Consider the following 114,181-nt stretch of genomic DNA (forward strand, 5'->3'; position numbering starts at 1 on the left):
CCGCCGTCCTTCTCAATGGCGGTGGCGGTCTCCGCCAGCCCGTCGGCGTTGACGTCGGCGCCGACGACCTTCGCGCCGCGGGCCGCGGCGAGTTCGCTGATCAGGCGGCCGAAGCCGCTGCCGGCCCCGGTGACGAGGACCGTGCGGCCGGTCAGATGGCTGTTCATGGGTGTCTCCGATGAGTGTGCGCAGGTCGGTCTTGCGGAACCGCCGGAGGCGGGCCGCTGCGGGTGCGTGCGGTGCGTGTGTGGGGGCGGGTCAGACCGGTTGGACCGGTCAGATCACGTCGATTCGGTCCAGGACCTGGGACATGTATGCCTCGTCGCCGTCGAGCCGGACGGCGTCTCGCCACGGCGAGCGGGTGGTCGCCCAGGAGAGGAAGTCCGTGGTGGAGGAGGTCACGGTGTCTGCGGCTGTAGGGTCCGCCTGGAGGGGGGATCAGCGCCATCGGTGCGGGGGCGTCCGCTGAGGGGGCGAGCAGGAACCTGCGTCCTCCCGGGCCTTCGAGGCGGAACAGCACGGCGCGGGTCAGCACGGGTGCCAGGGCGGCTCCGCACATCTGTGGCAGGCCCGTGGTCATCCAGTCCAGGGCGGGCGCCGGCCGGGCCTTGTCCAGGGGAGGGCCGGGCTACGCGAGAGGCCCGGTCGGTGCCGCGGGATCGAGGCCGACGTGTACCAGGTGGTCGAAGGCGACGGCGTCGGCGAGGGCGCTCATCGGGTACGCGCCCAGCTCGGCCATGATCAGAGGGGTGTCCGCTGCCGGCGGCTCCTGGAGCGCGGCGAGGACGGGCAGCGCCGCCGACGCCTGCTTCTCGTAGTAGGCGAGCGTCTCCTCCGGGCTCCAGTGAAGGCGCTCCGAGACAGCCAGGTCGTTCAGGCTCTCGGCCTTGCCGGAGGGGTTGACCGGCAGGACCAGGGTCGGGTCGGCGATCGTCTGGACGAATAGCCCAGGTGAGTGACCACATCCTGAACGCTCCAGCCCTTGCGGGCACTGGGGCTCGCCCACTCCTGGGGTGTGAGTCGGCCCAGCAGGGCCAGGGCATGCTGAACGAGTACGCGGTCGGCTTCGACTCCTGCGTAAGACATGACGTTCTCCGGGTGTTCGGCGTAGGCAGGGGTGGGGTGCGGGGGCTCGATCTCCTCAGCTCCCGAGCCGCTCGCGGATCTCCGCTGCCGCGCCGCTGATCGCCTGATCGATGCCGAACTCCATTCCGGTGGCCAGCAGGACGGAGCCGACCATGTCGTCGGTGATGCCGCGAGGGCTCGTCTGGGCGGCCACCGGCCTGCGGTGGGTGAACTCGTCGAAGCCGGCCTTGCCGCCGTACGCGCCGCTGCCGGAGTTGCCGACCCCGCCGAAGGGAGCGTCGACCATGTGGTGCAGCAGGCCGTCGTTGCGGGTGACACCGCCGGAGGTGGTGCTGTTCAGGAAACGGTCGAAGCTGTCGCCGTCCTCGCCGTACCAGTACGCGGCCAGTGGCGCCGGGTGGTCGGCGATGTGGTCGAGGGGCTCGGCGACGTCGTCGTAGGGGTGGATCGACAGCACGGGCCCGAACACCTCCTCGCTCATGATCCGGGCCTCGGCCGGAACGTCGAGCAGCAGCGTCGGCGGGATCAGCAGGGCGTCGCGGGACGGTTCCTCGGCCACGGCCGTGATCTTCCGGGCGCCCTTCGCCTCCGCGTCCTGGATGAGGCCCAGGACCCGGTCGAAGTTGCGCTCGTTGGCCAGGGAGACGGCCGCCGGGTTGTCCAGGTAGGTCGGGAAGAAGCCGGCCAGCTCGGACTGGAGGGAGGCGGTGAACTCCTCGAGGTGCTGCCGGGGTACGAAGACGTAGTCCGGGCAGAGGCAGACCTGGCCGCCGTTGAGCATCCGGGTGCTCGCGACGCGGTGCGCGGCCATGTCCAGGTCGGCGTCGGGAGCGACGACGACGGGGTTCTTCCCGCCCAGCTCCAGGGTGACGGGCACGAGGTTCGCCCCGGCGGCCGCGGCCACCTGTCGGCCCACGGCTGGCGATCCGGTGAAGATGATCTTGTCGAGAGGCAGGTCGGAGAACTCCTGGGCGGTCCTGATGTCGCCGCACACGACGGCGACCTCATCCTCGCCGAGGTACTTGGCCACAGCCTGGGCGAAGACCTCGCCGGTGCGCACATGGACGTCCGTGAACTTCATGATCACGCGGTTTCCCGCGGCCAGGGCGTCCAGCGCCGGGCGGACCGCCAAGGCCACGGGGAAGTTCCAGGCGGTGACGACGCCGACGACACCCAGCGGCTTGTGCTGGATGAAGGCCGGGATGGGGCCGTCGACCGGGAGTGGCTTCATCCACTCTTCCAGCCCCTGGCGCAGCACCCGGGCCTCCTCGACGAGGCCGAGGATCTCACTCGCCTTGGTCAGAGTGCCGGGGCGGCGGCCGTAGTCCTCGGCGAGCGCCGCGGCGATGTCGTCGGCGGCGTCGAGCATGGCGAGGACCAGCCGGTCGATCCGGTGGCGCCTGACTTCGGCGGTCGGGTCGCCCTCGGCGCGGAAGGCCTCTCGCTGTACGGCGACGAGCCGGTCCAGTTCCTGGCGGCTGATGTGCTCGGGCGCGGGGGTGGTTGTCTCAGAACTCAGGGTGGACATGTGGAGGTACTCCTTGATGCGGCTCTGTGCGGCTCAATGGGGTCGGCGGCGCCGACGTGCTGCCGTCCGCGGGGCGTACGGCTTACTCGGGTCGGCGCGTCGTTTCACGCGGCGGTCGAAGCGCCCGTCACGTCACTGGCCAGCTGACCCATGGCGCGCTCGGCGAGGGTCTGCTCGTGCAGTCGGCGGGCGGATTCGAGCAGCCGGACGCTGTCGGGGCCCCACATACGGCGCAGGATGTAGCGCTCGTACGGGCCCTGCTGCATCAGCCAGGCGATCGGCAGGAAGAGCTTCGCCGCACGGACCGCGGCTTTGTCCTTGCGCGGGCTCAGTCCCATCGAGCGGCGGGTCTTGGCCGGCAGCGCGCCCATGACGGGCAGCTCGATCAGCGTGCTCTGCAGCAGGTAGGGGATCATCGCCCGCAGGTGTGAGATGTGGAAGTTCTTCAGCACCGTGTCCATCGACAGCTTGACCCAGTCCTGCCCTGTGTCCGGCATGGTGTTGACCGTCGTGCTGGGCTCGAAGAGGTCGGCGTACTTCTCGTAGAGGGCGCCGAGTTCCGCCATGTTCGCCGGGATCTCCTCCTCGTCGGCGCCCACGAGCCGCAGGTACGCCGCCGTCTCGGCGATGAACTGGTCGCGCTTCTCGGGAGAGAGGCGGTGCGGCAGCTTGCCGTCCCGGAAGGCGAACGCCTCGTAGACCCGCAGCATCGGGTGCATCTCTGTCAGAGCAGCCCACATGGCGTCGCGGGGCTCGCTCGCCGCATAGCCTCCGAGTTCGGGACGACCGGTGTCGATGACGTCGCCGGCCACCCTTTTGTGGATGTTGTGCAGGTGCCTGTACATGAGCTTGGCGGTCTTGCTGTCGCCGAGCCACATGGGGGCGTGCATGCCCGAGTTGCGCGACAGCCGGTCGTACACGTCCATCATGTCCAACGTGCCCTCGCGCGCCTTGCGGACCACCGGATCGCGGTCGCGAAGGCCCGCGTTGATCGGGTTGTAGCCCTTCGTCTGGACCGCACCCTGGGCGGCGTTGAGAAGGACGACCGTCGCCGGGTGCAGGAGGACCTCCCAGACGACGCTGCCGGGCCCGAAGAGACCGTAGTCGGGCGTGCCGTCCTCGTTCAGCGAACCGCCGGCCGGCGTCGGCTCACCGAAGCGCCGCCAGCGCCGCTCGGTGCCCAGGAGGTCCTCCCGTGTGATCTTCCTTTTGGCCGGCTTGCCGCTCTGACCTTGGACGACCGTGCTCATGCTCGAACTCCTTCGTTCGGTTCCCAGCCCTTAATTCCCGGCCGGGAATTACCGCTGTTCTGCAAGCTAAGCTCGGATGCGCGCCTCGTCAACCCCTCGGACGCTCAGGAGACAAAAGTCGTGAATACCGCAGAACGGAATCCTTCCGATGGCAGGAGGGCGCGCGGGAGCAGGGCGGGACTCAACCTGGCGCGCATCATCGAAGCGGCCCGGTCCATCGACGCTGACGCACTGACCATGCAGGCTGTCGCCGACAAGCTCGGCGTCGACCGGAAGGCCGTGAACCATCACGTCAGCGACCGGGAGTCCCTGCTGAGGCTGGTGGCCCTGGATGCGTTCTCGCAGGGCTCATCGGCCGTCGACATCCCGGTGGACGCCTCATGGCAGGAGGCGTGCCGCATCTACGCGGTCGCGTTTGCCGACAGCGTGATCGCCGCCGACGCCCTCGCCGAACACCTCATGCCGGACGGCTCGCTCTACACGCAGTTCGCCGAGCCGGCCGAGGCCATCGCCAGGAAGCTCACAGAAGCGGGCCTCGACGACGAGACCACGGTGCGCTCCCTCGCCCTGCTGACCAACATCTGCTGGGCCTACGCCCGCGACGCCCTGTTCGTCTCACGCGGCGGCGAACGCATCCGGCCGCGCCTGACGCGCGAAGCGGTCGAGGGACGCGGCCAGCAGATGTTCGAAAACCTTGCCCGGATCGTCGAGCGCGGAGTCGATACCTACGACAGGCGGCAACTCGACTGGAGCATCGAGGTCTTCCTGTACGGCACCGAGGCTCTCCTCATGCACGCCCGTGCCGCTGCCGAACCAGCGGACGGTTGAGGAGCCCGGCAGAACGTCGTGAACTGACGAGCCTCGTCGGGTAGTTGATGTCCGCGTCCTTCGAGGACGCGGACGCTGCGCATCTGCGCCCATCAGTCGTTGACCCAGCGGGATTAGCCTCGCGCTTTCACGTGGCGGGGCGTCCGGTAGGTGATCAGAAACGCGGAGAGTGCTCCTGACCTGCAACGATGGGACTTGTCTAGGGTCCAGGTCGTCGCGTGAAAGAAGCACTCTCCAGATGAAGAAGCGTATCGGGTCCTACCCGCGTGTCCGTACCGAAGGTGGGGGTCGCGGGGTGGTCTCCCAGGCCGGCGGTGTGTTGCTGGTGGAGACGATCCGCAAGACCGGCCTGGACAGGGCGGTATCGGCGGCGTTGGCGCCGTGGCGCAAGCCGCGGGCGGTGCATGATCCGGGCAAGGTCCTGCTGGATGTGGCGCTCGCGGTCGCGCTGGGCGGGGACTGCCTGGCGGATGTGGGCATGCTTCGGGCCGAGCCTGCGGTGTTCGGGCCGGTGGCCTCCGATCCGACGGTCTCCCGGTTGATCGACACCCTCGCGTCGGGCGGGAATCGGGCCCTGACGGCGATCCGTACTGCCCGGGCCGAAGTACGTGAACGGGTCTGGACGTTGGCCGGTCAGGCAGCTCCGGATGCCGACGGTCAAGTGACCGTGGACCTGGACGGGGTGCTGGTCATCGCACACTCCGAGAAGCAGGATGCAGCCGCGACCTGGAAGAAGACCTTCGGGCACCACCCGCTGTTGGGGTTCGTCGACCACGGCCAGGGCGGGTCCGGCGAACCCGTGGCCGGTCTGCTGCGGCCGGGCAACGCGGGGAGCGATACCGCTGCAGATCACATCGAAGCGGCCGGACTCGCCCTGAGGCAGTTGCCGAAGAAGTACCGCCGTGGACGGCGGACGCTCATCCGCACCGACTCGGGCGGAGGCACCCACGAGTTCGTCAACTGGCTGTCCGCGCGGGGCCGGTGGCTGTCCTACTCGGTCGGCATGACGATCACCGACGCCATCCATCAGACCGTCTTGAAGGTTCCCGCATCGGCCTGGACGGTGGCCGTCGAACACGGCGGCCAGATCCGCGACGGCGCCTGGGTGGCCGAACTCGACGGAGACTGCCTGAAGGGCTGGCCCGAAGGGATGCGGCTGATCGTCCGCAGGGAACGCCCGCACCCCGGCGCCCAGCTGCGCTTCACCGATGCCGACGGCATGCGCTTGACCTGCTTCGCCACCAACACCAAGAACGTCCCGATCGCCGCGCTGGAACTGCGTCACCGCCAGCGCGCCCGTGCCGAAGACCGCATCCGGGCCGCCCGCGCCACCGGCCTGCGTAATCTCCCGCTTCACGACATGGCGCAGAACCGGATCTGGCTGGAGATCGTCCAGATCGCCCTGGACCTGCTCGCCTGGATGCCGATGCTCGCCCTGACCGGCAAGCCCCGGCTCTGGGAGCCTCGCCGCCTACGGTTGCGGCTGTTCTCCACCGCTGCCCACTTGGTCACCACCGGCCGCCGGCGCATCCTCCGCCTCGCCCACCACTGGCCGTGGAACGGTGTGATCACCGAGGCCCTGACCCGGCTCGAAGCGCTGCCGAAACCCGGCTGACCAGCGCGTTCCCTTCCCTGCGAGCAGCACCACCCCTCCGGAGCCGTGGAACCCGGCGCCCACCCGACGCGACAGCCGGGCCCTCGCACTGCCCACCATCAGCCCAACAAGCCGAAACGGCCCGCCAGTTGAACTGACGAGCCGTCATGAAATGCCGAGGTTAGTGAGTGTTTGGTTCTTGCTTGTCCGTTTCATTTGGTTTGACTGTCGCGCCAGTTCGGGGTGGCTTCATGAGTGAGGCGGCGGGTCATGAGGTTGATGGCGGCGAGCTGAATCATGGCGGCTGATCGGTGCGGGTGGGTTTCGTAGTCGCGGGCCAGGCGGCGGTGGTGCATGAGCCAGCCAGGTGCGTTCGATGACCCAGCGGCGGGGCTGGACGCGAAAGCCGCGGAGGGCGGGATCACGCTGGACGATTTCCAGGTCGATGCCGATCTCGGCGGCGTTCGATGGCTTTGGTCATGTAGCCGTTGTCGGCCCAGGAGCAGGAGGCCGAGCGTGTCGGTGACGATGTGCCGCTTGCGTCCGATGATTTTCTTTGCTAACGGATTAGGGAACCAACGAGGCTCCTGCGCTGATGAGTTGAGACGCCGAACACCTCTCTCAACGGCCCAGGAGCCTCGGGCGTTGCGGACGTCGGCCCGTCAGCCGATCAGTGGCCCGTCTGAAAAGGCTCAGTTACTTCAAATGAACTGATGGGGGGCGCATGAGGATCTGAAGCACTCCCCTGCCGGAACGCCCGATCGCCCGTCCTGACCGTGTTGGACGGGCCGTAGGCGGCGCCGATCGCGTCCGTCTACAACTTGCCCGTTCGGAAATCCGCGCTGCTCTTGAGGACCGCGGAGTCCATGCTCCAGTTCTCCGGCTGGACCCTCTCCCAGAGACTTCCCTTGCCGAGTTCCCTGCCCGACTGGTCTTCGCGGCGGAACCACTCCTCAGCGCTTCGGACCCTGTTGGGGTGGATTTCGTCTAGCAGGGCGTAGTCCCTGGTGATGATTCCGTGCTTCCACACATTCCAGAAGCCCGTGAAATTGTCGCGGAAGCTCATCGTGCTCTTGTCGTTAGGGTCGGCATTGTATCCGGCAGGATGATCAGCAACATTCTTCAGGTCCGGACTGTTCCAATATGTTTCCAGATCGGTGTCGATGTACTGCGCCGGATGCCCGGTGACCTTCTCGAACGCCGCCGCCATATCGGCATAGGTCATGTGCTCGATGGCGACTTCGAGGTCCATGCCATTGGCCCGCTCCGGGTGGTCGAAGAGCCAGCGGACATAGAATCCGCAGTCTTCGAGAGCCACGTGCGGAACGGCTCCCTCGCCCAGCGGGACTCGCCACGTGACGACACCGTCCTCGATGCTGGGCGTCATGGGCGTGAGCGGCGAGATCACCATCTCGATGTAGGGACCTGACGTGAAGACCGCCGCTCCCATCCGGTCTCTGTTCTTTTCGTTCTGGAACAGTACCCATTCGGCCATGCGGCCTTTGCCGTCATAGTGGCCTGTGCGGAACCTGGAGTCGTAGCCTGACTTCTTGAGGGCGTAGTCGAGGTTTCCGTAGACGAAGAACTTGATTCCTTCTTCGATCGCTATCTCATAACTGCGGAAGGCCCAGTAGGTCTCGGTTTTCTCACCGGTGTTGAACCCGTCGATATTGACGAACGCCCCGTCGCAGCTGCGAAACCCTTCGCGCAGCACGTCCTCGTCGGCGAATGACCCTTCGAGGATGGAGACGTTGCCGAGCGCGAGGAGTTCCTGGGCCCGCGGGGAGGTGGCATCCCGGGTGAGGACCCGGACGGAGTACTTCTTGTCTGCGACAAGAGCGCGGACGATGGGCATCCCTTGGGCCCCTGTACCGCCGATAACGAAGATGGTGGAGGTGGCATGAGAAGACATGGTTTTTGACTCCAGAGGTGCGCAGGAGATCAGCACGCGCCGGGTGCGGCGCGCTCGGGACTGATCCCTGCATGAGCTTGGCGATCAACGACTCCGACCGACTGGCGCTGCGCCGATGCCCGTGGGTCACAAGCGCTTCGGAAACCGATCGGTTTCACGCCAACCGTACACCGATCGGTTTCCAGGCGGCAAGCGCTCGGGGGTCCGGTTCTTCACAGCCGAGCGGTGCAAAGGCCCTTGCGGGCTCGGCGCGTGGGTCACGCACCACGTGCGCAGGCGTCGATGGTCGGCGTTGCGGAAGCCGAAGGGCCTGTCCACCGGCGGCGCCCCCGCCGTCGCGGCGCGGTAAACCCTTCAGCGCAGGCGTCGAAGTGCCCGCCGGGCAGCATCACCAGCTTCTTCGGGGGAAGCGCCCGCTCGTATGCGGCCGGCTGGATGTTGGCGGGAATCACCGTCTCGGCGGCCTCAGTAATAACCAGGAGCGGTTTCGGGACGGCCCGGGCGATCCACGCGCCCGCCTCGTACATCCCGAGGCAGTGGTCATCAACCGCGTCGTCCCCGACGACGAACTGCGCTGCGAAGCCGAGTCCTTCCGCCCGCAGGATGGCCGAAGGCCCCACCGGGCGCACGTGGTGCACAAGGCGTTGCTGCACGCGTGGGCCACGGGCGGCATCCCGGCCGCCGACCATTATCTGTTCGACCTCGCCGTCCCGCTCTTCGAGACCGAAGAGGTCAAGAACGGCTTGGTCTCCGCCGCCAGGACCCCCAAGGGGGGCCGCTCCGGCCCGTAGCGCCGTTCAAGGGCCGCTTCGCGAGCGTGCTGTTGAGGAGAACGTGACCGGGAGCGGCCTCCCGCACGACGCGCAGCAGTCTGGGCCCTTCCGGGAGATGTGGTCGATCACGGCGGTGGTGCAGGCGGGTGCAATGCTCCGCAGGAGGCTCTGGCCCGGCTCGGCGCACGCCTGCTGACTCCCTTGAATGTGCGCATCGCGTCGACTGCGGCGACGATCCGACTCATCATCTGCGCGGTCTGCCCAGGTGGTCTCGCCGACCTGACGGCTGAAGGCCCGGTCCGGGGAGCCGGTGGCCGTGGACAGCAGGAGCCCCCGCCCACGTCTTCCTCGCGGTCATGGCGCACTTCACTGTGTTCGTGCGATCCGACCTGAGGCGAACCGTCAACGCCCGACCACCCACAGGACCGGCTGCGCGGCCCGGTCATCTGCTCCCGAAGTGGATCAGAGGTCGATGACCAGGCGGTTGCCCTTGGCCCGGGAGACGCAGATCATCATGGTGTCGCCTGCGGCGCGCTCCTGGGCGTCCAGGACCGAGTCGCGGTGGTCGATCTCCCCGGACAGCACCTTCGTCTCGCAGGTTCCGCAGATTCCCTCCTCGCACGACGTCATCACCGGCACACCGGCACCTTCGACGGCCTCAAGAATGGATATGTCCTCAGAGACCAGCAGCTTCTTGCCGGACCGGGCCAGCTCGACCTCGAAGCTGCTCTGCGGCCCGGCGGTGGCGTCCTTCTTCGGGGCGAAGCGCTCCAGGTGCAGAGATCCGCTCGGCCACTTCTCGCACCCGGCCTCGACCGCCGCAAGCAGCGGTTCCGGACCGCAGCTGTAGACGGCTGTCTTCCGCTGCGGCTTGCCGAGCAGCGAAGGCAGGTCCAGCAGCCCGTATTCATCCTGCGGCCGCAGGTTCACCCGGTCTCCGTAGGCCCGCTGCAGAGTCTCACCGAACGCCATCGAGGCTCGGGTGCGGCCCCCGTAGACGAGGCGCCAGTCGGCGCGGGTCGCGTTGACGGCTGCCACCATGGGCAGGATCGGGGTGATCCCGATTCCGCCCGCGATGAACACGTACTTTTTGGCCTTCACGAGCGGAAAATGGTTGCGTGGCCCACGGACGCGTACCGAATCACCTTGCGTGAGGCCGTCGTGCACGTAACTCGACCCGCCGCGGCTTTCCGGTTCACGCAGCACCGCGACCTGAAACCGGGACCGGTCTCCCGGGTCCCCGCACAGTGAATACTGCCGGACCAGGTCGGCTCGCAGTATCAGGTCGATGTGGGCTCCGGGCTGCCATTCCGGCAGTGGACGGCCTTCCGGGTCGCGGAACGTCAGCAGCACGACGCCTTCGGCCGTCGTTTCCTTGCGTTCCAACACGAGGTCGAACTCGACTTCGGCGCCGAGAGTGCTCATGATCCGCCTTTCGGTTCTCACAGTGATGATTCTGTGGTGCGTTCTTTTCTGGCTTCTGGCCGATCAGGACGGGAAGCAGCGGCCGAAGTCGCGCAGCAGTCGGGGGGATCCCTGCAGCTTGATCTGGCGCCGCACCAGTGCCCACGCCAACAGCGAAGGCTTGCTGAGGAAACGCAGCCAGGTCCGCGTGTCGGCGGTGATCCTCAGATCCGGCTCACCGTGATGTCCGTCGGCGACCTCGAGTTCACGGTCGCGGATGGTCACGGTGATCTGCCGGGACTCGTCACCGGTGAAGGTGAAGTGGTAGGTGGCGGACATGTCCTTGGCCTGTTCGCGCTGAAAGATCAGCGGCAGGCCTTCCACCAGACCGTCGATGCTGTTCGCTCGCAGGCTCATCGCCACATGCTTCGTGCGCTTGTTCGGGAACCGGTCGGCCACGTGCTGCTCGGCGTCGGAACCCGGGACGACGTAGACGGTCTCTTCCTTGTCCATCAGTGGGCGCACGACCTGGGTCAGATGTGCCTTGCGATCGTCCAGCCAGGGGCCTATGACGTCCTCGCCGGCCGGGCAGACCGACATGCAGTAGGCCGCTTTGTAGTTGGCGCCGAAGGACAGGCTCTGCCACATCGAGGCGTTCTCGCTGTCGCTCACTCGCGCACGGTAGTCGTGGGCGTTACGGCTTTCGGCGACCTGTTCGGCCCAGTCGCCGAAGCCACCCATGAACTCGCGGTAGTTGTGCGTGTAGCAGGCGGAGAAGTTGAAGTGACCGTCGGAGGCGATCGCCCCGGTCGGGCAGGCCGTCACGCACAGCTTGCATTCCAGGCAGGGGTTGTACTCGATGGGCCGGGTGTATTCGCTGACCTCGGCGTCGATCAGGATCGTGCCCAGCAGGATGAAGTTGCCGAATTTCGGGTGGATGACGTTGCGGTGGATACCCATCTTGCCGAGCCCCGCCGCCACGGCGACCGGCTTGTGCGAGACGACCCACGCCTTCCTGGGGAACTTGTCCATCTCCATCGGAAAACCCATCGCGGGGTTGATGGCGCGCACGCCCACCGCTTCCAGCTCGCCCACCACGTGCCGGCCGACCTCGTTGGATTCGTCACCGGTGTGATGGAACTCCAGGTTGGCGACCGAGCGCGCAGGAGTGCGGATGTTCTCCCGGTTCATTCGGGACACGATGCTGATCAACGTCCGGACACCCGGCAGCGCGGCGTCCAGGTCCTCTCGCTGGTCGGCGATGTCCGGCCGGTCGATCTCGACGAAGCCGACGTCGTCCGCGCCCGCGTCGAGACACAGCTGGCGCAGCCACGACGCATCCAGCGGCTCGGCGGGCCGGGCGGCGGTGCGGTCACGCCGGCGGGCTTGGACGACGGTGGGATGGTCTTCGAGCTTGTTCCTGGCCATCGAGCGTCACCTCACGGGGGCGGGGATACTTTCAAGTTTCATGAAGCAACTCGGACCCTAGCTGCGCGAGTTTCGTGAAGCAACTCAGGGTCGAGCCGTGCTGCTAGCAGCTACTACAGCGACAGGAGGGTGGGCTCCGATGGTTCACACCGGCAGGCAAACGTGGGAGATACCGCGGGAGTTCGTCATCTGGTCGGCCGTCCACCACCGCTCCTGCTACGGAGGACGGAAGGCCGGCTTGCCGCGGCGTCGGCGAAGCAGTCGGGCGCGGGATGTCGAAGTGGAGAGACGGATCACCGACAGCGGGCAGTTCAACCCTGCCTGAGCAGAGAGCGGGTCGGCCGGCCCGTCAGCCGCCCTTGCATCGGTCCGGACGACGGTCGAACTGGTGATGACGCGTACTGAGCAAGCGGAAAGCGGGGGTGGCCCGCCCGTCGGTCGCGATGCAGATCTCTCCAAAGAGAGGATCATCGTTGAGCGTCAACCGCGCGCCGTGATGATGTGGAACAGACCTCACGCTGGCCACCCCTGATCGCGACTCGGTACGCACCCCAGCTGGTGGCGGCGAGTCCGTCGAGGAATATCTCGGATGTCAGGCCGGCGAGTTGGTGAGCGCCGGGCCGGGAAGCAGATGAACGGTGTCCGGGCCCACCACTTGTCCGCAGTGCGTGCACACGAGCTGTTCCCGAACGCTGCCTCCGCATCCCGCATGGCTCGTGACCCGCGGAGGGCCGGCCGGATCCTCGGCGTGCTCATCGCCCCAGTGCATCAAGGAAAGCAACGCGGTGAGCAAGCCCTTGGCCTTGCTCGTCGGCTGGTACTCATAGCGGGCGGGCCGCTCCTGGTAACAGACCCGATCCAGCATCCCGTCGTCGACCAGCTGGGAGAGGCGGTTGGTGAGTACATTGCGGGCGATACCGAGACTGTCCTGGAACTCCTCGAACCGGCGCAGGCCAAGCAGCGCGTCGCGAATGATCAGCAAGGTCCAGCGCTCGCCCACAACCTCCAGAGTCCTGGCGATGGAGCACACTTGACTGTCGTATGTTCGGCCCAGCATGCTGCGAATTTAGCACGTTGCGTCAAGCAACTGACAGCTTCGAGGAGTGAGGTCGCTCGCCCTCGGGCAGGCGGGAGCGCAGCGGCGCGGTCCGTGACCGGCGAGTCCACGGAAGGTCAGCGCCCGCGTCGGGTCACCGGTGCCGGCGTCTCCCCGGGTCCGGTGCGTCACGCAGCTGAGCCTGAACATCGCCCACTCCATCGGCATCACCGCCAAGTACCCCTCCCTCACCCACCACGACGCCGTTGCGCGACATCGTGGAGTCGACATTCATCCCGCTCCACCCCCGAACGGGACGGGAGTGGCCACGGCACTGTTGGGGCGGTCACGCCACCGCGTTCAACAGGTCGGCTACCACCTCCGGCCTCTCCAGTGCGATGAAGTGGTGCGCTCCCGGCACCTGTGTGAAATCGGCGGCGGGCAGCAGCTTCTTGTTGGCCTCGCGGTCCGAGGGCCGGGACCAGTCGTGCTCGCCGTAGACGAGGTGGACGGGGGCCTTGACCTCGGGGTAGCGCGCGCGGGCCGCGATGAGGCTGGGCATGTTCCGGTACAGAGCGCGGGCGACGGTCGGGAAGCCGGGACGCCTGCCTGACTGGAGGAGCTCGTCCAGGTAGTCCTCCCGAAAAGCGGTCTTGTCACCCACGCCGCCCTGCAGGATTCTGCGCAGGACGGGCTTGGGCTCCTGCTGGGCGATCAACGGGCCCACCCCAGGAGCGATGATCCCGCCGATCACCGCGCGCGCGAGGACACTGGAGCGGGCGATGCCGTCGCGGTAGTCGTACGCGTTCACCGCGACGACGCGCCGTACCCGCTCCGGCAGGTCGGCCGCGGTGGTCAGGGCGAGCACCCCGCCCAACGACTCCCCGACCAACGTCACGTCGTAGAGGTCGAGTTCGGTCAGGAGCCGCTCGACGCCCGCGCGCAGCGCCGGCTCTTCGTACGAGGCGCCGGGCACGATCTCGGAGTAGCCCATTCCGGGCAGATCGAGGGCGTACACGGTGTACTGATGCGAGATCATCGGAATGAGGAAGCGGAAGTGCTCGGCCTGCGTGCGCAGAGTGTGCAGCAGAACCAGGGGGGCTCCGGTGCCCGCCTTGAGGTAGCGCAGCGTTCCCTCACGGCTGTGGCGTCCCGCACGCGGGGCGAGGGTGTGGCTGGTGGTCCCCGGAATGTGGATCGTGGGACGTGACTCCTGGATGGGCATCTCGCCAACTCCTGGCGTGTGAACTGCGGATGGGTGATTCGGGTGTGGGTCGGGCAGGGAGAGGTGACGCCGATGGCGTGCGACCCACAGCCCCCGCCGTGGCCCGCGACCTACTTGGCCAGCTGCGGGTACAGGCCGGCCAGATCCCCGGCCAGGCCCGCCTTGACCTGCCGCGAGATGTCGTCGGCGAGCACCTCGTACGCTCCCGACTCGACGCCGTCGAGGGCGAGTGCGGCAACGTCACGCGGGTCGGACTTGGGTGCGTCGACGCCGGCCGCCAGGTCGGTGTCGACGTATCCCACGTGCAGTCCGGTGACGGAGATGCCGCGCGGCTGCAGTTCCAGGCGCAGGGAGTTGGTCTGCGACCACAGGGCGGCCTTGGAGGCACTGTAGGAGCCGCCGAGCGCGATCCAGGAGAGCACGGAGTGCACGTTGAGGAGGTGACCGCCGCCGTTGCGTTCGATGACCGGCACGAAGGCCCGGGCGAGAAGCAGCGGGCCGTAGAAGTTGGTCTCGAACTCCCGGCGCACGTCGTCGACCGGGGAGTCGAGGAAGGACGCGCCGACCGAGGCGCCGGCGTTGTTGATCAGCACGGTGACGTCTTGCACCTGTGCGGCGGCCGCCGCCACGGACGCCGGGTCGGTGACCTCCAGTGCCACCGGGACGGCGTCGGGGTGCGTCACGCTGCGCGGGTCGCGGGCCGTGGCGTAGACCTTGGCGGCGCCGCGCGCGTACAGCTCCTCCACCAGCGCCTTGCCGATGCCCCGGCTGCCACCGGTGACGAAGACGTTCGCGTCCTTCAAAGCGGTCATGACTGTCTCCACAGATTGAGAAACCGATCAGTTTCACACCAAGGTAAACCGATCGGTTTTCGAGCGCAAGTGCAAGCAGGAACTGATGCGGGTCGGTGAGAGTCCGGTGGCGGGCCCAGCAGCAGGGATGGCGGCCACGATCTCGCCGCCCTGGGCCAGGATGATGACCTCGACGTTGTTGCAGAGCACGGTCACCATCCCGCCGATCACCGCGGGGTCGACGGAGTCGTCGCCACGTGTCGACGCGGACGCAGTGATCACGTCCCAGACGGATCCCGAACCGCCACCAGGACGGCGGGTCAACGGGCGGCAGTGCGAGCGTCCCGGCCCGATCCGCCTCCCACCGGCCGCTCGGGCGGATCCCCAAAGTGCGGTGGACACGCCGGCTCGTCGGGGCCGGTGAAGTAACGGCCCGGCAGGAAGGAGGTCTCCAGATAGCCGTTGGCCCGCTCAACCAGCCCTTCTGCTTCTGGATTCCGGGGCCGGCAGAGATGAACCCTGGTGGGTATCAGGCCCGGGAACGCGGCGAACTCGGAGGTGACCCGACCCTTGCCGACGCCGGCCTCGTCGCCCCAGACCTCAGTGATGAGCAAGACGCATGACAAGGCTCCGACCGGCTCTTTCGCAGAGACGCTTCCGACAGAAGCCGCCGCGCGGCAACCACGGTCGTCAGGACCCTGGTCCCAACCACGACACGCGGGGCGATCCAGCGCCTCGTCATCAGCCGCCACTTGGACCGCGCCCGCAGCGAACCCTCCCACCACGTCCTGATCACCGCGCCCAAGCAGCCCCAGGCGCGATACGTCAGCGCATGCCTGCCGTGTCGAGCAGGGTAGCCACTGTGGGCGCGATGAGCCCCGTCAGTCTGTCGGCACCGATCCCCGCGCGGGCGCTTGCGCCGTCGAAGACCAGGATCAGCTGCCGGGCCAGCAGGTCGGGATCACTCGCGCCACCCTTCTCGGCCTCGGCACGGAGGAAACCCGTCAGGTTCGCCTTGATCCGGTGGGCCACCCGGCTCGCAGGGTGGCTCTGATCCTTGAGCTCAACCTGGACAGCCAGGTACCGGCAGCCTTGGAACTCGGGCGCACCCGACTGCGACTCCAGCTGCTCGAAGACGTTCAGGATCCGCTCGCGGGGTGAACGGCCGTCGTCCGCCGGCGGCAGGAGCCCGGCCACGAAGGCGGAGGCGCGTTCCTCCAGGCTTGCCGCCAGCAGTTCATCCTTGCTCTCGAACAGCTGGTACATGGAGCGCTTCGACACTCCGGCCGCCTTGCACAGGGCGTCGATGCCGATGCCGACACCATCTCGGTAGGTGAGCGTGGCCGCTGCCTCCAGCAGCCGCTCTCTGGTACTTGGCTTCACTACGGTGGTCATACTGCGAGGTTAACTCGATGTGGACGAAATGGAAACCGATCGGTTTTCGATGTTTTGCCGGGACTACGTTGGCACCACCCGCGGCGAGCGGGCAGGTGAGTACGGTTCCGCTACGCCGGGGCGGTCTTCTCGGGCTTCGCCTCGTCGGGGATGCGCCTCCGCCCCTGTCGGCCGGAACCAGCCCGTCACTCCATAAGCCGAAGCGTGCGGCCGCGATGAGGCCGACGGTCGTCCTCACCCGGCCCCGGTCCAGGCCCGCGTCCCCTGGACGCCGTTGCAGACGATCGAGCGGACACCGCCGGTGATCCGCCGCAGCGGCTCGGACTCCGCGAGGAAGCGGTAGCAAGCTCTGCCTACGGCCGTTCTCCACCGCCCCCGGCTGGTCACCACCGGCCACCGCCGCATCCTCCGCCTCGCCCACCACTGGCCGTGGAACCGTGTGATCACCGAGACCCTGGCCCGGCTCGAAGCCCTGCCGAACCCCGACTGACCAGAACGTTCCCTTCCCTGCGAGCAGCACAACCGCACCGCAGCTGTGGAACCCGGCGGGCACCCCACGCGACAGCAGGGCCCTCACGCTGCCCGCCATCAGCCCAACAAGCCGAAACGGCCCGCCAGTCGCACTGACGAGCCGTCATGTAGGGTCGGGGGCTGGCGCGGTGGCGTAGTACGTACGCTCCGTTTCCAGCCCCCGCCGCATCGAACCGTGCGTGCGGTTCTCCCGCACACGGCTCACCGACGCCGTTCACCACCGGCATTCGGCCTGCCCCGCCAGTCCCGAAAGGGTCTGGGTGCAACGACGGTCCCGTGCAGGGTGACCAGCCCCAACGAGCCGGAGGCCGCGTGGGCGACCACCGACCAGCCGAACTTCCGGCTGCGCCGGTGCTTCTTGGCGATGAACCCGCCGATCCGCATCCGTGCGTACGAGCTGATCTGGTCAAACCGATGGGCCGAGTTCCCGAACCGGAAATACGCGGCCCATCCGCGTAGGAACGCGTTCACGTCCTCCACGATCACTTTGACCGGCCGCAACATCCTGCGCCGCTCCGTGAGTTCACGGATCCGGTCACGAGCATGCTGCACCGCCCTGTCCGAGGGCCAGCGAGCGAGGAAGGCGATCGGATGCCGCCCGCCGCGAGGCCGGGACGTGACCCATCGGTGGTGGAAACCGAGGAAGTCCACTCCCTCGCCTCCGACCTGCAGGTGCACAATCCTGGTCTTGGCCGCCTTCGGCTCCAGGCCGAGTTCGGCCAGCAGGACCTTCAGCTGCCCAAGGGCAGCCTCGGCCTGCTCGCGGGTAGTGCACATCACCACGGCATCGTCGGCATAACGGACCAGGACCCCATGACGACGCACGTCCCATGCCCGGTCCAGCCGGTGCAGATAGACGTTCGCCATCAACGGTGAAACCACACCGCCTTGTGGGGTTCCGGTCACCGGCCGCCGGACCTGCCCGTCCTCCATCACCCCGGCCCGCAGCATTACGCGCAGGAGTTTGAGGACCGACCGGTCGCAGACGCGTTCCTCGACCGCCTGCATCAACTTCTCATGCGGAATCGCCTCGAAACAGTTGGCGATATCCGTCTCCACCACCCAGCGCCTGCCCCGCCATGCCTCATCGATCAAGACTTGGAGGGCATCGTGCGCCCCGCGCCTGGGCCTGAACCCAAACGAGCACGGGAGCATGTCGGCCTCGAAGACCGGCTCGAGCACGATCTTCAGCGCCGCCTGCACGATCCGGTCGCGGACGGAAGGGATCGACAGCGGTCTCTGTTCCGCGGTCGTGCCGGGTTTCGGGATGAACACCCGGCGCGCGGGCAGCGGCCGCCAGCAGCCTTCCTTGAGTTCCACGGCCAATTCATCAAGGAGCCGGTCGATGCCGTACTCCTCGACCTGAGCGAGAGTGGTGGCGTCAATGCCCGGCGCGCCATTGTTCCGACGCACCGTTGCCCACGCGCGCCGCAGGACGTCCCTGCGGTGGATCTTGTCCCCCAGCGCGTGGAACCGCCGTCCGGGATCGGCCTTGGCCGCCCGGTAGAGCGCATGCTGCAAGGCTCGGACCGGATCCAGCTTCAGGGATCCCGACGTGGCGGAACTAGCCGAAACGGCACTCACCAAGCCCCTCCAGACAGACTGCGCATCGACGAAGCAGCGGCCCTTCCCTGGCCGGCGGTTGTGTTGTCCGCCGGCTCATCGCGGTACTACGGCCGCCTCCGACGCCCACCCGACTCGCGTCCACTTCCCGGGGTGCACCCGGTTATAGGACGCGCAGCTTCCGGCGGCAGCTGTCCGCAGGCCGCCGGGCCGGGGAGGGCCTCCCCAGTTCCCGCTGTCACCGTCGCAACGTTCCATGCCCCATACGCCGGGGAGTCCCTCACGGCTGCATCTCCAGGATCTTCGCCGCTTCCATGGCCTTCGCCCTGATTTCGGGGGCTCGGCACTCCCTGTCCCCGCCCCAAAAGGCGGGCCTCTAACGACGCCGCAGGCTTCGCGTGATGCTACGGACCGCTGCTTTGCTCCCCCTTACAGGGCTTTCGACACTGGGCTTCGACGCCGGGCGTTTCCCCCCGACGCCGCCAGTCTGCTACCGGGCCTCCTGGCAGCTACCCGGACCGGACTTCCACCGGCAGGCGACAACGAGCTTACGACTCAAGATCTACTACGTCACGAAGACCTCCGAGTCTGCTGGGCGCGCGAAATGCCGAGGTTAAGGCTTGAGCACCGCCAGTACATCGTCAATCGAAACGTCGGCGGGGTTGCTCATATCGGAACCATCGAACGTCTGCCAGATATAGGACGCCGTCCCGTTCTCCCGCAGCGGATGCAAGTCGGCCAAGTCCGGATCGTCCCGGAAGCTGTTGAACGCCTCCTCGGACTCCCATTCAACGAGAAACAGAACCTGCCGTGGTGCGAGGTCACCGGCTACGCTGTCCCGGAAACGGCCAAACGCCACCATTCGACCACCATATTTCGGAGCAACTTCGGGCAGACGGCTGAAATACGCGAGGTACTTCTCCACGTCGACCACGTCAAACATATTCAGGGCGTAAAACTTCTTCTTCTGCGCATTCACACTCATTGCCAATACCCTCTTCGGTCTCAGGAAACTGGTGTTTGCTGCTCTGGGCGGGCGCGGGGCACCGGCAGCAGAACGCCGAAATTGTTGGATGGAGACTGAGGTCGCGGGAATCTCGGCATGCTGCCCTTCGGCGTCGCACGGGGAAGCCATCCGCACTCCTAGCGATGGGCTGGCCCTGCCCGCCTCCGCGACGAGAACTGATCGATCCCCCTCATCGTAAACCGATCGGTTTTCACCCGCAAGTCCGAGTAGAAGGGCGCCGTTCGGTGTGCCCCGATGTCCGCGCGGACTGGCTGTTCGTGGCTGGTTTGGCAGGAGCGGCAGCGCCCAGCCCGACGCATGTCATACCTCGGTAGCCGAGGAATCAGCGGCCTGCCGCTCATATCGGTAGGGAGCGATATGCAGGAGTCGGAAGTAGGGCAGAACAGGCCCTCAGCGAGGCGGGTGGTACTCGAAGCCACGGCCGACGGATTATGCGTCCATTGAGGATCTTGGCGGCCCTTGCCGATCCGTGCTCATCCGTAACGTTTTCGCAGTTCAGCGGGGGTGAAAAGGGTCAGACTCCTCACTCCTTCTCAGTCTGTTCCTGTCCTTGCGTCCTGAACGCGTCCCTTACGGCTGCTGGAGGACCGGCTCAGCCGATCCGAAGCCGATCGCGCCAGTTCGGGGATCGGTCTCGGACCCGCCCGCAGCGGATTCCCTTCCCATGCGTAGAGGAGACTCAGCGCGACGGATCACGAGGACGCTCGCCCCGCGATGCGGCGCTGCCACGCGTCGCGCAGTGCGGGGACGATGCCGCGCGGCAGGAACAGCACAACGATGATGAGAAGGGCGGCGTACACGGCGTAGTTGAGGATGCTGGGGGCGCTGGCGGGCATGCCCGGCCTGGAGCCCAGGTCGTTGAGGAACTGCACGATCAGGGTGATCGCGGTGGCGCCCAGGAGCGCGCCCCAGATGGTGCCGAGCCCGCCGACGACGGCCATCACCAGGAACTGGATGGACAGCAGGACCGGGAAGGACCCCGGATTGATGTAGCCGATGAAGAAGGCGTAGATCCCTCCGGCGAGTCCGGCGAACGCGGCGGCCAGGGTGAACACGGCGAGTTTGTAGCGGGCCACCGGCACTCCGCTGGCGCTCGCCGCCGTCTCGCTGGTGGCCAGGGCGCGCAGTCCGCGGCCGGCCCGTGAGGTGACGACGTTACGGGCGACCAGGACGGTGGCGGCCACGGCAGCCCAGGCCAGGTAGGCGTAGTGGATGTCCTCGCCGAGTTCCGTACCTCCGGCGGAGAGTCGCGGGATGCCCTGCAGACCGACCGAACCACCGGCCCAGTCCGCCTCGCCGAGCAGGGAGATGAGGATGAGCTGCAGGGCGATGGTGGCGAAGGCCAGGTGGTGCCCTCGCAGCCGCAGCAACGGTCCGCCGATGGCGGCGGCGAACAGGGCGGCGATCAGTGGTGCCGCGGCCAGCGCCAGCAGCGGCGGCGTGCCGTGGACGCCCAGCAGGCCGGCCGCGTAGGCGCCGATGGCGTAGAACGACGCCTGGCCGATGGAGACCTGGCCCGCGTACCCCATGAGCAGGCTCAGCCCCACGGTGACCATGGCGGACAGGGCGAGCAGGATGTACACCGAGAGCTGGCCGGCGGTCAGCATCGGAGGCAGGGCGAGGGTCACGGCCACCGCCGCGCCGGCCGCGACGAGGCCGGCCCGCCTTCCCCGGCCGGCGAAACGGGCGCCGAGTGGCCCCCGGGCGTCCGACGACTCGGTGTCCCCCGCACCGCCGGAGGACTGGGAGGTGGCCCGGTCACGGCCGGAGGTGACGGCGCTCATGTCGTGCTGCCTTTCTGGTGCGGCTGATACGGATCGAGCACGGACGGGGTGACCCATGCGTGCATACGCCCGGTGTACGCGGAGGGCAGCGGGCGTCCCACAGAGGACTGATGAGGCGTCATCCGGCCTCCGCCACGACGCTGTGGGTACGGGCCGCCTGCCCGATCATCAGCGCCAGGACCAGACCCAGCGCCACCACGGTCTGGTACGTGGCGCTTCCATAGCCCGCGACCATCGCTTCGGCCACTCCGAGGAACAGCGCACCGGCAAGGGTGCGGCCGATGTGATGCATGGACCCGACGACCGCCGCCGCGAAGCCGTTGATGATCAGCGCCACGTCGGAGTCGAAGGCCATCGAGTTCAGGGGCGCCAGCAGAACGCCGGCCAGACCGCCGAGAGCGCCGCCAATGGCGAAGGCGATCAGCCCCATGCGGGTGACGGAGATCCCGACGACGCGGGCGGCGTACGGGTTGGAGGAGCACGCGGAGAGGGCCTTGCCGGCGTCGGTACGGCCGAACAGCGTGGCCATCGCGGCGAAGACGGCCATGGTGACGCCGATGATGAGCAGGTAGTGGGTCTGGATCCGGGCGCCGAACACGGTCACGGCGCCGGAGAGCCCCTCGGAGGACCGGCCCTGGTCCCCCCAGAGCATGACCTCCACGGCGTACGCCAGAATGCCCAGTCCCAGGGTGACCATCAGCGCGGCCTGCGGCGAGGTGCCCCGCCGGCCGATGGCGATCACGCCGAAGAGCAGTCCCACGACGGCGGCGACGGCGACCCCGAGCAGTTCGGCGAGCCCGTGCGGGAGGCCGGTGTCGAGGAGCGAGATGGCGGTCAGCGCCCCGACGACGGCGAAGGTGCCCTGGGCGAAGTTGACCACCCGCGTCACCCGGTGGATGAGCACCAGGCCGCTGCCGATCAGCGCGATGCCGCAGCCGGTACCCAGTCCGGTGATGAGGTAGACGAGGAAGTCGCTCATTTCGCCTCCCGTGTCGCGGCCTGCGCGGCCTGGACGGCCTGGACGGCGGTGTCCTGGTTGCCCCGGGCGGTCTTGGCGGTGCCGGGCGTGGGTGCGGGGTCGGCCGTGGCCCGGTCGTGCGGACCCGGGTCGTCCGAACCCCGGTCGTCCGGACCCTGGTCGTCCTGAGCGTCCGGAGGGCCTGGGAGTACCTGGGCCTCGCCGAGGTAGGCCCGGGCGATGTCGGGGCTGGCGGCCAGTTCGGCGCTGTCGCCCTCCGCGGCGATCCGTCCCGCTTCCAGGACGTAGGCGCGGCTGCACAGGTCCAGGGCGAGCCGCGCGTTCTGCTCGATGAGCACAACGGCCGTGCCCTGCTCCCGGTTGAGCTCGGTCAGGTGCTCGGCGAGGTCGGCGACGATGAGGGGCGCGAGACCGAGGGACAGTTCGTCGATCACGAGGACCTCCGGCCGGCTCATCAGGGCGCGTCCGACGGCGACCATCTGCTGCTGGCCTCCCGACAGCCCGCCCGCCTTCCGGTCGCGTACCCGCACCAGGTCAGGAAGGAGCTCGTACACCCATGAGGTGTCACGCTGCTTACGGCGGCTCTGGCCGCGTCCGCGCAGCTGCCAGGCGCCCAGGCGTAGGTTGTCGTCGACGGTGAGGTCGCCGAACATCTGCCGTCCCTCGGGTACCTGGGCGATCCTGGCCCGTACCTCCACGCTGCCGGAGGCCGGTGTCAGGATCCCGGTCAGGGTGTTGACCAGGGTGGACTTGCCGGCTCCGTTGGGGCCGACGAGGGCGACCATCTCACCGGGCGCGACACGCAGCGAGACGCTGTCGAGGGCGGTCGCCGCGCCGTAGCGGACCACCAGGTCGCGCACCTCGACGACATCGCTCGGGGACGGTTGCGATGCGCTCATGCGGCCGCCTCCGTGCCGAGATACGCGGTGACGACCCGCGGGTCGGTACGTATCTCGTCCGGTGTGCCCTCGGCGATGACCTTGCCCAGGTCCAAGACGGTGACACGGTCGGCGAGGCGGCCGACGAGGGCGACGTCGTGTTCGACGAGCATGATGGTGAGTCCGTCCGCGCGCAGTTGCTCGATGAGGTCGGCGAGCCGGTCCCGCTCCGCGGCCCGCAGTCCGGAGGCGGGTTCGTCGAGGAGCAGCAGGGTGGGTTGCCCGCACAGGGCGCGGGCGACCTGGAGCGCGCGCTGCTGCCCGAGCGGCAGCAGCTCCGCGGGGCGGTCCGCCCAGGCCGCGAGCCCGACCCGCCGTACCGCCTCGCGTGCCCGCTCGGCGATCAGGCGTTCCTCCCGGCGGTGGCGCGGCAGCCTGAGTGCGGCTGCCGCGAACCCGGCGCCGGTGGTGGCGTGGGCGCCGACCATCGCGTTCTCCAGCACGCTCATCCCGTGGAAGGTGCGGGCGCCCTGGAAGACGATGGCGATCCCCAGGCGGGCTCTGTGATGGGGCGGCAGCCGGTCGATGCGTCGTCCGTCGAGTCGGATCTCGCCCCGCTCGGCGGGCAGTTGACCGCTGACCAGGTTGAACAGGGTCGACTTGCCCGCCCCGTTGGGGCCGATGATTCCGAGGGTGCTCCCACGGTCCACCGTCAAGTCGACGCCGTCCACGGCGTACACCCCGCCGAACGACCGTGACAGGCCGCTCACCCTGAGCAGGGCCTCGGTCACTTGGCCACCTTCTCCAACTCGCTCTTCGACCAGACGGTCGGCACGAACGTGCCGTCGGTGACGGCGTTGACCGAGATGTAGTCGGGGGACAGGCCCGAGTGGTCCTTCGCGCTGTAGCGGTAGGTGCCGTTCGGGGTGGTGAGCGTCAGCTCCTCCATCGCCTGCCGGATCTTCTCGTGGTCGGTGCTCTTCGCCTTCTCGATGGCGGCGGCCAGCAGCTGGACCCCGGTGTATCCGTCCTGCGCGAACTGCGGCGGCGGGTAGTTGTACTTCTGCGTAAACGGCTTGTTGACGGCCTCGATGGCCTTCTTCTGGGCTCCGTCCGGGAGCGTGTCGCCGACCAGGCCGATGGAACTGGCGACGATGGCGCCCTCGGCGGCCTTGCCGGCCGGGTCGAGCCACAGCTTGCTGGCCTGAGAACCGGTGAAAGCGATCGGGATGTCCAGTCCCGAGGCGGCGTACTGCTTGGTGAGGACGACGGAGGCGGGGCCGGTCACCCATACCGCGAGCGCCTGGGCGTCGGTGCCCTTGACGTGTGTGAAGACGGCGCTGAAGTCGGAGGCGGTGCTCTGGATCTCCTCGGTGGCGACGATCTTGATGCCGTACTTCTCGGCCTTCGCCTTCATCGCCTTGTAGCCGGCGGTCGGATACGCGGTCTTGGTGTCGTAGGCCACGGCCAGCTTGGTGACGCCCTCCGACTTGTAGTACTGCAACAGCCTCTCGGCGTAGTCGGAGGCCAGGGCCGGTACGACGAAGACGTAGGGGTGGACGGGCGCCACCTGCTCATCGGCCGGAGACAGGGAGACGTACGGGATCTCCGCCCGGTCCACCGCGGGCACCGTGGCCAGCGCCGACCCAGCGGACGGTGAGCCGAGGACCGCGGTCACGCCCTGGTCCTTGAACGCGTTGAAGGCCAGTACGGACTGGTCGGGCAGGCTCTTGTCGTCCTTGACCGTCAGCTCCAGCTTCCGTCCGAGGACCCCGCCGTCCTTGTTGATCTGCTCGACCGCCAGTTCCGCGGCCTTGCGGCCCTCGGTACCGAGGGTCTGGAGCTGACCGGTGAGCGAGGTGATCATGCCGATCTCGATCGGGCCGTCATCAGCGGAGGAGGACCCGGAGGAACCCCCTCCGCACGCTGTGACGGCGAGCGCCAGACCGGCGGCGAGAGCGGCAAGGGGGGTACGAGGGCGCACGGGAACCTCCCGGTTACGGAGCGGGAACGGCATGAAGGAAGAGGCACGCATCCGGAGGAAACCGGCGTGCACGAATGAAGCGGGGAGAGTCGTTTTGCGGGCTTTCGCGGCTTGCTACCCGATCGACGGGTTGAACATAAGCCGCGACCACATGACCGTCAACACTTCAAGCGAAGATTCTTGGACTCAAGTCCAACTCTGCTCTCAAGTCTGCCGACGCCAGGGCGAGACGGTGGCGCCGCAGGGCCGGCGGCGAGCCCGGCGAGGTCGCCGCCCGCCATCGGCGGGACACCGACGACCGCACCACCCGGCGGGAGCAGCGGCCATGCGCCTCGGCGGCGCTCCCCCGTTCCTCCGCTCCGGTCAGGGGTGCGCGAGGATGCCCAGCAGGATGATGTCGAGCGCCCCGTCGAGGCGGCCGGGCAGGTCGAACGGCGGCGGCTCCTCGCGGATCCAGCGCAGGACCGAGGAGAAGTAGCAGGACGCGAGCAGGGCGCCGGCCTGGTCGGGGTCGACCTGCGACCGGATCTCTCCGCGCTGCCGCCCCTCCTCGACGATCTTCGTGAGTTCGGTTTCCAGGGAGGGGTCCTGCAGCAGGCGGCCGAAGCGTGCGGAGGCGTCCATCAGGACAGTGGTCTCCGCACGGGAGGCGACGTTGAGGTCGGCCATCTCTCCCAGGTAGCGGCGCAGCCGGTCGCCGACCGGCAGGTCCTCGGCGTGCTCCTGGCCGAGGATGGCCGCGACCCGGGCTCGGCGGCGGACGCCCCACTCCTCCAGGAAGCCGACCTTCTGCGAGAAGTGGTTGAAGACGGTGGCTCGGGCGACGTCGGCCGACTCGGCGATCTGCTCCATGGTCGTCGCCTCGTAGCCCTGGGCGACGAACAGCCCCACCGCGGCGCTGTAGAGCTGGTCACGCACCTGCTGCCGCTTCCGCTCGCGCCGCCCGAGGGGTGGGGCGTCCTGTGCGGGTGCGCCCCCCGCCTCAGAGATCGTCATGGGCCCAGTACAGCACAGGCGCACACAGGTATTGACCCTCCCCGGGCCACCTCTTTAGATTACGCCCCATGAATGGACTCCAGTCCATCAATGGATCTCAGTCTCGACTTTGCCGCTTCGGGACGTGGAGGAGGCAGCGTGACTTCCGTACTTTCCCCAGCCGGCCGGATCGACCTCGGCCATGGCTGTCATGCGTGGGTAGCGGGTACGGCCGGATGGGGAATGAGCAACGCCGGGCTGGTCACCGGCCGGGGCGAGTCCCTGCTCGTCGACACCCTCTACGACCTGCGCCTCACCCGGGCCATGCTCGACGGGCTGGCGCCGGTGACCGACGCCGCGCCCATCTCGACCGTGGTCAACACCCACGGCAACGGCGACCACTGGTTCGGCAACCAACTCGTGGACCACGCCGAGATCATCGCGGCCCGCGGAACGCTGACCGACATGCGGCAGGTGGGCCCGGCCGAGATGCGCGCGTTCACCAGCGCGGAAACCGTCGCGGGACGGTTCGCCCGCCGGATCTTCGGCCGCTTCGACTACTCCGGCATCCAGCCCCTGCTTCCGCACCGGGTCTTCGACGGCGAGACGGTCCTGGACATCGGCGGGACGGAGGTCCGTCTGATCGACGTGGGCCCCGCACACAGCGCCGGGGACACGATCGTCCATGTCCCGCGGGCCCGGACCGTCTACACCGGAGACATCGTCTTCGCCGGTTCCACACCCGTCATATGGCACGGCCCGTTCGCCAACTGGCTCGCCGCCTGCGACCTGCTCCTCAGCCTCGACGTGGACATCATCGTGCCCGGACACGGCCCGGTCACCACGAAGGATTCGGTCCGCACCGTCCGCGACTACCTGTCGTACGTCCACGAACAGACCACCGCCCGCTTCAACGCGGGCATGCCCGCCGAGGCGGCCGGACGCGACATCAGCCTCGGACGCTTCGCCGACCTCGACGAGAGCGAACGCCTCGCCGTCAACGTGCATACCGTCTACCGCGAGCTCGACCCCTCACTGCCCCCGCTCGACGGCCCCCAATTGTTCGACCGCATGGCCGGCCTCGCCTGCCCCTGCCCCGGCCTCTGAGCCGCGTCAGCCCCCGGGGCCACTGCCTGGCCGTATCGCCTCGGTCTCCCCGAACCCGCCAAGGAGAAACATGGTCACCAGCACCGTCCCCGGCGCACCCGCCGTCCCTTCCGGCGGCCCGCCCGCCCGGCACACCGGCACCGTCATCGCCGGCTGCCCGGCGATCCGCCCCGCCTGGATCCACCCCGCCCCGACCGAGGCAGAGGAGAGCGCGGCGTGAAGTTCGCGACCTTCGTGCACGACGGGAAGCAGCAGGCGGGAGTTGTCGCCGATGACCACGTCCACCCCTTCCAATACCCTGCCGAGCTGCTGGACCTGGTCGTGGAGGGCGAGGAGTCCCTGCGCAGGGAGGGAGAACACGCCCTGGCCGGCTCGCCGTCCGTGCCCGTGGCCGAAGTCCGGCTGCTGCCGCCGCTCCAGCCGCCGACCGTCCGCGACTACATGACCTTCGAGAGCCATGTCGCGGGTGTCGCCCGGGGATACGGTGACACCGTCCCCGAGGAGTGGTACGCCGCGCCCGCGTTCTACTTCACCAACCCGTACGCGACGATCGGCGCCCACGAAGACGTACCCGTGCCACCCGGCTGCCTCCGCTTCGACTTCGAACTCGAGGTGGCCGCCGTCATCGGCAAGGCCGGCCGGGACCTGACCCCCGAGCAGGCTCGCGAGCACATCATCGGCTACACGGTGCTCAACGACTGGTCCGCCCGCGACCTCCAGGGCCGCGAGATGAGGGTCAAACTCGGCCCCGCCAAGGGCAAGGACACCGCCACCACCCTCGGCCCCTGGCTGGTCACCACCGACGAACTCGAACCCCACCGCGACGCGGAGGGCTTCCTCGACCTGGCCCTCACCGTCCAGGTCAACGGCGACACGATCGGGCGGGACAGGCTCGCCAACATGGCCTGGACGTTCGAGGAGATGGCGGCGTACGCCTCCCGCGGCACATGGATCCGCCCCGGCGACGTCCTCGGCTCCGGCACCTGCGGAAACGGCGGCTGCCTGGCCGAACTCTGGGGCCGCAACGGTGCCTTGGAACCCCCACCGCTCATCCCCGGCGACACCGTCACCATGACGGTCGAGGGCATCGGAACCCTCAGCAACACCGTCGTCGAGGGCGTCGCTCCGGTTCCCCTGCCCCCAGCCCGCCGCAGGCAATGACCGCCGTACGTCCGGGAAACACGGGCGGGGCGACGGCTCGGCCCCGTCCCCGACTCCTGCCCGCTCACCAACCGGCTTTGACAACACCCCGGTGCCGGACCGCCCGTCCGGCACCGCGAGAAAGGCACGAACAACGTGGACAAGGTCATGGCCTCGGCCGCCGACGCGGTCGCCGACATACCGGAAGGGGCATCTCTGGCGGTGGGCGGCTTCGGGCTGTGCGGCATCCCCACCGTCCTCATTGACGCCCTGCACGCCCAGGGCGTCGGCGGACTGCGCGTGGTCTCCAACAACTGCGGCGTTGACGGCCAGGGGCTCGGCGTCCTGCTGACGGCCGGCCGGATCGCCCGGGCCACCGGCTCCTATGTCGGGGAGAACAAGGAGTTCGCCCGCCAGTACCTCGCCGGTGAGCTGGAGGTGGAGCTCACCCCGCAGGGCACCCTCGCCGAACGGCTGCGCGCCGGCGGCACCGGCATCCCTGCCTTCTACACCCCGGCCGGGGTCGGCACACAGGTCGCCGAGGGCGGACTGCCCTGGCGCTACGGCCCCGACGGCAGCGTCGCCGTGGCCTCCCCGCCCAAGGAGACGCGGGAGTTCCGCGGCCGGACGTACGTCCTGGAGGAGGCCATCACCACCGACTTCGCCCTGGTGCGGGCCGCCCGCGGCGACCGGCACGGCAACCTCGTCTTCCACCGCAGCGCCGCCAACTTCAACCCCCTGGCGGCGATGACGGGCCGGATCACGATCGCCGAGGTCGAAGAACTCGTCGAACCCGGCGCCATCGACCCCGACACCGTCCACCTGCCCGGCATCTACGTCGACCGGGTCGTGGGCCCCGTCCCCACCGACCACAAGGGCATCGAGAAGCGCACCGTCCGCGCGCGGAAGGAGCGGCACTGATGGCCTGGACCCGCGACGAGATGGCGGCGCGCGCCGCCCTCGAACTACCCGAAGGCTCCTACGTCAACCTGGGCATCGGACTGCCCACCCTCATCCCCGACCACCTCCCGCCCGGCGTCCACGTGGTGCTGCACTCGGAGAACGGCATCCTGGGCACCGGCCCCTACCCGACCGAGAACGAGGTCGACCCCGACCTGATCAACGCCGGCAAGGAGACCGTCACCGTCCGGCCCGGCGCCTCCTTCTTCGACTCGGCGCTGTCCTTCGGGATGATCCGCGGCGGCCGCATCGATGTGGCCGTGCTGGGCGGCATGCAGGTCTCCGCAGCCGGGGACCTCGCCAACTGGGCCGTACCCGGCAAGATGATCAAAGGCATGGGTGGTGCCATGGACCTGGTGCACGGCGCCGACAAGGTCGTCGTCCTCATGGAACACAACGCCAAGGACGGCTCACCGAAAATCGTCGACGAGTGCACGCTGCCGCTGACCGGGCAGGCCTGCGTCCACCGGATCATCACCGACCTCGCCGTCCTCGACATCACCCCGGACGGCCTGTCCCTGGTCGAACTCGCCCCTGGAGTGACCCTCTCCGACGTCCGCGAGCGCACCGGGCCAGACGTTGCGCAGCGCCCCGGTGGCCCACCGCCACACCGCACGCGCCCGGCCACCCACAGCCAGACGGCGTAGGTGATGGTGCCCAGGCAGCCACTCCCGATTACCTGCGTCCTGCCAGCGTCCCGAATTCAGCGCCCAACCACTCGCACAGGCCAGTTGCGCGGCTTGCCTCGATGGTGGGCTAAGGATTCCCGTACGGTTCACGTAGAGGATCGCGTTGAACACATCGCGCAGTTCGACTTTGGCCGGTTTTCCTGTGGGCCTGCGGTCGAGCCGGGCCTTTCGCCAGGCCGTCAACGTCGGTTCCATCAAAGCCCATCGGGCGTCGGACAGGTCGCTGGGGTACGGCTTGCGCTGGCTCCCGCCCCAGATGGATCATGAGCGTGCCGAAAGGCTCGCTTCCGCTGAATACTGGGCGGGTCTGTGTCATTTTCAAACCAGACGGACTTCCGGGAGCAGAAGTGGCCGAGACGGGCGTCAGCCTTCCCGGCGAAGCCTGAGACACATACCGCTTACGCCTCGAAAGCTCTCAATGCAAGGGCGGGGATGAAACCGCATAGCGGAACAAGCACGGGTAAACGCCCTCCGAGGAGGCCCTGCACCCCTGACAGGGCGCCTTCGTTGGCCTTGACGTAAACCCCATTCCGCCCTTCTTCCAGCTTGAACTTGCATACGGAAACCGATCGGTTTACAGTGATGGAAACCGATCGGTTTTTCAGGTGGTGCGGGAGTCCTGCTTTCAAGTACGTCGAGCGAGTCCCCCAAGGCTCCCGCACCCTCCTCGCTTGGAGATATCGTGCACGGTCAGAACGACTACCAGACTGTCCCGGTCGATGTGACATCGTTATCCATAGCCCTTCTCAGCCGACACGGCGTCGCACCGGCCGCTCTGTCCCAGCTCGATGTCCGGCTGGTGCGAGAGCCGAGTGACATATGCCCGAGCGACGACGTCCTGCTGCTGCACGGCGCCGGTATGGCGCAAGAACTGAAGCGCTTTGCGGCCGAGACGGAGGGGTCGCTCCCGCCCGCCGCGGTACTCGCGCCCCGGCTCGACTGGGACGATGTGTCCCTGGCACTGGATCTCGGGGCGGTGAGCTATCTGTTGGAGAACCGGCACCCCTGTCTGCTCGCGGAGGCCCTGGCGCACACATCCTGTGGCGTCGGCTTCCTCGACCCATTGATCGCCGCGAAGCAGCTCAGGTTGGCCTCCGACGCGGAGAAGGAGCGGGAAGAACCCGCCGCCACGAGCATCGCGGTGCCGGACCTGCGGCCGCAGTTGTCGCCGCGGGAGCGTCAGGTCATGGACCTGCTCGCCTCCGGCCGCAGGGTCGGGGATGTGGCCCGTGAGCTGTTCCTGACCGAAAAGACCGTCAGGAACTATCTGAGCCGTATCTACCGGAAGCTCGACGTGCGGAGCCAGTCGGCGGCGATCCTGCGCTGGCTGGGGCATCTCGAACCCACTGCGCCCGGTCATCCGTGACTTCGGGGCGCGGGTAGCCGTCGGCGGCATCGGGCCCGCCCGGCCCGTACGCCGACAAGCCGGCCGGTTCGCGTGAACCGGCCGGCTCTGTGCCACGGGCAGAGCCCGTGGGCGGAATCAGGTGATGTTCCAGGTGCTCACGTTCGGGACGACGTAGGAGTTCGTCCGCAGGAAGGACTGCGGGCCGCAGTTGTTGCTGTGCCATTCGAAGCGGGCGGTCTCACCGGCGTTCACCGGGAAGCTGCCGATCTGGAAACTCCCGCCCGTGTTGAAGGTGTACGGGCCGCCGATCCGGCCGGAGCCGGACGGGGGCTCCGCCGTGATGTAGACGCAGTTGGCCCCGCTCGGAATGGCCGACGTGCTGACGTTGATCTGGTTGACGGCGGCGGAGGCCGGCGAGGCCGCCAGCGCCACGGCGGAGACCCCCGCCAGCAGCGCGACGGGAACGATGCGGCGCGCACGAGTGAGCATGCTCATTACGGTTCCTTGCTTCGAGTACGAAAGGGAAGACGGCCAGAACGAACGCTTCTCGGAAGGTACGGATGTCAGGCAGGCCGACACGTGCCGGGGTTACTGTCGCCCACCCGTTGTTGGAGCAGACGAAGACGGCCGCGTCCTGCCCCGGGCCAGCACCTGCGAGAAGCTGTCTCTATCAGCCGCCGCAGTCGATGAACTGGTGGAAGCCGCTCGGATTGAGAACGACCTCCGTACAGTGGAGGCCGGTCTCCCTGAGGTCCTGATCGACCTGGAATTCGAATGCGGCGCCGGTGAAGATCGAGCCCGTGCAGTCGCTACTACGGAAGGCGACAATGTTGAATGATCCCGCTTGGGCGGAGATTAGCGCAGCCCCGTCGTTGAAGTTGTTGACGGCACGCCCAGGAACGATCGTCGCGCATCGGGCAACGGCTCCCTCTCCGTTCAACCCGACGCTCAGAGTTCCGCTGGGGAGGGAGCCTTCGCCTGCGATTTTCCCGAACCAAACTTCGCTGGCACTCGCCGATTCCTGGAACTGAGGGGCCGCCACAACAGCGACTCCCAGAATCGTTGCGAGGGCGAGGAAACCCCCGACATATTTTCCGCTGAGCCAGCGGGAGTGGCGTTTGTGACCACGGCCGCCGACTGGGGCAGCGGCCGTGGTTTTTTCTGCGGTCATGGATGGCATTCCTTCTGCCGTTCGGAGAAGATCGTGTGCGGCTGGATCACTTGCGATCCAGCCGCACAATGAGTTTCGTCAGGCATCCCGAACATCGCTAGAGTCAATTTTCTCTATCTTTCGGTAACTCCAGGAGCCCGTACGTGAGTTGCACCACTCGAGGGCCCTATTTGTTTCGTCAATCCCGGTGGGGTCGGCTCGTAGGGGTTGATCCTGGTTTTCCGGAACGTCCCGCGAAGCGGGATGTTCCCGGCGGATCGGTTTGCTGATGGGCAGCCCGGTGGCCGACAGGTCCGGAGTGGCCGTGCGGTGCGCGGGCGCGAGTGGGACGCCTGGCCTTGCGCTTTCCGACTGCGCGGTCAGGTCCGCGAAAGGCTGGACCGGGACACGGAGCCGACGGCCGGGGTGATCGACTCGCAGTCGGTCAAGGCGGACGCCGTGGTCGGGGCCGACAGCCGCGGCTTTGACGGCGGCAAACTGATCGACGGGCGCAAGCGGGGCCTGGCCGTGGATGTGATGGGGCTGATCATCGGGGTGGTCGTGCTGGCCGCGTCCGTGCACGACAACACCGCCGGCACCGCCTTGCTCGACCAGGCCGCCGAGCGGTGCGGGATGCGCCTGGAGAAGGCCCTGGTGGACCAGGGCTTCAAGGACGAAGTCGTCATCCATGGCGCCCTGCTGGACATCGACGTCGAGGTCGTCCGCCGCACCCCGGCCGACCAGGGCAAAGGCTTCGTCCCGCAGCCGAAGCGGTGGGTGGTGGAACAAACGAACGGCACGCTGATGCTGCACCGGCGCCTCGCCCGTGAGTACGACCACCGGCCCGACACTTCCGCCTCACGCGTCTACTGGGCCTCCACCGCGAACATGACCCGCCGCCTCACCGCACCGAGTCCGGCTTGGCGTGACTCCCTCGGACTGGCCGCGTGAACATCACCGAACTCCTCACCTGTCTCCAGACCCAGCACGACGAGGCCGCCGCCCGAGCCGGGGACTTACGCAGCCAGATCGAACACCTCACTGCCGCCCTGGCCGAGACCGAGGCCCGCCTCGCGGAGCTGGCCACCGCCCGAAAGGTCATCTCGGAGGCCGCACCAGCAGGAACCGAACCGGGCCCGCCCGAGACGAGCACCGCCTACCAGGCCATCGTGAACTCCTTCAACCAGCACCCCGGCCGGGCATTCAGGGCCCGTGAACTGCACGAACTCCTCGGCATGCCCACCGACGAAGCGGCCGTCAACATCACCCGCAGCCGCCTCGGACGCCTCACCCGCCAAGGCTTCCTCACCCAGCCCGGACGAGGCCGCTACCAGAAACGGACTTAACGTCCACTCAAACCTCTTCGATCTCGACGCCTTCAGCCAGCTGTCGGCCCTGGGCGTGCCCGCAGGAGAGCCGCTGCCACGGCTTGAAGGAAGCGAACAGCTGGTCTCCCCCGTACGGCGTCATGTCGACCGCCGCCCATCTGGCCGCCCGCCGCCTCGGTCTCACCCCCGTGCTGTGGACCTGCTGGGGCGAGGACTGGACCGCACGCGCCACACCGGAGTCCGTCCACCTGACGGTCACGGCCTACCTGGACGGCGGCGGCACCATCCTGCTCCACGACTCCGACTGCATGTCCGCCCCGGGCGCACGCCTGGCGCTCGGCACTGGGCACGCTCCCGCGCATCCTCGACACCTGTGAGCAACGGGGCTACGAGGTCGGCCGGTTGCGCGACCACGAATGGCCCCAGCCGCTCTGACCCATCGAGGTTGGCGACCGGGAGGGTAATTGACAGGGTACGAAAGTACCTCCTAACGTACCCCGCATCATCCGAGGGTAACGCCGTCGGCTCAACGAGGAGCACCGATGCAGCACCTGTACGAAATAGACGTCCGAGTTCCGATGCGTGACGGCGTGGCTCTGGCTGCCAACGTGTGGCATCCGGCCGAGGGGGCGGCTCCGACGCTGCTCGTGCGCATGCCGTACGGCAAGGACGTGATGGGCATCACTTTGGGGGGAATTCTGCCCAATCTCCCCGCTTTGCTGGAGGCCGGTTACGCCGTGGTGGTGCAGGACTGCCGGGGCACCCACCGCTCGGAGGGCGAGTTCGTTCCTCATATGGCCGACCGGGCCGACGGTGAGGACACCGTCGCCTGGATCACTGACCAGCCGTGGTCGGACGGCACGGTGGGCATGTACGGGGCGTCCTACCTCGGCATGGTCCAGTGGGAGACCGCCGTGACCGGTACTCCCGGCCTCAAGGCGATCGCACCGGCCTTCACCTCGATCGACAACTATGAGGCGCCCTGGTTCTCCGCAGGCGGTGCGCTGTCACTGAGCCTGGTCACGGTGTGGAACGCCATGATGTACGCGGCCGACGCGCAGCGGTCCCTGGCGGCCGGCGAGGGCTTCGTGTCGCAGCTGCAGCAGCTCGGTCAGGCGTTCCTGTTCCCGGAGCCGCTGAACGATGTGCTGCCGACGGGTGAGGTGCCGGTCCTGGCGGCGTACGGGAAGTGGTGGGACGACTGGATGGCCCACCCCTCCCACGACGGGTACTGGGATGCCATGGAGCTCACCCCCGAGCTCAAGAACGTCACCGTCCCGGCGCTCAACATCGGTGGCTGGTACGACCTCTACATCGGCCAGACCGTGCGCACCTACACCACCGCTCGCCGGCAGGCCGGCAGTGCGCAGGCGCGCGAGGGGCAACGGCTGATCATCGGCCCGTGGGATCACCTGTCCACGAATGGCGTCTATCCCGACCGCTCCTTCGGTCCACTGGCCAGTGCGCAGATGCTGGGCCTGACCGGGCTGCATGTGAAGTTCTTCGACCGCTGGCTCCGCGGCGACACCACCGCTCTGGACGACGTGGCACCGGTGAAGATCTTCGTTATGGGCATCGACCAGTGGCGCGACGAGCAGGAGTGGCCGCTGCCCGACACGAGGTGGACCGACTTCCACCTCACCAGCGCCGGCCACGCCAACACCGCGGACGGCGACGGCCTGTTGACCACCGAGACGCCGACCGACGCCGGGTACGAGACCTACCTCTACGACCCGCGCCGCCCGGTTCCCTCAGCCGGCGGGGCGTCCATGCCGACGACACTGGGGTTCTGCGGCCCGGTCGACCAGCGGACGGTCGCCGACCGCGAGGACGTCCTGTGCTTCACCGGTCCCGTGCTCGACGAGGCCGTGGAGGTCACCGGCCCGGTCAGCCTGAAGCTGTTCGTCTCCTCGTCGGCGGTGGACACCGACTTCACCGCCAAGCTCGTCGACGTCTTCCCCGACGGCAAGGCGATCAACCTGTGTGACGGGATCCTGCGCACCCGCTATCGGGGCGGCCTCGCCACAGAGGAAATGATGGAGCCCGGCACGGTCTACGAGATCACCATCGACATGACCGCCACCTCGAACGTGTTCCTACCCGGTCACCGCATCCGCGTGGACGTCTCCAGCAGCAACTTCCCCCGCTACGACCGCAACACCAACACCGGAGGCGTCATCGCCCGCGAGAGCGAGGAGCAGATGATCCCCGCGATCAACCACATCCATCACGGGCCGAACCACCCCAGCCGTCTGGTCCTGCCCGTCATCGACCGCAAGGACCAGTCGTGAGCGCCGCGGACCGGGTCGCCGTGCTGACCGCGACCTTCGCGGCTCCCTCACTCGACGTCGCCGGGCTGCTGTGCGACCGGCACCCCGCCGACCGCACAGCGTTCACCGTGGTGGACGGCACAGGCAAGGTTTCGACACTGACCTTCGGCGAGCTCGCCGCGGACTCTCACCGCTACGCGCGGGCGTTGCAGGGGCTCGGCGTCGGGCCGGGTGACCGGGTGGCGACCCTGATGGGCAAGAGCACCGACCTGGTCACCGTCATCATGGCGATCTGGCGGCTCGGCGCGGTCTACGTCCCGCTGTTCACCGCGTTCGCACCCCAGGCCATCGCCCTGCGTCTGGAGGGCGCGGGTGCGCACGTGGTGGTCGTCGACCCGGACCAGCGCCACAAACTGGACCCGGGCCCCGACATGCCGGACGACCTCGCGCGCCGCATCGTCGTCACCGGAACCGGCACTCCGGGCGGTGACATGTCGCTGGACGACCTCGTCGCGGCCGCGTCACCCGAGCCGGTCCCCGCCGTCACCACGAGCGGGGACGGGCCCCTGGTGCACATGTTCACCTCCGGTACCACCGGCAAGCCCAAGGGCGTCATCCACCCCGTCTCCTACATCACGGGGTGGCAGATCTACCTGGAGTACGGTCTCGGTGTCACCCGGGAGAGCAGCTACTGGTGCGCCGCCGACCCCGGCTGGGCCTACGGGCTGTACTCCGCCGTCGTCGCCCCGATGGCCGCCGGCATCCCCAGCCTGCTGCTGGCCGACGGGTTCTCCCCGGAGACGACCTGGCGCACCCTCGTCGACCACCGGGTCACCGACTTCGCCGCCGCCCCGACCGTGTACCGGGGACTGCGCTCCTCGTCGGTGCCCGTGCCGCGGGGGCTGCGCCTGGAACGGGCGTCCAGCGCGGGTGAGCCGCTGACTCCCGAGGTCAACGAGTGGGCCGGCGCCACGCTCGGCCTGGCCGTGCACGATCACTTCGGCCAGACCGAGGTCGGCATGCCCCTGGCCAACCACCACCACCCCGAACTCGCCCGTCCGCTCAAGACGGGGTCGATGGGCCGGGCGGTGCCCGGCTGGAGCCTGACCGTCCTGGCCGACGACAAGGACGAGCCCGCCGGACCGGGCGTGCTCGGCCGGGTCGCCATCGACGTCGCCGCGAGCCCGCTGATGACCTTCCGCGACTACCAGATCCCCGGGCAGAGCGACGCCAAGTTCACCCCCGACGGCCGCTACTACCTCACCGGCGACGCCGGACGGATCGACGCCGACGGTGACTTCTTCTTCTCCTCCCGCGACGACGACGTCATCATCATGGCCGGCTACCGGATCGGGCCCTTCGAGATCGAGAGCGTCCTCGCCCAGCATCCCGCGGTCGCCGAGTGCAGCGTCATCGGCGCACCCGACGACGTCCGCGGCGAGGTCATCGAGGCGTACGTCGTCCTGCGCGACGGCACCGACGCCTCACCGGAACTGGCCACCGAACTCCAGTTCCTGGTCAAGACCCGCTACGCCGCCCACGCCTACCCCCGCACGATCCACTTCATCGACGCCCTGCCCAAGACGCCCAGCGGCAAGACCCAGCGCTACCTGCTGCGCAACCGCCGACGCGCCGAACTTTCCAGCCGAGAGGCACAGTGACCGACACGGACCCCCTCATCGTCGAGCAACGCGGCACCGTCAGGTGGTTGTTGCTCAACCGCCCGGAGCGGCGCAACGCCCTCGACATCTCCCTCGTAGAAGCCCTGGACAAGCAGGTCACCAGCGCTGAGGCCGACCCCGGCACAGCGGTCATCGCCGTGGCAGGCAGGGGGCCGAGCTTCTGTGCCGGCGGGGACTTCCACCAGTTCCTTCAGCTGCACGAGCGGGGCGAGAACCCGGTCGGCTTCCTGACCGACGTATCGGCTTGCTTCAGCCGTATCGCGGCCAGCCCGAAACCGTGGGTCGCCGTGCTGCACGGTCACGCCGTCGCCGGGGGTCTCGAACTCGCGCTGGCCTGCGATGTCGTCGTGGCCGCCGACACCACGCTGATCGGCGACGGTCACGTCCAGAGGCGCCTGGTACCGGCCGGCGGGTCAAGCGTCCGGCTTCCCGGTGCGGTCGGACGCGGACTGTCTCGCTGGCTCCTGCTCACCGGCGAACTGCTGCCCGCGACCGCCTTCGCCGATACCGGCTGGATCCACGCGATCGTGCCCGAGGCCGACCTCGACGCCACCGCCACCCGCATCTGCCGACAACTGGCCGACAGCAACAGCCCCGCCCAGCAACGCCTCAAGACACTCCTGCACCGGATCGACGGCATCGCCCCCGAGCAAGCCCTGCGCGAGGAACTCGCCACCTTCGCCGACAACTGGCAGGCCAGCTCGGTGGCCGACGCCCTGCGGGCCTTCCTCGCACCACCCCACACCACCACGAAAGCGGACACCACGTGAATCGCTACCACGGACGGGTCGTCGCCATCACCGGCGCGGCACAGGGCCTCGGCCTCGCGATGGCGACCCGGTTCGCCGCCGAGGGCGCCACGGTCGCGTTGGCCGACGTCAACGAAGAGGCCCTCACCGACGCCACCGGGACCATTACCGACGCCCACGACGCGAAACTTCGCGCCGCCGTGGTGGACGTGACCGACTCCGCCCAGGTCAACGCCTGGATCACCGGCGTCACCACCGCTCTCGGCCGCCTCGATGTGCTCGTCAACAACGCCGGCATCATCCGCGACAACCGCGTCGAGGACATCACCGACGACGACTGGCACGCGGTCGTCGGCGTCAGCCTCACCGGCGGCTTCCACTGCGCCCGCGCCGCGTTCGGCCCCATGAAACGCCAGGGCTACGGCCGCATCGTCAGCTTCTCCTCCATGTCATGGCGCGGGAACTTCGGCCAGACCAACTACGTGGCCGCCAAGGCCGGCATCGTCGGCATGACCCGCACCCTCGCACTCGAAGGCGCCCGCCACGGCATCACCGCCAACGCCATCGCCCCCGGCCTCATCGAGACCCCCATGCTCGCCTCCATGAACGGACCCGCACGCGACAAACTCACCAACAAGATCCCCATGCGGCACACCGGCAGGCCCGAGGACATCGCCGAAGCCGCCGCCTTCCTCGCCAGCGAAGCCGCCGGCTACATCACCGGAGTCGTCCTCGACGTGGACGGCGGCATCTCCATCGGATCCTCGATCCGGTAACCGCGAGCCGCACGCACGTAGGGCCTCAGCCGGTCCCAGGGACCGGGAGGCGCGTCCCGAACAGGTTCGGCACCCCCTTGCCTGAACGTCACCCACGGGGGCTCACTGTGGGTACGTTAAGCGGTACGCTGGTACCCGCAGGCAAGGGCGGGTCGGCCTTCCGGCCCGGACGAGAACTCCCCGCTTCCGGCGGGGCTGCTCATGGGAGGCTGCTGCGGTGACGGCCCGAACCGACTCGCGTGACCGACGCCCGCGCCGGACGGCGCGCAGGCGGGTCGTCGACACTTCCCGGCGGGAGGAACTCCTGCGCCAGGCCGAGGCGATCATCCTCGCCGAAGGCTTCACCGCGGTGACCATGGACGAGCTGGCCCAGCGGCTGGGGTGCTCCAAGGCGACGCTGTACAGCCTGGCCTCCACGAAGGAACAACTGGTACTGGCGGTCACCCGCGCCTTCTTCCGGGAGGCGACCGCCGAGATCGAGCAGGCTGTCCAGGCCGAGCACGACCCCCGGCAGCGGATCCGCGTCTACCTCGTCGGCGTCGGCACGGCCATGCGCCGGCATTCCCATGCCTTCTACGACGACATGGTCGGCTACGAACCGACCGCACAGATCTACCGCGCGAACTCCGCCGCCGCCGCGCAACGGGTCCACGAACTGATCGAGGAGGGCGTGCAGACCGGCGTTTTCCGCGCGCTCAACGGGCATTTCGCCGCCCAGGTCGTGGCAGTCACCATCGACGCCGTGCACTCCGGGACCCTGCTCGAACGCACCGGGCTGACCGCCGGGGACGCGTTCTCCCAGCTCGGCGACCTCCTTCTCGACGGCCTGTCAACGGCCTAGTCCGGCGCCCACCAGGACTTCCGCCGCCGACACCGGGAAGTGTCCGAGGAACGGCACCTCTCTGCGTCAAAGATCAGACGGTCCCGAACAGCTGCGAGCGCTCGGCGAGGCCATCACCACTGCGGCCGAGACGACTCGCGGGGCGAAGCCGGAGTCGATTCGGGTGGTGCTCACCGAGTGCGCTCCCGACATGTGGTTCGTCGGCGGAAGGACACTCGCTGCGGTGCGGGCTCCGGCACTCCCTGCGAGTGCGCGGCTTCGTCGATGCGGTCGTACCGACCCTCGCCGCGCCGCCTAGCGACCCTCGCTCTTCGCCTCGCCACCTGGAAGGCACGCCTCGATCACCCGGCGGGCGTCCGAACGATCTCCACCGGCGGGGTGCCCGCAGGGGCACGGTTCGTGAGACCTCAGCCACAGCCTGCCCCTGGGGCCTATGTCACTGGATACTGTTTCAGTGGCATAAATGCGACTGTGCCCGTTCCGGTCCTCTGAGCACCGCACGCCGACGTTGTCACCGATGACGGTTGTGGGGATGGGGCACGGCAGGGCTGCGCCCCGACTGCCCGCGACGAAGCGTGCTGCCACCGCCGAGAGGCGTCCCGGAAGGTCGATCACTCCGTGGCTGCCGCGGGAGTTACCGACAAATCGTCGTTCGTACGCGGCACCACGAGGCCCCCACGGGCCGCTCAACGCTTCGCGACGGCCGGCGCTGGGCACAGCGACGAATACGCCTGCTCGCGCGGGATCTGAACCGCGAAGCCGGCCTCGCTGGTCATGGCGGCCGGAGCCCCGACACAAGCGATCGCCATCGGGCCACCGGGGCCCTCGACGACATCGTTCGACTCACCTCGCGCAGGGCTGCACGACCTCAAGGGACTCCGCCGATGGGTCGGTGGACATCGCCGGACTCTTTGAGTGGGACGTAGGCAGACCATGGAAGGCGCGAACCGCCTGGTTCTTCGCCTGTGGCGTCAGCGAGGCGAGCGCAGCGCCGAAACCCCGCGGATTTCCCTGGCTGACTCACGGAACTCTGTCGAGAAGTCGCGTGGCGTGACGGACGGCGGCGATGGCGTGCCGGTCGTCGGTGGCGCGGGTGGCGACGGCGATCTCCAGGGGCGGTCCGTCGAGCGGGACGAACCGGACGTCCGGGTGTGGGTAGAAGCGGCCGGCGGCCTCGGCGTGCAGGGCTATGCGGCCGGTTGTCGCCACGGCTCCTGGTATGGCGGCGGGGTTGCGCAGGGCGCCACGGCTGTGAGATCCGCCGGCGGCGGGGCCGGACCATACTTCGAGCGCGGGATGGGCGAGGGCGGTAGGCAGCCACGGGCTGTCACTGAGGTCGGCCTCAGTCAGACGGTCGGCGTCGGCGAGAGGGGAGCGCGCGGGGACGACCACGACCCGGGGCATGGTCAGTGCGTGCTCGAAGACGAGCCCGTCGACGGGGCCGACGTACTGGACGATGCCCACGTCGACCCGGTGGCTGCGGACCGCTTCGTACTGGTCGGCCAGGTCCAGTTCGGCGTAGGAGAAGGCGATTTTGGGATCGTGTCCGTGCACCGCCGCAGTCAGGTCCGTCCAGCGTTCGGCGAGTCCGAATCCCAGGACGCCCAGCGTAAGGAGCTTTTCGTCGTCGGTGCGGCGGCGGTTTTGTTCGGTGAGGGAGTCCACGGTGCCGAGCAGGGCCCGTGCCTCGGCGATCAGCCGCTCTCCCTCAGGGGTGAGGGCCACCCGGCGGCTGGTGCGTGCGAAGAGCTGGGTGCCCAGTTCCCGTTCCAGCCGCTGGATATGGCGACCGAAGGGTTGGGGACTGATGTAGTGCCGCTGCGCGGCCCTGCCGAAGTGCAGTTCCTCCGCCAGTGTCACCGCGTAGCGGAGCGCCCGGATGTCCATCCCTGTGCCTCCGTGCCTCCCACTCCGTACCGCCCGTGCAGCCGGTGCTTCCGTCTACGTCAGCGGAGGTCGAGCCGTCAACCCCTCGGTCACGGCCGGTTCGCAACCATTTCGGCTGATGATCCCCGGCTTCCTCCTCTGGTGAGGTGAGTCCACGGGAGGCACTGCCTCTGTGGCTCGGATGACAAAGGAGTCATCATCATGGCTCGGCATCGCGTTGTGCTGCGCGGCGGCACCGTCCTCACCATGGATCCGCACCTGGGAAACCTGCCTCGAGGTGACGTGCTGATCGAGGACGGTGTGATCGCCGCGGTGGCACCGGACCTCTCCGTCGACGAGGCGGAGACGGTGGACGTCACGGGACACATCGTGGCACCCGGCATGATCGACACCCACCGGCACACCTGGCAGACGCAGCTGCGCGCCCTGTGCGCCGACTGGACCCTGGCGGACTACCTGTTCGGCATCCGGCTCGGCGTCTCACCGGCCTACCTCGCCGAAGACGTCCACCTGGGCAATCACCTCGGCGCCCTGGACGCCCTGAACTCCGGCGTCACCACGATCCTGGACTTCTCGCACTGCAACAACACACCCGAGCACGCCGACGCCGCGATCACCGGGCTGCGGGACGCGGGAATCCGCGCGGTGTTCGGCTACGGCTTCTTCGAGTCGAACCCGCTCCAGCCGCCGCACTTCACCGACCACGCCTTGCGCCTCGCGGACTTCCGGCGAGTCGCCGACACCCACTTCCCGAGCCGGGACGCACTGCTGACCCTCGGGGTGGCACTCACCGAGTACGGCACACTGCCGTTCGACACCACCCGCGCCGAGATCGCCGCCGCCCGCGAACGCGACGCGCTGATCGTCACGCACACCGGCTGCGTGTGGTCACTGCCGAGCGGCGTGCGCGAATTCGCCGCGGCGGGCCTGCTCGGACCGGACCAGGTCCACGTGCACTGCAACACCCTCACCGACGAGGAGTGGCGCCTGCTGGCCGACCACGGCGCCAAGCTGTCGATCTCGGTGGAGACCGAACTCAACATGGGCATGGGCCGCCCCGCCTTCGCAGCCGCCCGCCGGCACGGCATCAAACCGACCCTGTCCTGCGACATCGTCTCCCTCAACACCGGCGACCTGTTCACCCAGACCCGCATGGGCCTGGCCTTCCAACGCTGGGCCGACACCGAGAACCTCAACCTCGCAGGCGCGGACCCCACCACGGTGACCATCACCGCGCAGGAGGCACTGGCCTGGACCACCGTCAACGCGGCCGAGGCGATAGGACTCGATCACCGCATCGGCAGCCTCACCCCCGGCAAGCAGGCCGACATCATCGTGACCGGCGGGCCCGGCATGTCCCAGCACCCGCACCTCGACCCGGCCGGCACCCTCGTCTTCCAGACCACCCCCGCCGACGTCCGCCACGTCCTGGTCGCCGGCCGCTTCGCCAAGCGCGACGGCCGACTCACCGGCACTGACCTTCCGGCCCTGCTCGCACGGGCGGACGCCTCGGCCGAAACAGTCCTCGGTCGGCTCGCCGACGCCGGGCGTCCCCTGCCCGGCACCCCTCCGGAGGGCTGGGGCCTCATCGCCCGTATGTCGGCGGAACTTCAAGCGACCCCCGAGCACCAGCAGCCCGGAAAGTAGTCATGCGCTTCGTCACCTACACCGAAAACGACGGCGACGGCGACGGCGACGGCGTACTCGACACCGACGACCTCGTCCACGCGCTCCCACCCGGTATCCGTCTCATCGACCTGCTCGACGACCCGCAGCGACTGCACAACGCCGCAGACAACGCGCTGCGCGATCCCCGCGCCGTGCACCCCTACGCCTCGCTCAGGCTGCGGGCACCGATTCCCCAGCCACCGACCGTGCGGGACTTCATGACCTTCGAGAGCCACATCGAGGGCGTGGCCAGGCTCGGCGGACCAGAGGCAGGACCGCCCGAGCAGTGGTACGAGGCGCCAGCCTTCTACTTCACCAACCCCTACTCCATCCACGGCCCGCGGGACGACGTGCGCATCCCGCCCGGCTGCACACGCTTCGACTTCGAACTCGAGGTCGCCGCCGTGATCGGGCGAGGTGGCCAGGACCTGAGCGTCGACGAGGCCGAGTCCCACATCGCCGGATACGTCCTCATGAACGACTGGTCCGCGCGCGACCTGCAATTCACGGAAATGCAGGTCCGCCTCGGCCCCGCAAAGGGCAAGGACAGCGCCACCACGTTCGGCCCGGTGTTCGTCACCCCCGACGAACTCGAGCCCTACCGAGCGGGCAACGCCTACAACCTGCGGATGACGGCCGCCGTCAACGGCACCGTCGTCGGCCAGGACGTGTGGAGCAACATGGCCTTCAGCTACGCCCAGATGATCGCCTACGCCTCGCGGGGCACCGAGGTCCGCACCGGTGACATGCTCGGTTCCGGGACCTGCGGCGGCGGCTGCCTGGCCGAACTGTGGGGACGCCGCGGACTCGACGCCCACCCTCCCCTGGCCCCGGGGGGCACCGTCACCCTCAGCGTCGAGCACCTGGGCACCCAGACCTGTCGCGTGACCGAGCGTGCCGAGCGCCCCGTCGGCGATCTGCGGGCCACCTCGCACCCGAACGCCCTCGCACCCCAAGGAGGCCACCGATGACCCCCGCCCAGAGCCCGGCACCGGACGCGGCAGGCACCGCCCACGCCGTGGCCCTGAGGTTCCCGACTTGTATTGGCCGTAGCGGAGCGCGGTCGGGTTGGCCGCTCGTAGCGTTCCGTCAGGACGCTGGGTTGGATGGCTCGTGAGGTTCCTGCCGCCCTTCTGGGGCTGGCCCGCTCGGGGTGTGCCGCCGGCCCGGTGTCCGGCCACGGTCTGACTCAACAGAGGCGTGTCCCGGCAGCGGTTCCCGAAGTCGGCGTGTCGGCCGTGGACGTCCTGTCGTCCGGCCGTGAGGAACGAACTCCCGTGATACTGCTCGGTGTTGACCCGCACAAGTCCACTCACACCGCCACCGCCGTCGACCCTGCCTCGAATCAGCAGGCGGGCTCGCTGAGGATCGACGCGAACCTGGCGGACTACCGGCGGCTCTTGACCTGGGGCCGCCGCTGGCCGCAGCGCAAGTGGGTGGTGGAGAACGCCAACGGGCTCGGCCGCCACCTGGCCCAGTGGCTCGTCGCCCGCGGCGAGACTGTCGTCGATGTACCCGCCTCGGCGACCAGCCGCGTCCGTCAACTCACCCGTGGCGGCGGCCGCAAGAACGACCGGATCGATGCTGCCGCCGCGGCCACGGCTCACATCCACGGAGACGGGCGTGAGGTGAACGCGGACGATCACACCACGGCCCTGGCCCTGCTCGACGAACGACGCGTCAACCTCGCCCAGGCCCGGGTCCGCACCGTCAACCAGCTGCACGCCGTGCTGCGTGACCTGCTGCCCGGCGGGGCTCCGCCTCAGCTGTCGGCGGACCAGGCCGCCATGCTGCTGCGCACGGTCCGCCCCGCCGGCGACGTCGAAAAGATCCGCAGGGACCTAGCCCGTGACCTGGTCACGGAGATCCGGGCGCTGGACAAGCGGCTGGCGGAGAACGCCGTACGCATGGAGGAACTGGTCGAGTCCTCGGGCAGCACGCTGATGAACACGCCCGGCGTCGGGCCGGTGCTGGCGGCACGGCTCGTCGGCCGCGTCGGGCGCGCCAGCCGGTTCGCCACTGCGGCGGCGTTCGCGAACTACACCGGCGTCGCCCCGGTCGAGATCGCCAGCGCGGACAAGGCCCGCCACCGGCTCTCACGCTCCGGCGACCGTCAGCTCAACTCCGTTCTCCACACCATCGCCGTCACTCAGATCAGGATGCCGAAGGCCCCAGGGCATGCCTACTACCAGCGGAAACTCTCCGAAGGGAAGACACCGAGGGAAGCCAAACGCTGCCTGAAACGCCGCCTTGCCGACCATGTGTGGCGCGTCATGATCGCCGATGAGCGAAAGTCCAAGCACCGTCTGGCTCAAGCTACTTGACAGGACACAGAGGCACCCCGAGATGCGGGGAAAGGTGACAGCAGGTCAGATGGGTCTCATGAGAGGAGCCCAGACGATGCCTGCCCCGAGGAAGTACCCGCTGGAGTTGCGCGAGCGTGCGGTACGGATGTACCGGACCGCCGAGCCGAAGCCCGTGATCCGCCGCATGGCCGAGGAACTCGGCGTGCATCACGAAGCCCTGCGGAACTGGATCCGGCAGGCTGAGGCCGACGCCGGCGAGCGGGATGACCTGCTCACCACCGAAGAGAAGAACGAGCTCGCCCAGCTGCGGCGCGAGGTGCGGGACCTGCGCCGGGCGAACGAGGTCCTGCGGACGGCCTCGGCTTTTTTCGCCGCGCAGCTCGACCCGACCCGGCCCAGGTGAGAACGCTCCTCGACGAGCACCCGCACCTGGGGGTCGAGCCCGTACTGCGGGAACTGCACATCCCCTCCTCCACCTACTACCGCTGGCGCCAGGCCGAGAAGGACCCCTGCGAACGGATCCGCCAGGACACCGAGCTGACCGGACAGATCCGGCAGATCCACCAGGACTCCGGCGGTATCTACGGATCGCCCAGGATCCATGCCGTCCTGAAGCGCGAGGGTGTCCACGTCGGCCGCAAGCGGGTCGAGCGGCTCATGCGCCAAGCAGGCCTGGCCGGGATCAGCCCCCGCAGGAGCAAGGGCTTCACCCGCCGCGACCCGGACGCCGACCCTGCTCCTGACCTGGTGCAACGCGACTTCACGGCACACGCGCCGAACAGGCTGTGGGTCACCGACCTGACCATGATCCCCACCCTGGAGGGGCCCCTGTGGCTGTCGGCGATCCGCGATGCCTTCTCCCGCAGAGTCGTGGCCTGGGAGACCTCCGCCCGCGCGGACGCCGACCTGGTCCTCACCTCCCTCGAGTACGCGCTGGCCAGCCGCGAGGTCGCCCCTGGCAAACTCGTCCACCACGCCGATCACGGCACGCAAGGCGGATTCAATCGGTCGTCGCAACACCTTGATCATGGAGGTGCCCGATGGGGCGTCCGGCAGGGTGGACGACGGCGGTTACGGGGCGTCCGGCGATGCGCTCGCCAGGCAAGCCGCCGGTCCGCAGGGAGGTGGAACGCGCCTTCTGGAAGAAGATCGCCGAAGGGCTGACCAGTGAGGACGCGGCGATCGCATGCGGTGTGTCGGGACCGGTCGGCTCACGCTGGTTCAGGGAACGTGGCGGAATGCCGTCGATCCAGCTTGACCCGGTTTCGGGCCGATATCTCTCCTTCGAGGAGCGCGAGGACATCGCGCTGCTGAAGGCCCAGGATGCCGGGGTCCGTGAGATCGCCCGCCAGCTGGGCAGGGACCCGTCAACGATCTCGCGGGAACTGCGGCGCAACGCCGCCACGCGCTGCGGGCAGCTCACATACCGGGCCTCGGTCGCGCAGTGGAAGGCCGAACTGGCCGCGCAGCGGCCGAAGACGTCCAAGCTGGCCGGCAACGAGCGGCTGCGCGAGTACGTTCAGGACCGCCTTGCCGGAGAGCTCCGTCACCCGGACGGCACGCCGGTGCCGGGACCCACGGCTCCGCGGTGGAAGGGACGGAACAAGCCCAGGCGCCAGGACCGCCGTTGGGCCACCTCGTGGAGCCCTCAGCAGATCTCCCACCGGCTGACGGCCGACTTCCCCGATGATGAGTCCATGCGCATCTCGCACGAGGCGATCTACCAGGCCCTCTACATCCAGGGCCGTGGCGCGCTGAAGCGTGAGCTCGTCGCCTGCCTGCGCACCGGCCGGGCACTGCGGGTGCCCCGGGCCCGGACCGCCGGCCGGGGGAAGAAGTTCGTGACCGAGGAGGTGCTCATCAGCCAGCGGCCCGCCGAGGCGGAAGACCGGGCGGTTCCCGGGCACTGGGAGGGAGACCTCATCATCGGCCTCAACAGCTCCGCTATCGGCACCCTGGTGGAACGCACCAGCAGGTTCACGATGCTGCTGCATCTGCCGCCCATGCCCGGCCATGGCGGCCCACGGGCCAAGAACGGTCCCGCGCTGGCCGGTCACGGAGCCGAGGCCGTACGGGAAGCTCTCGCGGAGGCGATCACCGACCTGCCCGCCCAGCTCCGCAAGTCCCTGACCTGGGACCAGGGTTCGGAGCTGGCGCAACACGCCCAGCTCCGTATCGACACAGGTCTGGAGATCTACTTCGCCGACCCGCACAGCCCCTGGCAGCGAGGAACGAACGAGAACACCAACGGCCTGCTGCGGCAGTACTTCCCGAAGGGCACCGATCTCGGCAGGCACTCCCGCCAGGACCTCGCGGCCGTCGCTGCGGCCCTCAACAGCCGACCCCGCAAGACCCTTGACTGGAAGACGCCCGCCGAGGCTCTCGACAGTCACCTACCATCAGCACAAAGCGGAAGTGTTGCGACGACTCCTTGAACCTGAGCAATACACGTCTGTCAAGCTCACAACACGCCTGGTCAGAGCAGGAGTTCAGGCGTCCATGGGCTCGGTCGGCGACTCCTTCGACAATGCCCTGGCGGAGAACCTGTGGATGCTGATCAAGACCGAGTGCATCCGCGGCCGCGTCTTCGCCACCAGGGCCGAGGCGAATCTCGCGCTCTTCGAGTACATCGACGGCTTCTATAACCCCCGCCGCATCCAGAAGCGCCTCGGCTACCTCAGCCCCATCGAGTACGAAGAGAAGCACTACGCCGACCAGGCAGCGACCGAACCAGTGAACCTGAAACCACGTCAACCCGCCCTGACCTGCTAGTCAGCCACTCCCGCGCAGCGGGGGAACCTCACCCCGGCGTGTACGCCTGGATACAGCACGACGGCTCCTGGTGGATCAACAACGCCGGGTTCGTCACCACCGACGACCACACCGTCCTCATCGACACCTGCGCCACCGAGAACCGCACCCGGGACCTACTGGGCGCCGTCGGCCGGGCGGCACCGGGCACACCGATCCGCTACCTGGTCAACACCCACCTGCACGGCGACCACACCCACGGCAACAGCCTGCTGCCCCGCACCACGGTGGTCATCGCGCACGAGGCGACCCGCGAAGGCATCCTGGCCGACACCGTCATCGACGGCTGCCCGCCGATCTGGCAGCCCGTGCCCGACTGGGGCGCGGTCACCCGGCGTGCCCCGGATCTCACCATCCGCACAGCACTCACCCTGCACAGCGACAGCCATCCGGTCGAACTCCACCACCCCGGCCATCCCGCGCACACCAGCGGCGACCTGATCGCCTGGCTCCCAGAACAACGCGTGCTGTTCGCCGGAGACCTGCTCTTCCACCGCGTCACCCCGCTGGTGTTCATGGGCTCCCTGGACGGCGCCCTGCGCACCCTGGCCTGGATCGCCTCCTTCGCCCCCGAACACGTGGTACCGGGCCACGGCCCCGTCATCGACGCACACGCCCTGCCGACGGTGCTCGACCAGCACCGCGCCTACTACCGACTCGTACTCGCCACCGCCCAGGCCGGCCTGCGCGACGGCCTCACACCCCTGCAAGCGGCGCGCACCTGCCACCTCGGCCCATTCGCCGACCTGCCCGACGCGGAACGCATCGTCCTCAACCTGCACCGCGCCTACGCCGACACCACCGGCCACCCCTTCGACCTGCCCCAGGCATTCACCGACGCGATCACCTACAACTCGGGTCCCCTGCACACCCAGGTCTGACCAGCCTCGGCCTACCTCACGAAGCGCGCATCGTGAAATGGGTGCGGCTCCGCACCCTTGCAGCATTCCGGCCCTGCGTGCCGGGCTGGCTACCGCACCAGCAAAATGTGAGTTCCGGCCTGCGCCCATCACAGAGACCCCCTCCCTCCACGAACAAGGGGACGGCTTGTCATGCCGGACGCCGCGAGGCAGCGCCAAGTGGCCCCACGAACTGACCCAGGGAACAGAACGGTCCAACCGCTCTCGACTCCTGCCCTCTCAACGCCCACCACTCATTCGCTGCAAGCCACAGAAACAGCAGGTCAGAGGCGTTCAAGCTCGCCGCGCCGCTATCCTGCCCCTATACAGGGGACCCTCGCTCGCGCGCATCCGCTACGCTGTCCCTGGTCAGCCATTGGTACGTGGCGTTGTCTGCTCAGGTGACCCGGCGGAGAGCGTTGCACCACGTCTGACCAGCGGGCTTGTACTCCGCGTCGAAGATCCACGCCCTGGATTTTCGACAAGGTTTTCTACAAGCCCCTGCCTTCGTAGCTCAGGGGATAGAGCACCGCTCTCCTAAAGCGGGTGTCGCAGGTTCGAATCCTGCCGGGGGCACAGAGAAACACCTGGTCAGAGGCCCTTCCGCCCATCGGGCGGGAGGGCCTCTGTGCCTGCAGCACATATATGGCACACATGCCGTGGGTGCGGACGGTGGGGAGCTGTGCAGGATGCCCGTCAAGGATGAGCTGGCTCGACGCCGGTACGAGAAGTTGATCGACCGACTTGAGTCGATGATGCGGGCCGTACTCAGGCCCGAGTACCAGGGTTACTACGGCCAGCTGATCCTGGGCAGCGACGATCTTGCGGAGATGGGCGAGCTCAAGGACGTCCGGCGCGCCGCTCGTGAGGCGGGGCGTCGTCTCGGCTGGAAGACGACCACCCATCTCGTTGGCGGCCGGCTCTTCATGCTCGACGAGCGAGGAGCGCCCGAGGAGATCGAGCGGCTGGCCGGGGATGCCGCCGCTGCTGCGATAGACCAGACCCGGCAGAAAGGTCATCGACCGCGCGGCTGACCTGATCCGAGGCGGACGCAAGGGCCACCCCACCGCGTGGTTCAAGGATTCCCTAATGATTCACCGGACAGATCAACGGGAAGCCCTGGCGCGAGCACATGGACTTCGGCGAGGCCCCGGAGCTGATGCGGCACCTGGGCACAGCAGCCACGATCATCTGTTTGTACTTGACCGGGATGCGCGGACAGGAGGTACAGGGTCTCCGGGCCGGCTGCTGTCCTGACCCCGAACCCGCCGCCGACGGCGCCTCGGGCAGGCACTTGATCCGAAGCCACCACTTCAAGAACGTCACCGACGATGACGGCAACCACATCTCCGCAGGCGAGGAACGAGCAGTTCCCTGGGTCGCCATCACCCCGGTCGTTCACGCCGTCCGCGTCCTGGAACGCATGGTTCCTGAGGGCGAGCTTCTGCTCAGTGCCGCTCACCACGACTTCGCCAGCCAGCGCAGTTACCACGGAGCCATCAAGAAGCACGGATTGCGCAGGCGGATCGAGAGCTTCGTACAGTTCGCGAATGATGAGGCACGGGCCCAAGGTCTCCTCGGCCAGATCATCCCCGAGGATCCGCACGGCGCGATCGGAGCGTCCCGGTTCAGAAGAACTCTGGCTTGGCACATCGCACGCCGTCCAGGCGGACTGATCGCGCTCGCGATCCAGTACGGGCACATGCGAACCGTCCTGGACGCCCGTGTCTCCAGCGGCTACGGCTCCCGCAGCCGCAGCGGGATCCACTCCGTCCTCGATGTCGAGACCGCCCTCGCCGCAGCCGACACCGCCGCCCATCTACGCGAACGCGTCGCTGCCGGCGAGAAGGTCTCCGGACCGGCGGCCCACCGAGCTCTTGCCGCCGCAGCCACCGCTCCACGCTTCGAGGGCCGCATTGTCCCCAAGACGTTCGCGAAGAAGGCCGCCGCCTTCCTCGCAAGGGATGGCGTCGTGCTCTTCGACAACCCCGACGCCTTTTTGATCTGCGCGTTCAAACGGGACAACGCGCTCTGCGCACCCGACCCCGGCGCGACCGCCCCAAAGCAGTACGACTGCCAGCCCGGCTGCGGAAACACAGTTCGCACCGACACGCACGCCCGTCAGTTGCGGGAGCGGGCCGAGGAGATCGACCAGCTGGCCGCCTCAACTCCGGGCCCACTTGGCAAGCGCCTGCGGGCCAACGCCGACCGTCTCCGGACCACCGCCGACGCCCACGACGCCACCGCCGAACCCTGCGAGACCCTCACATGAACCAGCAGCACCAGGACGAACGCGCCTGCATCCGCGAAGCCATGGACCGGCTCCTGACCGGACAAGCCACCTCCCCCAACGGCAGTCTCACCGTCGTCGCTCTGGCCGCCGAGGCCGGCGTCCATCGCATGGCCATCATGAGGCGGCACGCAGACCTGAAGAACGAGTTCTACGAACGCGTCCGCACGGAGACCCGGCAGGTCCCGGAGCCGGAGAGACGGCTCCGGGAGACCGTCAATAAGCTCAAGGAAGCCGAACTGGAAGAACTCCGACAGTTGGTCACCACCCTGACCCTCGCCAGCGCCGTCCTCGTCAGCCGGACGGGCACGGAGGAACCGCTGTCCGGCTCCACCATCCCCATCAACGTACTGCCGTTCCGACCGCCTCAGCCCTAGTACGGCAGCCGCCGTTCGAGATCATGGCTGGAGTTCGAGGCTGAGTCGGCGGGTGTAGTGCGATCGTTTGGCGCGGAGTGGTGTTGCCGTCGCCATCCTGACCAGTGCAAACGGTGGATAAGGCCGAGGGCGGGTGCGATGAGGAACGCGTTGACAAGACGACGGAGGAACCGGTCGACAGCGACCCGCAAGACGACCGCCTTCTTGGCGGGCGCCAGGTCGGTGTTCACCGGCACCGCCCCCGTCATGTACCGGACAACGTGCACGAGTCGCGCATGATCACGCCGGGCGGCGGCGCTGGTAGTGATCGTCGCCGGTCGGCTCATGTACCGGATAATAGGCGGTTATCCGGTACACCCTCCAGCCGGCCGGAATCGATCATCAGTCGCCTTTGGACATGAAGTCCGGGCCGCCGTGCTCGATCGTGTCCCACATCGCCTGCAGCGTCTCGTCACTCTCCAGCTTGTGATCTTCGGGGCTTTATGGCGTCGAATCTTCGCCGCTAAGTGGAGTATTGGGGTGGCTGAGGGCGTCGATGACGGCGGCGCCGGCGTCCCAGGAGCGGCGCATCTGCTGCATCGTGTCGTCGAGTTGCTCCCATCGCGCCCTTCTGGAGCGCGAGCAGTTCGTCCTGGCGCACCTTGACGACAACGTCAGGCCCGCGCCACCGTGCCCGCGATCAGCGTGGCGACGGTGATTTCCAGGGTGGCGCGCAGGTCCAGGCGGAGCTCCGTCACGGTGGGGTCGGCTTCGTAGGCGGCGAGCACGTTGGCGGAGGGCCGGCAGTAGGGCGAAAGGGTGCCGGCCAGGATCACCGTCATCAAGGCCACCGTCCAGGCGCCATCGCCGACTTCGGGCACGTACTGGCGGATGAGGTCGGCCGTGGTCGTGATGCCGGCGATGGCTGACCTCTTGTGCCGCAGCACGACGTCGACGGACACGTTGTGCTCCAGCACATTGGCCTGGGCGTTGACGAGATCGAGCAGCACCCTCTGGCGTGCGAGGGACGCGCTGAGTACCGCGGCCACCTGGTCGCCGCGTTCACGCGCCGACAGGTGTGGGTCGACACCCTTGGCCAGTTCGTCCGGCACCTGCGCCAGCCATCTCTCCATGGCGCGCACGAGCAGCTCGAACAGCACCGCCTCACGGGACTCGAAGTACCGCAGCACGTTCGACTTGGCCAGCCCGACCCGCCGGCTCAGCTCGTTGAGGCTCATGTCGGCCACCGGCATCTCGTCGAGCATCGCCGTCGCCGTGTCCAGGATCGTCTGGCGCCGGATCTCGCGCTGCTCCTTGCTGCGTGCTCGCTGGAATGTCATGCACCCCAGTTTACAAACCAGCGGTCTCTTGACAGCGGACCGGCGGTCTCTTACTGTCGAGGCCACAAGAGACCACCGGTCTATAGGGAGACTGACATGAAGTGGACCGAGCGTGACATCCCCGAGCAGAAGGGGCGGGTGGCGGTCGTGACCGGCGCCAACACCGGCCTGGGTTTTGAAACCGCCCGTGCTCTGGCGGAACACGGGGCGACGGTGGTGCTGGCCGTGCGGGACGTCGAGAAGGGCAGGCAGGCAGCCGCCCGCATATCCGGCGACGTCACCGTGCAGGAGCTGGACCTGACGTCACTGGAGTCGGTCCGCGCCGCCGCGGCCGACCTGCACGGCACACACAGGGGGATCGACCTGCTGATCAACAACGCCGGTGTGATGCAGCCGCCGAAGCAGACCACCCGCGACGGGTTCGAGCTGCAGTTCGGCACCAACCACCTCGGGCACTTCGCGTTCACCGGGCTGGTGCTGGACATGCTGCTGCCCGTGCAGGGCTCGCGGGTGGTGACGGTCAGCAGCCTCGCCCACCGCATGCGGGCCGCCATCCGCTTCGACGACCTGCAGTCGGAGCGGGACTACAGCCGCGTCGCGGCCTACGGGCAGTCGAAGCTGGCGAACCTGATGTTCACCTACGAACTGCAACGCCGCCTCGGCTCGCTCAGCACCACGATCTCGGTGGCCGCACACCCGGGTCTGGCCAATACCGACCTGGTGCGCAACCTCCCCGCCGCGATGCGGGTGATCGCCCCCGTGATCGGGCCCTTGATGAGCCAGAAGCCGGAGATGGGCGCCCTGCCGACCCTGCGCGCGGCCACCGACCCCGCCGTCCGCGGCGGCCAGTACTACGGCCCCGACCGGATGGGCGAGTCCCGAGGACACCCGAAGGTCGTCGAGTCCAGTCCGGAGTCGCACGACCGGACCGTCCAGCAACGCCTGTGGACGGTCTCCGAGGACCTCACCGGTGTGAAGTTCCCGGTCTGAGCGCTGTCCCGTACATGCGGTAGCCGCCGTCCGCGATGACCGTTGCCCTGCCGACGGCGTCCTTCGTGCCGGACAGTTCCCACCCTCAGCCCACCCGACCACGATCGCCACGTCGAGTCGTGCCTGCTCGGCCTCTGCGACGTCGATGAACGGGCCGACGTCTGGGAGACCGGTTCTGCGGTAGGGGTTCACTGTCGGGGCTCAAGCGATCAAGACATATCTTGCAGTTGAACATTCAACCAATCGTGGAGAAGTCCTGATGAACATACTTTTGTGGATCCTTGCGGGCGTGCTCGCGGCGATATTTCTGGCCGTCGGTCTGATGACGGTGCTCCGGCCGAAGGAGAAGCTGGCTGCAGCCGGCTTGGGCTGGGTCGAGGGCGTCAATCCCGTCGCCGTCAAGGCGATCGGGGCTTTGGAGGTGCTTGCCGCAGTCGGTCTGACCCTGCCCGCACTCGTGGACATCGCTCCCATTCTGGTGCCGCTGGCCGCGACCGGCCTGATCGCGCTCATGATCGGTGCCGCGATCACCCATGCCCGCCAGAAGGAAACCCCGGCGATCATGCTCAATCTGGTGCTGCTGGCGATGGCCGCAGTCGTGGCGTGGGGACGATTCGGCCCGCATTCCTTCTGAACGCGTCTGCCTGTCGAATCCAGCTATGCCATCCCGGTTCGATGTCGATGAGCGGGTCGACGTCTGGGAGACCGGTTGGGCGGCGCGGCGACGAAATACCGGAAAACCGCCTACTGCGGGCGTTACTACGGCTCTACCTACAGGGTCGGCGACCCGAGTCGCCGGCCACCGATCCTCACCGGCAAGGACGTGACCCCAATGCCCGAGCTTCGACTCCGGATCAACGGAGAAGACCACATCGCGGACGTCGCGCCGCAGGTCAGCCTGCTCGACGTGCTCCGCGAACACCTGTGGCTGACCGGCACCAAGAAAGGCTGCGACCAAGGGGCCTGCGGCGCCTGCACACTGCTGGTCGACGGGAGACGCATCGTGTCCTGCCTGGCCCTGGCGGTGCAGTACGAAGGTCGGGAGATCACCACGATCGAGGGCATCGCCCACCCGCTGCAGGAGGCCTTCGTCCGCGAAGACGGCCTGCAATGCGGGTACTGCACGCCGGGCCAGATCTGCTCGGCGATCGGGATGCTGAGCGAGTACGCCGCGGGCGCACCGAGCGCAGCCACCGAGGGACTGACCCCCGAAACACTGACACCCGCGGAGATCCGCGAACGGATGAGCGGCAACATCTGCCGCTGCGGGGCCTACAACGGCATCGCCGAGGCGATCCAGGAAGTCGCGTCATGAAGACCTTCAGCTACCTCAGTCCCCCCGACGTCGACGCCGCCCTGCGGCAGATCACCGCCGAGCCCGGCGCCAAGTTCCTCGGCGGCGGCACCAACCTCGTCGACCTCATGCGCGAAGGCATAGAGGCGCCCGCCACGCTCATCGACATCACCCGGCTGCCGCTCAACGGCATCGAGGAACTCCCCGACGGCGGGCTCCGCATCGGGGCGCTGGTCCGCAACAGCACCCTGGCGGCCCACCCGGACGTGCGCGCCCGCTACCCGTTGCTGTCCCAGGCCATCCTGCTGGGCGCCACCGGGCAGATCCGTAACATGGCCACGGTCGGCGGCAACCTGCTGCAACGCACCCGCTGCCTCTACTTCTACGACGAGGCCTCGGCGTGCAACAAGCGGGAGCCTGGTGCCGGCTGCTCGGCCCGCGAGGGCTTCAACCGGGGCAACGCGGTGCTCGGCACCAGTGACGACTGCGTCGCCACCCACCCCTCGGACATGGCCGTCGCGCTGGCCGCCATCGACGCCGTCGTGGAGGTCCGCAGCAGCCGCGGCAGCCGCCGCATCGCGCTGACCGACTTCCACCGGCTCCCGGGCACCACCCCGCATCGGGAGTCCGAACTCGAAGCCGACGAACTCATCACCGCGATCGAGCTGCCGCCGCTGCCGGTCGCCGCCCGGTCGCACTACCGCAAGGTCCGTGACCGGGCGTCGTACGCCTTCGCCCTCGTCTCGGTCGCCGCCGCCCTCGACATCGGCACCGACGGCCGCATCACCGACGTCCGGCTGGCACTCGGCGGCGTCGCGACCAAGCCATGGCGGGCACGTGCCGCGGAGCAGTTGCTGCTCGGCGCCCAAGCCACCGAGCAGAGCTTCGCCACCGCCGCCGCCGCCGAGCTCGCCGCCGCCATTCCCCTGTCCGGCAACGCCTTCAAGATCGACCTGGCCCGCCGGACGGTCGTGGCCGTGCTTCGCAAACTCACCACCGAACGGAGCGGATCGTGACCACACACGCCAATCCCCAGGGCGAACCCGGCTCGAACACGGATGCGTCCGTGCCGGTCGGCGGCGCGGTCGGCCGCCCGGTCGACCGCCGCGACGGCCACGCGAAAGTGACCGGGACGGCACTGTTCTCCGCCGAGCACCGCTACCCGAACCTCACCTACGCCACCATGGTGCACGCCACCATCGCCCGCGGCACGATCACCGGCATCGACACCGCCGCGGCAGCCGCAGTGCCCGGCGTCCTGGCGGTCCTCACCCATCTCAACGCGCCGCGGATCCGCCCGGTACGCAAAGCCAACATCATCCGGGACCTGGGACCGAGCATCTCGGGAACCGCGGTCGACTACCTCAACACCGATCAGGTCTTCTGGGACGGCCAACCCGTCGCCGTCGTGATCGCGGAAAACTCGGCCGCGGCGAACGAGGCCGCCCCGCTCGTCACGATGACCTACCGCGAGGTGCCCGCGCGGGTGGACTTCGCCGTCGAGCAGAAGAACGCCACCGTGGCCAAGGGCGACCTCACCTTCGCCGGCGTGGCGAAAAAAGGTGACGCCGACGCGGCGCTGGCCACCGCGGAAGTCTCCGTCGACCTGCACTACACCACGCCCGGCCTGCAACACAACGCGATCGAACCGCACACGACGACCGCCACCTGGGACGGCGACCACCTCACCGTGCACGACACCACCCAGTCCACCGATCAGACCCACAAGTACCTCGCCTGGCGGTTCGGCGTGCCGGCATCCCACGTCAGGGTGCGGGCCGAGTTCGTCGGCGGCGCCTTCGGCGGAAAGTTCGCCGTCTGGCCCGGCACGGTCATCGCCGCGATGGCGGCCAAGGCCGTCGGGCGACCCGTGCGCCTGGCACTGAGCCGCAAGGCCGTCAGTTGGTCCGCCGGCGGGCGCACCGCCTCGAGCAACCGGATCGCGCTCGGCGCGACCCGCGACGGCCAACTCACCGCACTGATCCAGGACAGCATCACCCGCACCGGCTCCGTCGGCGGCCTGCTCGAAGCGACCAGTTCACCGGCCCGGCACCTCTACGGCGCCGACAATATGCTCACCCGGCAGAACCTCGCCGAAATGGATCTGCTGCCCAACACCTCGCTGCGTGCCCCCGGCGAGGCGATCGGCAGCTTCGTACTGGAATCGGCCATGGACGAACTCGCCTACGAACTGGCGATGGACCCGATCGCCTTGCGGATGCGCAACGAACCCAAGACCGATCCGACCGGCGGCAAGAAGTTCTCCCAGCGGATGCTGCGCGAAGCCTTCCAGACCGGCGCCGAACGCTTCGGCTGGGCGGACCGCGATCCCCGACCGCGCTCCATGCGCGACGGCGAATGGCTCGTCGGCATGGGCACGGCCGCGGCCTACCACCCGGCCGTGCGGCTGACCGCCGACGTCAAGGTGCGGCTCAGCGACGACGGCACCGCGCTCGTGCAGTGCAGCTTCCACGAGATGGGCATGGGCGCCGCGACCGTCCAGGCACAGATCACCGCCGACGCGCTCGGCATCGGATACGAGAAGGTCCGGGTCGAGTACGGCGACACCGCCCTGCCGCCCGGGCCGATGGCCGGCAACTCCAACCAGACCGCGACCGTCGCCACCAGCGTCCTCGCCGCCTGCGCCGAACTCACCCGGAAGGTCACCGCGCTGGCCCGGCGTACGGGCACCACCGGTCAAGAACCGGCGACCACCCTACGAGCGGCGCACATCCCCTTCCTCGAAGCCTCGGTCGGATCCACCACCCGGCTCGGCGCACTACGCAGCCAAGGCCGGTTCCTGACCACCTTCCTGAAAGACCAACGCTGGTCCAAAGCCGCCCGCGGCGCGCAGTTCTGCGAGGTACGGGTGAACGCCGACACCGGCGAACTACGGATCTCACGCTGGCTCGGCATGTTCGACGTCGGCCACGTCATCAACCCGAAGACCGCCGCCAGCCAACTGCGCGGGTCCATCGTCATGGGCATCGGCATGGCGTTGTCGGAGCAGACCCTGATCGACCCCCGCAACGGCCGGACCATGAGCGCCGGCCTCGACTCCTACTACCTGCCGGTGCACGCCGACATCCCGCCGATCGACGTCGCCTGGCTCAACGAACCGGACAAGACAATGCCCCTGGGCATCATCGGTCTCGGCGAGGTCGGCGTGACCGGCGTGGCAGCCGCGATCGCCAACGCCGTTTTCCACGCCACCGGCCGACGCGTCCGCGACCTACCGATCTCCCTGGACAAGACGCTGTAACCACTGCCCGGCCTCGGCGGGCGGCATCCATACTCGTGGCCGCCACCAGGCTGGCCAACAGCGCCTTCCACGCTCATTTCGTTTCCGAGGATGACCTGGTAGGACGCCACCGTCGCCGACCAACTGCCCGGCTCGGCTGTTGTCGCGCAAAGACATCGACGACGTCCACCCGGTCGGGCGCGGCCAGCGAAGCTGACGAGCACGCCAAAGCGTGACCAGGTCCGGCCGGTTCAACCACCAGCGAGGAGACCTTCCTCGCGTCTCGCACCGGCCTGTTTTGGAGACCAAATGATCGACATCGCCGACCAGCTCACCGACTGGGTCGCCAGCGGCAGGGACTTCGCCGTAGCCACCGTGGCTGCCGTCACCGGCAGCGCGCCGCGACCGGTAGGTGCCGCCCTCGCCGTCGACAGCGACGGCGTGGTCATCGGTTCCGTCTCCGGCGGCTGCGTGGAGGGCGCGGTGTACGAACTGTGCCGACAGGCGCTCCAGAACGGCGTACCGGTCCTCGAACGCTTCGGCTACAGCGACTCGGACGCCTTCGCGGTGGGCCTGACCTGCGGCGGCATCATCGACATCCTGATCACCCCGGTGCGAGCCGGGACGGCGGACGGTGAGGTGATCGCGGCGGCACTGGCCGCCTTCTCGGCGGGCGAGACCGTGGCGTTGGCCCGCATCGTCGATGGACCCGGCGACCTGACCGCACGGCCCCTCCTCGTACGTCCTGACGGCTCCCACGGAGGCACCCTCGGCGGTCACCGCGCACTGGATGCCACCGCCGCCGCGATGGCCCGAGCCATGCACGACACCGGCACTGCCGTCATCGGCGAGGACGGCTCGCACTGCGGAAGACCGGTTACCCTGCTGATCGAATCCAGCGTTCCACCACCCCGGATGATCATCTTCGGGGCGATCGACTTCGCGGGTGCCCTGACCCGGATCGGCAAGTTCCTCGGCTACCACGTGACGGTCTGCGACGCCCGCCCGATGTTCGCCACCACTGCCCGCTTCCCGGAAGCGGACCAGGTCACCGCCGACTGGCCACACCGCTACCTGGAGTCCACCGACATCGACAGCCGAACTGTGCTGTGCGTACTCACCCACGACGCCAAGTTCGACATACCCCTGCTGCGTATCGCGCTACGGCTTCCGGTCGCCTACGTCGGCGCCATGGGCTCGCGCCGCACCCACCAGGACCGCACCCGACGCCTGCGTGCGGCCGGAGCCACCGAAATCGAACTGGCCCGCCTTCGTTCGCCGATCGGCCTCGACCTGGGCGCCCGAACGCCCGAGGAGACCGCTCTGTCCATCGCCGCCGAAATCGTGGCCGAACGACGCGGCGGCAACGGGGCACCCCTGACCGGCACAAACCGCTCGATTCACCGCGCACAACCTATCGATCACCGCAGGCACGGTCCCTGGGATCAAAAGCACGCACTCAGGAGCTCAGGAGACTGAACAGAAGAACTTGACAGGGAAGCGGTTGGGCGGCCCCTTCGTTTACGGCTCCCCGGCACGGATTAGGCACACGTCACGCGGCATCTTCCTCCAGGGCCGCCACCTCCTCGGCCGCCTCGCGAGTCTTCCGCTCCGCCTTCTCCAGCTTGGCCTTCGCCTTGGCCAACTGCTTGGCCCGGCGCTTGTGCATCTTCTTCGAGACCTCGTCCAGGCGGTCCGGGAAGAGGTGCCCGTACGTGTCCAGGGTCAGCGTCGCGGACTTGTGGCCCAGCATCGTCTGGACGACATTGACGTCCGCGCCACTGGCGATGGCGAGCGAGGCCGCCGTGTGGCGCAGCTTGTGCGGGGTGACCTTGAGGTGCCCCAAGTCGGCCTTCACGACGGCCGGCGCGAAGAAGCGCTGACGGAAGTTGCGGGCCCGCAGCGGTCCGCCCTGCGGGGCGGTGAAGAGGAGTGCCTCGTCGCCCCGCCCCTGGACGTGGGGCCTCAGCTCCTCCGCCAGGAATCGCGGGATCGGTACGGACCGACGCTCGTGGTTCTTGGGGGTGTCGAGGTAGAGCTTGCCGTTGTCCTCGACGTACGCCTCGATGATGTGCGCCCGGCAGGCGTCCAGATCGACACGCCCCACCTTCAGCGCGGACGCCTCGCCCCAGCGCAGACCTGTGTAGGCCAGCAGCAGGATGAACACCCGGTAGGCGCCTGCCGCATTGGCCAGAGCGTCGACCTGCATGTCGTCGAGGTAGACGTGGTCGGTCGGTGCCGCCTTCGGGAGGGGCACTCCGACCGCCGGATTGACCGCCAGGCGACGGGACTTGACCGCGTAGGCGAGCACCTGGCTGAGGATGACGTACGCCTTGCGGACCGAGCGTGGGCTGAGCTTCCGGCCGCCCGTCGCCTGGCCGGACAGCATGTCGGCGAGCCACTCGGCGACTTCCTCGAAATGGATGCGGTCGAGGGGCGTGGTGCCCCATCGGGGGATCACATGAACGTCGAGAACACCGCGGTATCGGTTGCGAGTTGATCGCTTGAGGTGGAGCTGGGCAGCAAGCCAGGAGTCCGCCACCTCAGCGAACTTCACGCGCGCCGCGGCCGGATCGCGGTAGGAGCCGTCGTTGAGGCGGGACTCCATCCTGAGCCGTTCGACGTCGGCGTCGATCTTGCGGGCCAGGGTCTTCATCTTGGGCTTACCGTCCGGGCCGTACCAGCGCACGCGGTAGCGCCCGGGTGGCGTACGCCCTGCCTGCTTGGCCTCAGCCACGGCCCGCACGTAGGCCGCGTGCCCTATGCGGTCCTCAATCCAGACGCGCGCCAATTAGCACCCCCTCCGGTCAGCAGCGGTCGCCAACGCGAGCGGTAGGAGCAGGGTCGCGGGAGGGACGCCGAGTGCGGTGGCGATCGTGACGAGGTCGTCGACGTCGCAGCGGCGGCGGGCGCGTTCGGTGCGACTGAGGGCCGTGTTGGTCATCGGGCGGCCCAGTGCTGTGCAGCGGGCGGCGAGGTCGTGCTGGGTCAGGCCGCGCGCGAGGCGTAGGTGCTCGATAGCGCGGGCGGAGTGGAGGCCGGCAGGGCCTATTTCGACAGGTCGGGATGCCATGACAGATAGCTTTAACTTGCAGCCAGGCGCTATGGCAAGAGTTGGTTCTTAAACTCTATAGAAGTCGTTCGGGGGCAGAGTGGTGTTCGTCTCAGCAATTCGCAGCCCATCCCGAGTTGTTTCGGCTGGGCGTCATGCTAATTTACCTTCGCGCGCACGAAATAGGTGGTTTAGGTAAGTTTCTGCCTTACTGTCTAGCGGGTAGGCGGTGGCTCTGATAGCCGCTCCGTGACCCATGTGAGCTGTGGCGACGCCTGCGGGTGCTCGCTCGACCGGCTGTTTCGCCGCAGAGAATTGTGTCGGCGGATGGAGCGATTTCGACAACCGGCGATCCGCCCTTACTGTTTTGGAATCGCCGACCACACCGAGAAGTGCTGGAGAGTTTCAGAACCAACGCTGGACTTTTCCTCCCGGGGTGTGGCTGTGTTGTCCAGGCCCGCTGTCCAAGACCGAAAAGGAGCCCTGTGCCGAATACCTCTTCCCGTAGCACCAACGCCCCCGCCCCCGCCGAGGCAGCCAAGCGCGGCCCGCTGGCCACCCCTGCTGAGGTCGCCGAGTACCTCGGGGTGCCGGTGAAGACCCTCTACCAGTGGAAGTACCGGGGCATCGGCCCCAAGGTGCACAAGGTCGGCCGTCACCTGCGCTACCGCTGGTCCGAGGTGGACGCCTGGGTGAACGCCCGGTCCACGTACGGCCTCGCGGTCTGAAACCGCGCTTCCGTGGCAGTGAAACGGCCCTCGGCGAGCCAACGCCGAGAGCCACAGAGTCCCCGCCCCATCACCCTTGAATGATCGAACCGGTGGGCCGGGCCTTGCCCGTCCGGCCCACCAGGGAGGAACGCCTGTGGACGAACCTACGTCCCCCACCGCACCCTCGACGCCCGCCTGGCCGCCCGTCGCCGTCCCCGGCCAGGACCGACACCCCACCCCCCAGACCTCTTCCACCAAGGACGAGGAACCGCAGCAAGCCGCAGAAGGCGCGGAGCTGCTGGACGAATTGCGGGAGGCCATCGCACGGTACGTGATCCTGCCCAGCGGCGAGGCACTGACCGCCGTCACGCTGTGGGTCGCGGCCACGCACATCCAGCCCGCGCTGCAGCACGCACCGCGCCTGGCCGTGGTCGGGCCGGCGAAGCGCTGCGGCAAGTCCCGTCTGCTGGATGTGATCACGGAGACGGTGCGCGAGCCGCTGATCACGGTCAACACCAGCCCGGCGGTGGTCTTCCGTGCCATCGGCGACGACCCGCCCACCCTGCTGGTGGACGAGGCCGACACCATCTTCGGCAGCATCAAGGCGGCCGAGAAGAACGAGGAGCTGCGCGGCCTGCTGAACGCAGGTCACCAGCGCAACCGGCCCGCTCTGCGGATCTCCGGCCCGGAGCACAAGCCGCAGGCGTTCCCCACCTTCGCCATGGCCGCGCTCGCCGGCATCGGGGACCTCCCGGACACGATCATGGACCGGGCGGTGGTGATCCGGATGCAGCGCCGCAAGAACGGGGAGCGGGTGGAGCAGTTCCGCTCCCGCCGCGACATCCCCGCGCTGCACGAAGTGCGCGACCGGCTCGCCGCGTGGCTGCGCCCTCTGCTCGAAACCGCCGCCGACTTGGTGCCCCCCATGCCGGTGCAGGACCGGGCGGCGGACACCTGGGAACCGCTGGTGGTCGTCGCCGAGCTGGCAGGCGGCTCCTGGCCGGAGCAGGCCCGGGCAGCATGCGTGGCCATGTGCGCGGCCGAATTGGGCCAGGACGACGAGTCGAACCTGAAGACCCGCCTGCTGCGGGACATCCGCCGCGTCTTCGCGCGTGACGGCGATCCCGACATCATGCGCACCCGGGACCTGCTGGAGGAACTCCTCAAGGACCAGGAGGCTCCATGGGCGGAGTACCGCAACACGGGCCTGACCTCACGCTACCTGGGGATCCTGCTCAAGGACTTCGGCATCCAGGCGGCCGTGCTCCGCTTCGAGGGCGGACGACAGGCCAGGGGCTTCACCCACGTGCAGTTTACCGACGCCTGGGCTCGCTACTGCCCCGAGGAGCCGGCACCCGGCAACGGTGACGAGACCACCCATCACGGGCCGACCGTAAACCCGTAAACACTCGTCACACACGTCGCATCCCAGGTCAACCCCGTGACGGGTCGCGCAGCTGTGACGGGTCCTCCCGTATCACGCCGGACTCCCGTACCTGCCCTGAGCAGGCATGCGACGGGTGCGACGAGTCAGCACACCTCCCGCCTCCCAGGCTCTTCCCCGCTACGCGGAGTGCTGTGTGTCCATCACGTCAGCGTCTCTGCCCCTAGCTGGCCTCGTACGCGGCGCCTCGCCCTGCCGGTCATATGGCTGGTCCGCGACGCCTCGCGCGAAGGTCGCCACCGGTGTGTCCACGGTCTGGCACCCGTCGGTCCGCGAAGAGCCGTATACGGCGGCGGGGGACCGTCCCGAGGAACTCCATGCGCGGCACCTACCGGGACCGACCTCGGTGCCCCGTGGGACGGAGCACGCCCCGTCACCGGGACCGGGAAAAGGCGGGACCGGGGACCGCGACAGTGCCTGGGGGACGGCCCGTACACAGGCAGAGACGGGACCGTCCCTCTGAGAATCCGCTGCTCAGGGCACGTTGAAGCCGGTCCCCACAGCCGTCCCCGAAAGCCGGGGACCGGTCCCGCAACCGACACCGTCCCTTGGGGACCGCAAAACCGGGACGGTCCCCCTGACGCTGTGTCACGGGGACCGTCCCCAATGAACGTCGCCGCCTGGTCCCGCATAGCCGGGACCGGGAGCCACATGGCTTCGGGGACTCTCCCCGCACACCCCTGCCCACCGATCTGACCTGACGTCCCGCCTGAGCACGGGTCGCAGTCACGCGCCTCAGCAACTCGTCGACCGTCCGGGACGAGACCCGGCACCACACCCCACCCCTCACGTACGCCCCACGGAGAACCGCACGTGCCTATCCAGCAGCCTGAGCACCACAGTCCGCATAACGCCTCATCCGACATCGCAACCCCAGACAGCGCAGCAAGTTGTCGGGTAAGGAGTCCTTACCCGGCCTCCGCCCCTGGGGTGGCGGAGGCACCCGGCGCCGAGAGGGTGCCGGGGTGGGTCGGCCCGGGGGTGCCGACCGAGACGGGAGCCGCCAGACCGTCGCCGCACGTTGCGCAGACGACGAAGCCGCAGCGCCGTCTGCGTCAGCCGCGCCTGCGCGAGCGCCGCGTCCACCCCCGTTACAGCGACAGCGAGTTCACCGACCTCGCTCACGCCGCCGCGCTCAGCCGTATGCAGATCGGCGGCTACGTCGCCGAGGCGTCGCTCGCCGCGGCCCGCGCCGAGGACCCCACGGCCGCGATCGCCGACTACCGCGCCATGGTGAAGGCGCTGATGGCCGCCAACCGGCAGCTCGGCTGGCTCGGCAACAACCTCAACCAGCTCACCTGGCACCTCCACAAGGACGGCGCCTGGCCCGAGCACGACGTCGTCCACCGGCTCCTGGCCCGCGTCGAAGCATCGATCGCCGACGTGGACACCGCCGTCGCCCAGGTCACCGAGGGAAGGCAGGGCCGGTGATACCGAAGATCATCACAGGCAAGGGCAGCACCCGCCGTCTGATCGCCTACCTCTTCGGCAAGGGCGACGCCAACGAGCACGTCGACCCGCACCTGGTCGCGTCCTGGAACGACTTCGCCCCCGACCCCGGCCGCAGCCCGCACCGCGACCCGAAGGAGGTGGAGAAGCAGCTCTACACCCAGCTCGACCAGCCGGTGGCGATGCTCGGCCGCCGGGCTCCTCAGACGACGGTCTGGCACTGCCCGGTCCGCGCCGCCCCCGAAGACCCCATCCTGTCCGACGCACAGTGGGCAGAGATCGCCCGCCGGATCGTGGCCGCCGCCGGCATCGCCCCCGCCGGGGACACCGAAGCCTGCCGCTGGGTGGCCGTACGGCACGCCGACGACCACATCCACATCGCCGCCACCCTCGTCCGCCAGGACGGCCGCCGTCCCAAGCGCGACTACGACATCCGGGCCGTCCAGCGCGAGGCCCGACAGATCGAAGTCGACTACGGACTACGGCGGTTGAAGCCGGGCGACGGCACCGCCGCCAAACGCCCCACCAGCAAGGAACACTTCAAGGCCAAACGCCAGGGCCAGGACGCCACCGCCCGCGAGATCCTGCGCATGCGGGTGCGCCGCGCGGTCGCCGCCGCGGCCGACGATGCCGAGTTCTTCTCGCTGCTGGAGGCGACCGGCGTGGACGTACGCCTCAAGCTCGCTCCCTCCGGCGACGCGCTCGGCTGCAACTTCGCCCTGCCCGGCAACGTGAACGAGGAAGGCGACCCGGTGTGGTTCGCGGGCTCCACGCTCGCCCCTGACCTCTCCCTGCCCAAGATCCGCGAACGCCTCGCCACCACCAGCCCCGAGCCGGCCACCATCCAGCCTGGCAACCCGTGGCACCAGGCCACCGCCGCCACCGAACGCATCCCCCACCACCTCACGAAAGGCGACGAGCAGACGGCCCAGGGCCAACTCGTCGCGCTCGGTGCAACGCTGGACCTGCTGCCCGCCATGGCACCGACAGCGGTGCGGGCCGAACTCGAACAAGCCGCCGCCGCCTTCGAGCGCGCCACCCGTTCCCGCATCGCCGCCGACCTCACCAGCACCCGCGCCCTGCACCGCAGCATCCAGACCATCTGGCGCGAGAGGCCCCAGGACACTGACGGCACCGGTCTCACGATGCTCCTGGACGCCGCACTCACCGCGGTCGCCTTCGCGCTGCACTGGCACCGCACCCGCCAGCACGCCCAGCAGGAAGCGGCAGCCGAACAGGCGCTCCTCCACCTGCAGACCACGTACGCGCAGACCGCCGAGCCCGTCCTGGTCGGCCTCGCCAGCCGGGCACCCGGCCCGCAGACCAAGCGCCGCTTCGCCCACCACCTTCAGGATGTGGTTCCGGAGCACGCCGAGCGCATCCTCAACGACCCCGCTTGGGACGCACTCGCCACCGTGCTCGCCGAGGCAGAGGCAGCAGGACACAACGCAGCCACCGTCCTCGGCCAAGCGCTGCACCAACGTGCCCTGGACGACGCCCACAGTCCCGCCCGCGCGCTGACCTGGCGTATCCGCCGCCTCGGCGAGCGCCACGTTCCCGGTCCTTGGGCCCAGGCAGCCAGGGCCCACAGTGCCATGCAACGGCCCAGCGCGCCGGTCCACCCCGCGGCAACCACTGCTCGGCCACCGCAGGGGTCACCGACACGGCGGCGCTGATCAGACCGGTGCGGACAGCCTGGGCGCGAGGAGTTCCAGCGCTTCCTCCCAGCGGTAACGGTCGGCCCCGCCGCCGGCCTTTGGCCGGTGCGGTTCGTACGAGTCGATCAGGACGCCCATCTCGCGTAGCCGTTCCAGACTCTGGCTGTACGCGGGGTGGGCGGCCTGGGCTGAGTTCAGGTACGGCAGCACGGCGACCGGGATGTCCATGGCGGGTGCTTCGCACAGGACGCCCAGGGCGAGATTGTCGGAGATCCCGGCGGCCCACTTGTTGACGGTGTTGAAGCTGGCCGGGGCAACCGCGATCGCATCCGCCGGCCGAGTCGGGCGCGGTTCACCTTGTGACCGCCATGCCGAGCGGATCGGGCGGCCGGTCTGCGCCTCGACCGCCTCCGCGTCGAGGAAACCGAGTCCTTGTGGGGTGGCGATGACGCCGACGTCCCAGTGCTGTTCCTGCGCGGCGGTAATCAGCTTGCCGACGTCACCGGCGATGCCGCACGCACAGACGACTACGTACAGGAAGGGCTTCTTGGCCGGTTCCTTAGTGGTGGGCTCGGTCACGCGTGGGCTCCAGGATGGTGAGCTTCTCGTTGGGCGGCCAGCTGGTCGGCCAACGCATCGGGCCCGATCTTGCTCAGAGCCCACAGGCTGCTGGATCGACGAGCCCACCGCCAGAGCGGGTCAGCCACAGGGATGTGGAAGGGCAACACTGGAATGCCGCGGGTGTCGAAGGGACCGGCGTCGAGGTAACGCAGACCACCAGTGCCGCACAGATAGTGCGTACTGCCGGTGGCTGCCGCGAGGTCGGCGAGGCGCTCGGAGCGGCCTTGCCGGGTCGGGATCACGCTGCTGTCCTGCACCTTCCCCGACCAGCCGAGAGCGCTGAGCAGGGCGATCGTCGATGTCCTCGCCAGGTCGGCCACACGGTCCGACTCGTCGAGCGCGTCCAGTACCTCGGACACAGCACCCCAGTAGGGGCTGCGGCCGTAGTACTGGCGGACGAGAAGCTGGACCGTCCGGCGCGAGCGACGCGGATCAACGAGCCGTGCCTGGCTGATCAGTGTCGGGCGCCCGTGGGGAAGGTGCGTCGGGAGCGTGAGCCACTGCTGTCGGGATGGATCGTCCAGGGCGGCGAGACGGGCGCGGTGCTGGTAGTCGCGCCGGGCGAACTGCACGTCGTCCAGGACGACCCACAGGTCGGCGGAGAACAGCTTCGCCAGCGTGGACAGCCGGGGAAACAGGTTCGGTTGGTGGATCGCGCACAGCCCGTCCGACGCATCGGCGCTGGGCGGCTCAGGTGCTGATGAGGCGGCTTTCGAAGCCAGCGCCCAGGAGGCTCTCGTAAGCGTCATACACATCCCCCGGTACGTCCTGCTCGACGGCGAAGCCGAGCTTCGGGTACTCGATCACCCGTTGCAGGTCACCGACGAGCATGTCGACGACGAGCTTCTCGTCGCCGATGGACTTGATGTAGTCGTCCAACTCCAGCGGCTCGGAGGCGCACACGACCTCAGCCTCGGGCCACAGCTTGCGGCAGGTCGCATACGAGCGGCGCTCCATGTACGGCTTGGAGATCAGCAGCAGCGACTGCACTTCCACCCCGGCCTCGGCCAGTAGTTCGCGGGAGAACGTGATGTTCTGGCCGGTGTTTGCGGCCTTCGACTCCACGATGATCGCCGCGTCTGGCACCCCCAGGCTCAGCGCATGCTCGCGGTAGTGGACGGCCTCGCCGCGCGGGAAGCGAGCGCGGGTGGTGGGGCTGTTGCCGCCGCTGAAGACCACGACCGGGAAAAGGCCGGCGCGATAAAGGTCGACCGCAGTAGTCGCGACCCCGAGGTCGTGGCTGCCCAAGCCGATCGCCGCCGAGCAGGGCCGCAGCTCGTGGCCCATCTGGTGATAATTCCAGATCAGCGTCGCGTCGTGGAACTGCTCGTCGGTGATCTGGCGCTGCTGGTGCTCCGGCACTGGCACTCCCTGGCTCATCCTTGCTGGCCCTTTCGGATGCCCTCAATACTGCGCAGCTGGTGGCTCAGCCCGTACTGCCGGGCCACCTGTGCCGCCTGATCGAGGACGGACAGCCCATCATTCCGGGTCGCCGCATCCGACAGAAGGATGTGCCCGTACGCGGTGTCCAGCCTCACCCGCTGCATCGGGGAGTCGACCGTGCCGGTGGTGCGCGCGATGTCGATGTAGTGCAGTGCCTGCTTCAGGTCGCCGGCACCGCGACAGGCCAGGGCCAGCTTCTGGTGGGCGACCGACCAGTCCTCCGGCTCGCCCAGGTCCTCGAAGGCACGAGTGGCGGCCGTCATCGCGTTGGTGGCGTACTCGTTGTCGCCCTCCTTGCTCAGCGCCGTACCCACCCACAGCCGCGCCCTGGCACGGTCACGTCGGCTCAGGCGCTGGTCCCCGGCGAGGAGTTCGTAGTGGCGAGCGGAGGATTCCAACTCGCCCGACATCTCCTGAACGACGGCCAGGGACAGCTCGATCTGAGCCACCCGGCGTGGGATGTCGAGCTCGGTGAACATGCCCCGAGCGGTCAGGTAGGAGTGGCGGGCGGAGAGTGGGCCGAGGATCGCGCCCTGATCGCGCTGGAGGTCGCCCAGGAGCACGAGGGAACGGCCGTACAAATATAGACCCTTGCCGTCCAGCTGCTGGGGTGCACGGCTACTCAACCACCGGTTCAACAGGGTTGAGGCGAACGGGAAGTCCTGACGGCTGATGCAGACAACAGCGCGCTCGATGTCCTCGGTCCAGGTCTCGTAGTCCGCCGGCCGCGCGCTCTTCCGTTCAGGGAACAGCGTTGCCTCGAAGCGGGCTTGGGCGGCGGAATCCGCCCGTGCGAGTGCGGTGTCGAGGATGGCCTGGGTGTCCGGTCGGGGCTGTGTTTCCGCGCCGAAGCTCTCCCACTTCGCAACCGTGCGCAGCGCGACACCGAGGTGCTCGGCGAAAGCGCGCGTGCTCATACGCAACGCGGCGCGCAGGGCGCTCGCCTCCTGACCTGTCCATTGCTGCACGCTGACCACGGATGACCTCCCTCCGTCACGTATGGAAGCACTGTCGGTGACGACGTGGGGTGGGAAGTGCAACGGAAGTACAACAGCAGGTCATTTCGAGGACGTTCACGACGGCCGACGCTATAGGCATGGACGACGACCTCATCACCGAACGCCGCCCCGTCGCCTTCCCCCAGGTCTTCGGCTACCTACGCCACATCACCGGCGGGTTGCCCCGCCACGCGGCGCTCGTCGACTGCCTCACCGAGTACTGCGAACGGCACGAACTGGCCCTGTGCGGTGTCTTCACCGAACGCGACTCCACGGTGATCACCCGGTCCCCGGCCTTCGTCGGTCTGCTCGACGCGCTCGAACTCCCCGATGCCTACGGTGCCGTGGTTCCGGCTCTCAGTCACCTCGGCCCGAAGGGCCTCGGCACCGAGCGCAAGCGTCAGATAACAAAAGCAGGCGCTCGTCTGATCGTGGTCCGCCACTTCACGCCGACCGCGGAATCCACTTCTTCGCTCGGCGCGAGCCACAGCTTCTGGCCGCAGGGGGATGCGTGATGTCCGTGCGCGATGCGTTGCGACGAGCTCCCATGGTGAACGACGTGCCGGGGCTGCGGCTGCTGAAGGTCGGCGACGGCTGGGACGTCGTGCGCACCTCCGCCGAGATCGGCCTCCTAGCCCTGTCCTATCTGCGCTGCATTGGTACTTCCGTCGGCCCCGTGCTCTACGACAGGCCCAACGGGCGTCTCTACTACGCCGTCCCGACCGGCACCGCAACCAGCTGGGACGATCTGCCGGTACGGCACCTCTCCACCAACTCCTGGCTCGTCGCACCCAGCCTGGAGCTGCTCGACGACTGGTTCGGCGGGTGGTGCGAACTGCCTGACGACGACACCCTCACCGACACGGAGGCCCTCCGCGCTGCTCTCCAGCACCCCTACGTCGCCACAGCTCTGGAGGCGGTTCGATGACCAGCCGCACGATCATGCGCCACCAGGAGTGGACCCTCCAGCCCGACCGGGAGGCCGACGCAGAGCCCACCACGTACGCGATGCAGTGCGCGGTCTGTGGCGAGACATCGCCTCCCGGCACCGACTTCGCCGACCCGCAGAGCTGGGTGTTTACGCACGGTGGCCGCAATCCCTCGCACCATACGTACCGGGAGATCATCACCCGCCCGTGGAGGGCCTGGTGGAAGCCGTAAACGGCCGTCTCGCCGCCCAGATCACGCAGGCTGACCGCTACCGCCGGACCACTGCTGATCGTGCTCGTTTCCGCCTCGTACGGCTCCGCGATCGGCGTGACCGCCTCGACACGCACGGATCACACCTCTGACCCGCACTTGGCGAGGGGATCCACCGGCTGAGCAGGCGACCAACCTGATCGCCGCGCACCACCAGGCCCGACCCACCGCTCGTATGCAGCCCGTGGAGGTTCCATGACCGAGACAAACACCAGCGCCGAGAGACTGGGGACCAAAACAGCTCCGCAGCTCGTGGCCAGCCCGTTTCTCGCCCAGTACCTTCTTGTCCAGCCCGGCCTGGCGGCCGGCGTGCGCATCCCGGAGGTCCGCTACGAGGAACTGCGGGTTGCGGGGACGGAAGGACGATCCGTCCCCGACTGGCTGGCCGACGCGGCGAGGGAGGCGTGGGGGACCGAACTGTCCTCGTCGCCAGTCAGCGACGTCGTCCTCGTCCGCGAGCGGTCCCGGTACGGGTACGGCAAGGCGTCGTGGGAGATCAACCTCGGCTGTGACTACGACTGCGAGTTCTGCTACCTCGGGGAGAAGCGGTTCGAGGGCCTGGACTGGGCGGGTAAACAGGCGCTGCTCCAGACACTGAGGGACGCCGGTGTCCTGTGGTTGCAGATCACAGGCGGTGAAGCGCTGATCGACCGCGAGTTCGGCGCCGCGTACGAGTACGCCCACCAGCTCGGGATGATGGTCCAGGTCTCGTCCAACGGCTCCTCGCTACGGAAGCAGCCGATCCGGGACCTGTTCGCCCGCCACCGGCCATACCGACTGACCCTGAGCGTCTATGGCGCCACCGCCGAGACGTACGACAAGGTGACGCGGAACCGCGGGGCGTTCGGCCGGTTCCTGATGGGCCTGGACGCCGCCCGCGAGGACAGGCTGCCGGTCCGCCTGAACGTGATCGTCTCGGACGACAACGCGCACGAGACAGACGCGATGGTGTGCCTCGCGAAGTCGTACGGCTTCCCGCACCAGGTCTTCACGAACATGTCGCCCACGATCGACGGCGAGGCGAACCCCCTGGTGACGCAGGCACTGGACCATCTCAAGGCCCGTAGCGTCTTCACCGGCTGCAACGCCGGCCACACGTTCTTCCACGTCAACCCACACGGCATCGCGTCGATCTGCAAGGTCGGCCGCGACCCAAGCGTGAACCTCATCACCGAGGGCGTCGAAGCCCTCCCCCGACTCGGCGCGGTCGCCGAGTCCCTACAGCTCCGCACCGGTGGATGCTCCGGCTGCACGAAGGTCGGCACGTGCCGCACGTGCCGGCCGCTGGCCAGGCTCTACCAGGAGGCGGGGGACCGACGAGAGCTCTACTGCCAGCATGGAGGTTACGGATCATGACTCCGCCCACCGCAACCCTGACTCCGCCCCGCGAACCGGTCATGCTCACCATCGGCCGACGTCCGATGGAAATGCCGACCAGTGCCCCACCGGTGCCGCTGACCGCCCTGTCGATCAAGGACGACGAGTTCCAGATCATCGCCGACCTGGACGAGGCTGCCGAGGGCGCCGAGTGCAGCTGCTCGGCCGGTGACGACCAGCCGTATTAAATCCGCCACGGGCGGCGCCTGTGCCGCCCGCTCGTTCCACCCCCTCAGTGCCGTCCCAGCCGTACCCTGGCTGGGGCGGCATTCCCCATACCCGAGCACCCCTGAGGAACCGCGCGTGTCCATGTCCCGCATCCCCTTCGAGCAGCTCCCGGCCGGCATCCGACGGGCCATCTCCGACAAAACCGGCGCCGTCCATCAGGCAGCCACCACCCCGGGCGGCATGAACTCCGGCATCGCCTCTGTCCTGAAGACCGAAAGCGGCAGGGTCTTCGTGAAGGGCATCCCGACCGACCACCCCCAGGTCGGTGCACAGCGCCGCGAGGCGGCGATCGCCCCCCATCGTCCGGCGTTCTGCCCACGCCTGTACTGGCACCTGGAGCTCGATGGTTGGAGCCTTCTCGGCTACGAGGTGGTCGACGGCCGCCACGCCGACTACTCGCCCGGCTCACCCGACTTGCCGCTCGTGGAAGCCGCGCTCACCGAACTACAAGCAGCCACGGCCCCGGCCGACATCGAGATCAAGGACGCTGTCGACCGGTGGGCGGACTACGCCCCGCCGGGGACGTTGCAGTACTTCAGCGGTGACACCCTCCTGCACACCGACTTCGCCCCGGATAACGTACTGATCGTCGGCAAACAGGCTCGGCTCGTCGACTGGGCGTGGCCGACGCGAGGTGCAGCATGGATCGACCCGGGCGCCCTGGCACTGCGACTCACGGACTCCGGCCACCCGGTGGAGGAGGCGGTCGCCTTCGCGGGCCGCTTCCCGTCATGGCGGGACGCCGAACCAGCAGCCCTCGCGGCGTTCGGCGCGGCCACCGCGGCACTGTGGCAAGAGATCGCCGAGGAAGACGAGATCCCGTGGAAGCGGCGGATGGCAGAGAGGGCGGCGACACTCGCGTATGTCCTTGCCAAGGGGTAGGTAGCACAGGTCGAGTACAGCTGCCCACGGCTGTGGCTGAGCGTGTCGGTTGATGGCGGCAATCACCCCCAGATCAGGCCCAACTCGCCCGCGCGTACTCCGGCCTGGAAACGGGAGCCCGCGTTGAGGGTGACGAGCAGTTCGGCGACCCGGCGGCGGTAGGTGCGCAGCGACATGCCGAGTTCCCGTGCGGCTGTCTCGTCGGTGACGCCGGAGGTCAAGGCGCGCAGGACCCTGCCGGTCTGGGCGTCGATCAGGGGCCGTTGCGGACTGAGGAAGGCAGCGAGGTCGGTCGCGCTCTCCCAAGCGGCTTCGAACAGCGCGTAGGCCCCGTCGACCAAGGCCGGCGCGGCGCTCATGGTGTACGTGCGGTGTCCGTGAGCGGCCGGGGCGGACGTCATGGGACTGGTGAGGATCATGGTTCGCCGGTCGATGAAGAAGGTTCCCCGGGACAACGGGGTGGCGGCGATCCTGATCCGCATGCCGTGGGCAGCCATCTCGCGCAGGACTTCCCGGTCGCGCTCGTCGGCGAGAACGGCGGGGCTGTACAGCTTGCGGGCCGGAACTGCCCCGTCACGACGCATCGTCAGGCGGGCGGCCTCACGCGCCCCGGGCCAGGTGTCGAGGTCGCGGGCCACGTTGACCCATTCCACGTCGTTGGACTCCGTCAAGGGCTTGATCCGCGCCCAGAACTCAACATCACCGCGAAGCATCACGACCTGTGGCATACGTCCATTGTGCCGGTGGCAGCAAAATGCCACGGGCTCGTCGGCCGGTGCCGGGCCTTGCAGGCTGGAGCTCATGAGCAATGACTTCCGCTTCGGCGGCGACCTCCCCGTCAACCGGCTCGGCTTCGGCGCCATGCGCCTGCCTTCCAAGGACGGCATGGGCGGTCCCGCCCGCGACCCCGAGGCCGGCCGTGCCGTACTGCGCCGCGCCGTCGAACTCGGGGTCGACCACATCGACACCGCCGACTTCTACTTCAGCGCCGGCGGTGCGGTGCGAGCGAACACCCTGATCCGTGAGGCCCTGCACCCCTACCCGTCCGACCTGGTCATCGCCACCAAGGTGGGCCCAGTCGTCGGCCCCGACGGCCTCTCCCACGGCACCCCGGCCGACATGCGTGGCTTTATCGAAGCCAACCTCGATGGCCTGGGCGTGGACCGCCTCGACCTGGTCTACCTGCGCATCGGCGCCATGGAACCCCCGCAGGGTGAGTCCCTCGCCGAGCGCTTCGAGGCGCTCGCGGCACTGCGTGAGGAGGGCCTGATCCGTCACCTCGGCCTCAGCAACGTCGACACCGGTCATCTCGCGGAGGCTCGCGCCATCGCACCTGTCACTGCCGTGCAGAACCATGCCGCACAGGGCGACGAAGCGGATGTCCTGGCCGCATGCGAGGAGTCCGGCATCGCCTTCGTGCCCTTCTTCCCGGTGGGTGGCGGTCGGGAACTCGACGACGAGCGTCTGGCCAAGGTGGCGGCCCGGCACCGCGCCACCGTCCCCCAGATCGGCCTGGCCCGGCTGTTGGCCTCATCGCCGGTGGCCCTGGCCATCCCGGGCACGGGATCCCTCTCCCACCTGGAGGAGAACATGGCTGCCGCCGCGATCGCCCTCACCGACGAAGACCTCGCCGACCTCTCCTGACATCGCACACGAAAGAAGCCCCCTGTCATGAAGCTGCTGATCCTCGGTGCGACCGGTCCCACCGGTCGTCATGTCCTCGACCTGGCCGTGCGATCCGGCGACTCGGTCACGGCCTTCGTCCGCAATCCGGCGGCCCTGGGTGACCTGGCCGAGCAGGTCACCACGGTCACCGGCGACGCCACCTCGCACCGCGACCTCGCCGCCGCGGCGGCCGGGCACGACGCGATCGTCTCCGCGCTCGGCAGGGGCAATTCGGTGCGCGCCGACGGCTTGTTCACGCGCGCCTCTGCGGCCGTGATCGGCGCGGCCGGAGAAGCGGGTGTCTCCCGTCTGGTGTGGCTGTCCTCGTTCGGTGTCGGCCACACCTTCGGCTGGTCGAGCAGCGCGCAGAAGCTGATCTACGGCACGCTGCTGCGGTCGATCTACGCCGACAAGGCGATCGCGGACGAGAGCATCCGCTCCAGCGGGCTGGACTGGACCGTGGTGTACCCGACCAGGCTGACTCACGGCCCCGTCAAGGGCACCTACCGGGCGGACGACCGGCTACCGATGAAGGGCAACCCGACAATCAGCCGTGCGGACGTGGCCGCCTTCATGCACACGGCGGCACAGGGCAGCGAGTGGATCCACCGCACCGCCGTGATCTCCGACTGAGCGCCCACACCGCCCCCTATGACAGTCGTTATAGACGGGTGTAATATGCCGACCTCTATAACGACTGTCATAGGAGGATGTTGTGACGATCATTACCGTGAACGCCCCGAGGGGCCGCCTGGGCCTGGAGCAGCGCCGCGAGCTGGCCGAGACGCTGACGGACGCGGTACTGGTACCCGAGGTGGGACAGCCGGCTCCGGCCGCCCGCGTCGGGTTCCAGGTGCACTTCGTCGAGCGCGAGCGGGACATGATGGCGATCGGCGGACGGCTGCTTTCGGACGCCGACCAGGAACTCGACGTGATGGTGATCGACATCGCGGTCATGGACGCCGCCTGGCAGCCGGACGTACGAGGCCAGGTCATCGAGCGCGTCCTTGCCGCACTGGCGGCGGCCTTCGGACTGGAGAAGCCGTCACCGACGTGGTGGGTCAACTTCCGCGTGATCGACGAGGGCAGCTGGGGCTCGTCCGGGGGCGTACTGTCCGTCCTCCCGCTCCTCGACAGCGGGGTGTTCACGGAGGAGAGGGTCAAAGCCGTCCGCGCCGCGCTGGGCGTCTGAAGCCCGAGGCGTCGAGCGCGGGCCGACTCAGCCCTTGATCGTGGCGAGGATCAGCGCCTGCAGTTGCTCCGCAGTGCGGTCGAGGGGCTCGATGCTGCGCTTGGCGCGGCACATGGCCACGGTCCCCTCTACGGCCGCGACGACGAGGGTGGCGAGCTGGACCGCCTCCTCGCGCTCGGCGCCATGCTCGCGCAGCGAGGCGGACAGCAGGCTCTCCCATGCGGTGAAGACGTCTGCGGCGGCTACCACGGCGGGGGGCGTCTCGTCAGTGGGCGGCTCCTCGATGGAGACGGCGAGAACCGGGCAGCCCGCCCTGAAGTCACTGTCGACGACGATCTTGCGCCACAGGGCGAGGAACGCCCGCAACCCGGCGACCGGCCCCGCCTCCAGCTCCTTCCGCAGACGGCGCGCGACCCACTCGCCCGTATAGCGGACGGCCTCGGTGGCCAACTGCTGCTTGCCTTCAGGGAAGTAGTGGTACGTCGAGCCGAGCGGCGCCCTGGCGTGCTTGGCCATCTCACGGATGCTCGTCGCGTTCAGACCACGCCGGCTGATCATGTCGGCCGCACCGGCCACAATCCGCTCGCGCGCCGCCGGGCTGGGCTTGGTCACGTACACGATCCCTTCTGACCCCACTGGCTATAACGGCCGTCATAGTCTAGCGTGGCCGTCGCTTATAACGACCGTCATAGAACTGCGTCGTCGAGCGAAGAGTCGAACGAAACGAAGAGAGGTATGCCCATGCCGATGATCCGGCTCACGGCCCCGGCCGGCGCCCTGACCGAACAAGGCCGCCAGAGCATCCAGCGCGACCTCGCCGCCGTACTGCTGCGCTGGGAGGGCGCACCCGACACGGCGTTCTTCCGCGCCCAGGCGTGGAGCTACCTCACCGAACTGCCGGAAGATGCCCAGACCACCGCCGAGGACGACGCGCCGCGCTTCCTGGTAGAGGTCACCGTCCCGCAAGGAGCCCTGTCCGAGCGCCGCAAGGCGGGCCTGGTCGAGGAGGCGACCAAGAACGTCCTGGCCGCGGCCGGCCTCGGCCCGGACGACGCCCTGCGGGTGTGGGTGCTGGTGCATGAGCAGCCCGACGGCACGTGGGGCGCGGGCGGCTCCGTCATTCGCTACGACGACCTGGTGGCATTGGCGAAGGGACAGCGCACCGATGCGTGAACTGACCTATGTCGCCAAGCGCACCGTCGAGTGGCGCGAGGCACCCGACCCGAAACTCCAGTCCGACGGGGAGGCGATCGTCGCACCGGTGGCCGCCACCTCCTGCGACGTGGACTCCTCCATCCTGGCCGGGCACGGTTTCATCGAGCCGCCGTTTGCCCTCGGCCACGAGTGTGTCGCCCGGGTCGTCGAAACCGGCGACGCCGTCACCGCCGTAGCCCCTGGTGACCTGGTCGTCGTCCCCTGGTCCGTCAACTGCGGTACCTGCGAGCGCTGCCGGGCCGGGCTGACCGCGCACTGCACCGCCGTCCCCTACATGGCGATGTACGGCGCACCGATCGGCGGCAGTTGGGGCGGGCTCTTCTCCGACCTGGTCCGCGTGCCCTACGCCGACGCCATGCTGGTCCCGCTACCGGCCGGGCTGGACCCGGTCGCCATGGCGTCCGCCAGCGACAACTGGTCCCTGGCCTGGCGCCTGGTCGCCCCTCACCTCAAGGCCCGCCCCGGAGCACGCGTCCTGGTCGTCGCCCGCGGCAGCATCGGCCTCTACGTGTGCGACATCGCCCGCGCGCTCGGCGCCTCCGAGGTGCTCTACGTCGACCCCGACCCCGAACACCGCACCCTGGCTCGCGCGTTCGGAGCCGCCACCGCCGAAGCCCTGGAACCGATCCCCCAGGGCTACGACATCGCCGTCGAGGCCACCGGCCGCGTCGACCAGCTCGGCCTGGCCGTCAAGTCCCTGAGTCCGGAGGGGATCTGCGAGTCGGCGGGCAACCATTTCCGCCCCGGCGAGCTGCCCCTGCTCGACATGTACCTCACCGGCGTCACCCTGCGCATCGCCCGCGACAACGTACGCGCCCACATCCCCGACGCCCTCGAACTCGCCGCCTCTGGCAAGGTCGCCCCCGAGAAAGTCGTCTCCCACGTCATCGACTGGGAGGACCTGCCGACCGCGCTGCCGGAGAAGCACCTGAAGCCGGTCTTCGTCCGGGCCGATGACTGACCCCACCCGGCACTCACTCCACCAGCCCACCCCACCGAGAAGCCCGATGCACAGTTCCCTCACCGACCCGCCACCCACTGGCACTGCCACACGACCCACGCGAACGACAGCCGAGGAACTGGAACACCAAAGGGCGGCCATAACCCGCCTCGGCCACGAACTGCGCGCTCTGGTGGAAGCCACCGTCCGCACCGCCGCCTCCCCGGACACCCTCCACCGCGTGGCGGACGGCGTCCGTGCCATCACCAGCCAGCTGACGGGCCGACGGCGGTCGCGGGCGGAGATCCCCGAGGTGGACGAGTTCCCCACAGGGACACGTATCTACAGCCCTGTGACCGGGGCCGGGAGCCCGCTGGCCCCGCCCGTACAGGTGAAGCCCACCGCCGACGGCCTGGTGGGTCACTGCACGCTCGGCATCGCCCACGAAGGGCCGCCCGGCTACGGCCACGGCGGCATGAGCGCCATGCTCCTGGACGAACTCATGGGCCGCGCCTGCGCAGCAGCCGGAACGCCCGGCCTGACCGTCTCCCTCCAGATGCGCTACCACCGCCCGGTCCCACTGGAGACACCTCTGCGGATCCTCGCCCGCGTCACCAGCACGGACGACCGCAAGATCTTCGTGAGCGGGTCGATCACCATCCAGACAGACCCTGACGCGATCCTCGTCACGGCCGACGGGGTCTTCATTGCTCCCGACCCCCACCGCACTCGCACCCTGTTCCCGGGGCTGCAAGCAGAACCGTGACCGGTCGAGAACAGAGGGCGCATCCCCCGACCACGTTTCGGCTCGTCCTTCGAGGCAAGAGGCCATCCCGCAGAAGCACTTGCATGAGCAGCGGATCCCCCGTCAAAAGCTGCTGGCAGAACGGATCCAGCACACATGGGGCCGGGAAACCGCGTGAACACGCGAGAACTACGGAGGGGTGTTTTCCCAGGTCAGGCACCCCGAAGTGGGCGTTTCCGCAGGTCACAGCCCTGCCCAGGGAAAACTCCTAAAGCGGGTGTCGCAGGTTCGAATCCTGCCGGGGGCACAGGAAAAGGGCCAGCTCAGGAGGGTTTCCTCCCAGGCTGGCCCTTCGTCGTGTTCGAGGCCGTGCCACACGCGTGCCACTACGTCCACTCGGCAGCTCGTCGGGCGGAAGGGATACCCGCTACTCCGTCGGAAAGGGCACGTATCCGTCCGGCACCTCGCTGACCTGCAGGTCCGAAAAGAGCAGCGTGAGGTGGTGCGCGTTCGTCTCGATGCGAACCTCATGGAAGTCGATCCCCACAGCTTGCGCCCAACGACGGGTCGCTTCCGACTGCGAGAGGACCTTCGCACCTGGGTACAAGGAATGCCACTTCACACCCCAGACGTATCCGTCGAGGTCGACGCCCGTCTCATGGTCGATGAGGCGGTCGTCCAAAGAGACACGCCACGTCTCCGGCAGCACGGACGATTCGCACCGAGCCTCAACGCAGTACCGGAAGAGATACCGCAGATACGCCGGCTCGACGTCGGCGCGGGGATCCGCCGTCACGTAGACGATGACCTCGTAGTCGCGCATGTAGCTGGTGTATCCATGGTGGACGACGGCGTGATCGAAGATCTCGTCCAACATCTGTTCAAGCACTGCGGCGTCCATGCGACCGTTTCTATCCCACACGATCAGCCCCTGGCAGCCTGATATCTACAGGTGCCAGGGGCTGAGAACTCCACAAGGGTCGCTGAAACGAGTCTTAGCCGGAAGCTTCCTCTCCCCCACTTTCACGGATCATCGCCCCGAGCCGATCAGCGATGGTGCGGTCCCGGTCGCTGGTCATGTGCTGGTAGATCAGCGCGGCCCGGGAACTGCTATGCCCCATCCGCGTCATCAGCTCCCGCGTGCTGGCCCCGGCCGTCGAGGCCAGCGTGTTGCCGGTGTGCCGAAGATCGTGGAAGTGCAGTTCGGACGTGACACCTGCCGCCTTCCGCGCCTTGACCCAGTCGTCGCGAAAGTTGCTCCGCCGCAGCTGCCCGCCCTGCGGCCCGACGAAGACGTGACCGTCACGGCCAGGAGCGGCGAACTGCTCCAGATGACGCGTGACCTCGCCGAGCAGCTCGGCCGGGAAGGAGACGGTACGTACCCCAGCCGCAGACTTCGGCGCCTTGTCGAAGAGCCGACCGCTCTGCAACTCAGCCTGAGCCCGGCGAACAGTGACGGTGAGCCCCTCCTGGTCGATGTCCCGACGCCGCAGGGCCGCCAGCTCCTGGCACAAGCTGGCCCCCGCCATGACCCTGGGCCTGCTCCCCCTGGGTGAGGCCACCGACCTGCTGTGTGCCATCGCCTTTCCTGGCCTCACCCCCACCGGCGAAGAGCGTGAGGCGGCGCGGCGGCTGGCGGAGGATCTCGGCTGTCTGCCGCTGGCCCTGGAACAGGCTGGCGCCTACGCCTACCGGACCGGCACCGACCTGGATATCTACCGCCAGGACTTGGGGCTCGTCCTAGATGAGGACCGTGACGTTGACGCCCCTGAGCGGACCATCGCCCAGATCTGGGACCAGACCCTCATCGTCATCACCGATCGCGACCCGCTGGCGGTCACCCTCTTGAACACCATGGCGTGGTTGGCCCCCGACGACATCCCCCGCACTCTCCTCGCGGCCCTCGCCCCCAGCACGATCGCACTGGGCAACGCCCTGGGCGAACTGCACGCCTACAACATGATCGCCTTCACCGACGACCGCCGAGGCGTCAGCGTCCACCGACTCGTACAGACCGTCCTGCGCACCCGCACTCCGGCCGAGTCATTGCCCGACGTCTACGCCCCGGGCCGCGCGGAGGCCGAAAAGGCTGTCCACCAGGCCCTGCCCACCACGCCGGACAACTCGCTGCCCGAGCCCGTTACCTTATGGGAACGCCTGCTCCCACATGTCCTGGCCCTGGCCGAGTCCACGCCACCGGACACCCCCGCATCAGCCGACACCGCCGACACCTACCACCGGGCAGCCCAGTACCTGTACGAGCAAGGCCGCGACGCCCACACCATCACGCTGCGCACCGCCGCCCTGATCCAGTGCGAGCAGGTCTTCGGCGACACCCACCCCAACACCCGGGCCTGCCGCAGTAACCTCGCGGGCGCTTATCAGGCGGTGGGGGACCTGGGGAAGGCCATCCCCCTGTTGGAGACCACCCTCACCCAGCGCCAGCAGGTTTTCGGCGACATCCATCCCGACACTCTGCGAAGCCGCAACAACGTCGCCTACGTCTACCTGTTGGCGGGAGACCTCGAACGCGCCATCCCTCTGTTTGAGACGACCCTCACCCAGTGCCAGGTGATCCTCGGTGACACCCACGCCGACACTCTGCGAGGCCGCACCAACCTTGCGGGCGCCTACCAAGCTGCGGGGGACCTGGGGCGGGCCATCCCCCTGTACGAGACCACCCTCACCCAGCGCGAACAGGTCCTGGGCGACACCCACCCCCACACCCTGCAAAGCCGCAACAACCTCGGCTACGCCTACCACGATGTGGGAGACCTCGACCGCGCCATCCCCCTGCTGGAGACCACCCTCACCCAGATGCAGCAGATCCTCGGCGACACCCACCCCGACGCTCAAGCATGCCGCAACAACCTCGCCAACGCCTACCAGCGGATGGGAGACTTCGACCGCGCTATCTCCTTGCTGGAGACCACCCTCACCCAGAGCCAGCAGATACTCGGCGACACCCACCCCCACACCCTCGCCACCCGTAATAACCTCGCCTACGCCTACCAAGCGGCGGGGGATCTGGGACGGGCCATCCCTCTGTTTGAGACCACCTTCACCCAGAGCCAGCAGGTCCTCGGCGACACCCACCCCCACACCCATGCCATCCGCAGCAACCTCGCCAGTGCTCGTAAGGCCGCCGAGGCTGTACAGCAAAGGAGTGCAGAAACGTCTACGACCGTCCCGGACCCTCAGCAGCCATCTCCAGCCGATGACCAGCCCAAGGGCCCGCAATGACTACTTAGCCGAGAGTTCGGGACGAAGAGGTGCGTGCCAGACGCCTGCCAGATCCTGTGGTGCCACGGGGATCAAGGGGAACCAAGTCGACGGCCACCAAGCATCAACACCGCTTCGCCGCAGGTCAGCCCAACAGCGAGCCGCGATCACCTGAGCTTCCCAAGCTAATGGCGTATCAGCGGTGAGGTTGTCCTCACCCGTGGCCAGTGATCGGTGCTGGAACCGTTGCGGGCGGTTCGGGCGTTTTGGCTTCACGACAGGGGCGGTGTTTCTACGCTGGGTTCCTTCGGAGCCGCGCGGAACAGGGGGAGCAAGTGGGGCCTGAGGTTGTGCAGTTGGTGGAGCAGGCGAGCCCGTACCTGACGGCTGCGGTCGGGGCATACGGAGTAGCGGTGCTGACGCGGGCGCAGGACGTTGCCGCTGACGCCACGGTGGGTCTCGGGCAGCGGATTCTTCAACTCGTCTGGCAGCGCGGGGACGAGGCGGGCCGGGCCGAGCTGGAACGTGTGGTGGACGAGGCCGCCGACGAACAGGACGACACCTACTCCACAGCGGTGCTGAGCAGGCTCCTGCGACGTGCGTTGCAGGACGATCCCGCACTGCGGGAGGAGTTGTCGGCCCTGTTGCCCGCCCCGGCTGCGGGCACGGTCACCATCACGGCGTCCGGTGAGCGGTCGATCGCCGCCCAGCACATCCGCACCGCCATCACCGGTGACGGCCACACCCCGCCACAGCCGTGACGACGGACGACACCGCTGCCGGACCGCGCATCAAGGCTGCCGGCAAGCGGACCATCGGGGCCCAGCGCATCAGAGACGCGTACACAGGTGATCTGCATGTCCTGCCAGCTGAAGCATTGCATGCGCCGGACAAGGTCACTGCGGCCCCGGGCACCTCGAACCTGCCCCCGGCCACGCTCTGCCTGGGCCGGGATGAAGAGCTGAGCCAGCTGCGCCGCATCCTGACGGGCGGGGGCGAGGGAGCGATCACCCAGAGTGGGGCGGTGCACGGGCTGGGCGGGATCGGCAAGAGCACGCTCGCCCAGCGCTACGCCCACCGCCACCGCAGCTACTACACCCTGATCTGGTGGATCAACGCCGCCTCCCCCGACGAGATCGAGACATCCCTCACTGAACTCACCACGGCACTGGTCCCCGACTGGGCAACCTCAGCCGAGCGCGGGGCACAGGTGTCGTGGGCGAGGCAGTGGCTGGCCTGGCACCAGGGGTGGCTGCTCATCTACGACAACGTCGAGGACCCCGCCGACCTCGCCCCCTACACCGGCGCCCTGCACCAGGGCCACCACCTGGCCACCAGCCGCCGCACCACCGGCTGGCCCGACAGCGCCGCCACACTCTGCCTGGGCAACCTCAGCACCGACGACGCCACCACCCTGCTGTGCCAGTTGGTGTTCAAGGACACCAGACCCACGCCACAGCAGAAAGTGAACGCCCGCGCGCTCGTCGCTGAGCTGGGGTGTCTGCCGCTGGCGGTCAAACAGGCCAGCGCCTACCTCGCCCAGAACCAAGGGGTCAGCCTGGACGCCTACCGGCGCCGCCTGGGCACCAAACTCGACAGGACCGCCCACGGCATCGACGCCGAACGCACCATCGCCCGCGTCTGGAACGTCACCCTCCAGACCCTGGAGGCGGAGCATCCGCTGGCGGTGGAGGTACTGCACACCGCCGCCTGGCTCGCCCCCGACGACATTCCCCACACCCTCTTCACCCCGGCCGACGCTGACCCGGACGACATCGCGGAAGCCATCGGCACCCTCGCCGCCTACAGCATGGTCACCGACACCGGCACCACCGTCACCGTCCACCGCCTGGTCCAAACCGTCCTGCGCACCCCCAAACCCGCCGACCACCCCCAACCACCCCGGCACCTGCAAGGACGCGACCGCGCCGAACAAGCAGTCCTGCACCACCTGACCCCGCTCCCCGGACAGGACATACCCGACCGCCAGTGGGACACGCTCACCCCTCACCTGGTCACCCTCGCCGCCACCACTCCGCCCGGACACCACAACCCCCGCCTCACCGCCGCGTACGCCACCGCCGCCAACCGTCTCCACTACCAAGGCCACACAGCCCGCACCATCCCCCTGCTACAGGCCACCCTCGCCCAGTGCGAGCAGATCCTGGGCGACACCCACCCCAAGACCCTGAGGAGCCGCAACAACCTCGCCTACGCCTACGAGTCGGCCGGGGACCTGGAGCGGGCCATCCCCCTGTACGAGGCCACCCTCGCCCAGTACGAGCAGGTTCTGGGCGACACCCACCCCGACACACTGACCAGCCGCAACAACCTCGCCGGCGCCTACGAGTCGGCCGGGGACCTGGAGCGGGCCATCCCCCTGTACGAGGCCACCCTCGCCCAGCGCGAACAGGTTCTGGGCGACACCCACCCCGACACACTGACCAGCCGCAACAACCTCGCCGGCGCCTACGAGTCGGCCGGGGACCTGGAGCGGGCCATCCCCCTGTACGAGGCCACCCTCGCCCAGTACGAGCAGATCCAGGGCGACACCCACCCCGACACACTGACCAGCCGCAACAACCTCGCCTACGCCTACCAGTCGGCCGGGGACCTGGAGCGGGCCATCCCCCTGTACGAGGCCGCCCTCGCCCAGCGCGAACAGGTTCTGGGCGACACCCACCCCGACACACTGAGCAGCCGCAACAACCTAGCCGCCGCCTACCAGTCGGCCGGGGACCTGGAGCGGGCCATCCCCCTGTACGAGGCCACCCTCGCCCAGTACGAGCAGATCCAGGGCGACACCCACCCCGACACACTGACCAGCCGCAACAACCTCGCCTACGCCTACCAGTCGGCCGGGGACCTGGAGCGGGCCATCCCCCTGTACGAGGCCACCCTCGCCCAGCGCGAACAGGTTCTGGGCGACACCCACCCCGACACACTGAGCAGCCGCAACAACCTAGCCGCCGCCTACTACACGGTGGGGGATCTGGGGCGGGCCATCCCCCTGCTACAGGCCACCCTCGCCCAGCGCGAGCAGATCCAGGGCGACACCCACCCCGACACACTGACCAGCCGCAACAACCTCACCCTCGCCCGCAGAGCAGCGGCAGCTGTACAGCAACCAGATACAGCAACCCCAGCAACCGCCCCCGACCATCCCCCCTCAGACACACCTGAGCAACCGGTATGACCGCCCCCGACCGATCTCTATCGAACTACGGATCAGAAGGTCAGCAGCCGCGTGCCACAGCCGTGCCAGATGCGGGGGTCAGCCACGGTCAAGAGGGGTGGCAGGCGGCTACATCCGGGCTGACTAGCTGGGCCAGCGAAGCCGCAGGTCACTGCCCAGGCGCCCCAGCCTCTCTCCTAAAGCGGGTGTCGCAGGTTCGAATCCTGCCGGGGGCACAACGCGTTACGCCGCTGACCTGGGGCTTCCTCCCCAGGGAGGCGTTCTATTCGGCCTCGGACTCCTCGTCCGGGGCCGTTTGCGTGAGCGGACGGGCCTCCAGACCCCGATATTTCTCCCAACGGATCAGCGCCATCCGGCACGGACTCCAGCCGGGCTCGTCGGCGTCGTCAGGCTCGGGCTCCGCTTCGGGGGCGGTGCTCTCGGAGGTGGCGGGGGCGCGGTACGAGCCGGACTGCGCCCCCGCCGCAGCCGCCCGCGAAGAGCAGCACCGACTGCGACGGTATGCACGGGGCGCTCCTGCTTCCGTGTTCCGCGGACACCCGCTGCTCACGGGCTGTGCGGAAACGGCAGCCCGACCTCGCGCCCGTCGAGGGTCTGGTGCGCGCGTCGGCCGCCACCGTGGTTGCCCCCTTCCGGCCACAGCACGGCCCAGCCAGCAGTGCTGAGCCGGCGCTGATACCCCCGACGCTCGCGGCGGCAAGGGCATCAACTCTTCCTGCAGGTGTCTCCGTCAAGCGGCTTCGGCTCCGCGTGGAGCGCTTGATGCACCAGCCCGCGTGACGGCGGGCAACCGCGCGGCCCACGCCAGGACCTCGACCAGAACCTCGACCAGGACCTCGACCAGGTGCTCGACCGGCAGCACCCAGATCGCAGCCTCGGTGCGCCTACTGCCGGACGTTCTCGCCGCCGGTGAGAGCCGTGTCCGTGTCGCCGACGATCGGGAGCCGCACCGTGACCTTCGGCACGCCCGTGTCCGACGGGGTCTCGGCCCGCACGGCCACCCCCTCACCGGACGCGTCGCCCGCCGTCGCGGTCAGCTCCCCGGTGTCCGCGATTTCCAGGCGCGCCACCGGGCGGGTGGGCGCGGGGCTGGGCGCGGGCGAGCCGGGTTCGGTGCCGGGATCGTTCGGGCCGGGGCTCGTCGAACCGCCGCCGTCCGGCTGCGTGTTGCCCGGCTTCGTGGTGCCCGGGTTCGGTGTACTCGGCTCGGACGTACCGGGCGTACTCGGTGACGGGCTGGGGTTCGGCCCGTCGCTGTCGTCGCTGCGGCCGGTCGGCAGGACACCCGTGCCGTCCGGGACCGCGTAGGTGCCCTCGCGGTAGTACTCGAGCCACTTCAGGACCGTGTTCAGGTAGGCCTGCGAGTGGTTGTAGCTGAGGATCGCCGCGTGCAACTGCGGGGTCACCGAAAGGTCGCGGCCGCCCGCGCACAGGTAGCGGCCGGCGGCGAGCGCCGCGTCGTAGATGTTGTTGGGGTCCTTCTTGCCGTCGCCGTTGCCGTCGGATCCCCAGCTCTCCCAGGTCGAGGGGATGAACTGCATGGGGCCTACGGCGCGGTCGTGCACCGTGTCGCCGTCGTACGCGCCGCCGTCGGTGTCGGTGATCTTCGCAAAGCCGTTGCCGTTGAGGACGGGCCCGAGGATGGGCGACAGCGTGGTGCCGTTCGCGTCCACGCGTCCGCCGCGGGCCTGCCCGGACTCCACCTTGCCGATGGCCGCGAGCAGTTGCCAGGTGAGGTCGCAGCCGGGCTTGGACTCGGCGAGGGCGGCCTGTGCCTTCTGGTACGCCTGCAGGACGGTGACGGGTATGCCGGCTTCGGGCTCACCGGTGTTGGCGTCACCGTCATCGTCGCCCGTGCTGGGCATCTGGGCGGGGCTGTCGAGGGGCGGCAGATCCGTGTAGTAAGGGGCCTCGCCGGTCGCGCCGGTGTCAATGTCGGTGTCGGTGTCGGTGTCGGCCGCAGGAGTGTCCGTGCGCTGCCGACCGCTGTCGGTCAGGCCGGGGGCCTGGGACGCGGTCAGCGCCGCGACCGCGGCAGCCGTCAGGACGGCGGTCGCCGTCCCCTTGCGCAGCCTCCTGCCGAAGCGTGCCGCCGTCGCGAGAACCCCTCCCGTCGACGATCGGGCGGCGGGGCCGTCCGCGCTCCCCGGCGCATCGGCCCGCGTGACACTGCGACAACTGCACGTGGATACCTGTTCGTTCCTGATTCTCACCGGTTGTCAACCTCCGATTTCAGTGGTCGGTCAGGTCCAGGCCACCGCATCGGCCCGATCGGCGCGTCCCGCACACTGGGCGGCGTTGATCGCGTCACGGCTACGGGACTGCACGATCCAGGCGGCTGGACGGGGGGCGGTGCGGTGCGATCAGTAGGGGGACGTCAGCCGGCAGACGGCGGCCGGCGACGCGGCAGCCGTCCAGGCACTGCCCAGAGCTGCGGCCTCCCCGTCACAGTGCGACGGGCGTCCTCTCGGTGTGCGTGCTGAGCCACAGGTCCAGCAGCTCCGTCCGGCGGGTGGGTTCCCAGCCGGGCACGAGGACGACCGGGCCGCGGTGCCGGCTGAGCAGGCGGGCGTAGAACTCCCGTATCTCCTCGCCGTCGTACGGGTCCCGGGCCGGCGTGAAGAGCACGGCCCTGCGGCTCGTGACCGCGAAGAGGACGTCGGAGTGCAGGGACATACGTGAATCGGGGTCCGCCGGGGGGCCGCAGACGCACCAGCGCACGCGGGCATGGTCGGTCCACAGCGTCTCTGTCACCGGTCTCCTCTGCGCCTCGGCCGTCCCGGCGCCCGTCGTCGCGCGCAGCCCGTGCGCCAGGGTGGCGCGGTGGGGGAGCATCCGGGTCGGCTGCGATGTGTCCGGACAGAATCCCCACCGGGTCAGGTAGTTGCGGATGGTCGTGGTGCCCAGGACGACGCCGAACTCCCGGTGGGCCAGCGCCGCGAGGGACTGCCAGGTCCACAGCACGTCCCGTAGTCCCACCTTGTCGGGCGTCGTCGTCGTCATGGTCCGGAGCATCCAGAGCTGCCGGGCGGACGAGAGCGCCAGCTGGTCGCCCGGTCGTCGGCCGCGTCTGCGCGGGCGCAGCGCGTCGGAGCCCTCCAGCCGGTAGGCCCGGACCCAGGCCCCCACGGTCTGCCGGGAGACTCCGTACAGCCGCGCGACCTCCGTGCGCGGCACACCCGACTCCACGGCCGCGACGGCACACCGCCGCAGATCCTCAAGTCCGTCAACCGACAGTTTGCGAGCGTCGCGTGTGTTCGACACGTTGTCGCGATCCTCCTTCGTCCGGGCCACCGCCGCGGCGACCCTTCAGCGGACATCGACCGGAATGCGTACGACGTCCTGGTCGATGTCGGACGTGCGTACGGTCAGCGCCAGTTGCCACCGCCCGCGCAGGGGCAGCGAGAAGGCGCTCGAGATGTGGTGGCCGGGGCCCGCGTACGTCAGGGGAACGCGGATCGGCCCCACCGAGGGCTTGCTCAGGCTGAACTCCGCCCGTACCTCGGGCACGTCCCGTGGCTGTCCCCGGGTGTCGAGAACCGCGAGGTGGACTTCGTTCACCCCTCTCGCCGCGGGGCTGACCACCACGGCGACGACACCCTTTCCGCTCTGCCCCCCGCTGTCGAAGGCGGCCGCCCGGCTGAACGGCACGGCGGTCCGGGGTCCGGCGGGCGCCGCTCCCGCCGCGGGACGCCGGCCCTGCTGGTCCGCCGAGGTCCCGCCGTCCGCGGTCGCCGGGTCGGTGTTCGCCAGGACGGTAGAGACCGCGAGCAGGACGGCGGCGATCAGTGTCTCCGCCATCACCAGCCTTCCGAAGCGCCGGACCTGGCCGCCGTCCGGCCCCGGCCGAGTCGGCCTGCGCCGACCCTGGACCACCAACGGCGCCGGGCCGTAGTGGCGCCGCACCCATGCACGGGCCCCGGCGCCCAGCCCGACCAGCACCGCAACCAGGCACAACTTGCCGAGCAGGACACGTCCGTACAGCGTGCCCGGCAGTGCCGGCACACCGCCCAGCTGCCGCCAGGCCTGGAAGAGTCCGGTGGCCAGGAGCAGGACGACGCACATCCCCGCGACGCGCGAGAACCGGGTGACGGCGGGCTCCAGAACCGGGGCGTCGGGGGCGTCCCGCGACCGCAGCAGCACCGTGCCCAGGGCGACGAGCCCGCCCGTCCAGACGGCCATGGCGACGAGATGGACCGTGTCGGCCGGCACGGCGAGCGCGGCCAGTGGGCCCGCTGCGCTGTGTCCCGCGAGGCTCCATGTCAGGGCGAGCGCGCAGCCGACGCCGAGCACGGCGACGGTGTTGCGCATCCGGCCCCGACCTCCGGGCCCGGACGAGGGCCCCGCCCCGAGTGCGTACTCCGCCCGGTCGCCCGGGACCGGACTGCCGGCGGTCACTCGTCGGCGGGCGAGGACCAGTCCGGCCGCAACGAGAGCGAGCAGCACGGCACGCAGCACGAGCATCAGGCCCATGCGGCTGCCCAGCGTCGCGGCGATGAGGCGCCCGTCCAGGGCGGAGAACAGGGAGGTGCCCGCCGCGTACGGCCCGTAGACGAGCAGGGAGAGCACCGTCGCCGTCATGAGGGCGGACCAGCCGGTCCACAGAAGCTTGTGGACGGGGCGCCGCCGGATCCCGGCGGGCCAGCAGGCCGCGACGAAGAAGGCGGTCCCCACAAGAACGGCGAAGCCCACGAAGGAGACCCATCGCGCCGCGCTCTGCAGAGCGCCGGCCGTGGTCACCGCGCCGTGTTCCATGCCCGCGGACGGGCCGGCGGACGCGGGCGAGCTCCCGGCCGTGGGCCGGCCGACGCTGAAGGAGAACGTGCCTTGCACGGGGTGGGAGTCGGCGGAAACCGTGTGCCAGACGATGGTGTAGGTGCCCTTGGCCGACAGGGTCCGCAGCCTGACGGCGACCTCCTCGGCCCTGCCCGCGGGATGCTCCGGCCGGCCCGTCGCAACCGTGTCGCCGTCCGGCGCGATCACGCTGACGCGGGTCAGGCCGAGGCTCACGGGTTCGGTGAACGTCAGGGACACCCGTGGTGGAGGGGTGCCGAGCACCTGCCGGTCGGCCGGTGCCGTCGACACAACGGAGGCGTGGGCTCGGGCCGGGGTGGAGCCGGCGACCACGGCCAGCGCTGCCAGCAGGAGTGCGACGCATGCGTGCACGGACGGGTGGAGCGTTGCTCGGTGCATCGTGATCTCTCTCATCGGAGGCAGTGGGGACGCCGACGGCCTGGGGGGACGGGGCCGCCGACGCCCCCGGCTCTCTCAGACCGTGATCTCTTCCTGCCTCTCCGCCTGGGCGGACCGCGTCGCGGTGGCGCGCCGCCCGGCCGCGGCCCAGCCGAGGGCGGCGAGGCCGACGGCCAGCCCGCTGCCGCCGAGCAGCCGCGACACCATGTCGGTGGCGGGCGCCTCCGCCTCGTACGGGGTCCTGGCCGCGGCCGGTGCCGCCGCCGCGACCGGTGCGGTGCTCTTCAGTGCGAGGACCGGTGCGGGGTGCTCGGGCTCGGCCGCGCCCTTCTCCGGGACATCGATCCAGCGCACCACCTCGCCGTCCGAGTAGGTCTGCACCGCCTTGAAGACCATCTCGGAGGCGTCCTCGGGAAGCGGCCCCAGGGACAGGGGGAATTCCTGGAACTCCCCTGGGCGGATCGTGCCGCCCTCCCACAGGACGGACGTGACCGCCTCGGTGATCTCGTGGTCACCGTCCACGATCGGCTGCTTCAGCCGCTCCTTCTTCACTGTCGCCTTCCAGCCGGGAACTGGCTGGACCGACACGTGCCCCAGGGGGTGCTCGGCCGGGAAGGCTATCTCCACCTGCACGGTGGAGTCGGCATCCCGCTCGTTGGGCACCCGGAAGGCGGCCTTGGTGAAGCCGCCGGGCTCGGCCGTCCCCGGGTTGACGGAGACGTGGGCGAAGGCACCGGGCGCGGCGAGGAAGACGACGACGGCGGCTCCGGCGACGGTCGCGACCGACAGGCGGCGGCTGGACGGATGCCCGGGAGCGCGGGAAATCATGGGGATCGGTTCCTTTCAGCAAAGGACGGGGACGCGGGGAGGGGGAGACGGTGGGCCGCTGTGCTCAGTCGATGAGAGGCAGGTCCGGTACGGAGACGACCGCCGGGTCGACCTGGAAGATGGAGACGAGTCCTGCCATGCCCTCGTGGGTCTCCGAGTGCGAGAAGATGTGGCAGTGGATCATCCACTTGCCGGTCTTGGTGGGTGTCCAGACGATGTCGTAGGTCTGTCCCACGCCGACGTTCAGCGTGTCCATCTCCTGCGGGACGGCCAGCGGCCGGCCGTCCTGCGCCACCACCGTGAAGTGGCCGCTGTGCAGGTGGATCGGGTGGATCATCTCCGGGCCGGTGCCTATCAGACGGATACGGACCTTCTCGCCCACCCGGGCGCTGAGGCGCTCGGTCGCCGGGAAGCTCTTGCCGTTGAACACGAAGCCCAGCGCGCCGTCGCCGATCATGATGCGGTAGTCACGGTCGGCCCGGATGTCGCCGGTCCTCGGCACGACCTCAAGGGATCCGTAGAGCCCCTTGCCTTCCTGCTCGCCATGCATGTGCGAGTGGTACCAGTGGGTTCCCGGGCTGATCGCCTTCCACTCGTAGGTGTAGCTCTCGCCGGGCTCGATCTCGGGCTGTGTGAGGCCGGGTACGCCGTCCTGGCTGTTGGGCAGGTCCATGCCGTGCCAGTGCACGGCTGTCGGCTCGGGCAGATCGTTCTCGACGACGATGCGGACCGGGTCGCCCTCGTTCACGCGGATCACCGGGCCGGGGACGATGCCGTTGAAGGCGTAGGCCTCGCGGACCTTGCCCGGCGCGGTCTCCCAGGAGACGGGCGCCGCGTGGAGCTTGAAGACCTTGACCCCGTCGACGACCTCGTAGGGCGCCAGTTGGGTGCCGTCCCCGAGATCCTTGGCCTCGCCGGGCGCCCCGACCGCGGACGGGTTCGGCCGGTGCGGAGCGTCGGGTGCCAACTGCTTCATGAGGACGGGAGCGAAGGAGGTCAGGCCGATGACGGCGAAGAACGCGGCGCTCGACGCCACGACGTGGGAGAGGCGGAACGTGCGGCGGGGTCCGGCCGGTGGAGGGTACGCGGGGTCGGGAGATTCCATGGAAGTGTGTCCTTCTCATGCGCTCATGAGGGCTCTGAGGAGAACCGGGGGGCCGCCCGCGGGCGGCCCCCCGGCCGTGGTGGATCGCTACGAGCACTTGCTCTCGTAGTCGATCGGGTTGCGCTGACGGCACGTCAGCTGGTCATTGACCGCGTTGCCGGGCACGCGCTGAGCCCAGCCGTTGTAGACCAGCGGGACCGCGAGAACACCCTGCCCGCCCATACCGGCGTAGCCGGTGATCTTGTCGTCCATCTTGGTGTTGTCGTCACCGGTCAGGAGCATCCGGCCGACGACCTTGGCGTCCGAGATGTCGCCGTCGTTGTTCGGGTCGACGTCGACGACGGACATGGCGTTCGAGAACTTGCTCGAGACGTAGCCGTAGTAGCCTCCGCCCTTCTTGGCCCCGAAGTTGATGCCGTGGCACCCGGAGTCACAGGGGAGGTACTTCACGATCTTGTCCGTCTTCGGGTCGATCACCGTGATGTTCGACGTCAGGGTGTTCGCCACCAGCAGCGCACTGCCGTCCGGGGTCACCGGCAGTTGGATCGGCAGACCACCGAAGTCACCCGTGGCGCCCTTGACCGGGTCGTAGTCGCCCCACAGGTCGATCTCCTTGTAGTGGGTCTTCGTGCCGCCGTCGACGCACGCGTCCTCCTTGATGGAGATGCACGAGACGGAGCCACCGAGGAAGTTGGCCTCGTACGCCTTGGCGCCGTCCGGTGTCATGCCGGTCGCGATCGGCAGTTCGCCGGTCCTCTCCTTGCGGATGCCGCCGGTCGGAATGTCCACGATGGTCGAGTCGTAGGTGTTCACGTTCGGCGTGACCATGTGCTTGGCGTCGCCGCTCATCCAGTGGGCGTGCGGGTGGGCGATCTTGTCACCCGCGGCCTGGACGGGAATGCGCCGGTCGATACCGGTGCCGCCCGGTGCCAGCTCCATGACCGCGCCGCCGCCGTTGAGGGCGACGTGCAGCTGGTCCGTGTCCGTCCTGGTCATGACGTGGGACGGGTCGGGGCCGACCTTGATCTGCCGGATGAACTCACCGGTCTTGCGGTCGAAGACGTCCAGCTTGTCGCTGAACCACTCGGTTTGGTAGATGTACTTTTCGTCGCGGTCCGTCCACATGTTGTGTGGGTTGTTCATGTTGATCTGGGGCAGCGCGACCTTGCGCTCGACGGTCCAGTCGGAGGCGTCGATCTTGGTGGCCGCACCCGGCTTGGACTTGCCCGCGAACTTCTCGAACTGGGTGTCCACCCAGACCTCACCGACGCCCGGGACGCTGGGTTTCTTGTTCGCGGCGGGGAGGGTCTTCGGCGTGTTGAACTTGTTCTTCAGGTACGCGTCCAGGCTGGGGACGAGCTCCTGCTTGCCGTCGCTGGTGTTCATCAGGATCGGCGCCGGGGGGTAGGACGGGTTCCACTGCGTGGCCTCGGTGTCGCTGTACCGCTGCCAGTTGCCCGGGGTCGTGATGTTGAAGAACTTCTGCACCAGCTCGGCGATGATGTCGGCGTTGGACGGCACGTTCAGCGAGCGGCTGTTGACGCGCAGCTTCTCGCCGAAGTCCAGACCCGGGGTGAGCGGGTCGTCGACGACGATCGCACCGAGCATGAACGGGTGCACCTTGCACGCGAAGGCGTACAGGCCCGGCTCGGTCAGCTGGACGCTGGTCTTGCCGACGAAGGCGCCGCCCTGGTCGAAGGGGAAGCCCTTCGCCTTCTCCGGCCAGATGAGGCCGGTGACGGTGTGCGCCGAGGCAGCGGCGGGAGCCGAGACGTCGAAGTTCGCCGTCACCGGGAGCTCGAGGTCGTTGGTCTCGGCGTACTTCTGGATGTCCTCCAGAAGCGGGAGCAGATCGGCGCCGACCGGCAGGTCGTCCAGCGTGGTCGGCGCGTTCGCCGGCTTGTCCTCCATCTCGTCGGACAGCTGGTCGAGCAGCGTGGCCGCCTCCTTGGCGCGGGGGTCGCCATCGGGCAGGACCTTGTTGATGGCGTCCTTGGTCGAGTCCAGACCCAGCAGCTTCAGCGGGTCGACCCCGAGGTCGCCGATCAGCGGTGCGTCCGAGCCGTCGTAGTCGAACTCGTCGAGGCCGGGCAGGTCGCCGTTGAGCGCGCCGAGGGCGTCGCCACCGAGCAGGCCGCCGTCGCCGGTCGCCTCACCTATCAGGGGGAGACCGTCGAGGTTCAGCCCCGGGAGGCTGGACGTGGTGGCGCTGATCGGTACGCGCGGCATCTCGGCCACCGCGAGGGCACGACCGCCGAACAGGTTGGTGTTCGTGTCGAACCACGCGTTCTGGTTGTCGGTGAGGTGGAAGGAGACGGGCAGGGGCCCGACGCCGACCGGGCCACCGCCCTCACCGTCACCGCCCGTACCGCCCGAGGGCGCCGGGGAGCTGGTGCCCGTGGGAGGCGGCGTCGGCGTCGGGCTGGAGGTGCTGGTGGAGGTCGGGGTCGGCGAGGGCGACGACGAACCGCCGACGACCACGGTGCCGGTCATGTCCGGGTGGAACTTGCAGCGGTAGTCGAAGGTCCCAGCCGACGAGAAGGTGAAGGAGTAGTTCTCCCCCGGATCGAGGTCGGGTGAGTTCAGCGGCCCCCCGGTCACGCTGTGGATGACGCTGTCGTCATTCGACCAGGTCACGGAGTCGCCGACCGCTACGTCGATGCTGGCCGGGTTGTACTGCAGATTCCTGATCGAGACCGAGTGCGTCGCCGCGGAAGCCGCAGGAGCGGCCATGACCAAGGCGAACCCGCTCAGGGCGAGCGCCATGGCGCCCGCCACAGCACGCGTCGTCCAGGGCCGGCGTTGCCGCCACCCCCTGGACGAGCGCATGCGTGGCGCATTGAGAATGAACATTTTAACCCTTCCCGCAATTAGAGATGAGTACATCGGCAGGCACCACCACAAAGGCTTCACAGTCGCCGCTGGACATTCATGGAGCCAGGAGCCCGACGAAATCCGACGAACCGCATCCTGTTCCGCCTCCGAACGGCAGCCGAGACTTCACCTTCACGGCACGGAGCGAAACATCTACCGAGCCCTTATGTCCCGCTTATCTCTGCATTGTTAACCGAAGATTAATAGAGCTTCAATCTGGATCTCAGGAGCACGTGAAGACGAGCATTGAGGCGTAATTACAACACCAACGAAAACAAAAGGCAGACACGCTGGGCGAGCGACCTAAGGGCGAAATCAAGGCGTTCCAACGGGTCAGGACGACACGGTGATCACGCTAAAGTGTCAGGTATTTGCCTTCCAAGCCCGTGGCATGCCGGTCACGTTCCGCGGGAAGCATGGAAGGACCATGACGACCCCAGCAGAACCGGTTACCAGCGGGATCAAACACAGGACCGTCAGCCTTAGCCAGGATTAATTCCGTGAACACTGGTCAAGGGAGCCGGCCGAATGCCACCATGACAGCGCGAACGCAGGAGCCGTCGGCGCCCCAGGGCCGAGAACGGCCCTCCGCGATTCACCGGACTCGGCCATGCCCGACCGGCCGCACAGGACAGAAAGCGAGAATTCCCATGCCTCCCGCACGAGACGGTCACCGCGCCAGATGGTTCCTCTGGCCACTCGGCGTCCTGCTGCTCGCCACTACCGGCGGCGCCATCATCGCGGCCACCGGCGGCCCCGAAGGACCAAGCCCCGAGGAGCGCGCGCGGCAGGCGCTCCAGCCCACGCGGCACACGGTCATCTACCAGGTCACGAGCCCCGGGGCGACGTCAGCACTGATCACTTACCGGGCGAACGGCATCAACAACGACAAGAGCGTGGACAACGTCAAGCTCCCGTGGAGGAAGGAAGTCGCCATCACGGCCGGACCCGGGGCGGCCGTGACGCAGGTGATGGCGACGGGCGGGAAGGCCGGGTCGGTCTCCTGCTCCATTCGCATCGACGGCCGGATCGTCGACAGGCAGACCGCCAAGGGCCAGTTCACCGATGTGTCCTGTTCAAGTGTCGTGCAGCCTGGCGCAGGGTGACGGTGAGCAGATGCCGGGCGCCCCTCTCTTCGACACCCGCCGACGCCCCGGAGCCGGCCCGTCAGGACGGCACCCGGCCGCCAAAGCACAGGAAGACAAGGAGAAAGCGAAAAGAAAAACGACACCGAGAGTCCAGCTCATTATGTGAACGGAAGTCGGCGCTTCGACCAAGGAGTTCTCCGACATGAGTAAGCAGCCGGGTGTGTGGCACCGCCGATCAGACTCGACACACAACCGGGGCAGAGCACTTATTGCGCCACGGGATTATTTCCGAGGATCAGGTCGAGCACGTACGCCTCGCCGGGATACTGGCCGTAGCGATGGAACTGGTTATCGGGAATCTTGTCGTGATCGCGGTGGATCCATCGCGAACCGTTCTGGTAGATGTCGCACTGATTGGCGATGCCGATATCGGAGATCGGATTGCAGTATAGGCCGCCACTGTTTCGGTCGATGACCGCGCGGGCGTGGCTCCCGTCGTTCCGCAGCGGCCGGACGGAGAAAACCACTCCCGTTGCGGTGCGCCGGGAGTCGTACATAGGAACCGCCACTGGTCTTCTTGTGGCGTGTGGTCGGACTGATGCTCTTCGGTGTGAACGTGCAGGGATTCGGCTGGTAGTGGTGGGCCGCGGCGTCGGCCCGGAAATTTCCCGTGTCGTACACCATCCCCAGGCCGTCGCCGTGAGAACCGGTATTCGGAGCAGTTGCCGCTTTCACGCCCGATTCCATGGCCGGGGCCGTCAATGTACGGGTCCGGAATGGAGGCCTCGTGCGTGGTGCGGGACATGGCCAACGTGCGGATGCCGGCGGGCGGAGTACCGCCCGGGGCGGCGCCGCTCGGCGCTTCCTCAACGTCGGCGGTGGCCACCGCGCGCCCCCGTAGCGGTACCGGGTCACGGTGCGCGGTACGCCCTCGGCCACGGGAAGACTGCGATCGGCTTCGATCCCGTACGCGCCCCGCCGTCCGGGCACAGCTCGGGTGCGGGCATCGGTTTCGAGGCGTTCGATGTCACGGAACAGAGCTTCGGCGCGTCCGCTCAGGCAATGGTCGATCGTGACGGTCCTTCGGCCGGCATGCCGGGTGTCACCGGCGGCGGCCGTGGGAAGGTGTTCGTCTCCCAGGGCCGCCCGTGCTGCGGCGCTCGCGTCTTCGGGACTGACGGGGAAGGCCGCCGCATCGGCTGTTCCCTGAGCGGCGGACAGATGGACGACGGCAGCGGTGCGGCGGTCCACCTCCGCGGTGACTGCACGGGCACCGGCCTCGCCCGCTGCGATGGCCCGCCGACGGGGCTGCCGCAGTGCGTCACCGTCCAGGTGGATGACGGCCTCCTGGCCGACGAACTGCCGGTCGGCGGAGAAACCGGAGACGCTGTCCTGGACGAAGCGCTGCGCGGCCTCGCGTGCCTGGTCGGCGGAGAACCTGTGGTCGCGGCTGCCGGTTCGGCTCCTGCATCGAGTCACGCGCAACTCGCCTCCTCACAGAGCCGCCTTGGCGGCAGCGGCGTGGATACGTCACCTGCTCTACGGGGACGAGCGGCGCGTGAGTCGCACGAGAGGAGAGATTTTTTCGAGAGAGTGCGCGGACGCTGTGACCTCAGCGCCGAGGCGGCGGCCGCATTCCCGTCGTCAGCGGTCCGGCAGCAGTGTGGCAAGCGCACGGCCCGGCTCGATCGAGCGGGGCCGGCCCCGAAGGGTCGAGCAGCGGAACCGGCAGCCGGGACGGGACTACGGCGGACACGTCCGGCCCCGTCGGCAGAGCCAGTTCGGGCCCTTCCGGCAGGGCGGGCAAGGTTGGCAGGGCGGGCAAGGTTGGCAGGGCAGGCAAGGTTGGCAGGGTTGGCAGAACAGTGCCCGGCAGCTTCGACGGGGCCGCGGACGCCGGCGGCAGGGGACCCGCGGCCGTCCGCGACACCGGACCGTCCCCGAGCCCGACGGGAAGACCGGACAAGGCCGTCTCGGACGGAATCGGTTCTCGCCCCGCTGAGGGCCCCGGACCGGCGGGGAGATGCGTCACGTAGGGACGCCGCGCAAGCGGATCCTCCTCGGTCTCCGCTTCGGAAGGTGCGCTCAGGGCCAGTCCCGCCACCGTCAGGGTCACCGCCACGGACGCCAACGCGGCTGTCTGCGCGGATGTCTGCGCGGCTTCCTTCACCACTCGCGGCCGCCCGCGCCACACCCAGACGGCGAGAACCAGTGTCGCCTCCAGTACGGCGCGGAGCGCCCTGCGAGCCCTGGCCAGAAGCGACCGAACCGCCTGGTAGCTGAGTCCGGTGCGCTGCGAAATCTGTGCGAGGTCAAAGCCCTGCGCCCGCAGGCTCAGTACCTCCGCCTGGCGCAGCGGAAGGTCCGTGCTGTGGCCGGCAAGCCACTTCGCCTCCGCCTGGTCGCACACCGCCTCCTCCACCGTGGCGGGTCCGGCCGCGGCGCGCGCCGAACGGGCGTGAACATCGACCTCGCGGTTGATCTGCCGATACCGGTCGACGCACAGCCGTATCGTCACCGATGTCAGCCACGCGCCCAGCCGGGCGTCGTCCACGTTGGCGTTCTCCGCCGCACGGACCATGGCTTCGTGTACCGCGTCCTCGGCGTCATCCACATTCATGGACCGCCGTCGCGCCACCTTCAGCAAGGACTCACGGTGACTCAGCACCCGCTGCCAGCGATCGGCGGGATGCCCGTCCACCGAACGTCGCTCCGCAGGCTCATCGTGTCCGCTCACTGTCGCCTCTCACCCCGCCGAGATCACGTGCCGACCACCGCCCACGAACCAGCACAGCGCGAGGCCCGTGCGTGGGGGCTCCTGTCGAAGACGCCGCAACGAACGGGTTCACAACCCAGTACCTGGGCGTGGCTCCTGGTCCTCTGAGTCGGGTTGCGCGCCCCGCGGAGTGGCCGAGGTCCGCGACATCGCGCGACGGCCGGCACGGTCCGGCTTCCGCATCGTGCAGGTAGGAAGCGGACAGGCCGAGCGGCCGTGCGGCTTCGCGTAACCGCCAACCGCGCCGGAGCCTGGCCGCGTTCAGCATCGGGCCGAGTCCAACGGCCGGTATACGGCCGGGCTGTACCGCGAGAACATCTCCCATCGACAACCACCCCAAGTCAGAGGCTAGGCCGCCGCATCGTCGTCCCGATGTCTACGGCATTTCCTGAGCATTACAGGCCCGGCAGCGGCCTGTGGCGTGTGTGACAGCAGACAACAGCGCCCACGGCGCATCGGAGACCGGTCGGCTCCTCCTTCATCTTCCGCACCACCTCTTTCCACGCGGTGAGGGCGTGGTCGAGGCGGGACAGGTTGAGGTGGTCGAGCTGCGCGTAGGTGATCGTCACGGTGGTGACCCCGTTGGTTGGGACGGTTCGACGTCGGCTGCGCGTGCGTCAGCCGAAAGCGGCACGGATGTCGGCGTGCGCGCCGTTGAACGTCGCCGTGTGACGCGCTCAGCACCTGTGTACGCGGACCATGTGTCCCACGTCTTCCGACCGAGGTCGCGGTAGGTGGTGTGCAGAGCTTCGCACTGGTGGTCCATCCACCGGGTCGCCGGGGGCTTCAGGGCATCGCCCAGCCGACCGTCCCAGCTGGCGCCGGACAGACTCGCGGCTGCCTCGCCCCTCGGTGTCGTCGACATACGGGCCCAGGGCGGTTCAGGCTGATACGTAGACAACATCACACATTTACAGGCGCCACACGCGTGAGCGATGCGTGAGCGGACGGCGCGAGACGAGCCGTCACACGCTGGTCCTTGCCTCCATGCCGCGTGAGGGTGATCAGGCGAGGCCCCTCGTTCCATTCGAACGGGGGCCTTTCCTCACGTCTGGAGTCCACAAAGAGTCCACATGCCCATGCGAACCCCAGACGCGCCTCTCGCAGACCTGCGCGGTATCCGTCGGGAGGGCGGCCCGGGCAGGTGAGGACCCCGAGGAGGCCAAGCTGCGCCGGACGAGATCGGATCTGGCATACTTGAAGTATGGCAACTCGGAAGATCACCATCACCGTGCCGGAAGAGCTGGTGGAATCGATCAAGGAGCGCGTCGACGCGCGCGGGGTGTCCGGCTACATCGCGGCCGCCGCCGCTCATCAGGACGCCATGGACCGACTGCGCGAGTTGGCCGAACGTCTCGAAGAAGAGCACGGCGCCGTGACGGACGACGAGCAGCAGGCAGCGCTGGACCGCATCGCCGCCATTGACGGCTGGCATGACGAGCAGCGATCACACTCGGATGAGGCTGCGTGAGCCGCACCGCCCGAGCGAAGCTGCACCGGCCGCGACAGCGAGTCTTCGTGTTCGACTCCGAGGCTCTCTCCAAGGCGGTTCAGGGCGATCGGGAGATGGCTGCGCTGATCAAGACGGCTCCGCGGCTGGACATCCCGATCGTCACCTCGGCGCTCACGACCTTGGAGGCGTGGGACCCTCGCGAAACGTCGAGGCAGGCACTGTGGAACTGGACGCTGTCCCGGATCCGCATCGTGCACACGGACGACCAGGTGATCGCCATGGCGCGCGACATGCTGAAAGCAGCCGGCCTGCATGGGCACAAGTACGCCATTGACGCCATTCTGGCGGCTGTGGCCGGGCGGGAAGCCGTGCAGGGAGCTCAGGCAACCGTCTTCACCTCCGACACCGACGACATGAATCAACTCCTCGCGGGACACGCCGTGCGAGTCGAGAAGGTCTGACGATGACGAGACGCCGCCTGTACCTCACTCCGGCCACTCGCCAGCTCCCCTGAGCAACCGGTGCCCTCGTCGGACAGCATCCACCAGCACGTATGCAGCACACACAGGAACGGGAAGCACCGCGAAGACGTGAGAATTGCGGAGCGTTTCCCCGGGCCAGACACGCTGTAGTCGATATTTCCGCAGGCCACAGCCCCGTCCAGGGAAATCTCCTAAAGCGGGTGTCGCAGGTTCGAATCCTGCCGGGGGCACAACGCGTTATCGCCCTGACCTGGGGTTTATCCCCCCAGGGAGGGGTTATATCCGGCCTCGGACGTCTCGTCCGGGGCCGTTTGCGGAGCAGATGGGGAGTTGATCTCCCGAATTTCTCCCAACCGATCAGCATCATTCGGCACGGAGTCCGGGCCGGGATTCTCCCTGTTGTTGGGCTGAGCCTCCGCTTCAGGGGCCATGATCCCCGAGACAGCGCGTGCGCGCGGTACGAGTTGGGCCACGGCCACGGCTATCGCCAGGTCGGCTTCGGGAAACAGGCTCGTGTACGTGTCGGCTGTGATGGTGATCGAGGAGTGGCGAGCAACTCCTGGACGTCCTTCAGGTCGGCGCCAGCCGCGCGGGGCGGCGTCGCGGCACCATGACGAAGATTTCCGACCCCTGGTGACGGGTCCACCACGCTGGTTCCTCACTGTCGTGGGCTCGCTGGTCGGATGCCGGCGACGGGAAGGGGGCGTGAGCGAGATCAGCGTGCCGGACGGATGGCGGACAGTACGCTGAATCCAGCGGGATCGGGCCCGCAGCACAGTGTCCGGGAGGTGCTTCATGACGGCCGAGATGATGGCCCCGGCGTGGATGCATGAGCAGATCACCGCGGAGGAGTACGAGTCCTGGTCCGAGGAGCAGTGCGCCGGTATCGAGATCGTGGACGGGATGGTCGTCGTGAGTCCGAGTGCGTCCAAGCGGCACAACCGGCTGGCCCGGATTCTGGCGAACGCCCTGGATGCCGCCGCGGGCCCGGAGTGGAACGCCGACACCGACTTCGACGTCCGGCTTCAGGACGTCCCGCTCACCAATCGCCGCCCGGACGTCGTCGTGTACCGCGCAGACACGATCGACATCACCCCCACCCGTCCTGAGCACGTGCTGATGGTCGCGGAGGTGGTGTCGCCGGGCTCGGAGACCACCGACCGGATCGTGAAGGTCGACCAGTACGCCAAGGCAGGCATCGCCTTCTACTGGCGGATCGAGCAAGCCGCGACAGGCGTTCCTCTCGTGTACACCTACGTTCTCGACCCCGCGACGAAGACCTACCGGGACGGAGACGTGTTCACCGGCGTCCTCAAGGTAGCGGCCCCCTTCCCGGTGGAGATCGACCTCGGCCAGATCTGACCACGCGCTGCTCAGCAGTCGGCGGCGCGTGAGCGATGCGTGAACGGACGGCCCGATACAGGGCGGCATCAGCCGGATCAAGTGGCTCGCCGTGCGGTTCTGACCAGGGGAATCAGCACCGCGTGGCAGCACCAGGCACCACCCGGCAAGGATTCGAGGCCCCCTCTGTCAGCTCCGCCTGGGACAGGCCGAGCTCGACCCGACGGTTGTGGACCGCCTGCCGGAGATCGCCGGCCAGCCGCGCGTCCACGTACTCCTGGTCGTACTCCACCGCCTCGCCCGCAAGCCGCCGAGCCCGGCGTGTCCTCCAGGTGCTGTGATTCATCAGCTCTCCTTGCGCCGCTCGTACGTGTGCTGGGCATGGCCATGCTCGGCCTCGCAAACCTTCTGAGCCTGGTGCGCCCGCTCGACTTCCGCCGCTTCACGCATCCTCGTCTCACGGAAGACCGTCAGCAGTACGATCCGTTGTCCTGGCGCGAGCCAGTACGGGATGCGTACGGCTTCGCCGTCCAACTCGAAGCGGAGCTCACGTAGCTTGCCGCCCAAGTGCCGCGAGTACGGCTCGCCGAGGGACGTCGGCTCGTCCAGCAGTCGGTCCGTCTTGTCCTCGGCCCGTCGATAGAGGCGGAGTGGTGGAATCGGCAACGGCAAAGACCACTGCGACCGTGAGGATCGGCCGCTCGGACACGTCGTAGCGGTCCGCCCCCTTGACGCGGCAAGAGTTGCGCCGCATCAGCTCGTCGTCCACGGCCGTGTTCATCAGGGCCCGCGGGAGTCGGTAGGCCTTGACACCATACGGTGGCTTGCGCGCTGCGGGACCTGAAGCCGAACAGACTCACGCAGTGCGCGGCACCACTCCCTGCCCCGGCCCCGCCCGGCTCCCGTCGACGGCGGGGATGGCCGGGCCCCCGGCCCCCTCCTGTCCTGCCGTCGGACGGGCTGTGCGGACTGTTGCTTCGTCAGCCGCCGCTTTCCGCCTGGTCGTTGGCAGCGGTCATGGGGACCCATCCACCCGGGTTGCGGTACCAGTATTGCGGCAGCCCCTTGATGCTGGTGGTGCGGAACGGGCGGCCGTGGTCGTCGATGCGCACCGTGCCGCTTCGGCCCTGTGAGGACCAGTCGAGTTCGAGGTACCAGTCGCAGGTGCAGGACTCGGTGCTCGCGGAGACCATCAGGACCTCCGGCTCCCGCAGGGACACCTGGTAGGGGAAGTCGATCGCGGGAGTCGGTCTGTCCGGGTCGTTGCCGGGCATCGAACGGGCCAGGGGGCGGTGCGCGTCGAGGTTCACGGAGAAGTAGCGGGGGACGAGGATGGTGCCGCAGCCTTCATACGTGGAGTAGGCGATGCCCCGGCGGGAGGCGGGGGTGGTGTGGTTGACCACGCGCACATGCAGTGCTTCCAGGACGACGGCGGCGGAGCCGCGTCCCTGGACCGAGATCCGCAGATTGGTGGTGCGCCCGTGCACCGCCTCCTGGGACGCGGCCCACACCGCGGCGTCCGCCGGGTTCGGCGGCGGTGGGACCTCTTGCGGTGGCTTGGCGATGACGTAGTTGTGGTCGCATTCGAGCTGCCACAGCTGGGAGTTGGCCGTCCAGGTGAGCGGGACCGTGTCGGCGCTCGCCCGGTTCTTCTGCGGGCTGCCGTCGCTGGGCGTGGCCGGCGCTGAGGGTTCCGGTGTGGTGCGGGCGGAGGCCGACGCCCCACCGCCGCCGGAGGGGGGTTCGGCAGCGGATGCGGTGAGGCCGGCGAGCGCAAGGGCGAGCGAGGCCGCCACCGCTATTGATCGCACGGGCCGTCGTCGAGGGCGCCAGGCATGGGGCCGCCGGTCGGCCGGTGAGTTCGGCCCCGGGCGTGGGTCGGCCGGTGGGGCCGACTCGGGTGCCTTGTCCGCCGGGCTGCTGTGGCTGGCGGATGCGGCCGATGCCATGGTGCTCGTGGGGTCGTGGGGCGTCGGTGCCCGCCGGGCATCGGACGGGCGTGGGCGTTGCCGTGCCGCGACTGCCAGGATCCACCGGCGGTGCAACTCCACGCGTTCCTCGGGGGAGGCTCCGCAGTGTGCCGCGAACCGCTCGATCCTGGTGAAGTCCATGGGCACCGCCTCACCGGCGCAGTAGCGGTGCAGTGTGGAGGCATTCATGTCCAGCCGGCGGGCCAGCGCCGCGTAGCTGCGGTCCGTACGGTCCTTCAGACGTGTCAGCAGCAGCGCGAACTCCGCTATGTCGTCGTGGATTGCATCCATGTGGTCCGTACCCGCATCCATCCGTCGGCCTGTGCCGTCCCGTCATGTCCTGATCCCGGACGCCATTCCCGGCACTCCCCATACCTGCACGTCAATAAGGCTGGGATGGTTGCAGGTTGGCGCCGTCCCTCTCCTCGGGACCACCCTCACCCGCGGCGCCGGGGGCGTCGCCTTCCGCGCCGCCGCCGGCCGGGCCCGCACACCGCATCGGATCACCGCTTCCCACCGGTGAGCTGCGCGGCCTGGAGGAGTGGGTCGGGGACGGTCGGGGATGGTCGGGGATGGTCGGTCGGGGACGGTCCGGGGCGTCGACGCACACGACTTGGTAGCGGGCTGCTCGACCCTTGTTGCCCGATCGCCTCTGCCCTCCGGGGTCACCACCGCTGCGCGGGCTCTGGGGCAGGGCCGTTTGCACCGTCGTCGGCCAAGGCGGCGGGCGCGGGTCGAGTCCCCCAGGTGTCCGGACGCCGGCCTCAGTGGGTTCCCATCCCGGACAGACATCCCAGGCTTCCTTGTCTCCGCAGGTTGTCGGGGGTGGGATCGTCCCACTGTTGCAGGTCGGGAGCAGCCGTTGTCCCAGCCCCATGCGGCATTTGACGCTATGGCTGTCGCACCGGCTGCAGCGGCCGACCGCACGGCAGCGCCACGCCCCCGGACTCACCCGTCCACGGAGACACCCGTCTCTTTGGGCACCCGGGTGCAGGGCTCGGACGCTCAATGGGACGCCCGACCACCTTCGCCCCCGCCACCGCGGTACGAGAAGGAGGCGGGTGGTGTGGCGGCGACAGCCCGGCACGCGACCTCATACCGATCAGAAAAGGAACACGCATATGAACGTGAAGTCCCTTGCGGCCCACCGTGTGGCCGTGGCCGCGGGTCTCGTCCTGGCTCTCGGGTGTGGTGTGTCGGCACAGGCCTCCACCACCGGACCGCGAACGACCGGCGGGAAGGCCAGTGACGCGGTGACGCACCGCTCGGGCGGCAGCGGCGCCAAGAGCACCATCGCCGCCTGTTCCCAGAAGGTCCTCGGGGTGTCCGCCGTGACGGAGCCCGCGGACAGCAAGGACGCCAGGCACCTCCTCCTCACCGTCCAGAACGCCGGCGACAAGAAGTGCAACCTCTACCGCTACCCCCTCGTGCGGCTCGGCAACGGTCGGACCACAGCCCCCGTGATCAAGGAGAGCGACCCGAACCCGGGCGTGCCCGTCACCCTCGCTCCGGGTGAGGAGGGATATGCCGCTCTGCTCGTCAACGGCCCCATGGACGAGTACGAGGCGAAGAGCATCACCCTCAGCCTCCAGGGCCGTAAGCCCGGCAGCAGCGCGGGCAAGCCGATCGATGTCCCCATGCCCGTCGACACGCTGTACGCCAACGACTTCCAGCGTGTCACCTACTGGACGACTGCTCCCGGCTACGCCCTGGATTTCATCATGTCGAAGTGACGGACCTCGATCGCAACCGCCTCCCAGCGGCTGACCAGAACGCTCACAGGGCCTACTGAACACCGGTCGAAGTCGGCCGATGGCGCGGCAGCACCACGCCGCCCCGCCCACCATGCACCCGCCCCTGGGACACTTCGACCGCCCAGGACGCGAGGGGAGGCGGGTCCCGCCGTTGGCCAGGGCGGGGGCGGCGATCAGGCCGTGCGGTGGGGCGATGCTGGTGCCGGCGGCCTTGAGCGTCTTGTGGATGGTGAGGTAGGCGGTCGCTCCCGGTCGTCGGTCGGTGCGATGCGGTCGCTCCCGGTCGACGGTCGGTGCGATGCGGTCACGGAATTCGTGCCGTACCGCAGCGAGGGCTTGTGCGTAGCGAGCTTGCCTTACGGGATCCGGGGCGGCGGCAACGTCGGCCTCGATCTCGGCCACGGTGATCACCCTCTGGAAGCGGTTGGGGCGGGCCGTGGACCGGAACCAGGCCAGGACACGCGGGTCGGGCTTCGCCCGGGTCGTGAGCTCGGCGACGACATCGGCGTCGAAGTGCCGACGCTGGTCCTCAGGCAGCGACTCCCGGCTGTCACGGATGGTCCGCGGCGGATGCGACGACGGGCGCGGCGGGTGAGGCACACCGTTCGAAGCTGTGGTCATCGGCATACCCCGCGTGCATCGGGCTGCGTACTGCTGCTGGTACCAGGGCTACGGGTTTCCGCCTGCCCGCCCACAACCTTGGGACAAGGGGACAAGAGCGGGGGAGGACGTCACCGTCGCGGTGGGCCAGGGGCTCGGCCGACCCGAGTTGGTGTCGTGAAGGTGACTGGGCACTTCAGTTGACGGATGAGCGCTTGAATGGGCGGAGCAACGTTCAGGGCGCCGCAGGACTGAGCGGTGAGCCCGGTTCGCTTGACACGAAGGTGGCTGACGGATCGACGTCCGGCTCGGCTATGGTGCAGGCATGTGCTGCTGCGCCGCCATGACTACCCGTACCGCCGCTTAGCGGCGGTATCCGAGGTTGCCGTACCGCGGCCCCTTGCTGACGTACCGCCGGATCAGTGTCCTGTCGGCAGTCACACGCTTGCTCTTGTGCTGCCGGGCCATCCTGCCTGATCAGGGGAGTCATGTCTCAGTCGCAGCGTTTCGATTCACAGTACGAAAACCCATGCCCATGCCCATGCCCATGCCCATGCCCATGTCCGTGCCCATGCCCGTGTCCGTGCCCGCATGCGGCCGGCCCCATCGTCACGCGGGACCCGTGTGTCGCCACCCTGCTCTTGATGGTCGGGCTCCCCGGAGCCGGGAAAACCACCCGGGCCAAGGAGCTCGCCGCAACGCACCGGGCGCTGCGGCTGACCCCAGATCACTGGATGATCCCGCTGTTCGGCGATCCGATGGCCGACGGCAAGCGCTGGGTGCTCGAAGGGCGGCTCATCTCGGTCGCCCTGCAGGCGCTGCGGCTGGGGACCAGCGTCGTGCTCGACTACGGGCTCTGGGGCCGCGATGAACGATCGGCACTGCGCTGGCTGGCACGGTCGGTCGGGGCAGCATGCCAGGTGGTCTACGTGCCCGTGGACAAGGACGTCCAGCTCGCCCGCATCACGCACCGCCAGGCGACGGCACCGCATCAGACGTTCCCGATGAGCGAGACCGAGGTAGACCAGTGGCGGGAGCAGTTCCAGGTGCCTGACGCCGCCGAACTCGACGGCGGCGAGATCCCCACCCCACCGGCGGGCTGGCCGGGCTGGCCGGATTGGGCGGAAGACCACTGGCCCTCGTGCATCGACAGCTGACCCGGCTGTCCCGTCCGGGAGCGTCCTGCCTGGCCTGCGGCGCCGCTGTCGTGTTGCCGCAGGCCGGCACACGCGTCTCCGCGGGCGGCCGGCGTCGTTCGACTCGCTGACTCAACCGCTCACTCGCCGACTGAAGCGCTCAGTCACGGAAAACCACGATCTATGACTGGAGTATGAGGAAGGACGGTCTATCGGGGAGCCCCGTGCCCGGGCGACCAGGCGGACTCGACGCCGTTCCACGATGACGGTCCGCCAAGTGCCCGGACGAGATGTTCCTGCGAGGGATCGAGCGAGCGGCGGGCCGCGTTGACGAACCTCACGTGTGCCTCGTACAACCCGCTGTGAATCGGCCGGAGTTCCTCAAGATCCGCCGGCTGCCGGCCGTGGAACAGGATCGTGAACTTCTCGACGACGTCGCAGATCTGCTCAGCCGCCGCCATGGCCTCCTGGCTTGCCACGAGGGACATCGATTGCAGAGCGGCATTGAACGGCGCCCAGACGACGGTAGGCGCGCGTCTGTCCACGAACGCTTCGCGTAGCTCCATTTCCACGGCTCCGAAGGCCTGGAGAAACTTTTCGTAGGCGGCGGTTCGTGCCTCCTGGAGCCACTGACGGTTCTGGCTGCGCCGGCCCACGATGCCACCGGCGATGACACCCACTACGGTGGCGGCGATGCCTCCAGCGGTGGATATCAGGAGTGCCCACGGGACAGCCACGTTACGTCTCCCTCCGGTTCGTTCTGCTCAGAATCCCGCACCAGGACCGACAAGATCAACGATCGGAGCGGCGGGTAAAGGATCGCATCACCGCGTGCCACAGCCGTGCCGGATGCAGGAGTCAGCAAGGGTCGACAAGGGCGACTGGCGGGCGAGTTACTGCCTCCTGGCACAGCCAAGAAAGCCGCAGGTCACCGGCGGGACGCCCGAGCCCCTCCCCTAAAGCAGGTGTCGAAGTTCGAATCCTGCCGGGGGCACAGCAAAGCGCCAGTCCAGGAGGCCCTCCGTCCGGCGGGCGGGAGGGTTCCTGCGCTGCAGCACACGTACTCCGCCTCTTGGACTTGGCAGAACGTCACTACGATCACGGGCCATGGACTGGCTGGAGCGCACCGCGAAGCTGAGGCAGTGGACCAGGAGCGGGACACGCGCTCCGCACAAGCCGCTGCTGCTCCTGTATGCCCTCGGCCGGTTTCAGGAGGATGCCGACGGCGGGCTGCGCTACACCGCGGTGGAAGGAGACCTCCAGCGGCTGTTGACCGAGTACGGGCCACCGAACAAGACGACGCCCGCCTATCCGTTCCACCACCTGGTCAGCGACGGTGTGTGGGAAGTGCGTACCGATCGCGGGCCCGGCAGTCCCGGGACCGGGGTGCGGGATCTCCGCGAGACAGGTGCCACCGGGCAGCTCGCGCCGGATCTGAGGACTGCGTTGCGACGCGAACCGCAGCTGCTCGCCAGGATTGCGCGGTCGCTGCTCGATCTGCACTTCCCGCCCACGCTTCACAGTGAACTGTGCGAAGCCGTCGGCCTGGAGCTGGAGCCGACCGAGACCGAGCACCTCTCGACCGTGAGACGACAGCGGGACCGGCGGATGCGGGAACTGGTGCTGACCGCCTACGAGTACCGGTGCGCCTTCTGTGGTTACGACGGCAGGCTCGGCGCGGTGCCGGTCGGGCTGGAGGCAGCGCATGTGCGGTGGTGGGCGTTCGACGGACCCGACGACATCGAGAACGGGCTGTGCCTGTGCTCACTGCACCACAAGCTCTTCGACAAGGGTGTCCTCGGGGTTGGCGACAGTCACCGCATCCTGGTCTCGCAACGCTTCGTCGGCCACAGCCCCGCTGCCCGCGAACATGTCATAGCGCTCGCCGGCCGCCCGCTCGTCGGCCCACAGCCGGGCGCACGCCCAGTCGCAGCCGCCCACCGCGACTGGCACACCAGCCAGGTCTTCCACGGCAGTCCACGCCCGGCTACTGATGTCTGATGTCTGATGTCTGATCAGTGGGTCAGCAGCGGCATCAGGGACGTGGCCGACCGGCGTGGAGGGCGTAGACCCCGGGGGGTGTCGCGCCAGATCGTACGACTGGGGTCGACGGCGTGCAGGCGGTGAAGAGGTCGGCCACCGGGATCCGCGACCTGGTAGCGGTGATCCTGGAAGGCCGTGTGGACGCGGGCAGCTCCGCCGCTGGGTGCCGCAGGCAGGAACTCCCGCGTCCCGACACCGTGTGCCCGGCGGAGGTCGGCGAGATGCTCGGCCTCGATCCCGCCTCGGCCTTCGACGCGGCCTTGATCACCGGTGGACTGCCTCCGACCTGTGCGGAGTGGCGCGCCCGGCGAGGCCGTCCGCAGTCGTGGGCGTCCAGCGCTCGCACGCCTCCCCCTTACCGGGTGGCCAGGGCGGCGCGCGCCGGTCGCAGCCGTGAGGCCACGGCCTCGGCTTCGTCTGCAGACGAGGCTGTGGGTGTGAGTGTGAGTGTGAGTGTGAGTGCGGCTGTGAGTGTGGGTGTGACGGTGGACGGGGCCGCGCGTGCGGGCCGGTGGGGAAGTGGGTGGAGGGCCCGAGGCGTGCGTCGAGCGCGGTCCGCCCCGCTGATACATCAGGGAACCTGAGAAACAATTACGCCTGCCGCGCGGGCCCCGTCAAGGCTGTTGCGGCAACCTCTCCCCCTCCGAGACGCGGGGGGGGTGGCACCCCGAACGATGCGTCCGACACGTCTCGGCAACACCCTTGTCATCCGGCGTCGGCGTGTGCATCATCGTGGTCATCATCAGGGTTCCTGATATCGGGCGGGTCGCCCGGCCCTACCGGGACGCGAAGGAACCCGCCACCGCTCTCCGCTGCCGGCCCCGGCTTCCCCCAGCGGCCTCAGCCGCCCGTTCCGGCTCCCCCCAGCAGCTTCACCACCCTCAGTTCCGCTCCCTCGACGTGCCCGGAGGCATTCATGAGCGCACCCATGAGCACACCCGTGAACGGCAATTTGTCCCGAAGATCCGTTCTCCGGGGAACGGCCGGTGCCGCGGGGCTGTTCACCGCAGGCGGTCTGCTGACCGCCTGCGGTGGCATCAAGGCGTCCTCGGCGCAGACCGACGCGGTGCTCCGGATCGGCTATGTCTCGCCCAGTACGGGCCCGGCCGCGGGTTTCGGCGAGCCGAACGCGTATCTGCTGAAGAAGATGCGGGCCACCTTCAAGGACGGGCTGAAGATCGACGGCAAGAAGTACTCGGTCGAGATCGTCGACCGCGACAGTCAGTCGAATCCGCAGACCGCAGCGCAGGTCGCGACCGATCTGATCAACAGCGAGAAGATCGACCTGATGCTCGTCACCTCCACGCCGGAGACGGTCAACCCCGTCGCCGACGCGTGCGAGGCGGCCAAGGTCCCGTGTCTGTCGACTGCCGTGCCGTGGGAGGCCTGGTACTTCGGCCGCGGCGCCACCCCCGAGAAGCCGTTCACGTACACCTACCACTTCTTCATCGGCGTCGCGGAGATCCATGCCGCGTACACCTCCCTGTGGACGAAGGGCGGGGTGGAGACCAACCGGCGGGTCGGCGTCATGTGGCCCAACGACCCCGACGGCAAGGCGATCCGGCAGGGGCTCGGGCCGCAGCTGAAGAAGAGCGGGTTCAGGATCGTCGACCCGGGGGCGTACGAGGACGGGACGAACGACTACTCGGCGCAGATCGCGGCGTTCAAGAAGGCGGACGCGGAGATCTTCAACACCTTCCCGCTGCCGCCCGACTTCGCCACCTTCTGGAAGCAGGCCCGGCAGCAGGGCTATCGGCCGCGCATCGCGTCCATCGCCAAGACGGGTCTCCTCCCCTCCCAGATCGAGGCGCTCGGGTCGCTCGGCCACGGCCTCAGCGCCGGCTTCTGGTGGTCGCCGAAGTTCCCGTTCACGTCCACCCTCACCGACCAGACCGCCGGGCAACTGGCCGACGACTACGAGAAGTCGACGGGCAAGCAGTGGAACCAGGTCATCGGGTCCAACATGGCGCTCTTCGAGGTCGCGGCCCACGCGCTGAAGGCGACCTCCGACCCCAAGGACCGGGCGGAACTGGCTGCCGCCCTCGGCAAGGCCAGGCTCACCACCGTCGCCGGGCCGCTGGACTTCACGTCCGGGCCGGTGAAGAACGTGTCCACGGAGCCCCTGGTCATGGCGCAGTGGCGCAAGGCCACGGGGGGCGGCAAGTTCGCCGTCGAGCCGGTCATCGTCGACAACGGCGCCTTCGGCGACATCCCGCTCGGAGGCGAACTTGAGCCCCTCCGCTGAGCCGGTGACCGACACCGTGGGGACAGGGGAGGCCGCCCCGGCGGCCGCCCCGGCCCCGCCGGTGCTCACCGCGAACGGCATCCACCGCCGCTTCGGCAGCCTGGTCGTCCTCGAAGGCATCGACCTCACCCTCGCCCCCGGCGAGGCCCTGGGCATCGTCGGCCCGAACGGCGCCGGAAAGACGACCCTGCTCGACATCCTCTCCGGGGCCCAGTCCCCCTCCGAGGGCCGCGTCACCTTCCAGGGTCAGGACGTGACCCGCTGGAAGGTCGACCGCCGATGCCGCAGCGGCATCGGGCGCTCCCATCAGGTGCCGCGCCCCTTCACCGGCATGACGGCCTACGAGAACGTGCTGGTCGCGTCGGTGCAGGGCGGCTCGCACCGGCGCCGGGCCGCGGAGCGGCACGCGCTCGGCGTACTCGAGCGCTGCGGCATGCTCGGCCAGGCCAACCGGCCCGCGGCCGCGCTCACCCTGCTGGAACGCAAGCGGCTGGAGATGGCGCGGGCGCTGGCGACCGATCCGCAGGTGCTGCTGCTGGACGAGATCGCCGGTGGCCTCACCGACGCCGAGACGGACGAACTGATCGCCACCATCCGGCAGTTGCGCGCCGACGGCATCGCCATCGTCTGGATCGAGCATGTCATCCACGCGCTGCTGCGGGTGATCGACCGGCTGGTCTGTCTCGCGCAGGGCCGGGTCCTGGCCGAGGGCGAACCGGACGCCGTCATGTCCGATCCCCGGGTCGTCGAGGCCTACCTCGGGAGCGCGGCATGAGTCTGCTGTCGGTCGAGAATCTCGAAGTACGGCACGGTCTGCTGCGCGCCGTCCGCGACGTCTCCTTCGCCGTGGACGAGGGCGAGGTCGTGGCGGTGGTCGGGGCCAACGGTGCCGGAAAGTCCACCCTGCTGCGGGCCGTCGCCGGAGCACACCGGCCGGCCGAGGGCCGTATCGGCCTGGACGGT

At 68.7% G+C, this 114,181-nt stretch carries 113 protein-coding genes, 1 tRNA gene and 6 pseudogenes (2 of these 120 cut by a window edge); 65 read left to right on the top strand and 55 right to left on the bottom strand.

The genetic code is table 11. The annotated features are described in order from the left end of the window. From OG272_RS21085 to OG272_RS21105, 5 genes are all read right to left on the bottom strand, one after another. On the bottom strand, positions 1-167 hold the 5' portion of the coding sequence (locus tag OG272_RS21085; RefSeq protein WP_405894435.1) for an SDR family oxidoreductase. 670 nt of this gene lie to the left of the window's left edge; only the first 167 of its 837 coding nucleotides appear in the window; its start codon is at positions 165-167; its stop codon lies off the left edge, out of view. Positions 168-276: 109 nt separating this feature from the next. Further along, the gene (locus tag OG272_RS21090; protein ID WP_405894437.1) at positions 277-402 is read right to left on the bottom strand and encodes a hypothetical protein; all 126 of its coding nucleotides are present in this window, start codon (positions 400-402) and stop codon (positions 277-279) included. A gap of 471 nt (positions 403-873) precedes the next feature. Next, entirely contained in the window at positions 874-1,086 is a 213-nt protein-coding gene (locus OG272_RS21095; protein WP_405894438.1) for a maleylpyruvate isomerase N-terminal domain-containing protein, read from the bottom strand. 55 nt (positions 1,087-1,141) lie between these two features. Then, a complete protein-coding gene (locus OG272_RS21100) occupies positions 1,142-2,614 on the bottom strand; it encodes an aldehyde dehydrogenase family protein (protein ID WP_405894440.1) in 1,473 nt (490 codons plus the stop codon). 104 nt (positions 2,615-2,718) lie between these two features. After that, positions 2,719-3,864: an oxygenase MpaB family protein gene (locus tag OG272_RS21105; protein ID WP_405894441.1), complete on the bottom strand. Its 1,146-nt coding sequence runs from the start codon at positions 3,862-3,864 to the stop codon at positions 2,719-2,721. On the opposite strand from OG272_RS21105, the gene OG272_RS21110 reads away from it, so the two are divergent. Together OG272_RS21110 and OG272_RS21115 are read left to right on the top strand one after the other, a co-directional pair. Continuing rightward, on the top strand, positions 3,847-4,692 hold the full coding sequence (locus tag OG272_RS21110; RefSeq protein WP_405894443.1) for a TetR/AcrR family transcriptional regulator: 846 nt from the start codon (positions 3,847-3,849) through the stop codon (positions 4,690-4,692). The two genes, OG272_RS21105 and OG272_RS21110, sit on opposite strands and share 18 nt — an antisense overlap. A gap of 238 nt (positions 4,693-4,930) precedes the next feature. Then, the gene (locus OG272_RS21115) at positions 4,931-6,307 is read left to right on the top strand and encodes an IS1380 family transposase (RefSeq protein ID WP_405894445.1); all 1,377 of its coding nucleotides are present in this window, start codon (positions 4,931-4,933) and stop codon (positions 6,305-6,307) included. Between the two features lie 191 nt (positions 6,308-6,498). On the opposite strand, the pseudogene OG272_RS21120 reads toward OG272_RS21115, so the two are convergent. The 3 genes and pseudogenes from OG272_RS21120 to OG272_RS21130 all read right to left on the bottom strand — a co-directional run. Next, positions 6,499-6,846: pseudogene (locus OG272_RS21120) on the bottom strand (IS5/IS1182 family transposase); the annotation flags it as partial. A 254-nt stretch (positions 6,847-7,100) separates the two neighbouring features. Beyond that, positions 7,101-8,198: an NmrA family NAD(P)-binding protein gene (locus tag OG272_RS21125; protein WP_405894446.1), complete on the bottom strand. Its 1,098-nt coding sequence runs from the start codon at positions 8,196-8,198 to the stop codon at positions 7,101-7,103. 257 nt (positions 8,199-8,455) lie between these two features. Next, positions 8,456-8,836, bottom strand: coding sequence for a hypothetical protein (locus tag OG272_RS21130; RefSeq protein WP_405894447.1), 381 nt, complete (start codon positions 8,834-8,836; stop codon positions 8,456-8,458). On the opposite strand from OG272_RS21130, the gene OG272_RS21135 reads away from it, so the two are divergent. Beyond that, a complete protein-coding gene (locus OG272_RS21135) occupies positions 8,828-8,989 on the top strand; it encodes a hypothetical protein (RefSeq protein WP_405894448.1) in 162 nt (53 codons plus the stop codon). The genes OG272_RS21130 and OG272_RS21135 overlap by 9 nt on opposite strands. A 444-nt stretch (positions 8,990-9,433) precedes the next feature. Here the strand turns inward: OG272_RS21135 and OG272_RS21140 are convergent, their stop codons facing one another. From OG272_RS21140 to OG272_RS21210, 15 genes are all read right to left on the bottom strand, one after another. Further along, complete coding sequence (locus OG272_RS21140) at positions 9,434-10,396, bottom strand: PDR/VanB family oxidoreductase (protein WP_405894450.1); 963 nt, start codon at positions 10,394-10,396, stop codon at positions 9,434-9,436. 63 nt (positions 10,397-10,459) lie between these two features. After that, a complete protein-coding gene (locus OG272_RS21145) occupies positions 10,460-11,803 on the bottom strand; it encodes an SCP2 sterol-binding domain-containing protein (RefSeq protein ID WP_405894452.1) in 1,344 nt (447 codons plus the stop codon). Positions 11,804-12,395: 592 nt separating this feature from the next. Further along, positions 12,396-12,860 (bottom strand): winged helix-turn-helix transcriptional regulator, encoded by a 465-nt coding sequence (locus OG272_RS21150; RefSeq protein ID WP_405894454.1) that lies wholly within the window; start codon positions 12,858-12,860, stop codon positions 12,396-12,398. 325 nt (positions 12,861-13,185) lie between these two features. Further along, entirely contained in the window at positions 13,186-14,064 is an 879-nt protein-coding gene (locus OG272_RS21155; RefSeq protein ID WP_405894456.1) for an alpha/beta fold hydrolase, read from the bottom strand. 110 nt (positions 14,065-14,174) lie between these two features. Beyond that, positions 14,175-14,876 carry an SDR family oxidoreductase gene (locus OG272_RS21160; RefSeq protein ID WP_405894458.1) on the bottom strand — a complete coding sequence of 234 codons (702 nt, stop codon included), beginning with the start codon at positions 14,874-14,876 and terminating at the stop codon, positions 14,175-14,177. Positions 14,877-14,909: 33 nt separating this feature from the next. Next, positions 14,910-15,137 (bottom strand): hypothetical protein, encoded by a 228-nt coding sequence (locus OG272_RS21165; RefSeq protein WP_405894460.1) that lies wholly within the window; start codon positions 15,135-15,137, stop codon positions 14,910-14,912. A gap of 543 nt (positions 15,138-15,680) precedes the next feature. Further along, positions 15,681-16,250: a TetR/AcrR family transcriptional regulator gene (locus tag OG272_RS21170; RefSeq protein WP_405894461.1), complete on the bottom strand. Its 570-nt coding sequence runs from the start codon at positions 16,248-16,250 to the stop codon at positions 15,681-15,683. 732 nt (positions 16,251-16,982) lie between these two features. Beyond that, positions 16,983-18,302: a group II intron reverse transcriptase/maturase gene (ltrA, locus tag OG272_RS21175; protein WP_405894463.1), complete on the bottom strand. Its 1,320-nt coding sequence runs from the start codon at positions 18,300-18,302 to the stop codon at positions 16,983-16,985. 655 nt (positions 18,303-18,957) lie between these two features. Next, a complete protein-coding gene (locus OG272_RS21180) occupies positions 18,958-19,329 on the bottom strand; it encodes a DUF1330 domain-containing protein (RefSeq protein WP_405894465.1) in 372 nt (123 codons plus the stop codon). Between the two features lie 734 nt (positions 19,330-20,063). Continuing rightward, a complete protein-coding gene (locus tag OG272_RS21185; protein WP_405894467.1) occupies positions 20,064-21,155 on the bottom strand; it encodes a branched-chain amino acid ABC transporter permease in 1,092 nt (363 codons plus the stop codon). 118 nt (positions 21,156-21,273) lie between these two features. Further along, positions 21,274-22,134 (bottom strand): branched-chain amino acid ABC transporter permease, encoded by an 861-nt coding sequence (locus OG272_RS21190; RefSeq protein ID WP_405894468.1) that lies wholly within the window; start codon positions 22,132-22,134, stop codon positions 21,274-21,276. Then, positions 22,131-23,033 (bottom strand): ABC transporter ATP-binding protein, encoded by a 903-nt coding sequence (locus OG272_RS21195; RefSeq protein WP_405894470.1) that lies wholly within the window; start codon positions 23,031-23,033, stop codon positions 22,131-22,133. Before OG272_RS21195 ends, OG272_RS21190 begins: the two co-directional genes overlap by 4 nt. Beyond that, complete coding sequence (locus OG272_RS21200) at positions 23,030-23,803, bottom strand: ABC transporter ATP-binding protein (protein WP_405894471.1); 774 nt, start codon at positions 23,801-23,803, stop codon at positions 23,030-23,032. The genes OG272_RS21195 and OG272_RS21200 overlap by 4 nt, the downstream gene beginning before the upstream one ends. Then, positions 23,800-24,996: an ABC transporter substrate-binding protein gene (locus tag OG272_RS21205; RefSeq protein ID WP_405894472.1), complete on the bottom strand. Its 1,197-nt coding sequence runs from the start codon at positions 24,994-24,996 to the stop codon at positions 23,800-23,802. The genes OG272_RS21200 and OG272_RS21205 overlap by 4 nt, the downstream gene beginning before the upstream one ends. Positions 24,997-25,359: 363 nt before the next feature. Beyond that, positions 25,360-25,992, bottom strand: coding sequence for a TetR/AcrR family transcriptional regulator (locus OG272_RS21210; RefSeq protein WP_405894473.1), 633 nt, complete (start codon positions 25,990-25,992; stop codon positions 25,360-25,362). Between the two features lie 222 nt (positions 25,993-26,214). On the opposite strand from OG272_RS21210, the gene OG272_RS21215 reads away from it, so the two are divergent. From OG272_RS21215 to OG272_RS21235, 5 genes are all read left to right on the top strand, one after another. Next, positions 26,215-27,078, top strand: a complete 864-nt coding sequence (locus tag OG272_RS21215; protein WP_405894474.1) for an MBL fold metallo-hydrolase — start codon at positions 26,215-26,217, stop codon at positions 27,076-27,078. A 70-nt stretch (positions 27,079-27,148) separates the two neighbouring features. After that, on the top strand, positions 27,149-27,298 hold the full coding sequence (locus OG272_RS21220) for a hypothetical protein (RefSeq protein WP_405894475.1): 150 nt from the start codon (positions 27,149-27,151) through the stop codon (positions 27,296-27,298). Next, on the top strand, positions 27,295-28,239 hold the full coding sequence (locus OG272_RS21225; protein WP_405894476.1) for a fumarylacetoacetate hydrolase family protein: 945 nt from the start codon (positions 27,295-27,297) through the stop codon (positions 28,237-28,239). Before OG272_RS21220 ends, OG272_RS21225 begins: the two co-directional genes overlap by 4 nt. A 135-nt stretch (positions 28,240-28,374) precedes the next feature. Next, a complete protein-coding gene (locus tag OG272_RS21230; protein ID WP_405894477.1) occupies positions 28,375-29,139 on the top strand; it encodes a CoA transferase subunit A in 765 nt (254 codons plus the stop codon). Beyond that, positions 29,139-29,825 (top strand): CoA transferase subunit B, encoded by a 687-nt coding sequence (locus OG272_RS21235; protein WP_405894479.1) that lies wholly within the window; start codon positions 29,139-29,141, stop codon positions 29,823-29,825. The genes OG272_RS21230 and OG272_RS21235 overlap by 1 nt, the downstream gene beginning before the upstream one ends. Before the next feature lie 114 nt (positions 29,826-29,939). Here OG272_RS21235 and OG272_RS21240 read toward each other — a convergent pair. After that, positions 29,940-30,125 (bottom strand): annotated as a pseudogene (locus tag OG272_RS21240) (transposase); the annotation flags it as partial. A 424-nt stretch (positions 30,126-30,549) separates the two neighbouring features. Here OG272_RS21240 and OG272_RS21245 point away from each other — a divergent pair. Next, entirely contained in the window at positions 30,550-31,233 is a 684-nt protein-coding gene (locus OG272_RS21245; RefSeq protein ID WP_405894481.1) for a response regulator transcription factor, read from the top strand. Between the two features lie 117 nt (positions 31,234-31,350). On the opposite strand, the gene OG272_RS21250 is transcribed toward OG272_RS21245, so the two are convergent. Next, a complete protein-coding gene (locus OG272_RS21250; RefSeq protein WP_405894483.1) occupies positions 31,351-31,710 on the bottom strand; it encodes a hypothetical protein in 360 nt (119 codons plus the stop codon). A 175-nt stretch (positions 31,711-31,885) separates the two neighbouring features. After that, entirely contained in the window at positions 31,886-32,386 is a 501-nt protein-coding gene (locus OG272_RS21255) for a hypothetical protein (RefSeq protein WP_405894484.1), read from the bottom strand. 351 nt (positions 32,387-32,737) lie between these two features. Between OG272_RS21255 and OG272_RS21260 the strand changes: the two are divergent. The 9 genes and pseudogenes from OG272_RS21260 to OG272_RS21300 form a co-directional block, all read left to right on the top strand. Continuing rightward, positions 32,738-33,316: pseudogene (locus OG272_RS21260) on the top strand (transposase); the annotation flags it as partial. Beyond that, positions 33,313-33,711: a hypothetical protein gene (locus OG272_RS21265; protein WP_405894486.1), complete on the top strand. Its 399-nt coding sequence runs from the start codon at positions 33,313-33,315 to the stop codon at positions 33,709-33,711. The pseudogene OG272_RS21260 and the gene OG272_RS21265, both read left to right, overlap by 4 nt. Before the next feature lie 107 nt (positions 33,712-33,818). Beyond that, positions 33,819-34,128, top strand: a pseudogene (locus OG272_RS21270) (polysaccharide deacetylase family protein); the annotation flags it as partial. 107 nt (positions 34,129-34,235) lie between these two features. Further along, entirely contained in the window at positions 34,236-35,984 is a 1,749-nt protein-coding gene (locus OG272_RS21275; RefSeq protein WP_405894487.1) for a CocE/NonD family hydrolase, read from the top strand. After that, positions 35,981-37,624 carry an AMP-binding protein gene (locus OG272_RS21280; protein ID WP_405894488.1) on the top strand — a complete coding sequence of 548 codons (1,644 nt, stop codon included), beginning with the start codon at positions 35,981-35,983 and terminating at the stop codon, positions 37,622-37,624. Before OG272_RS21275 ends, OG272_RS21280 begins: the two co-directional genes overlap by 4 nt. Continuing rightward, the gene (locus OG272_RS21285) at positions 37,621-38,415 is read left to right on the top strand and encodes an enoyl-CoA hydratase/isomerase family protein (RefSeq protein ID WP_405894489.1); all 795 of its coding nucleotides are present in this window, start codon (positions 37,621-37,623) and stop codon (positions 38,413-38,415) included. The genes OG272_RS21280 and OG272_RS21285 overlap by 4 nt, the downstream gene beginning before the upstream one ends. Next, a complete protein-coding gene (locus tag OG272_RS21290; RefSeq protein ID WP_405894490.1) occupies positions 38,412-39,170 on the top strand; it encodes an SDR family oxidoreductase in 759 nt (252 codons plus the stop codon). The genes OG272_RS21285 and OG272_RS21290 overlap by 4 nt, the downstream gene beginning before the upstream one ends. 217 nt (positions 39,171-39,387) lie before the next feature. After that, positions 39,388-40,011, top strand: a complete 624-nt coding sequence (locus OG272_RS21295) for a TetR/AcrR family transcriptional regulator (protein WP_405894491.1) — start codon at positions 39,388-39,390, stop codon at positions 40,009-40,011. Positions 40,012-40,072: 61 nt separating this feature from the next. Beyond that, entirely contained in the window at positions 40,073-40,309 is a 237-nt protein-coding gene (locus tag OG272_RS21300; protein WP_405896049.1) for a 4-oxalocrotonate tautomerase family protein, read from the top strand. Between the two features lie 722 nt (positions 40,310-41,031). Here the strand turns inward: OG272_RS21300 and OG272_RS21305 are convergent. Then, positions 41,032-41,898 carry a LysR family transcriptional regulator gene (locus OG272_RS21305; RefSeq protein ID WP_405894492.1) on the bottom strand — a complete coding sequence of 289 codons (867 nt, stop codon included), beginning with the start codon at positions 41,896-41,898 and terminating at the stop codon, positions 41,032-41,034. Positions 41,899-42,099: 201 nt separating this feature from the next. On the opposite strand from OG272_RS21305, the gene OG272_RS21310 reads away from it, so the two are divergent. The 10 genes from OG272_RS21310 to OG272_RS21355 all read left to right on the top strand — a co-directional run bounded on the left by OG272_RS21310 (position 42,100) and on the right by OG272_RS21355 (position 50,616). After that, a complete protein-coding gene (locus OG272_RS21310; protein ID WP_405894493.1) occupies positions 42,100-43,545 on the top strand; it encodes an amidohydrolase family protein in 1,446 nt (481 codons plus the stop codon). Between the two features lie 2 nt (positions 43,546-43,547). Then, positions 43,548-44,537: a fumarylacetoacetate hydrolase family protein gene (locus tag OG272_RS21315; protein WP_405894494.1), complete on the top strand. Its 990-nt coding sequence runs from the start codon at positions 43,548-43,550 to the stop codon at positions 44,535-44,537. Positions 44,538-44,843: 306 nt separating this feature from the next. Continuing rightward, positions 44,844-45,890 carry an IS110 family transposase gene (locus OG272_RS21320; RefSeq protein ID WP_405894495.1) on the top strand — a complete coding sequence of 349 codons (1,047 nt, stop codon included), beginning with the start codon at positions 44,844-44,846 and terminating at the stop codon, positions 45,888-45,890. A gap of 76 nt (positions 45,891-45,966) precedes the next feature. Further along, positions 45,967-46,275, top strand: a complete 309-nt coding sequence (locus OG272_RS21325) for a transposase (protein WP_030053558.1) — start codon at positions 45,967-45,969, stop codon at positions 46,273-46,275. Further along, entirely contained in the window at positions 46,272-47,036 is a 765-nt protein-coding gene (locus tag OG272_RS21330; protein WP_405894496.1) for an IS3 family transposase, read from the top strand. Before OG272_RS21325 ends, OG272_RS21330 begins: the two co-directional genes overlap by 4 nt. Continuing rightward, entirely contained in the window at positions 46,961-48,307 is a 1,347-nt protein-coding gene (locus OG272_RS21335) for an IS30 family transposase (protein ID WP_405894497.1), read from the top strand. The genes OG272_RS21330 and OG272_RS21335 overlap by 76 nt, the downstream gene beginning before the upstream one ends. Beyond that, complete coding sequence (locus OG272_RS21340; RefSeq protein ID WP_405894498.1) at positions 48,288-48,644, top strand: transposase; 357 nt, start codon at positions 48,288-48,290, stop codon at positions 48,642-48,644. Before OG272_RS21335 ends, OG272_RS21340 begins: the two co-directional genes overlap by 20 nt. Before the next feature lie 38 nt (positions 48,645-48,682). Continuing rightward, positions 48,683-49,564, top strand: coding sequence for an MBL fold metallo-hydrolase (locus tag OG272_RS21345; RefSeq protein ID WP_405894499.1), 882 nt, complete (start codon positions 48,683-48,685; stop codon positions 49,562-49,564). Positions 49,565-50,085: 521 nt separating this feature from the next. Next, positions 50,086-50,158 (top strand) — tRNA-Arg (locus OG272_RS21350). Positions 50,159-50,271: 113 nt separating this feature from the next. Next, a complete protein-coding gene (locus OG272_RS21355; protein WP_328735975.1) occupies positions 50,272-50,616 on the top strand; it encodes a hypothetical protein in 345 nt (114 codons plus the stop codon). Positions 50,617-50,657: 41 nt separating this feature from the next. Here the strand turns inward: OG272_RS21355 and OG272_RS21360 are convergent, their stop codons facing one another. Continuing rightward, positions 50,658-51,284 carry a hypothetical protein gene (locus OG272_RS21360; protein ID WP_405894500.1) on the bottom strand — a complete coding sequence of 209 codons (627 nt, stop codon included), beginning with the start codon at positions 51,282-51,284 and terminating at the stop codon, positions 50,658-50,660. On the opposite strand from OG272_RS21360, the gene OG272_RS21365 reads away from it, so the two are divergent. Both OG272_RS21365 and OG272_RS21370 read left to right on the top strand, forming a co-directional pair. Continuing rightward, entirely contained in the window at positions 51,285-51,854 is a 570-nt protein-coding gene (locus OG272_RS21365) for a hypothetical protein (protein WP_405894501.1), read from the top strand. Beyond that, complete coding sequence (locus OG272_RS21370; RefSeq protein ID WP_405894502.1) at positions 51,851-52,249, top strand: hypothetical protein; 399 nt, start codon at positions 51,851-51,853, stop codon at positions 52,247-52,249. The genes OG272_RS21365 and OG272_RS21370 overlap by 4 nt, the downstream gene beginning before the upstream one ends. Here OG272_RS21370 and OG272_RS21375 read toward each other — a convergent pair. Together OG272_RS21375 and OG272_RS21380 are read right to left on the bottom strand one after the other, a co-directional pair. Next, a complete protein-coding gene (locus tag OG272_RS21375; RefSeq protein WP_405894503.1) occupies positions 52,246-52,575 on the bottom strand; it encodes a hypothetical protein in 330 nt (109 codons plus the stop codon). The genes OG272_RS21370 and OG272_RS21375 overlap by 4 nt on opposite strands. A 327-nt stretch (positions 52,576-52,902) precedes the next feature. Next, complete coding sequence (locus tag OG272_RS21380) at positions 52,903-53,568, bottom strand: TetR family transcriptional regulator (protein ID WP_405894504.1); 666 nt, start codon at positions 53,566-53,568, stop codon at positions 52,903-52,905. A 96-nt stretch (positions 53,569-53,664) separates the two neighbouring features. On the opposite strand from OG272_RS21380, the gene OG272_RS21385 reads away from it, so the two are divergent. Further along, on the top strand, positions 53,665-54,558 hold the full coding sequence (locus OG272_RS21385) for an SDR family NAD(P)-dependent oxidoreductase (RefSeq protein ID WP_405894505.1): 894 nt from the start codon (positions 53,665-53,667) through the stop codon (positions 54,556-54,558). Here OG272_RS21385 and OG272_RS21390 read toward each other — a convergent pair. Continuing rightward, positions 54,557-54,640: pseudogene (locus OG272_RS21390) on the bottom strand (IS5/IS1182 family transposase); the annotation flags it as partial. The gene OG272_RS21385 and the pseudogene OG272_RS21390 overlap by 2 nt on opposite strands. 177 nt (positions 54,641-54,817) lie before the next feature. On the opposite strand from OG272_RS21390, the gene OG272_RS21395 reads away from it, so the two are divergent. From OG272_RS21395 to OG272_RS21415, 5 genes are all read left to right on the top strand, one after another. After that, positions 54,818-55,192: a DoxX family protein gene (locus OG272_RS21395; RefSeq protein ID WP_405894506.1), complete on the top strand. Its 375-nt coding sequence runs from the start codon at positions 54,818-54,820 to the stop codon at positions 55,190-55,192. 198 nt (positions 55,193-55,390) lie between these two features. Beyond that, entirely contained in the window at positions 55,391-55,873 is a 483-nt protein-coding gene (locus OG272_RS21400; RefSeq protein ID WP_326585979.1) for a 2Fe-2S iron-sulfur cluster-binding protein, read from the top strand. After that, positions 55,870-56,868: an FAD binding domain-containing protein gene (locus OG272_RS21405; RefSeq protein WP_405894507.1), complete on the top strand. Its 999-nt coding sequence runs from the start codon at positions 55,870-55,872 to the stop codon at positions 56,866-56,868. Before OG272_RS21400 ends, OG272_RS21405 begins: the two co-directional genes overlap by 4 nt. Further along, positions 56,865-59,114 carry a xanthine dehydrogenase family protein molybdopterin-binding subunit gene (locus OG272_RS21410; RefSeq protein ID WP_405894508.1) on the top strand — a complete coding sequence of 750 codons (2,250 nt, stop codon included), beginning with the start codon at positions 56,865-56,867 and terminating at the stop codon, positions 59,112-59,114. The genes OG272_RS21405 and OG272_RS21410 overlap by 4 nt, the downstream gene beginning before the upstream one ends. A 288-nt stretch (positions 59,115-59,402) precedes the next feature. Next, positions 59,403-60,572: an XdhC family protein gene (locus tag OG272_RS21415; RefSeq protein WP_405894509.1), complete on the top strand. Its 1,170-nt coding sequence runs from the start codon at positions 59,403-59,405 to the stop codon at positions 60,570-60,572. 73 nt (positions 60,573-60,645) lie between these two features. Here OG272_RS21415 and OG272_RS21420 read toward each other — a convergent pair whose 3' ends face one another. Both OG272_RS21420 and OG272_RS21425 read right to left on the bottom strand, forming a co-directional pair. Then, positions 60,646-61,830 (bottom strand): tyrosine-type recombinase/integrase, encoded by a 1,185-nt coding sequence (locus OG272_RS21420; protein ID WP_405894510.1) that lies wholly within the window; start codon positions 61,828-61,830, stop codon positions 60,646-60,648. Between the two features lie 54 nt (positions 61,831-61,884). Beyond that, positions 61,885-62,166: a helix-turn-helix transcriptional regulator gene (locus OG272_RS21425; protein WP_328735973.1), complete on the bottom strand. Its 282-nt coding sequence runs from the start codon at positions 62,164-62,166 to the stop codon at positions 61,885-61,887. Positions 62,167-62,630: 464 nt separating this feature from the next. Between OG272_RS21425 and OG272_RS21430 the strand changes: the two genes are divergently transcribed. From OG272_RS21430 to OG272_RS21445, 4 genes are all read left to right on the top strand, one after another. Then, positions 62,631-62,873, top strand: coding sequence for a helix-turn-helix transcriptional regulator (locus OG272_RS21430; RefSeq protein ID WP_405894512.1), 243 nt, complete (start codon positions 62,631-62,633; stop codon positions 62,871-62,873). 136 nt (positions 62,874-63,009) lie between these two features. Further along, positions 63,010-64,260 carry a DUF3631 domain-containing protein gene (locus OG272_RS21435; protein WP_405894513.1) on the top strand — a complete coding sequence of 417 codons (1,251 nt, stop codon included), beginning with the start codon at positions 63,010-63,012 and terminating at the stop codon, positions 64,258-64,260. A gap of 969 nt (positions 64,261-65,229) precedes the next feature. Beyond that, positions 65,230-65,730: a plasmid mobilization relaxosome protein MobC gene (locus OG272_RS21440; protein ID WP_405894514.1), complete on the top strand. Its 501-nt coding sequence runs from the start codon at positions 65,230-65,232 to the stop codon at positions 65,728-65,730. Next, positions 65,727-67,424: a mobilization protein gene (locus tag OG272_RS21445; protein WP_405894515.1), complete on the top strand. Its 1,698-nt coding sequence runs from the start codon at positions 65,727-65,729 to the stop codon at positions 67,422-67,424. Before OG272_RS21440 ends, OG272_RS21445 begins: the two co-directional genes overlap by 4 nt. Here the strand turns inward: OG272_RS21445 and OG272_RS21450 are convergent, their stop codons facing one another. Genes OG272_RS21450 through OG272_RS21465 form a run of 4 tightly spaced genes read right to left on the bottom strand, consistent with a single transcriptional unit; the run spans position 67,425 to position 70,447 of the window. Beyond that, positions 67,425-67,985 (bottom strand): flavoprotein, encoded by a 561-nt coding sequence (locus OG272_RS21450; RefSeq protein ID WP_306500886.1) that lies wholly within the window; start codon positions 67,983-67,985, stop codon positions 67,425-67,427. Further along, positions 67,982-68,776 (bottom strand): WbqC family protein, encoded by a 795-nt coding sequence (locus OG272_RS21455; RefSeq protein WP_405894517.1) that lies wholly within the window; start codon positions 68,774-68,776, stop codon positions 67,982-67,984. The genes OG272_RS21450 and OG272_RS21455 overlap by 4 nt, the downstream gene beginning before the upstream one ends. Further along, the gene (locus OG272_RS21460) at positions 68,718-69,407 is read right to left on the bottom strand and encodes a YdcF family protein (protein WP_405894518.1); all 690 of its coding nucleotides are present in this window, start codon (positions 69,405-69,407) and stop codon (positions 68,718-68,720) included. Before OG272_RS21460 ends, OG272_RS21455 begins: the two co-directional genes overlap by 59 nt. Then, positions 69,404-70,447, bottom strand: coding sequence for a helix-turn-helix domain-containing protein (locus OG272_RS21465; RefSeq protein WP_405894519.1), 1,044 nt, complete (start codon positions 70,445-70,447; stop codon positions 69,404-69,406). Before OG272_RS21465 ends, OG272_RS21460 begins: the two co-directional genes overlap by 4 nt. A 119-nt stretch (positions 70,448-70,566) precedes the next feature. Here OG272_RS21465 and OG272_RS21470 point away from each other — a divergent pair, with 119 nt between their 5' ends. The 6 genes from OG272_RS21470 to OG272_RS21495 all read left to right on the top strand — a co-directional run bounded on the left by OG272_RS21470 (position 70,567) and on the right by OG272_RS21495 (position 74,155). Then, positions 70,567-70,983: a hypothetical protein gene (locus tag OG272_RS21470; RefSeq protein WP_306500882.1), complete on the top strand. Its 417-nt coding sequence runs from the start codon at positions 70,567-70,569 to the stop codon at positions 70,981-70,983. Between the two features lie 32 nt (positions 70,984-71,015). Next, positions 71,016-71,396 carry a hypothetical protein gene (locus OG272_RS21475; protein WP_405894520.1) on the top strand — a complete coding sequence of 127 codons (381 nt, stop codon included), beginning with the start codon at positions 71,016-71,018 and terminating at the stop codon, positions 71,394-71,396. Beyond that, complete coding sequence (locus OG272_RS21480) at positions 71,393-71,629, top strand: hypothetical protein (RefSeq protein ID WP_387030438.1); 237 nt, start codon at positions 71,393-71,395, stop codon at positions 71,627-71,629. Before OG272_RS21475 ends, OG272_RS21480 begins: the two co-directional genes overlap by 4 nt. A 234-nt stretch (positions 71,630-71,863) precedes the next feature. Next, positions 71,864-73,024 (top strand): radical SAM protein, encoded by a 1,161-nt coding sequence (locus OG272_RS21485; RefSeq protein ID WP_319134804.1) that lies wholly within the window; start codon positions 71,864-71,866, stop codon positions 73,022-73,024. Further along, entirely contained in the window at positions 73,021-73,233 is a 213-nt protein-coding gene (locus OG272_RS21490) for a hypothetical protein (protein WP_319134801.1), read from the top strand. Before OG272_RS21485 ends, OG272_RS21490 begins: the two co-directional genes overlap by 4 nt. A 121-nt stretch (positions 73,234-73,354) precedes the next feature. Then, the gene (locus tag OG272_RS21495; protein ID WP_405896050.1) at positions 73,355-74,155 is read left to right on the top strand and encodes an aminoglycoside phosphotransferase; all 801 of its coding nucleotides are present in this window, start codon (positions 73,355-73,357) and stop codon (positions 74,153-74,155) included. Between the two features lie 62 nt (positions 74,156-74,217). On the opposite strand, the gene OG272_RS21500 is transcribed toward OG272_RS21495, so the two are convergent. Then, positions 74,218-74,883 (bottom strand): DNA-binding response regulator, encoded by a 666-nt coding sequence (locus tag OG272_RS21500; RefSeq protein WP_405894521.1) that lies wholly within the window; start codon positions 74,881-74,883, stop codon positions 74,218-74,220. A 73-nt stretch (positions 74,884-74,956) separates the two neighbouring features. Between OG272_RS21500 and OG272_RS21505 the strand changes: the two genes are divergently transcribed. From OG272_RS21505 to OG272_RS21515, 3 genes are all read left to right on the top strand, one after another. Next, the gene (locus tag OG272_RS21505) at positions 74,957-75,799 is read left to right on the top strand and encodes an aldo/keto reductase (RefSeq protein WP_405894523.1); all 843 of its coding nucleotides are present in this window, start codon (positions 74,957-74,959) and stop codon (positions 75,797-75,799) included. A gap of 27 nt (positions 75,800-75,826) precedes the next feature. Continuing rightward, entirely contained in the window at positions 75,827-76,453 is a 627-nt protein-coding gene (locus OG272_RS21510) for an NAD(P)-dependent oxidoreductase (protein WP_392654166.1), read from the top strand. Between the two features lie 82 nt (positions 76,454-76,535). Next, positions 76,536-77,012, top strand: coding sequence for a tautomerase enzyme (locus OG272_RS21515; RefSeq protein ID WP_086839486.1), 477 nt, complete (start codon positions 76,536-76,538; stop codon positions 77,010-77,012). A gap of 27 nt (positions 77,013-77,039) precedes the next feature. On the opposite strand, the gene OG272_RS21520 is transcribed toward OG272_RS21515, so the two are convergent. After that, the gene (locus OG272_RS21520) at positions 77,040-77,624 is read right to left on the bottom strand and encodes a TetR/AcrR family transcriptional regulator (protein ID WP_334523819.1); all 585 of its coding nucleotides are present in this window, start codon (positions 77,622-77,624) and stop codon (positions 77,040-77,042) included. A gap of 129 nt (positions 77,625-77,753) precedes the next feature. Between OG272_RS21520 and OG272_RS21525 the strand changes: the two genes are divergently transcribed. The 3 genes from OG272_RS21525 to OG272_RS21535 are packed head-to-tail and all read left to right on the top strand — an operon-like array spanning position 77,754 to position 79,933. Beyond that, a complete protein-coding gene (locus tag OG272_RS21525; protein ID WP_405894524.1) occupies positions 77,754-78,185 on the top strand; it encodes a 4-oxalocrotonate tautomerase family protein in 432 nt (143 codons plus the stop codon). Next, entirely contained in the window at positions 78,178-79,188 is a 1,011-nt protein-coding gene (locus OG272_RS21530) for a zinc-binding dehydrogenase (protein ID WP_405894525.1), read from the top strand. Before OG272_RS21525 ends, OG272_RS21530 begins: the two co-directional genes overlap by 8 nt. Positions 79,189-79,234: 46 nt before the next feature. Beyond that, complete coding sequence (locus tag OG272_RS21535; RefSeq protein ID WP_405894526.1) at positions 79,235-79,933, top strand: PaaI family thioesterase; 699 nt, start codon at positions 79,235-79,237, stop codon at positions 79,931-79,933. Between the two features lie 406 nt (positions 79,934-80,339). Here OG272_RS21535 and OG272_RS21540 read toward each other — a convergent pair whose 3' ends face one another. Both OG272_RS21540 and OG272_RS21545 read right to left on the bottom strand, forming a co-directional pair. Beyond that, positions 80,340-80,813: a hypothetical protein gene (locus OG272_RS21540; protein WP_327729249.1), complete on the bottom strand. Its 474-nt coding sequence runs from the start codon at positions 80,811-80,813 to the stop codon at positions 80,340-80,342. 94 nt (positions 80,814-80,907) lie between these two features. Further along, on the bottom strand, positions 80,908-81,441 hold the full coding sequence (locus OG272_RS21545; protein ID WP_405894527.1) for a tyrosine-type recombinase/integrase: 534 nt from the start codon (positions 81,439-81,441) through the stop codon (positions 80,908-80,910). Between OG272_RS21545 and OG272_RS21550 the strand changes: the two genes are divergently transcribed. The 3 genes from OG272_RS21550 (at position 81,440) to OG272_RS21560 (ending at position 86,330) form a co-directional block, all read left to right on the top strand. Beyond that, positions 81,440-83,155, top strand: coding sequence for a tetratricopeptide repeat protein (locus OG272_RS21550; RefSeq protein ID WP_405894528.1), 1,716 nt, complete (start codon positions 81,440-81,442; stop codon positions 83,153-83,155). The two genes, OG272_RS21545 and OG272_RS21550, sit on opposite strands and share 2 nt — an antisense overlap. Positions 83,156-83,469: 314 nt before the next feature. Then, complete coding sequence (locus OG272_RS21555; protein ID WP_327729243.1) at positions 83,470-83,895, top strand: hypothetical protein; 426 nt, start codon at positions 83,470-83,472, stop codon at positions 83,893-83,895. Next, on the top strand, positions 83,892-86,330 hold the full coding sequence (locus tag OG272_RS21560) for a tetratricopeptide repeat protein (protein WP_405894529.1): 2,439 nt from the start codon (positions 83,892-83,894) through the stop codon (positions 86,328-86,330). Before OG272_RS21555 ends, OG272_RS21560 begins: the two co-directional genes overlap by 4 nt. Before the next feature lie 884 nt (positions 86,331-87,214). Here OG272_RS21560 and OG272_RS21565 read toward each other — a convergent pair. From OG272_RS21565 to OG272_RS21590, 6 genes are all read right to left on the bottom strand, one after another. Beyond that, positions 87,215-88,543, bottom strand: a complete 1,329-nt coding sequence (locus OG272_RS21565) for a lytic transglycosylase domain-containing protein (RefSeq protein ID WP_405894530.1) — start codon at positions 88,541-88,543, stop codon at positions 87,215-87,217. Positions 88,544-88,775: 232 nt separating this feature from the next. Beyond that, positions 88,776-89,594, bottom strand: coding sequence for a helix-turn-helix domain-containing protein (locus OG272_RS21570; RefSeq protein WP_405894531.1), 819 nt, complete (start codon positions 89,592-89,594; stop codon positions 88,776-88,778). Between the two features lie 45 nt (positions 89,595-89,639). Beyond that, positions 89,640-91,523 carry a copper resistance CopC/CopD family protein gene (locus tag OG272_RS21575; protein ID WP_405894532.1) on the bottom strand — a complete coding sequence of 628 codons (1,884 nt, stop codon included), beginning with the start codon at positions 91,521-91,523 and terminating at the stop codon, positions 89,640-89,642. 75 nt (positions 91,524-91,598) lie between these two features. After that, the gene (locus OG272_RS21580; RefSeq protein WP_327729239.1) at positions 91,599-92,351 is read right to left on the bottom strand and encodes a YcnI family protein; all 753 of its coding nucleotides are present in this window, start codon (positions 92,349-92,351) and stop codon (positions 91,599-91,601) included. Between the two features lie 64 nt (positions 92,352-92,415). Further along, positions 92,416-93,456 (bottom strand): multicopper oxidase domain-containing protein, encoded by a 1,041-nt coding sequence (locus OG272_RS21585; protein ID WP_326582123.1) that lies wholly within the window; start codon positions 93,454-93,456, stop codon positions 92,416-92,418. An 87-nt stretch (positions 93,457-93,543) separates the two neighbouring features. Next, positions 93,544-96,285, bottom strand: coding sequence for a cupredoxin domain-containing protein (locus OG272_RS21590; RefSeq protein WP_327729238.1), 2,742 nt, complete (start codon positions 96,283-96,285; stop codon positions 93,544-93,546). 695 nt (positions 96,286-96,980) lie between these two features. Here OG272_RS21590 and OG272_RS21595 point away from each other — a divergent pair. After that, positions 96,981-97,436 carry an MmpS family transport accessory protein gene (locus tag OG272_RS21595; protein WP_327729237.1) on the top strand — a complete coding sequence of 152 codons (456 nt, stop codon included), beginning with the start codon at positions 96,981-96,983 and terminating at the stop codon, positions 97,434-97,436. Positions 97,437-97,684: 248 nt separating this feature from the next. Here the strand turns inward: OG272_RS21595 and OG272_RS21600 are convergent, their stop codons facing one another. From OG272_RS21600 to OG272_RS21615, 4 genes are all read right to left on the bottom strand, one after another. Further along, positions 97,685-97,975 (bottom strand): hypothetical protein, encoded by a 291-nt coding sequence (locus tag OG272_RS21600; RefSeq protein WP_405894534.1) that lies wholly within the window; start codon positions 97,973-97,975, stop codon positions 97,685-97,687. Positions 97,976-99,030: 1,055 nt separating this feature from the next. Next, positions 99,031-100,155: a sigma-70 family RNA polymerase sigma factor gene (locus OG272_RS21605; RefSeq protein WP_405894535.1), complete on the bottom strand. Its 1,125-nt coding sequence runs from the start codon at positions 100,153-100,155 to the stop codon at positions 99,031-99,033. Further along, positions 100,139-100,519, bottom strand: a complete 381-nt coding sequence (locus OG272_RS21610; protein ID WP_405894536.1) for a helix-turn-helix domain-containing protein — start codon at positions 100,517-100,519, stop codon at positions 100,139-100,141. The genes OG272_RS21605 and OG272_RS21610 overlap by 17 nt, the downstream gene beginning before the upstream one ends. A gap of 70 nt (positions 100,520-100,589) precedes the next feature. Then, the gene (locus OG272_RS21615; RefSeq protein WP_327729235.1) at positions 100,590-100,763 is read right to left on the bottom strand and encodes a hypothetical protein; all 174 of its coding nucleotides are present in this window, start codon (positions 100,761-100,763) and stop codon (positions 100,590-100,592) included. Positions 100,764-101,398: 635 nt separating this feature from the next. On the opposite strand from OG272_RS21615, the gene OG272_RS21620 reads away from it, so the two are divergent. The 3 genes from OG272_RS21620 to OG272_RS21630 all read left to right on the top strand — a co-directional run bounded on the left by OG272_RS21620 (position 101,399) and on the right by OG272_RS21630 (position 103,491). Next, positions 101,399-101,665, top strand: a complete 267-nt coding sequence (locus tag OG272_RS21620; protein ID WP_180685965.1) for a hypothetical protein — start codon at positions 101,399-101,401, stop codon at positions 101,663-101,665. Next, complete coding sequence (locus OG272_RS21625; RefSeq protein WP_328223327.1) at positions 101,662-102,108, top strand: hypothetical protein; 447 nt, start codon at positions 101,662-101,664, stop codon at positions 102,106-102,108. The genes OG272_RS21620 and OG272_RS21625 overlap by 4 nt, the downstream gene beginning before the upstream one ends. A gap of 816 nt (positions 102,109-102,924) precedes the next feature. Beyond that, positions 102,925-103,491: a Uma2 family endonuclease gene (locus tag OG272_RS21630; protein ID WP_327729232.1), complete on the top strand. Its 567-nt coding sequence runs from the start codon at positions 102,925-102,927 to the stop codon at positions 103,489-103,491. A 157-nt stretch (positions 103,492-103,648) separates the two neighbouring features. On the opposite strand, the pseudogene OG272_RS21635 reads toward OG272_RS21630, so the two are convergent. The 3 genes and pseudogenes from OG272_RS21635 to OG272_RS21645 form a co-directional block, all read right to left on the bottom strand. Then, positions 103,649-103,816 (bottom strand): annotated as a pseudogene (locus OG272_RS21635) (transcriptional regulator); the annotation flags it as partial. Beyond that, positions 103,816-104,136 (bottom strand): type II toxin-antitoxin system RelE/ParE family toxin, encoded by a 321-nt coding sequence (locus OG272_RS21640; protein WP_405894537.1) that lies wholly within the window; start codon positions 104,134-104,136, stop codon positions 103,816-103,818. The gene OG272_RS21640 and the pseudogene OG272_RS21635, both read right to left, overlap by 1 nt. A gap of 314 nt (positions 104,137-104,450) precedes the next feature. Next, positions 104,451-105,731 (bottom strand): helix-turn-helix transcriptional regulator, encoded by a 1,281-nt coding sequence (locus OG272_RS21645; RefSeq protein ID WP_328223328.1) that lies wholly within the window; start codon positions 105,729-105,731, stop codon positions 104,451-104,453. 830 nt (positions 105,732-106,561) lie between these two features. On the opposite strand from OG272_RS21645, the gene OG272_RS21650 reads away from it, so the two are divergent. Continuing rightward, on the top strand, positions 106,562-107,173 hold the full coding sequence (locus OG272_RS21650) for a DUF4232 domain-containing protein (RefSeq protein ID WP_327729230.1): 612 nt from the start codon (positions 106,562-106,564) through the stop codon (positions 107,171-107,173). Positions 107,174-108,438: 1,265 nt separating this feature from the next. Next, a complete protein-coding gene (locus tag OG272_RS21655; protein WP_327729229.1) occupies positions 108,439-108,951 on the top strand; it encodes an ATP-binding protein in 513 nt (170 codons plus the stop codon). 188 nt (positions 108,952-109,139) lie between these two features. On the opposite strand, the gene OG272_RS21660 is transcribed toward OG272_RS21655, so the two are convergent. Beyond that, positions 109,140-109,667, bottom strand: a complete 528-nt coding sequence (locus tag OG272_RS21660) for a hypothetical protein (protein ID WP_405894538.1) — start codon at positions 109,665-109,667, stop codon at positions 109,140-109,142. Positions 109,668-110,037: 370 nt separating this feature from the next. Between OG272_RS21660 and OG272_RS21665 the strand changes: the two genes are divergently transcribed. From OG272_RS21665 to OG272_RS21680, 4 genes are all read left to right on the top strand, one after another. Next, entirely contained in the window at positions 110,038-110,931 is an 894-nt protein-coding gene (locus OG272_RS21665) for a phosphorothioated DNA-binding restriction endonuclease (protein ID WP_405894540.1), read from the top strand. A 970-nt stretch (positions 110,932-111,901) separates the two neighbouring features. Beyond that, positions 111,902-113,218: an ABC transporter substrate-binding protein gene (locus OG272_RS21670; protein ID WP_326582107.1), complete on the top strand. Its 1,317-nt coding sequence runs from the start codon at positions 111,902-111,904 to the stop codon at positions 113,216-113,218. Between the two features lie 4 nt (positions 113,219-113,222). Then, a complete protein-coding gene (locus OG272_RS21675; RefSeq protein WP_327729225.1) occupies positions 113,223-113,993 on the top strand; it encodes an ABC transporter ATP-binding protein in 771 nt (256 codons plus the stop codon). Further along, on the top strand, positions 113,990-114,181 hold the beginning of the coding sequence (locus tag OG272_RS21680) for an ABC transporter ATP-binding protein (protein WP_326582105.1). The gene runs 567 nt beyond the window's last position; the window shows 192 of its 759 coding nt (coding positions 1-192); it begins with the start codon at positions 113,990-113,992; its stop codon lies beyond the right edge, outside the window. Before OG272_RS21675 ends, OG272_RS21680 begins: the two co-directional genes overlap by 4 nt.

Source organism: Streptomyces sp. NBC_00104, from assembly GCF_045160825.1.
In the GTDB taxonomy this organism is placed as follows: Bacteria; Actinomycetota; Actinomycetes; order Streptomycetales; family Streptomycetaceae; genus Streptomyces.

Bases quoted from the DNA above. Each gene is read 5' to 3' on its own strand.
- OG272_RS21500 (WP_405894521.1), bottom strand. From the start codon at position 74,883: ATGCCACAGGTCGTGATGCTTCGCGGTGATGTTGAGTTCTGGGCGCGG.
- OG272_RS21580 (WP_327729239.1), bottom strand. From the start codon at position 92,351: ATGATTTCCCGCGCTCCCGGGCATCCGTCCAGCCGCCGCCTGTCGGTC.
- OG272_RS21365 (WP_405894501.1), top strand. From the start codon at position 51,285: ATGCGAACCGTCCTGGACGCCCGTGTCTCCAGCGGCTACGGCTCCCGC.
- OG272_RS21215 (WP_405894474.1), top strand. From the start codon at position 26,215: ATGAGCAACGCCGGGCTGGTCACCGGCCGGGGCGAGTCCCTGCTCGTC.
- OG272_RS21545 (WP_405894527.1), bottom strand. From the start codon at position 81,441: ATGGCGGGGGCCAGCTTGTGCCAGGAGCTGGCGGCCCTGCGGCGTCGG.
- OG272_RS21405 (WP_405894507.1), top strand. From the start codon at position 55,870: ATGAAGACCTTCAGCTACCTCAGTCCCCCCGACGTCGACGCCGCCCTG.
- OG272_RS21210 (WP_405894473.1), bottom strand. From the start codon at position 25,992: ATGACGATCTCTGAGGCGGGGGGCGCACCCGCACAGGACGCCCCACCC.
- OG272_RS21145 (WP_405894452.1), bottom strand. From the start codon at position 11,803: ATGGCCAGGAACAAGCTCGAAGACCATCCCACCGTCGTCCAAGCCCGC.
- OG272_RS21195 (WP_405894470.1), bottom strand. From the start codon at position 23,033: ATGAGCGCATCGCAACCGTCCCCGAGCGATGTCGTCGAGGTGCGCGAC.
- OG272_RS21630 (WP_327729232.1), top strand. From the start codon at position 102,925: ATGACGGCCGAGATGATGGCCCCGGCGTGGATGCATGAGCAGATCACC.
- OG272_RS21575 (WP_405894532.1), bottom strand. From the start codon at position 91,523: ATGCACCGAGCAACGCTCCACCCGTCCGTGCACGCATGCGTCGCACTC.
- OG272_RS21550 (WP_405894528.1), top strand. From the start codon at position 81,440: ATGACCCTGGGCCTGCTCCCCCTGGGTGAGGCCACCGACCTGCTGTGT.
- OG272_RS21425 (WP_328735973.1), bottom strand. From the start codon at position 62,166: ATGGCATCCCGACCTGTCGAAATAGGCCCTGCCGGCCTCCACTCCGCC.
- OG272_RS21115 (WP_405894445.1), top strand. From the start codon at position 4,931: ATGAAGAAGCGTATCGGGTCCTACCCGCGTGTCCGTACCGAAGGTGGG.
- OG272_RS21385 (WP_405894505.1), top strand. From the start codon at position 53,665: ATGAAGTGGACCGAGCGTGACATCCCCGAGCAGAAGGGGCGGGTGGCG.
- OG272_RS21470 (WP_306500882.1), top strand. From the start codon at position 70,567: ATGGACGACGACCTCATCACCGAACGCCGCCCCGTCGCCTTCCCCCAG.
- OG272_RS21590 (WP_327729238.1), bottom strand. From the start codon at position 96,285: ATGCGCTCGTCCAGGGGGTGGCGGCAACGCCGGCCCTGGACGACGCGT.
- OG272_RS21335 (WP_405894497.1), top strand. From the start codon at position 46,961: ATGCGCTCGCCAGGCAAGCCGCCGGTCCGCAGGGAGGTGGAACGCGCC.
- OG272_RS21400 (WP_326585979.1), top strand. From the start codon at position 55,391: ATGCCCGAGCTTCGACTCCGGATCAACGGAGAAGACCACATCGCGGAC.
- OG272_RS21125 (WP_405894446.1), bottom strand. From the start codon at position 8,198: ATGTCTTCTCATGCCACCTCCACCATCTTCGTTATCGGCGGTACAGGG.
- OG272_RS21480 (WP_387030438.1), top strand. From the start codon at position 71,393: ATGACCAGCCGCACGATCATGCGCCACCAGGAGTGGACCCTCCAGCCC.
- OG272_RS21510 (WP_392654166.1), top strand. From the start codon at position 75,827: ATGAAGCTGCTGATCCTCGGTGCGACCGGTCCCACCGGTCGTCATGTC.
- OG272_RS21490 (WP_319134801.1), top strand. From the start codon at position 73,021: ATGACTCCGCCCACCGCAACCCTGACTCCGCCCCGCGAACCGGTCATG.
- OG272_RS21355 (WP_328735975.1), top strand. From the start codon at position 50,272: ATGCCCGTCAAGGATGAGCTGGCTCGACGCCGGTACGAGAAGTTGATC.
- OG272_RS21535 (WP_405894526.1), top strand. From the start codon at position 79,235: ATGCACAGTTCCCTCACCGACCCGCCACCCACTGGCACTGCCACACGA.
- OG272_RS21665 (WP_405894540.1), top strand. From the start codon at position 110,038: ATGGACTGGCTGGAGCGCACCGCGAAGCTGAGGCAGTGGACCAGGAGC.
- OG272_RS21585 (WP_326582123.1), bottom strand. From the start codon at position 93,456: ATGGAATCTCCCGACCCCGCGTACCCTCCACCGGCCGGACCCCGCCGC.
- OG272_RS21150 (WP_405894454.1), bottom strand. From the start codon at position 12,860: ATGCTGGGCCGAACATACGACAGTCAAGTGTGCTCCATCGCCAGGACT.
- OG272_RS21160 (WP_405894458.1), bottom strand. From the start codon at position 14,876: ATGACCGCTTTGAAGGACGCGAACGTCTTCGTCACCGGTGGCAGCCGG.
- OG272_RS21495 (WP_405896050.1), top strand. From the start codon at position 73,355: ATGTCCCGCATCCCCTTCGAGCAGCTCCCGGCCGGCATCCGACGGGCC.
- OG272_RS21310 (WP_405894493.1), top strand. From the start codon at position 42,100: ATGGCTCGGCATCGCGTTGTGCTGCGCGGCGGCACCGTCCTCACCATG.
- OG272_RS21505 (WP_405894523.1), top strand. From the start codon at position 74,957: ATGAGCAATGACTTCCGCTTCGGCGGCGACCTCCCCGTCAACCGGCTC.
- OG272_RS21185 (WP_405894467.1), bottom strand. From the start codon at position 21,155: ATGAGCGCCGTCACCTCCGGCCGTGACCGGGCCACCTCCCAGTCCTCC.
- OG272_RS21610 (WP_405894536.1), bottom strand. From the start codon at position 100,519: ATGGGAGATGTTCTCGCGGTACAGCCCGGCCGTATACCGGCCGTTGGA.
- OG272_RS21485 (WP_319134804.1), top strand. From the start codon at position 71,864: ATGACCGAGACAAACACCAGCGCCGAGAGACTGGGGACCAAAACAGCT.
- OG272_RS21170 (WP_405894461.1), bottom strand. From the start codon at position 16,250: ATGACCACCGTAGTGAAGCCAAGTACCAGAGAGCGGCTGCTGGAGGCA.
- OG272_RS21105 (WP_405894441.1), bottom strand. From the start codon at position 3,864: ATGAGCACGGTCGTCCAAGGTCAGAGCGGCAAGCCGGCCAAAAGGAAG.
- OG272_RS21180 (WP_405894465.1), bottom strand. From the start codon at position 19,329: ATGAGTGTGAATGCGCAGAAGAAGAAGTTTTACGCCCTGAATATGTTT.
- OG272_RS21455 (WP_405894517.1), bottom strand. From the start codon at position 68,776: ATGACGCTTACGAGAGCCTCCTGGGCGCTGGCTTCGAAAGCCGCCTCA.
- OG272_RS21325 (WP_030053558.1), top strand. From the start codon at position 45,967: ATGCCTGCCCCGAGGAAGTACCCGCTGGAGTTGCGCGAGCGTGCGGTA.
- OG272_RS21095 (WP_405894438.1), bottom strand. From the start codon at position 1,086: ATGTCTTACGCAGGAGTCGAAGCCGACCGCGTACTCGTTCAGCATGCC.
- OG272_RS21190 (WP_405894468.1), bottom strand. From the start codon at position 22,134: ATGAGCGACTTCCTCGTCTACCTCATCACCGGACTGGGTACCGGCTGC.
- OG272_RS21475 (WP_405894520.1), top strand. From the start codon at position 71,016: ATGGTGAACGACGTGCCGGGGCTGCGGCTGCTGAAGGTCGGCGACGGC.
- OG272_RS21315 (WP_405894494.1), top strand. From the start codon at position 43,548: ATGCGCTTCGTCACCTACACCGAAAACGACGGCGACGGCGACGGCGAC.
- OG272_RS21600 (WP_405894534.1), bottom strand. From the start codon at position 97,975: ATGTACGACTCCCGGCGCACCGCAACGGGAGTGGTTTTCTCCGTCCGG.
- OG272_RS21100 (WP_405894440.1), bottom strand. From the start codon at position 2,614: ATGTCCACCCTGAGTTCTGAGACAACCACCCCCGCGCCCGAGCACATC.
- OG272_RS21155 (WP_405894456.1), bottom strand. From the start codon at position 14,064: ATGCCCATCCAGGAGTCACGTCCCACGATCCACATTCCGGGGACCACC.
- OG272_RS21525 (WP_405894524.1), top strand. From the start codon at position 77,754: ATGCCGATGATCCGGCTCACGGCCCCGGCCGGCGCCCTGACCGAACAA.
- OG272_RS21305 (WP_405894492.1), bottom strand. From the start codon at position 41,898: ATGGACATCCGGGCGCTCCGCTACGCGGTGACACTGGCGGAGGAACTG.
- OG272_RS21380 (WP_405894504.1), bottom strand. From the start codon at position 53,568: ATGACATTCCAGCGAGCACGCAGCAAGGAGCAGCGCGAGATCCGGCGC.
- OG272_RS21255 (WP_405894484.1), bottom strand. From the start codon at position 32,386: ATGACCGCAGAAAAAACCACGGCCGCTGCCCCAGTCGGCGGCCGTGGT.
- OG272_RS21655 (WP_327729229.1), top strand. From the start codon at position 108,439: ATGGTCGGGCTCCCCGGAGCCGGGAAAACCACCCGGGCCAAGGAGCTC.
- OG272_RS21140 (WP_405894450.1), bottom strand. From the start codon at position 10,396: ATGAGCACTCTCGGCGCCGAAGTCGAGTTCGACCTCGTGTTGGAACGC.
- OG272_RS21395 (WP_405894506.1), top strand. From the start codon at position 54,818: ATGAACATACTTTTGTGGATCCTTGCGGGCGTGCTCGCGGCGATATTT.
- OG272_RS21415 (WP_405894509.1), top strand. From the start codon at position 59,403: ATGATCGACATCGCCGACCAGCTCACCGACTGGGTCGCCAGCGGCAGG.
- OG272_RS21275 (WP_405894487.1), top strand. From the start codon at position 34,236: ATGCAGCACCTGTACGAAATAGACGTCCGAGTTCCGATGCGTGACGGC.
- OG272_RS21670 (WP_326582107.1), top strand. From the start codon at position 111,902: ATGAGCACACCCGTGAACGGCAATTTGTCCCGAAGATCCGTTCTCCGG.
- OG272_RS21540 (WP_327729249.1), bottom strand. From the start codon at position 80,813: ATGGACGCCGCAGTGCTTGAACAGATGTTGGACGAGATCTTCGATCAC.
- OG272_RS21370 (WP_405894502.1), top strand. From the start codon at position 51,851: ATGAACCAGCAGCACCAGGACGAACGCGCCTGCATCCGCGAAGCCATG.
- OG272_RS21620 (WP_180685965.1), top strand. From the start codon at position 101,399: ATGGCAACTCGGAAGATCACCATCACCGTGCCGGAAGAGCTGGTGGAA.
- OG272_RS21650 (WP_327729230.1), top strand. From the start codon at position 106,562: ATGAACGTGAAGTCCCTTGCGGCCCACCGTGTGGCCGTGGCCGCGGGT.
- OG272_RS21595 (WP_327729237.1), top strand. From the start codon at position 96,981: ATGCCTCCCGCACGAGACGGTCACCGCGCCAGATGGTTCCTCTGGCCA.
- OG272_RS21250 (WP_405894483.1), bottom strand. From the start codon at position 31,710: ATGAGCATGCTCACTCGTGCGCGCCGCATCGTTCCCGTCGCGCTGCTG.
- OG272_RS21460 (WP_405894518.1), bottom strand. From the start codon at position 69,407: ATGAGCCAGGGAGTGCCAGTGCCGGAGCACCAGCAGCGCCAGATCACC.
- OG272_RS21375 (WP_405894503.1), bottom strand. From the start codon at position 52,575: ATGAGCCGACCGGCGACGATCACTACCAGCGCCGCCGCCCGGCGTGAT.
- OG272_RS21220 (WP_405894475.1), top strand. From the start codon at position 27,149: ATGGTCACCAGCACCGTCCCCGGCGCACCCGCCGTCCCTTCCGGCGGC.
- OG272_RS21235 (WP_405894479.1), top strand. From the start codon at position 29,139: ATGGCCTGGACCCGCGACGAGATGGCGGCGCGCGCCGCCCTCGAACTA.
- OG272_RS21530 (WP_405894525.1), top strand. From the start codon at position 78,178: ATGCGTGAACTGACCTATGTCGCCAAGCGCACCGTCGAGTGGCGCGAG.
- OG272_RS21645 (WP_328223328.1), bottom strand. From the start codon at position 105,731: ATGGATGCAATCCACGACGACATAGCGGAGTTCGCGCTGCTGCTGACA.